The organism is Actinocorallia aurantiaca (assembly GCF_039533685.1).
Lineage (GTDB): Bacteria > Actinomycetota > Actinomycetes > Streptosporangiales > Streptosporangiaceae > Actinocorallia > Actinocorallia aurantiaca.
Genome location: NZ_BAAATZ010000002.1, coordinates 260,276 through 349,133, shown reverse-complemented (window position 1 = coordinate 349,133; position 88,858 = coordinate 260,276). Strand labels below are relative to the sequence as shown.

Genomic DNA, 88,858 nt, shown 5'->3' with positions numbered 1-88,858 from the left:
GAGCCGCTCGATCACCCCGTCGGCCAGGTAGTAGGTGAGGGCCCCGACGGCCAGCCCGATCGCCATCGCGGTCGCTCCCCCGATCCGCGCCCCCTCCTGCGCCAGCTCGAACGCCACGGCCGAGATGAGCGCCCCCGCCCCGAACGCCAGCACCAGCCCCACCAGCCGCTCCGGCCACTCCCGGACCAGCCCCAGCAGAGCCCCGATGACCAGCGACGACGCGGCGAGCGCTCCCCACCCCAGAGCCGCCCCCATGCCCCGCCCTCTCCCGCGACCGGTGATACACGGGAGGCCTACCCGGTTTCAGCCGGGCAACCGGCCGACTTCGTCGACGATGCCCGCGGTCTCCCGCAATTCATAGTCGCCTTCACCGATCCGACGCACTTGCATCGGCATCGGAGTGATCCGCCCGTCCTCTCCCATGGACGCCCCGCCGGAGCGCTGCCGCAGGTCGTTGCGGACCACCACGGCGCCCCGGCCGCGGCTCGCGTAGGTCTCGGGGTCGAGCAGGTACTCGTATCTGAGGCCGTACTGGTCCATCCTGGCGACGGTCACGACCGGCCGGCCGAGCGGGTCGGCGCCCTCGGGAAGCACCTCGACGCCGGGGATCCTGGCGATGGCCCGGAAGGCCGCCGCGTGAAGCCGCGGCGGGGTCAGGACTCCTTCGAAGAGCTCGGCGATCTCGTGGTAAGCGGCGCGATGCCGGTTGTCTTCCATCATGTCCTCCTTGAGCTCTCCTCTCTCGTAGTCCCTGTAGGGGTTCGGCATCCGTTCGAGCTGGGCTTTCCTCTTGGCGAAGCGGTCGTCCACGGCTTTGTAGGCCCGGGCCAGGAGCTTTTTCGGATCCGTGGAGAGCGTGCGCAGGTGGTCGTACCGCTGGAGCGGGGACCGTTCGTTCCTGCCCAGGTACGGCCCGTCTATAGCGGGCTTGCCGTCCCGCCCGTTCCCCGAGGACGCCTGCTGCCCGTCGAGCCGCTTCCAGGTCTCCGCGGAATGTTCCGTACGGCCGTCACGACCCTGGATCAGGGTCTTCTCGTACAACCACTGGTGCGGTCCAGGCCGGACGTCAGGACGCTTCTCCACTACCCGAGCAGCTTTTTCCAGATATTCGACGGCGCTCACCGGATGTGCCGACGGTGCGATCCGGGTGGAGTCGTCCCCGGGCAGGAGAAACAGCCCCAAGGCCAGCGCGCCGGCCGTCGCGGCCGACACCGCGAGCGTCCAGCGGGGAAGGCGGCGAGGGCGGGGGCCGTCGAGGAGACGGGAACGGGCGCGGGCCCTGCTCACCGGGTCGTAGGGAGCGGCCTCGGGCCGGCCGTCACGGAAGATCTCGATCTCGTCGATGGTCAAGACGCGTCCTTCTTGCTCGTGCCGGTGGGGTCGACACCGCCGAAGGCTCTGCGGACCTTGGCGCGGATGCGGTGGAGTTTGGAGCGGACGGTGCCGACGGGCAGGCCGAGGGCGGCGGCGCACTCCTCGTAGGTGAGGTCGGCCCAGGCCACGAGCAGCAGCAGGTCCCGATCGGTGGACGACAGCCTCGTGAGCACCTCGGCGAGCCGGGGCTGGAGCTGGGCGGAGGTCACCCGGGACGCGCTGCGCTCGTCGAAGGACTCGGGCTCTGGAACCGGGGCACGGGCCAGGAGGCGGTTGCGGCGGTTCTCGGCGCGCCGGTTCGCCCGGATCAGGCGGGACGCGATGCCGTACAGCCAGGGGCGGGAGTCCTCACGGGCCAGGTCGTAGGAGGCGCGTTTGCGGAACGCGGTGAGGAAGGTGTCCGACACGACGTCGTCAGCGAGGTCCGGGCCGAGCCGCCGGGAGACGTACCGGTGGATCTCGTCGGCGTGCCGGTCGAAGACCAGGGCGAACCGCTCGGGATCCGTCAGCGACTCCGCTATCAGCGACGCGTCGCCGGAGAGGTCCTGACGGTCCTCTTCGGCGAGCAGGGGCGGCCGGGTCATGGAGGGTGATCCTCTCGCGGGGGTCGTGATCACCCGTACTCGGTCGCCGGACGCGATCCGGTTCCCTCTTTCTCCGCGAGCCCGGTCAGCGGGGGGACGGGCAGGTCCAGGCCGCGACGCCGGCGAGGCTCGGGGCGGGGGTCCAGGGGTCCGGATGGCCGGGCCAGGTCTGCTCGATGGGAGTGCCGGACGGCCAGGGGACGAGGACCGTGCACACGCCGGGCGGAACCGGATGTCCCAGGTCGTACCAGCCGATCCTCGTCCAGGAGACGTGGTGGTACAGCGCGGCGCGGACGTGCCAGGGGACGTGCCGTTGGGTGAGCACGCCGCCTTCGGGGAGGTTCGCGTCGAGTGGCTGCTCGTCGCGGAACGGGGCGGTGATGCTCACCAGCGCCACCAGGTTGACGAGCGCCAGGACGACGACCGGTCTGCGGACGAGGGCGAAGACGGCGAGCAGGGCCGTGGCCGACGCCGTGGCGAGCCCCAGTTCCAAGGAGTCGGAGTCGCGGGTCAGGAAGATGACCTCGGGGAAGTCGAAGGGAATGAACACCGTGTCGTCCAGCCTCGGACCCGCGTACAGCGTGACGACCTGGGCGGCGGCGGTCAGGGTCACGACCGCTCCCAGGACGGCCTTGTGGTCGGCGAGCGCGCGGAGCCCGACGAGCGCGTAGGCGAGGGCGACGCAGCTCAGGTAGCGCCCGTAGGCGAAGTTGCCGACCCGGTTCTCGTCGGGGAGGGCCGCCATCGAGGCGTAGGCGATGCCGAACGTGACGGCGCAGAGCACCAGGGCCATGGGTTTGCGGCGCACGGCCGCGGCGACCACCACGACCAGGCCCGCTCCCGCCAGACCCCAGGTCGACGTGATCAGGTACCAGATCTGGCCCGCCGCGCCGGACAGCGCCCACGCCTGGCCGTCGAGGCTGAGCAGCCGGTCGAGGAGGTTGCCGCCGAGGTCGAGTGCCCCGGACGGGTAGAGCTCCGCGAGCAGGAAGGCGTTGAACCGGTCGACGGCCAGGTATCCGAGGCCCGTGGCGGCGAGGCCGGTGAGCGCGGGCCGTCTCGTCTTCCGCAGTGCCAGGAGCAGGGCCAGTGCGTGGACGGCGAGGAGGATGGAGCCCCGGGAGTGGATCGAGCAGGCGAAGCAGACGAGCAGGCTCGCGGGCACCGCGGAGCCGTGCCCGCGGAAGAACCGGTCTAGTGCCAGCAGCCAGGCCAGGACGACCACCGGAAGGACCGCGTCCGCCAGGGCATGCCGCCCGAAGATCACGACGGCGGGCAGCAGTGCGGCAGCCCAGGCCAGTGGAAGGCTCGCGTTTCCCAGCCGTTTGAGCGCCAGGTAAGCCAGCGGGAAGACCAGCGCTCCGACCAGGGCGTTGACCAGCAAGACGAGCCGGTACGCCAGGACGGGATCCTCGGTCACCCAGAAGACCGGGGCGAGCAGCAGCGGGTAGCCGCCCTGGTAGAAGGTGTGCCCGGACAGGTCCGCGCCCGGACCTCCCGCCAGCAGCCGCGCCGCGACGAGGTAGCCGGCCTCGTCCGGGTGGGCGACGGGCCCGAGCCGGTGCCAGGCCAGCCCGAACCGGAGCGCGGCCTGTGCGAGCCAGCCGAGGAGGAGGAGCCGGAGTATCCGGTTCCCCGATCCGGGTTCCGGAGGGACGTCCGTCCGGCGGACTTCCACGGCGAGAGCCATGCCTTCTCCTGTTTTCGGGCGCGCGAAAGCCCGGAAGGGCTCACACGGGCGTTCTGAGAGAGGGGTTATCGGGCTCCGGGGCTACCAGGCCAGGTCGTCGGGTGGTTCCTCTTCGATCGTGATGGTGCGGGTGCCCTGACTTCCGTGCATGAGGGTCTTGATGCCGATCTGGAAGAGCACTTCCGGCCCCGACGGATGCTGTTTCAGCAGAGTGCGGGGGTTCCCGTAACTTTCTACGGATATCGCCGTCAGCAGACCCCAGGAGCGGGCCTCCCCCTTGCTGAGTGGGGACTCCTTGATCTCGTAGCCCGTACCGGCCTCATGCGGTTCGCTCGACAGCGTCAGGACCTTCTTTCCGTCGGGGGTGATCATCGCGTTGGACAGCAGTGGGCCCGCGCCGTCCGTCTGGAACGGGGCGTTGCCCGCTTCCTCCAGCAGAGAGGTGGTGTCAGAGGGGTCCGCCGTCCTCATGAGCAGGAGTTCGTTCCTCGGCTCCTCTCCGCCCTCGATGTCACGCTGCCGGAACACCGCCAGGCTGTGCCCGTCCGGTGAGTAGGCGAGGTTCAGCACCTTCCCTTCGGCTCCCCAGATCGTGGTGGTCCCCGCCCAGTGGTGCGCGATCTTCCGCTCCCCGGTCGCGCCGTCACCGACGTAGTGTTCGGTGTTCCCCTCGACCACCTTCCGACCGCAACTCTCGTACGAGTAGGCGATCTCGTCCCCCTTCGGGGTGGTCGCCAGGTTCGCGGGTGTGCCGTCCAACGCCACGAACGAGATCGAACCCGTTCCCCACTGGGTGAACCTGCCTTCAGCGGAGAACCCGATGTTGTAAACCGTGTACTTCGCGCATCCAGGTTGGAAGCCCGGGCCCAAGCGAGTCAGAAGATGAAAGGAGCTCACCCCCTTCCTCTCGTCATCTGGGATGGACGCGATGGACACGAAGCTCTCCCTGTTGCCCGCGTAATTGACGTCCCGTACCTCCCCCGTGGCGGTCGAACGGGCCTCGAAACGCGACGGCCGACCTTCCTCGGCGCCATAGACCGCCACGTAGAACTCCGGTGCCGACCCGATGGCGTAGCTCGGAGAGCTCGCCGGAATCGGCGCGTCGGGCTCCCCGTCCGGCAGGACGAACGGCCCCAGGACGACGAGCGCGACGACGAGCGCCGCCCAGGCAGGCAGAAACCGCGTGATCCCACGTCCGCGGCGGACCGCCGGTAGTGGCCGCGGCCGGTCCTCCACCAGGTCGGCGGTGCCGTGGAGGGCGGCTCTGAGCCGGTCTTCGACGTTCATGAGGCGTCCTCCAGTTCGCGTTCGAGGGCGCCCAGCGCCCGGGACATGGTGGAGCGGACGGTGGAGGGGCGGATCTTCAGGGTCGTGGCGATCTCCTCGTCGGGCAGGTCGGCGTAGAACCGCAGGACCAGGACCTCGCGTTGCCGCCGGGGCAGCCGGTGCAGGGCCCGCATCACCTCGCGGTGGTCCTCGCCGAGCATGGCCTGGGACTCCGCCGACCAGGCCGGCGGCTCGTACCGTTCGGCGTGCCTGCGCATGAGCTTGCGCCGCCGCAGGACCGACCGGCAGCCGTTGAGCACCGAGGTCCGCACGTAGGCGAGGAGCTTCCCCTCGTCCCGGAGTGAGGGAGCGTTCCGGTGGAGGCGGACGAACACATCCTGGACGACGTCCTCGGCGGTGGCCTCGTCGCCGACCAGCATCATCGCCAGCCGGACGAGCCCCGTCTGGTGCTCGCGGTAGAAGGCGGGGAACGCCTCCGTCTCGGCGATCACCGCGCTCCAGCGGACCGCATGTTCACTCTCCACATGAAGAAGACACGCGCCCCACCGGTATTGCTGCTTCGCAGGAGTGACTTTTTCAGGAAGTGATGTTCTGCATGGCGTAACGAGCGGCTTTGAGAGTGATGTCCTGAGCGTTCCGCACCGTGGCGGACTCCCCTCCGTACTCGACCTGGAGGATGAGCCGACCCGAGCGGGCCGAGAGGACGGAACGGGTGCTCGCGAAGGACCCGGTGAGGGTCGTGTCCTGGGCGAAGGCCTCCTCGCCGAGGCCGGGCAGGTCCCGGGGAGCGGACTTCACGACCGTCGAGATCGGGTCGGCGGAAGTGCCCGCGGAGCTCGTCGCCTGGCGTCTCATGAAGGCGAACGTCTTCTTGGCCGTCTCCTCGGGAGGCTGCCCGCCCTGCGGAGGCAGAAAGCGGACCTTGAGGTCGAGGTCGCCCCAGGAGCAGGTGTCCGCGCCCTTCGCCGAGGCCTTGGAGCCGCTCACGAGTTCGGAGGCCTGCTCGGCGGTCAGCAGGCCGCAGGGATCGGGCGCGGCGGCGAGCGTCGCGGAAGGGGACGGCGCGACGGAGACCGGAGGCGCGTCGCCGGGCCGCAGGAGAACGAAGCCCAGACCGGCCGCGGCCGCCAGCACGAGCGCGGTGCCGACGATCAACGGCCCCCGCCGACGCCGACCGGAAGGCGTGACCGTGCTCCCGGGGACCGTCGAAGGGAAGCCACCCCCGGCGGGAGGCGAAGGCTGGAACACGGGCGGGGAGACGGGAGCGATCCCGGCCGCCGCCTGGAAGGCGCGCCTGATCTCTGCGGGAACGGGCCGGAGGTGGGGATTGCGGTTCATCATCGCGACGAGGACGGGCCCGAGCGGTCCCGCCAGCCGGGGCGGGGGGACGTCCTCGGTCAGGACGGCGCCGAGCATCGCCAGTGCGCTCTGCCGCTCGAAGGGGTGGCGGCCTTCGACGAGCGTGTAGAGGGTCGCGCCGAGGGCCCACAGGTCCGACGACGGGCCCGCGCCGTGCCCGTCCTGGAGGCGTTCGGGCGCCATGTAGCCGGGCGAGCCGACGATCCCCTCGACGGAGGTCAGGCGGACGTCGCCGGAGAGCACGGCGATACCGAAGTCGGTGAGGATCGCCCGGTCGCCGCTGAGCAGCACGTTCGCCGGTTTCACGTCGCGGTGCAGGATGCCGCGTTCGTGCGCCAGGCACAGGGCGTCCAGCAGCTGAAGGCCTATTTCGGCGACCTTCCGGGGCGGCAGCGGCCCCCGCTCGGCCCGGACGCCCTCCAGTGACGGGCCGTCGATGAGGTCCATGACGATCCAGGGGCGCCCGTCCTGCCGCAGCACGTCGTGCACGGTGATGATCGACGGGTGGGGCAGCGCGGCGGCGGCGCGCGCCTCGCGCAGGAAGCGCTCGCAGAAGTCGGCGCGCCGATCCTCGTCGAGGCCGGACGGCAGCCGCACCTCCTTGACGGCGACGGTCCGGCCGAGGAACTCGTCGCGGGCCCTCCAGACGTCGGCCATGCCGCCCCGGCCGAGGCGGCTCTCCAGCCGGTAGCGCCCGGCGAGCAGCGTGTTGTCAGCCATGGCTCATCGCCTCCGCCACCCAGTGCGCGCCGCGCAGCGCGGCGGCCGTCATCTGCTCGCCGCCGTCGCCGCCGCTTCTCAGTTTGAAGGTCGTCACCGTGTTGCTCAGCCGGAAGGAGACCAGCACGCTGCGGCTCTTGGACCCGCCGGCCGCGTCGTGGGCGAGCTCCTGCAGGAACGCCTCGTCCCCCAGGCCGGGAACCGAGACGGACTCGCCCGCCCATCCGGCGTTCTGCCGTTCTCCTGCCAGTTTCTTCTCGGGGTCGTCGCTGAGCTCGACCTGGAGGTCGAGGGTGAACCGCAGCGATTCCGGCGTCCTGGCCGAGGCGGAGACGGGAGTCCAGTTGCAGGCCCCTTCCTGGTAGTCGCTGCCTTCCCGGCTGCCGGGCACCAGGTACTCCACCTGCTCCTCGGTGAGAAGCTCGCAGGCCGCGGGAGGCGCGGTGCGCCTCTCGGCCGCCGCCGGCGTGCCCGGCGCGGGATCCGGTCCGGCGACCGCCACCGTGACCGGGACGGTCACCGCGGCGAGCAGCACCGCTCCTGCGGCGAGCAGGGCCGGATGGACCCGCCGGACCCCGCCGGTTCTCCGAGGCGCGGGAATCCGCGCACGCAGCGCGGCCCGCAGAGCGGAGGCGTCGGGACGGGCCGCCGGGTCCGGGTGCAGCAGCGGGAGCAGTACCGATCCCAGCAGGGGCGCCCGCATCGGCGTCAGGGGCTGCCCGTACCGGATGGCGTCGACCGTCGGGAACGGCATCCTGCCTTCGGCGAGCGTGTAGAGGGTCGCGGCGAGCCCCCACAGGTCGGACGCGGGTATGCGTTCCGGCTCGGGCGGGGTGTAGGCGCCGTACGGCCGTGCCGTCCCGAAGCCCCAGAGCTTGAACCGCCCGTCGCCCGCCCGCACGACGGCCCCCGGTTCGACTCCCCCGTGGACGATGCCGAGCGCGTGCGCCGCCGTCAGCACGTCCAGGAGCTCCAGGCCGATCTCCGCGACCTGCGCTTCGGGAAGCATCCCGGCGGTCGCGAGCGTCTGCCCGTCGGCGGGCTCCGTGACGATCCACGACTCACCGTTCTCGGTGAGGATGTCGTGGACGGTCAGCGCGGACGGGTGTTTCAGGCCCGTCGCCGCCCGGACCGCGGGCAGCGCGCCGGGGTCCACCCGCCGTACGGTGACGTCGCGGTGCAGGAGCTCGTCCATGGCCCGCCAGGCGGTCCGGGACTCGTCGAGCGGCTGGAGGAGCCGGTAGCGGCCGGTCAAAATCATCGTGCGGTCATCCTGTCCGTGTCAGTGCCGCGCCGACCCACCCGGCGGCCTTCTCCGCGCACTCGCCGAGCTCCCGCACGACTCCGCCGGCCTGGAAGTCCGCGGGGACCTCCTGCTCGCAGGAGACCACCGCGACGGCGTTGCTCACGACGATCACCGTGTTCGTCGCGTACTCGCCGTCCGCCTCGTGGACGTCGTAGGCGATGGCCTGTTCGCCGACTCCCCGCAGTTCGCGCACCGGCGAGACGGTGCCGCCGTCGCCCGCGGCGCGCGGCGCCTCCTCCTTCGCCCCGGTGAGGAACCGGCGGGCGGTGGCGGGCCCGCCGCCGTGAGGTCCCGGCCGCAGGACGAAGAGCTCGATGACGAGCGACCTGTCGGACGATCCGCTCCCCGCGGAGGAGACCTCGCAGTAGGTGTTCGGCTTCCGGCTCCCGATGCCGCCCCCGTCGTCCTTCTCGAAGTCCGGGAACAGTTCTCCGGCCTGGTCGTCGCTGATCAGCCCGCACGCGCGGGGGACGGCGGCGAACCTGCCGGGCTCGGTGTCGACGGACGCCTCCGCCCGGGAGGCCGGGGGTTCCGGGGAGCCGAGGAGCACGGTGGCGATGGTCGTCACCGAGGCGACCGCCACGGCGAAGCAGGCGGCCAGGACGGCGAGGACCGCCGGACGCACCGGCACCTCCCGCCCCTTGCGCGCCGCCGGTCGGGCGAGCTCCGCGAGGACGTCCCCCGCGGCGGCCGGCCGCCGGGCGGGGTCCTTGGCCAGCAGTTCCAGCAGGACCGGCCCCAGTTCCCCCGCCCGTTCGGGCGGGCGCGGGTCCGCCGACAGCACCGCGCTCAGCACCGCCATCGGCCCGTCGCCGGTGAAGGGAGGCGTGCCCTCGACCGCGAAGTAGAGGGTGGCGCCCAGCGACCACAGGTCCGACGCGGGGACCGGATGGGTCGTCTTCTCCGGCGCCGTGAATCCGGGGGTGCCGATCGAGGATGCGGCCTGCGAACGGACCGCCACCCCGGTGCCGAAACCGGTGAGCACTCCCCTTCCCTCGGGCGTCACCCAGACGTTCTCCGGCTGGACGTCCCCGTGCACGACTCCCATGGTGTGGGCGCGGGAGAGCGCCCCCCACACGTCCAGGCCGAGGACGGCCGCCTGCTCCGGGGAGAGCGGGCCGTACCCTGCGACGACCTGGGTGAGCGGCCGCCCGTTGACGGGCTGCGTGACGATCCATGCGCGGCCGTCGTGGGAGACGGCGTCCAAGACGGCGTTGACGGCCGGATGCCCGACCCGGCTCGCGGCCCCTGCCTCCCGGACGACCTCCTCCGCGAGGGCCCGGCGCTCGTCGTCGTTCAGTTCGGGCGGGGGTTCCACCTCCCGGACGAGCACCTGCAGGCGTGTCCGCTCGTCGTACGCGAGGTGGAGGTGCGCGCCCAGGGCCTGCTGGAGGACGTAACGTCCGGCGATCTTCTGTTGCACGTCAGCTCTCGTCCACCGCTTCGGCGACCCAGCGGGCCATGGTCAGCGCATTCTGGCGGATCTTCTTCTTCCCCGTCTCGTTCGTCACGTCCGCGTGGGTGATCTCGAAGACGATGTTGCTGATCCGGAAGTACACGTCGGTCATCTGCGCTCCCAGCCGGCCGTAGGTCTCGACGACGAAGGCCTCCTCGCCCAGGCCCTCGACCTTCTCCGCCGCGGTCTGCGGCCCGGACGTGATGGACTCCCCCCCGATGTCGCTGTAGTGCCAGATGACCTTGTCGCTCCCGTTCTTGGCCCGCAGGAAGCCGATGAACGCGTCGTGCGCCTCGGCCGGGCTCGTGGCCGTCCAGGGGTCCGAGGACGTGGAGCTCGACCAGGTCCCCGCCTCGATCCCCGAGCCGGGCGCGTCCCAGGAGCAGGACGGATCCTCGGCGTCGCCGCCGGGCTTGCCCTCGGCCCTGGGGTACGAGGGGATGATCTCCTTCACCCGTTCCACCGGGATCAGCGAGCAGAAGTCGATCGGCACGGTGAACCTGGCGGTGTCCTCCGACGGGGTCGAGGGCGTCGAAGGCCCTCCCTGAGCGGGCCCGGTGGGCACGCCTGCGGCGGTGACGGACGACCGGTCGTCCGTCACGACCACGACGGCGGCCGCGACGGCCAGCAGTGCGGACGCGGCCACCGCTCCGGCCAGCAGAGCGCCCGGCCTCCTGGCGCGCTTCGCCTTCCGGGGCAGATCCGAGGGGACGGTGGGCGGCGGAGCCTCGGGCACGCGCGGGGCGGGGAGCACGATCTCGCCGGAGGGCTCCCCCGCGGCCACCCGTTCCAGCACGCCGCGGACCACCGAGGCGTCCGGGCGGGCCTCGGGACGGCGGGCGAGCATGTGCGTGAGCAGCGGCCCCAGCTCGCCCGCCCGGACGGGCGGCACGGGGTCGGCGGTGAGCACCCCTGCGAGCACCGCCATGGGGCTGTCGCCGGGGAACGGCGGACGGCCTTCGACCGCCCGGTAGAGCGTCGCCGCCAGCGACCACAGGTCCGACTGGGGGCCCGCCTGTTCGCCCCGCAGCCTTTCCGGCGCGACATGGCCGGGCGAGCCGACGAGCATGCCCGAGCGGGTGATCGTCGCCTGGCCCTCGACGGTCGCGATGCCGAAGTCGGTGAGGACCGTACGGCCGTCTCCGGTCAGGAAGACGTTTCCGGGTTTGACGTCCCGGTGCAAAATGCCTGCGGCGTGCGCGGTCTCGAGCGCGCCGAGGACGTCCGCGCCGATCCGCGCCGCGCGTTCGGGCGGGAGCGGTCCGCCGTCCTCCAGCGCCTTGTCGAGGGAGGCGCCCTCCAGGAGCTGCATGATGATCCAGGGACGGTCGTCCTCGACGAACGCGTCGTGCACGACGATGACGCCGGGGTGGCGGAGCCGGGCGGCGGCCTGCGCCTCGCGGACCGCGCGGGTGCGGGCCTCCTCGCGCAGGGCGTCGTCGAGTTCCGGGGCGATCCGCAGTTCCTTGACCGCCACCTCGCGGCCGAGCGTCTCGTCCCTGGCCCGCCAGACGGTGCCCATTCCCCCGCTGCCCAGGATTTCGAGCAGGAGGTAGCGGTCGGCCAGCTTTTTCCCAGCGTTCCCATCGTTTCCGGACACGCCAGGCATCCTAAATCAAGATCGTTTCAATTATTAGAATTCCCCCAAAAGGGTGATAATCACCTGTTCGGGGTATGCCGTGGTTTACAGGGATTAACAGGAGTCGTTCCAGCGCGGGCTGTGACGGGAAGAACGGAGGCGCACGTGACTCGACCCATCGTCGTCGGCGTGGACGGATCGCCGCAGTCCCTCCAGGCCGTGGACTGGGCCGTCGAAGAGGCGCGGCTGCGGAGGCTCCCTCTGCGGATCGTCCATGTCGCCCTGCGGTGGGAGTACAGCGCGGAGGCCCCGCCGGAACCCGGCCTGGAGGCCTCCCGGCCCGAATCCGCCGCCCTGCACGTCCTGGAACTCGCCCAGGACCGCGCCGCGGACCGCGCTCCCGACATCGAGACCAGCACCGCCCTGGGCATCGGCCACGTCCCCACCACCCTGCTGGAGGAGGCGTCCGACGCCCTCCTGCTGGTGGTCGCGGCCCGGGGGACCGGAGCGTTCAGCGGCATCATGCTCGGCTCTGTGAGCCGCCAGGTGGCCGAGCACGCCGCCACCCCGGTCGTCGTGGTGCCCCACCACCCCGACCCCGAACCGAGGCCCGCCGAGGTCGTCGTCGGGGTCGACGGCTCCGAGGCGTGCATGGACGCCATCGGATTCGCGATGGAGGAGGCGGCCCTGCGCGGAGTCGGGCTGCGCGCCATCCACGTCTGGGACCACACCGCCTACCCGCCCGCCATGCGGCCGGCCTCCTACAGCGAGCTGTCCGTCGAGCAGGAGGGCGCGCGGGTCCTCTCCGAGTCCCTGGCCCCGTGGAAGAGCAAGTACCCGACCGTGCCCGTCGTCGAACAGGTGATCCAGGGCCGCACGCCCACCGAGGCGCTGGCCGGCGCGACCGTCCGCGCGGCCCTCCTGGTCGTCGGAGCCAGGGGCCACGGCGGCTTCCCGGGGCTGCGCCTGGGCTCGGTCAGCCACGCCGTCCTGCAGCAGGCGCAGGGTCCCGTGGTCATCGTCCGTCCCCGTCCCTGACCGCCTCCGGTCCCGCGAACGGCCAGGGCCCCTTCCCGGCGACCGGGGAAGGGGCCCTGCATCTGGATCCGGCGGTGCTCAGCCGACCGGCATGGCGGTACCGGTCCTCCGGGTCTCCCGCTCGTACATCTCCTCCATGTCCTCGCCGCTCCAGTGCTCCTCCAGGCGCATGGCCGTGCCCAGCGCGAAGAAGGTGGGCGCCCACTCGCCGACGAAGATGCCCCAGCGGTCGGCCCGGTCGAGTCCTGCGGCCTCCGCCTTCTTGGAGGTCATCCATGACGCGAAAGCGAGTCCGATCGACACGAACCCCGCGCTGAAGAGCATCTGCGAGGTGATACCGCTCTTGCGCATCAATTTGAGCATGCTACGACCCTTTCGTCGATCTTGGATGTGTCGTAGGCGTGCCCGACCCGTCTTCCCGGTAAGCCAGCCCCCCCACCAAAACGACGCAAACCCAGAGAACACCAGGAGCTGTTCAGCCCACCCGGAACGCGATGGACTTGGACTTGGAAGGTGCGTACAGGGAGTTGCCCGACCACACGAGCAGAATGGAGCCGCTCTTCTTCGGCCGGAAGGTCTTGGTGAACCGGCCCAGGGAATTGGTCTTCGCCTTCCCCGCCAGCGACCACTTCTTCTTGCCCTGCGGCCGGTAGTAGATCTTCACCTGGCGCTTGGCGAGGTCCTCGTAGCCGACCACGGAGACCCCCTGGAGCCTCCCGCCGACCTTCAGCGGCCCGCCCTTCCTCACCTTCTTGGGCTTGACCGCCGCGCTCAGCCTCGTGACGGCCTTGAAGGCGAAGGCGGTCTCCGGGCCCCGCACCTCTTCGCCGGTGTCCGCGTCGATGGCCGAGGACTCCACCCGCCACTTCCCGGGTGTCGCGTTGAGGGTGTCGAACTTGACCCTGCCCGTCCACACCCCGTCGTTCTCCGGGTCGGTCAGGTTCTGGTAGCCGTACCCGGCTCCGTTGTTCGCCTTCATCTCGACGAGCACCCCGTCGTAGAAGTTGCGCGGTCCCTCGAAGTCGACGGTGACGGCGACCCAGGTGGCGCGGTCCGCACGGATCAGCGCGGGGTTCGGCGTGACGCGGATGGACGGGGCGCGGCGCTCCCCGGAGGGCGCCGCCTGGGCGGGGACGGCGGTCAGCGGGGCCGCGATCACAGCGGCCAGCATCAGGGCGAGCCCGGTTCCGCGCTTCATCGGTCACTCCATCATCTCAAGAAGGAACGTGCAGTCTCCGACCCAATCCCTGGAGAAGGTTCAAAGTTGAATCACATGCCACAAAGACCAGATTTGTCTCATCCGTGACGTGCGATCTTCAGGAAAGCCTCGGGGTGCCGCATCATGGACGGGTGACACCGAAGCTGCTGGCCGTGAGCGACCTCCACGTCTCCTATGCCGAGAACAGGGAGGTCACCGCGAAACTGACGCCGACGACACCGGACGACTGGCTGATCGTCGCGGGGGACGTCGCGGACAAGGTCTCCGACATCGAATGGGCGCTCTCCCTGCTCGCAGAGAAGTTCGCGCAGGTCGTCTGGGTACCCGGCAACCACGAACTGTGGACGGTCAAGGACGGCGCGGACGGACTGCGCGGAGTCGCGCGCTACGAACACCTCGTCGAGCTGTGCCGGCGCCTCGGAGTGCTCACTCCCGAGGACCCGTACCCGCTGTGGGAGGGCCAGGACGGCCCCGTGCGCATCGCGCCCCTCTTCCTCCTGTACGACTACTCCTTCCTCCCTCCCGGCTGCACGACCAAGGAGGAAGGGCTCGCGTACGCGATGGAGACCGGCGTCGTCTGCACCGACGAACGGCTGCTGCACCCCGACCCGTACCCGAGCCGCGAGGCCTGGTGCGAAGCCCGCGTCACCCTGACGGAGAAGCGGCTCGCCGACTGCGACCCCGACGTCCCCCTCGTCCTGGTCAACCACTACCCGCTGGTCCGGGACCCCATGGACGTCCTGTGGTACCCGGAGTTCGCGCAGTGGTGCGGGACGACGGCCACCGCGGACTGGCACCGGCGCTTCAACGTCAAGACGATGATCTACGGGCATCTGCACATCCCGCGGGAGACCCGCTACGACGGGGTGCGCTTCGAGGAGGTGTCCCTCGGCTACCCCAGGGAGTGGAAGAAGCGCCCGCGCCCTCCGCAGTTGCCCAGAGTCGTGCTCTAACGGACCACCGGCCGGATCTCCGCGACGAGGGCCGTGGCGTTGTCGAGGCCGCCGAGGCGCTCCGCCCTGCACACCAGTGCGGCGGCGAGCGCGGCGGCCGACTGGTGAATGCCCGCCAGCTCCACCAGGTCGCCGGCGAACCAGTCGTCCTCGCCGAGGGCCGCGCCGTCGCTGAGCAGGACGAGCATGTCGCCGGGCACGACCTGGACGTCCGCCAGGAACGGCTCGTCGGCGTATCCGCCGAGGTTGCCGAGCAGGATGGAGCCGCCCATGTTCGCGAACGGGTCGGTGAGCAGGGACTCGGCGAGCACCGTCTGGTCGGGGTTGAGGCGCAGCGCCGTCCGCCCCCCGAACGGCAGCATCCGCACCAGCCAGGCCGGGCTGTCCCCCACCGACAGCAGGGCCGTTCTCCCGTCCGGGTGGACGGCCGCGAACAGAGCCGTGGACGCTCCGCGCCCCTGGCCGACCACGGCGTCCTCGGCCGCCCTCAGCGCGCCTTCCAGGTCGTGGGAGGAGACGAGGTAGTCCTTCAGGGCGGCGACGGCCGCCCGCGCGGCGCGCGCACCCGAACCGTCCCCCGGGCCCGTCACACCGTCGCAGACGACCAGCGCGACCACGCCATCGGTGCTGCGGACCGCGGCGAACGCGTCCTCGTTGTCCCACTCGGGATCGCCCTTGGCCTTCCGAGACCCCACCGCCGTCTCGGCCGCGATCCGCACCGAGACGCCCTCGTCCCAGGGACGGGTCACGGCCGCCACCACGCCGCCCGGGTCGTTCCCCGCGAGCAGGGCGCGCACGACCGCGTCCAGCCCGTGCGGCGAGTTCCCCGCGTGCAGCTCCAACAGCAGCGAAGCGTCGGTGAGGTCACGCGGAGGCCGTCCGACGGCCAGCGTGACGAGCCCGCAGATCACCGCCCAGACGTCGCGTGCCCGCGCGCCGGGAGTCTCCGGGACGGGCTCCTCACCCGCCCCGTGCGGCGGGACGCGCAGGATCTGCCAGCCCCGCTCCGGCCCCCAGCGCAGCGAACCCGGATACAAGAACCCCGGGCCGGTCCGCGCGACGCTCTCCGAGAGCAGCGGCCAGAGGGCGGGAAGCTCGCCCATCAGCCGCTCCACGGGCATCCCTCCGGGGTCGCCGAGAGCCGGCAACGGTTCTTCGGGCCACTCGACGGTCACTTCAGCGCGCACGGCCTACTCCCGCCCTGGGACGTCCGAGAACGCCCGTGGATCAGCGACTGGTAATGCCGTTCATAGTGGTACTCCAGGCCTGTCCGGGCAAGGTCATCCGTCAGGTCGCGTCTGTGAACGTTCGCAAAGCCGCGATGAGCCGGTCGATGTGCTCGTCCGTGGTGCCCAGGCCGATGCTGGCGCGCACCGCCGTGCCGTCGGCGCCCTCGCACCCGCCCTCGCCGCCCAGCAGGTGACGGACCAGCGGATGCGCGCAGAACTTGCCGTCCCGGACGCCGATGCCGTGCTCGGCCGAGAGGTACTCCGCCACGGAGCGGGCCGAACGCCCCTCCACGGTGAAGGAGACGATCCCGACGCGGGGGTGCTCCGGGCCCCACAGCGACAGCTCCCGTACGGCGGGGAGCTGCGCGAGCCCCTCCCGGAGCCTGCCGAGCAGCCGCTCCTCCTCGGCGATCAGGTCCTCCCAGCCGGTGAGCGTCTCGCAGGCCGCCGCCAAGGCGATCGCCCCGAGCACGTTCGGCGTCCCCGCCTCGTGGCGCTGCTCGGCGTCCGCCGCCCACTCCACGGAGCCGCCGGAGCCGACGTTCCGGCTCGCGCCGCCGCCCTTCAGGTAGGGGGCCGCGGCACGCAGCCAGTCCGCGCGGCCGGCCAGGACGCCCGCCCCGAACGGGGCGTACAGCTTGTGTCCCGACAGCGCGACGTAGTCCAGGTCGCGGGCGTCCAGCGGACGGTGCGGAGCGAGCTGGGCGGCGTCCACCGCGATCCGCGCCCCGTGGCGGTGCGCCAGGTCGGCGAACTCCTGGACGGGCCACAGCTCGCCCGTCACGTTGGAGGCCGCCGTGATGACGAGCAGGCGCGGCCCCTGCGGGCAGACCCGCAGCGCCTCGCCGGCGGCCCTCAGCGCCTCGATCGGGCTCGCGGGGACGGGCAGCCGGACGGCGTTGCGCCACGGCAGCTGGGTCGCGTGGTGCTCGGACTCGAACACCACGACGGACGTCGGGACGGGAAGCGCCCGCGCCAGCAGGTTGAACGAGTCCGTGGTGTTGCGCGTGAAGACGACGGCCTGCGGCCCGCCGAGGAAGGAGCGGACGCTCTCGCGCGCCTCCTCGTAGGCCCGCGTGGTGACCTGCGAGGCGTACCCGGCGCCGCGGTGGACGCTGCTGTAGTACGGGAGCGCCCGCGTGACGGCTTCCTGCACGCTCTCCAGACACGGTGCCGAAGCCGCGTAGTCGAAGTTCGCGTACGGCACGACGCCCGTCGTGACGGGAACGGGGGCGTCGGCGCCGACGAGCTGCGGGATACGGGTGAGAACGGACATGACCCAGCCTCCGGGATCCTGGGACCCCGGGGTGTGCCCGACGGGTCCGCGCTTGCCGGACGCTTCTTGCGACCGGCCAGGTCGTCACCCGGACCACCCCACCGCGGAAGGAGGGTTGGCGGCCAGCGAGCCGGGGCTTGGCGCTGGCACTCATGACCTAGCCGGGACTATAGCAAGGCCCGCCGGGCCCTTCCAGCCCGGTCGGCCCGGCGGTCTCAGGCGAGCCCGGCGAAGAGGTCGTCCTCCTTGTCCGGCCCCTCGCCGCGCACCCGGATGAACGACTCCGCACCGAAGACGATCGGCTTGGCCTCCTCGGGCAGTTGCAGCAGGAAGATGCTGTCGCCCTGGCTGGCGTGCGCCCTCAGCGCCTCGAACTTGGCCTCCGCGTACTGCGCGACGTCCACCGTCGTGGTGATCATCTCGTCGGAGACGCCGAAGTTCATCGGCTCCTCCATGCCCAGCTCCTCGGCCAGCCCGCTGGCCTTGAGGTAGTCGAACATCATCTGCAGGCCCGACTGGGGCACCGCCGTGTAGTAGAGCCTGTCCGGGATCCCCGTCCTGTCGGTGGCCGCGACCGCGACGCGGTGCGTCTGGATGTGGTCGGGATGCCCGTAGCCGCCGTTCTCGTCATAGGTGACGACGACCTGCGGCCGGTACTGCTCCATCAGGGCCACGAGCCGATCCGTCGCCGCGTCGAGATCGACGTTGGCGAAGGAGTCCGCCGCGTGGTTGGCGTCCCAGCCGTCCATTCCCGAATCGGCGTAGCCGAGCAGTTCCACATGCTGGATGCCGAGCAGTTCGGCCGACTTCTTCAACTCCTGGAGCCGGAGCTCCCTGACCGCCGCCGGGTCGTGTCCGGGCTCTCCGGGCTTCACCCCGCCCGGTCCGTCTCCCTGCTCGCCGTTGGTGCACGTCACGAGCACCGTGCGGATTCCGGAGGCGGCGGCCTTGGCGAGCACCCCACCGGTGCTGATCACTTCGTCGTCGGGGTGGGCGTGTACCGCCATCAGGGTCAACATGGACTCAGCGTACGTCCACCGTCTTCCAACCGGTCACCTTCTTCTGCCACACGGTGGTGCCGTTGTAGCGGGCCGCGACGGTGCCGTCCTTCTTGGCGGTGAAGAGGCGCGAATAGCGACCCTTGGAATTGGTCGTGACCACCGCGATCCGGGTGCCCTTCTTCTTGCCCTTCGGCTTGAACCAGATCTCGATCTTCTGCTTTTTCAACGCCGCGTAGGCGCCCTTCGCCCCCAGGGCCCGCAGGGTTCCCTGAACGCGCAGCTTGGCCCCCTTGGTCACGGGCCGGGGAGCAACGGCCACGTTGAGCTTGGCGGCCCTCCGGACCGTCACCGCGCCCGTCTTCTTGGCCGTCTTGAAGGCGTAGTAGGCGTCCTTGGACGTTCCGTCCGTGGCCGCGACCTCGATCGTGTAGCGGCCGCCCCAGTCGTTCGCGTCGAGCAGGGCGGTCCCTCTCCAGACGCCGTCTCCGGCGGTTCCCGAGACCCGCTTCAAATCGCTGATCAGCGCGAACCCCTTACCGCCCGCGTGCTTGAGGGTGACGTCGACATCGGTGATCTTCGTGCCGGTGACGGCGACCTTCACCGGCACTTTCGTCTTCTTGCCGGGGACGATGACGGGATTCCCGTACGCCTTCATGGCGCGAATGGTCAGCGGACCTTCCGCCTGGGCCGGGGCCGGGCCGGAGAGAACGGCGGCGAACACCAGCAGGGCGAGAGGGGCGACGGTACGCATGCGGGGGAGTCTAAACGCTGCCCGCGTTTTCACCAGAGGCCTCCCGGATCCACACCTGGAGCAGCAGCATCAGTTCCAGCCTGAACTCGGGGTTCTCGAAATCGAAATCGAATATCTCCTGGAGCTGCCCCAGCCGGTACCGGACGGTCTGCGGGTGCACGCACAGGGCGGCGGCGGCCCCGGTGGCGTTGAAGCCGTTCTTCAGGCACTCCAGCAGGGTGAAGGCCAGCCGCAGCCCCTGCTTCTCCCCCGCCCTGGTCAGGGGGGCGAGCCTGCGCGCGGCCACCAGGGAGGGCAGCGCCCCGCCCTCCTGCAGCAGCAGCGCGGACAGGTGCTCCTCTGCCCGGACGAGGAGGCCGGACCTGCGGCCGCTCTTTCCGGAGACCACCCCGGACGTGAGGAGGTCCAGGGTCCTGCGCGCCCACCGCAGTGACGTCCCCGCCTGTTCGACCGGCACGGACGGGCCGATCGCGCCGGTCCAGCCGCCGAGGGCGGAGGCGAGCTCGTCCACCCGTCCGGGGCCGTCGGCGTCGGGCATCACGAGGCAGAGGGTGCCCTGGTCGTGCCCGCTCAGCAGGTGCGGCGGCAGACCCGCGGGGCTCTCGCCGCCGCTGCCCTGGCGGGGCAGCAGCACGACCACCGCCAACCGCTGCGGCAGCGGCCAGCCGGCCAGCGCCGACTGCTCCCTGAGCACCTCGGGGGGCACCGGCGGGTCGGCCAGCAGGAGGCTGAGCAGCCTGTTCCTGCGCTGCTCCCGCTCGCCGGCCGCCTTCTCCCGCGCCCTGGCGTAGCCCTGCGCGGCGGCGGAGACCAGCTCGTCGAGGAAGGCGAAGTTGGCCTCGGCGAGTATCGCGATGAGCGAGCGCGACTTGCCGAGCCGGTCGGCCTCCACCGACAGGTGCCGCCAGGCGATCCGCGAGGTCACCCGCATCGCGTTCTGCAGGTGCTCCAGGCTCCTGCCCTCGACGGCCTCGCCGTAGCCGACGTCGAAGTAGACCTGGTGGACGTCCTTCCAGGAGATGTCCGGATCGGCTATCAGCTCGACGAAGTGCTCCATCGCGTGCCCGACGGCCCGTTCCACGATCTCCTCGTAGACGAGGTCGCCGGGCCGGGCGTACTCCGGCACGTGCTGCTGCACGCCCTTCACCATCACCCGGCGCAGAGCCGGGAGATGGGGACGCATCCACCCGGCTTCCTCGCGCGGGACGTTCCGCCAGGGTTCGGCGACCAGCTCTTGGCCCTCAGACATCACCGCCATTCTGGCGACGGTAGATTCACCGTCGCCGAGGTGAAACTCAGCGTGATGATGTGTGCGAAGTCACAATTTGTCAGAAGTTGATAAAGCTTTTCGCACGAGGCCTGAGCAGCGATTTACTCAATCAGCGGTGAAACGGACAAAGGTTTTCTTCAGTCGGACGCATACCGCGCCCCGGCCTCCTGGCGGACATTCTTCCTAGCCTGTCCGGCTTTCCCACCCCCCAGGAGTGTCCTGATGAGACGCCTTTCCCTGCTGGCGGCGGCCCTGGCCGCGGCCTCGTCGCTGATCGCCCCGGGCTCCGCCGCCGCGGCCCCCACCGGCTGCACCGCTTCGGAGGCCGACATCTTCGCCCCCGCCGCGCCGCTCTCCGGCGCGAACGGGGAGCTGCTCGCCTGCCGCACGGTGACCCTGCCGCACGTGCCGGGCGACATCCCGATGAACGCCTACCAGGTGCGTTACGTCTCCTCCGACCTGCGGGGGAAGAAGGTTCCGGTGACGGGCTTCGTGGCCGTCCCCAAGGCGGCCTGGACGAAGAGCACGCACCGTCCGACCGTCGCGTTCAACCCCGGCACGCTCGGCTCCGGCTCGCAGTGCGCCTTCTCCAAGCAGATGACGGGCGCCTACCAGGACGCCTATGAGGGCGACCAGATCGCCGCGTTCCTCAAAGCCGGCTTCGCCGTGGCCGCCACCGACGGCATGGGCTACGTCAACGGCGGCGTCCACACGTACATGATCGGCCAGAACGCCGGGCACTCCCTGCTGGACATCGTCCGCACCTCACGGCAGATCCCCGGCGGCACGCTCAACACCCAGGGGCAGGTCGCCATCTCCGGTTACTCCGAGGGCGGCGCGGCCTCCCTGTGGGCCGCGCAGGTCGCGGCCTCCTACGCTCCCGAGCTGAAGGTCGTCGGCGCCGCGGCCGGCGGCGTGCCCGGCGACCTCAAGCTGACGGCGGCGAAGCTGAACGGCGGCCCCTTCGCCGGCTTCCTCGCCGACGCGGTCGTCGGCCTGCACGAGGCCTACCCGGCCCTGCCCTTCGACGAGCTGATGAACGACACGGGCCGCAAGGCCGTGGCGGACGTCAAGGCCAACTGCCTGTTCGGCACTCTCGGCGCGTTCCTCGGCAAGAAGATCGAGAGCTTCACCACCGCCGGCTACTCGCTGGAGGCCCTGTACGCGCTGAAGGACCCCGCGGGCAACTCGTGGGGCCAGGCGGTCGAGGAGCAGAAGCTCGGCGTCGGCATCGGCGGCCGGTTCTCGTTCGCCAAGTGGAAGATCGACTTCCCCACGTTCCAGTACCGGGGCGCGCTGGAGGAGATCATCCCGGTCGAGACCCAGGAGGAGACCCGGCGGCTGTACTGCAAGGCCGGGATCCCCACCCAGTTCAAGAACGACTACCTCGGTGAGCACCTGCTGACCGACGGGATGGCCAAGAACGACGTCACCGCGTGGATCTCCGACCGGTTCGCCGGCAAGTGGATGATCGGAAACTGCCCGCTCTTCTGACGGGCTCCCCTTCCGGATCCCCGCCTCGCGCGCGACGAGGCGGGGGTCCTCACTTGCTCGAACGCTTCGACTTCTTGGTCTTCACCTTGGTGCCGCTGGAGGAGTCGTCCTCCCATTCGTAACCCAAGGTCTTCTTCTCGCAGTAGCTGTTGGCGACGACGGTGTCGGTGGCGTCGTGCTCGCACCAGCGCTCCTTCTCGGAGCAGGCGGTGAGACCACCCGCGACCACCGCGAGCGTGACCACGGACAGAGCGAGCCTGCGCATCTTTCACCTCTTCTGTGTCGGTGTGACGGAGGGAACGCTAACGCCCGGCAGTCCCTTTTCACCAGGGACTCGGCTCCCCCTTCGACCGAGCACTCTGTCCACCGTCACGAGGGCCGCTCCAAGGAAAAAGAACAAAGCGGCATAAGTAACAGCATTCACCGCCACACCGCCATAACCGAGTTCCAGCACGTCCAGGAACGGATACGGGTAGCGCAGATCCCCGGACGTGACGAACATCCCACGGACGAGGGCGAAGGCGAAGTAGCCCAGCGGGTAGACGAGCCATATGGCCGCATGGACGTAACGCAGAGCCCCGTGCCGCGCGAACACCAGCCAGCCGAGCAGCCCCAGGACGGGCGTGGCCATGTGCAGGACCGCGTTGCTGAACGCGGCGAACCCGTGCTTGGGCTCGGCGGTGGGCGCGAGGACGACGTTGTAGACGAGCCCGGTGATGACGATGAAGAGTGTGGCCGAAGTGAGTACCGGCAGGGACGGCTCTCGTCGACCGTTCCATAGCCGCCACCCCGCGAGCGCGGCGACGATGCCCAGGTAGACGTTGCTCTGGTTCGTGAAATAGACGGCCTGGTCCTTCTGCCCGTGGGCGATGAAGCTCGCCGTCTCCCCCAGGAGCACCAGGACCGCGAGCAGTGTCCAGAAGGAAGCGGCGACGACCCGGTTCTGCATCCGGTCAGTGTAAGGACCGGCTGTGAGGGATCGCACAGGCCGCCGGGGTGACGACTTCCCCCGCCCTCTGGTTACGGTTACGTAAGCGTAAGTTATTCGGAGGCTTCGATGAGCGCCCTCACCCGCGTCCTGTCCGCCCTCACCACCCCGCTGCTCCCCGACGACTACCTGAGCCTGTTCAACCCGCTCTGGTCCACCAGCGAGACGCGCGGCCGGATCGTGGAGGTCCGCAGGGAGACGGCCGACGCCGCCACCCTCGTCATCAAGCCCGGCCTCGGCTGGAGTGAGCACCGCCCCGGTCAATGGCTGAGCGTCGGCGTCGACATCGACGGCGTCCGGCACTGGCGCAGCTACTCCCTCTCCGGGCCGCCCGGCACGGTGGAGATCACCGTGAAGGCGCAGGGCCTGGTGTCCGACCACCTGGTGCGCCGGACCCGCCCCGGCACGATCGTCGCCCTCGGCGAACCCGAAGGCGACTTCGTCCTGCCGTCCGAACCGGTGAGGCCCCTGTTCGTGACGGCGGGCAGCGGCATCACCCCGGTCATGGCCATGCTCCGCGCCGGAGTGCGCGACGCGGTGCTCGTCCACAGCGCACCGTCCCGCCCGTCCGTCATCTTCGGACCCGAACTGCGCCGCATGGACGGCCTCCGGTACATCGAACGGCACACCCGCAAGGAAGGACGGCTGGAGCCGTCCGAGCTGAAGGCGCTCGTCCCCGACCTGGACGAACGCCAGATCTACGCCTGCGGCCCGGAAGAGATGCTCCGGGTCCTCGAAAAGCACTACCCCTCCGTCAAGACCGAGCGGTTCCGTCCCATCCGGACGGAGATCGGAGACGGCGGCGAGGTCTCCTTCACCCGAAGCGGCGTCACCGCGCGGACCCGCGGCCCGATCCTCGACGCCGGAGAGTCCGCCGGAGCGCTGCTGCCCAGCGGCTGCCGCATGGGGATCTGCTTCAGCTGCGTCGGGAAGCTCACCTCCGGCAAGGTGCGCGACCTGCGCAACGGGCAGGTCCACGGCGACCCGGGCGACCTCGTGCAGATCTGCGTCTCCGCCCCCGCCGGCCCCTGCGAAATCGACCTCTAACCCGACCCGTAAGGGAGAATCGCGATGAGCACCGCCACCCTGCCCCCCGAGGCGCGGAAGACCCGCCCGCTCAGCCCGTCCACCGCCCACCTCACCTCCGAGGACATCGAGGCCATCGGCGTCGAGTTGGACGCGCTGCGCGAGGAACTGCTGGACTCCCGCGGGGAGAAGGACGCCCGCTACATCCGCAGCGTCATCAAGCTCCAGCGGGGTCTGGAGCTCAGCGGACGCGCCATCCTGTTCGCCGGCTGGTTCCCGCCCGCCTGGGTCGCCGGGACGACCGCGCTGTCCGCGGCCAAGATCCTGGAGAACATGGAGATCGGGCACAACGTCATGCACGGCCAGTGGGACTGGATGCGCGACCCGAAGATCCACTCCACCACGTGGGAGTGGGACAACACCTCGCCCGCCGACCAGTGGAAGCACTCCCACAACTACGTGCACCACACCTACACCAACGTCGTCGGCAAGGACCGCGACATCGGCTACGCCGTCCTGCGCATGACGCCCGAGCAGCGGTGGTCGCCGTGGCGGCTCGGCCAGCCCGTCTACGCCGCGCTGCTGGCGATGTTCTTCGAGTACGGCGTCGCGCTGCACGACCTGGAGATCGAGAACGTCCGCACCGGCAGGAAGCCCCGCTCGGAGACCCGCGCGCAGCTCAAGGCCATCGGCCGGAAGGTCCGCAGGCAGGTCCTCAAGGACTACGTGGCCTTCCCCCTGCTGGCCCTGCCGACCGGCGCCGCACTGCCCGTCCTCGCCGCGAACTTCACCGCCAACATCGTCCGCAACGTCTGGTCGAACCTGGTGATCTTCTGCGGCCACTTCCCCGACGGCGCCGAGGTCTTCCCCGAGGACCAGGTCGAGAACGAGACCAAGGGCGAATGGTACGTGCGCCAGATCCTCGGCTCCGCCAACATCTCCGGCGGCCCGCTGATGCACCTGGCCACCGGCAACCTCAGCCACCAGATCGAGCACCACGTCTTCCCCGACCTCCCCAGCAACCGCTACGCGGAGGTCGCCCCCCGCGTCCGCGACCTGTGCGAGAAGTACGACATCCCCTACAGCACCGACACCCTCACCGGCCAGATCACCTCCACCTGGAAGAAGATCTTCCGCCTCTCCCTGCCCTGACGCCCTCCGCCCGCACCCGTTCCGGCGCGTCCTAGGGTGAGCGGTGTGGACAGCGCTGTGCACGAGGTCTTCGAAGGGCAGCGGGCCAGGCTGACCGGACTGGCGTACCGGATGCTCGGGTCGCGGCAGGACGCCGAGGACCTCGTTCAGGAGGCCTACCTGCGGTGGGCGCGGGCCGGGGAGGTCGAGCATCCGCAGGCGTGGCTCACCAAGGTGGTGAGCAACCTCTGCCTGAACGAGCTGGCCTCGGCGCGGGTGCGGCGGGAGTCGTACACCGGGCCGTGGCTGCCCGAACCCGTCTTCACGGATGAAGATCCGGTGGAGCTGCGCGACACCGTCTCGTACGCGCTGCTGACGCTGATGGAGCGGCTCACCCCGGCCGAGCGGGCCGTGTTCGTGCTCAAGGAGGCGTTCGGGTACTCCCATCACGAGATCGCCGGGTTCCTCGATCTCACGGACGCCAACACGCGGCAGCTGCACAGCAGGGCACGGCGCCGGCTGGGGGACGGGCCCCGGTTCACGCCCTCGCCCGAGGAGCAGAGGCGGCTGGTCGAGCGGTTCCTCGCCGCCGCGGTCGAAGGGGACATCGACGGGCTCACCTCGCTGCTCGCCGCCGACGTCACCGCCTGGTCGGACGGCGGCGGAAAGGCCCGTGCCGCGCTGCGTCCGATCACCGGACGGGAGAAGGTGCTGCGGTACGTCCTGGGGCTCGTGCGCAGGCTCGGCGGCGCGGAGATCGTCCTGACCGAGTTCAACGGGGAGCCCGCCATGGTCACCTTCGGCGAAGGGTCTCCGTTCACGGCCACGGTGTTCGAAGTCGGCGAAGAGGGACTCACGGGGCTGCGTACGGTGCTGAATCCCGAAAAACTCCGTCTGGTGGCCCTGCGCCTGTCACATTCCTGAGCCCTGTCCGGTTCTCCTCTGTGGAACACCCGAGAGAGGAGCACCCGATGATCATCGTGACCGGAGCGTCCGGGACCCTGGGCACCCCGCTGACGCCGCTGCTGGCGCGGGCCGGCGCCGACGTCCACGGGCTCAGCCGCAGGCCCCGGCGGGGAGACGGCGTCACCTGGCATCTGGGAGACCTCGCCGAAGGGCCGTCCGTGCTCGGCGAGGCCGACACGATCGTGCACCTGGCCAGCGACCCGTTCAAGAAGGGAGCGGACATCGCGCAGGCGCGGGGGCTGCTGAAGGCCGCGCGGCCGGACGCCCACCTCGTCTTCATCTCGATCGTCGGCATCGACCGCCACCCCTACTTCTACTACCGGACCAAGCTGGCCGTGGAGCACATGATCGAGTCCTCCGGACGGCCGTACACGATCCTGCGCGCCACCCAGTTCCACGAGTTCGTCGCCCGCTTCCTCGACGCGATGAGCAGGGGGCCCGCCTTCGTCGTCCCGTCCAGTACCCCCTGCCAGCCCGTAGCCGCGGCCGAGGTCGCCGCGCGGCTCGCCGAACTCGCCCTCGCCGACCCGGCGGGCCGCGTTCCCGACCTGGGCGGGCCGGAGGTCCACGACATCCGGCACCTGGCCCGCACCTACATGGAGATCACCGGGAAGAGGCGGCCGCTGATCCCGGTGCGCCTCCCCGGCAAGGCCGCGCGCGCCTTCCGGGAGGGGATGCACCTCGCCGCCGAGCCCGGAGGCAGCCAGACCTGGCCGGAATTCCTCACCGGACGCCTTCTGTCTTCGGCCCCACGCCTCTAAAGTGATCATCTCGACTGTCGTGGGAGAGGCGGATGCCCGTGTACCGCGCCATCAGCCGTAAAGCCGTCGCCGGGACCGTCGCGGGCGCCCTGGTGACGGGCCTCCTCGTCGCGGCACCCGGGCGGGTGACCGCCGCCAGGCCGCTCAACTGGCTCAACTGCTCCTCGGACCACTCCCCCGAACTGGCCCAACGACTCGAGAACAGACTGCGCAAGGCCGTCCGGGGCCGTTCGGGCACCATGTCGTTCGCGCTGTACGACCGCGAGCGCAAGGTCGGCTGCTACTACGGCTCCGGACGGCACTACGACTCGGCCAGCACGGTCAAGCTCACGATCGTCGCCGCACTGCTGCGCACCGCCCAGAAGCAGAAGCGCGGCCTGACCGCGCGAGAGAAGTCCCTGGCGCGCGCCGCGATCACCCGTTCGGACAACGACGCCACCACCGTGCTGTGGCGTCAGCTCGGCCGCTCCCGCGTCCAGGGCCTGCTGAACGCGGTGGGCATGCGCGCCACCAGGCTCGACCCCGGCGGCCACTGGGGACTGACCCGCACCACCGCGGTGGACCAGCTCCGGCTGCTGCTCACGCTGACCCGCAAGGGCGACGTCCTCAACGCCAAGTCCCGGCGCCACCTCCTGAAGCTCATGTCCGAGGTGGTGAGCGGGCAGCGGTGGGGGACCCCGGCCGGGGCGTCCTCCAAGATCGACGTGCGGGTCAAGAACGGCTGGCTGCCCCGCGCCGTCCACGGATGGCGTGTCCACAGCCTGGGGATATTCGGCGACGACCGGCGGGACTACATGATCGCCGTGCTCACCCAGGACAACCCGTCCCTCAAGCAGGGGATCATCGCCATCGAACGGGTGTCGCGGATCGTCCACGGCACGCTCGTCCCCGAGTCCAGCGCCCGCCGGATCCCCACCCCGTATCCGCCCGAGATCGGGGACGGCAGCGCGCCCTTCACCATGGAGTGACCGGAACCTGCCGATCTCCTGACCAGCCGTCACACCCCGATAACCAGGATGAAGCAGACACGAAACGCGTTCCGAGCAGTCTGCGAGCATGACCGGGGACCTGCAGTTCCGCGAGATCCATGGTTACCGCCGCGCCTTCCGCATGTTCGGCGACGGCCCGCCCCTGCTGCTGATCCACGGCATCGCCGACAGCTCCGAGACCTGGCTGCCCGTCCTGCCCGCCCTCGCCGAGCACCACACCGTCATCGTCCCCGACCTCCTGGGCCACGGACGGTCCGACAAGCCCCGCGCCGACTACGCCGTCGCCGCCTACGCCTGCGGCATGCGCGACCTGCTCGCCGTCCTGGGCGTCGACCGGGTCAGCGTCGTCGGGCACTCCCTCGGCGGCGGCGTCGCCATGCAGTTCGCCTACCAGTTCCCCGAACGGTGCGAACGCCTCGTGCTGGTCTCCAGCGCGGGCATCGGGCCCGAGATGCACGCCGTGTTCCGGCTGGCGACCCTCCCCGGCGCGGGCCCCGCCCTGAGGATCCTGTCCGCCTCGCCCCTGCGCGGCGCCGTCCTGACGGCCGCCCCGGCGCTGCGCCTGCTCGGCGGCGCCGGGCTGGGCCCCGACCTGGACTACGTCCTGGACCGCTACTCCGAACTCGCCGACCCCACCGCCCGCAAGGCCTTCCTCCGCACCGTCCGCGCCGCCGCCGACCCCGGCGGCCAGGCCATCACCATGCTCGACCGCAGCTACCTCGCCCGCCACCTCCCCACCCTGATCGTCTGGGGCTCCCGCGACGCCATCATCCCCGCCGCCCACGCCCGGCGCGCCCGGCAGGCCCTGCCCGGCAGCGCCCTGGAGATCTTCGAAGGCGCCGGCCACTTCCCCCACCACCACGACCCCGCCCGCTTCGCCTCCCTCGTCACCGGCTTCCTCCGCGACACCGAGCCCGACCCCTTCGACCGCCGCATGTGGCAGGAGGCCCTCCGCGAAGGGCACCCCGCCCCGCCCGGCGCCTCCAGCGGAGCCTGACCTCCCGCGAGGCGCCGATCACCCCGCGCGCCCGCCGCCGGAACCCGTCCCGGAGGCGTCCGGCGCGGCATGACGCCCACGACGGAGGGGACGCGCCGCCTAAAGTGGTGGGGTGAGCGAGCCCAAGGCCATCGGTCGGTCGGAACAGACCCGAGAGTTGATCGTGGACACGGCGCTGCGGCTGTTCCGGGAACGCGGCTACGACGCGACGACCATGCGGGCGATCGCCAAGGAGGCCGGGGTCTCCGTCGGGAACGCCTACTACTACTTCGGCTCCAAGGAAGAGCTGATGCAGGCCTACTACGACGAGCTGCAGGAGTCGCACAACGCCGCCTGCGAGGCCGTCCTCACCCGCGAGAAGACCTTCGCCGGACGCCTGCTGGGCGTGCTGCGGGCCCGCGTCGACACGATGGTCCCCTACCACGCGTTCGCCGGGAAGTTCTTCAAGCTCGCGGCCGAGCCGACCAGCCCGCTCAGCCCGTTCAGCTCCGAGTCCGGCCCCGCCCGGCAGGCCGCAGTCGCCCTCTACCGCGACGTCGTGGACGGCTCCACCGACCTCAGGCTCGACCCCGACTTCCAGCAGGAGCTCCCCGAACTCCTGTGGCTGTACTCCATGGGAATCGTCCTGTACTGGGTCCACGACGGCTCCCCCGACTGCCGCAAGACCTACCTCCTGGTGGACCGCACCGTCCCGCTCGTCACCAAGATGGTGGGGATGTCCCGCCTCCCCGGCTTCCGCTCCGTCACCCGCGAACTCGTCGACATCATCCGCAGCGTCCGCGCCTGACCGGCTCCCGGGAACCGCGCCTTACGGCGATCACCCCTACCGGTACCCGGTGACCACGCCTCCGGCGTCCGCGCCTGACCGGCTCCCGGACCGGGCCCGGGAGCCGGTCAGGCGCGGCGTGCCGGCGTCAGGCCAGGCCCAGTGACTTCATGGCGAAACCGATCTCGGCCTCCACCTGCTTGAGGCGCTCCTCTATGACGAGGGAGCCGTGACCCGCGTCGTAGCGGTAGACGTCGTGGGGGACGCCCAGCTCGGTCAGTCGCGCGAGGTAGTTGTCGATCTGGCGGATCGGGCAGCGCGGGTCGTTCTCGCCCGCGAGGATCAGCACCGGGACCTTCACCGACTCGACGTAGGTGATGGGGGACGACTCGCGGTACTTGTCCGGCACCTCCGTGGGGGAGCCGCCGAACAGGGAGCGGTCGAAGGCCTGCAGCGCCTCCATCTCGTCCTCGTAGGCGGCGACGTAGTCGGCGACGGGGACGGCGGCGACCGCGACGGACCAGTCGTCCGGCTGGGTGCCGATGCCCAGCAGCGTGAGGTAGCCGCCCCAGGAGCCGCCGGCCAGCACCAGCTTCTCCGGGTCCGCGAGACCCGTGCGGACCACCTCGTCCCGGACGGCCTTGACGTCCTCGAGCTCGATCAGGCCGACCTTCTCCTCCAGCGCGTCCCGCCAGGCGGAGCCGTAACCGGTGGAACCCCGGTAGTTGACCTGCACGACCGCGAACCCGTGGTCGACCCAGGCGGCCGTGCCCGGGTTGAACGCGTCGACGTCCTGTGCCGTCGGCCCGCCGTGCACGTCGAAGACCGTAGGGAACGGACCCTCGCCCTCAGGCCTGGAGACCAGCGCGTGGATCCGGCCGCCGGGGCCCTCCACCCACAGGTCCTCCACCGGGACGGACGGTGGCGCGGGCTCCCCGGGCGGGGTCAGCACCACGGCGCCCGTGGTGGAGCGGATCACCGGGGGCTCGGCGGCGCAGGTGAAGCCGTACTCGACGGTGCCGTCCGGACGGGCGGTCGCGCCCCCGACGGAACCACGCGGGGTGTCGATCCTCGCCAGCTCACCGGACTCCAGGTCGTAGCGGAACAGCTCGTCCCGCGCCTCGTAGCCGTGCGAGACCAGCAGGCTCCGCCCGTCGGGGAACCAGCTCGCGCCGACCTCGCCCGGCAGGTCGAAGACCAGCTCCCGCTCCTCGCCGGTGAGCGGGTTCCACAGGAGCAGCTCCTCCTTGCCGCGGCGCTCGTGATCGACGAGCAGCCGGGGGTCGCCCTCCACCGGGGAGAAACCGGACGGGCCGACGCCCTTGCCGGGGCCGTCCCACAGCTCGGCCACCACCGAGCCGTCCGGCCGCAGGATCTTCAGCGCCGGATGGCGGCTGTCGCCGTGCTCGCTGTGCCCGACCGCGATCAGCTCCTCGTCGCGGGAGAGACCGCCCAGGTAGGCGTTCTCCGCGTGCTCGTAGATCGTCACGGGCTCGCCGCCGGGGTCGATCAGGTGCACCGACGAGCCGTGCCGCCCGCTCCGCCCGACCAGCACCCGCCCGCTGCGGCCCAGCGCCAGCCCCGCCGGGTACGAGGGCTCCAGCGGGGTGGCGGGCACCGCCTCGCCGCCCTCGAAGGGCTGCCTCATCCACACCCCGAACTCGTCGCCGTCGGTGTCGGCGAACCACCACAGCTCCCGCCCGTACGGGTCGAGCCCGCCCATCAGGGTGCCGTTGGGCCGGCTGGTCGCCTGCCGCTGCTCTCCCGTCTCCCGGTCCCAGGTGTAGATCTCCCAGGTGCCGCTGGCATTGGACCGGAAGACCGACCGCTCCGGAGCCTCGCGCGCCCACCCCGGCAGGCTCACCCGCGCAGCCCGGAACCGCTGCTTCCACCTCTCGTCACTCATGAGTCCTGTCTATCCCACTCGAACCGGTGAATCGTGTCTTCAGCCACAGGCTGATCCCGTGCGACGGCCCGGCCCCTGTTCGGGCCGCCACACGATGTTCCACGTGGAACATCACCGCAGACCGGAGAGCTTCGCCGGCAGCCCTGCGGCAGCAGGCGGCTCGCCTGATGCCGTTCGCCGTCGGCGACGGGACCGCCGGAGAACCGAGAATCCCGTGCCCTCGACCGGCGGCGGTCAGCGGAGGCGGCGGATGTCGCCGTAGGCGCGGTAGAAGCCGCCCCGGCCGGAGGGGCGGACGCCCTCGACGAGGTAGCGGGCGCCGGGCTCGCGGATCTCCTTGGGGAACTGCACGCGCCAGGTGTCGTCGAAGCCGGAGGAGACGACGCGGACGCGCAGGCGGGAGCCGTCCTGGTAGCACTCCACGACGATGCCGTCCTCGTCCGCGCCGGCCGTCTCCAGGGTGACGGTGGGCTCGACCGTGGGGAGCGAGGCCGCCGCCTTGACGTCGCGGGCCTGGGGCAGGGTGCCCTGCTGGGCGTCCAGGATCGCCTGCTCGGTGGCGTCGATGCAGGCCAGGGTGCCGTTCGTGGTGACGATGTAGAGGCGGCCGTCGAGGTACTGCATCGAGAACGCCGAACCGCAGCCGGTGCCGAGCTTCCACAGGCGGTTTCCCGACTGGTCGAAGCAGTAGATCGAGGAGGCGCTGTCGCCCGCGAAGACGTAGCGCCCGTCGGGAGCGGTGGCGCAGGAGTAGACGGTGGCGTCGCAGCGGTAGACCGCCTCGGCCGCGCCGGTGTCCTTGGCCAGCTGGTGGACCTCGTTGCGGCTCGTCCCGGCGTAGACCGAGTCGCGCTCCTGCCAGCCGAACAGCACGGAGCCCCGCAGCTCCCTGCGCCAGAGCGGGGTGCCGTCACCGGCGTCGAAGCGGGTGACGCCCCACGAGTCGCCGTAGTAGACGGCGTCGGTGTCGCACCGCACCATCCAGGCCGAGTCGCCCTCGTTGTTGCGGGCCCACTGGAACTCGTCCTCGTGGTCGATCGTGGTGACCCGCCCCTGCACGTCGGAGACGCCGAGCGTGCCGTCGTGGATGTCGAGCCAGTAGATGTCGACGTCCTGCGCGATCTCGTACGCGACGCGGGGGATCTTGCCGCTGAGGTCGTACACCTTGCCGTCGTCGCAACCCGCGTAGATCCAGAAGTCGTCGGCGACGATGCACTTCACCCCGTCGGGCAGGCGGAACCGGCCCGAGACCGTGCCGTCGTGCAGCACGGTGAAGACGTCGCCCCGCTCGTTGCCGACCCAGCAGCGCTCCTCGTCCACGAAGATCCCGAACGCCGGGGCTCCGCTGGCGAAACGCCACAGGACGGGCGCCTGCCGGGCGGTGGAGCGGGTGCTGGCGACCGGCCGCCGCGTCACCGACCTCGCCTGCCGCACCCCGCGGACGGCCGGCGCGTACCCCTTGCGGACCTTCTCCCCGACCTTCTTCGCGGCGGCGGCGACCGCCTTGGCCTCGGTCGCGAACTCGGTGGTCTTGGCCTGCCCCGGCGTGCCGATCCGCCCGTACGTGATCGTCACCCGGCTGCCGGACCGCACCACCTCGTAGAACTTGTGGGCGCTGCCGCCGTCCTCCGAGAGCTCCAGGTAGTCCGTCTGCGCGCTCAATTCCACTTCTCCTTGATCGGGGGGTGTCCCGAGCCTACGAAGAGCCACTGACATTCCTTGAACGCCGACGGCCCGGCCCCCGAAGACGGGGACCGGGCCGTGCGGACCAGCAGGTCAGGCGGTGAATTCCGTCGCGACGAGCTCGGCGATCTGGGCGGTGTTCAGCGCGGCGCCCTTGCGCAGGTTGTCGCCGCACAGGAACAGGTCGAGGGCCTTGGGGTCGTCCAGGGAGCGGCGGACCCGGCCGACCCAGGTGGGGTCGGTGCCGACGACGTCGTTCGGGGTCGGGAACTCGTGCGCGGCGGGGTCGTCGCTGAGCACGACGCCCGGCGCGGAGGCCAGGACGGCCTGCGCCTCGGCCTGGTCGACCTCCCGCTCGAAGACCGCGTGCACGGCCAGCGAGTGGGTGGTGACGACGGGGACGCGCACGCAGGTCGCGCTGACCTTCAGGCCGGGCAGGCCGAGGATCTTGCGGGACTCGTTGCGGACCTTGAGCTCCTCCGACGACCAGCCGCCGTCCTTGAGGGAACCCGCCCACGGCACGACGTTCAGCGCCAGCGGGGCCGGGAACGGCCCCTCGGTGCCGACGGCGGCCCGCACGTCGCCCGCGCGCTGGCCGAGCTCGCGGTTGCCCGCGACCTTCTCCAGCTGCGAGTACAGGGTGTCGATGCCCTCCTGGCCCGCGCCGGACGCGGCCTGGTAGGAGGCGACGACGAGCTCGGAGAGCCCGTACCTGCGGTGCAGCGCCCCCATCGCGACGATCATCGACAGGGTCGTGCAGTTCGGGTTGGAGATGATCCCCTTCGGACGGGCCAGGGCGGCGTCCGGGTTCACCTCGGGGACGACCAGCGGGACGTCCGGGTCCATCCGGAAAGCTCCGGAGTTGTCGACGGCGACCGCGCCGCGCTCGGCGGCGATCGGCGCCCACTGCGCGGACACCTCGTCCGGCACGTCGAACATCGCGATGTCGACGCCGTCGAAGACCTCAGGGGCCAGCGCCTGGACGACGACCTCCTCGCCGCGGACGGTCAGCTTCTTGCCGGCCGAGCGGGGCGAGGCGATGAGGCGGATCTCGCCGTAGACGTCCTCGCGGGTCGACAGGATGTCGAGCATGACGGTGCCGACGGCACCGGTGGCGCCGACGACGGCCAGGGTGGGCTTGCGGCTCATCGGCCGGTACCTCCGTATACGACTGCCTCGACCTGGTCGGCGTCGAGGTCGAAAGCTCTGTGGACGGCATGGACCGCGGTGTCGACGTCGTCCTGATCGACGATCACCGAGATCCGGATCTCCGAGGTGGAGATCATCTCGATGTTGACGCCCGCGTCGGCGAGCGCGCCGAAGAGCGTGGCCGAGACACCGGGGTGGGCCCGCATTCCGGCGCCCACCAGGGAGATCTTGCCGATGCGGTCGTCGAACCGCAGCGACTCGAAGCCGATCTCCTCCTGCGCCTTGTTCAGCGCGGCCAGCGCGCTCTGCCCGTCCGTGGCCGGCAGGGTGAAGGAGATGTCGGTCTTGCCGGTCGAGGCGGCGGACACGTTCTGCACGACCATGTCCAGGTTGATCTCGGCCTCGGCCACCAGCCGGAAGATCGCGGCGGCCTCTCCGACCTTGTCCGGCACGCCCACCACGGTGAGCTTGGCCTGGCTCCGGTCGTGCGCGACGCCGGAGATGATCGCGTGTTCCACCTCGGTCCCCTCAGTGCTCGCGACGACCCACGTGCCTTCCTTCTGGCTGAACGAGGACCGTACGTGGATCGGAATGTTGTAGCGGCGCGCGTACTCCACGCACCGCAGATGCAGGATCTTCGCCCCCGAAGCGGCCAGTTCCAGCATCTCCTCGTAGGAGATCTTCGGGATCTGCTGCGCGGCCGGGACGATCCGCGGGTCGGCCGTGAAGACGCCGTCGACGTCAGTGTAGATCTCGCAGACGTCGGCGTTCAGCGCCGCGGCCAGCGCGACGGCCGTGGTGTCGGACCCGCCGCGTCCCAGCGTGGTGATGTCCTTGGTGTCCTGCGACACCCCCTGGAACCCCGCGACGATGCAGATCGATCCGCCCTCGAGCGCGCTCCGGAGGCGCCCGGGCGTCACATCGATGATCTTCGCTTTACCGTGGAAGCTGTCCGTGATCACACCGGCCTGCGAGCCGGTGAACGATTTGGCCTCGTGCCCCAGGTTGGCGATCGCCATGGCGAGCACCGCCATGGAGATCCGCTCACCCGCGGTGAGCAGCATGTCCAGCTCCCGCGCCGGAGGCAGCGGAGAGACTTCCTGGGCCAGGTCGATCAACTCATCCGTCGTGTCGCCCATCGCGGAAACGACGACCACCACGTCGTTCCCCGCCTGCTTGGTGGCAACGATGCGCTGGGCCACCCGCTTGACGCATTCGGCATCAGCGACGGAGGAGCCGCCGTACTTCTGCACGACTAGAGCCACGGTAGGGCGCTCCTCAGTAGATCGGGGGTATAGCTTGACCCGTCGAGTCTATCGAGGCCGTCCCGAGACCTTTCATCTGGTTATCCCCCACACCCACCAGGCCGATCCGCCCTGACCTGCACGGATCCGGACGACCCGACGCCGCCCCCGCCCTGACCGGGAATTCCTCCGGCGGGCAGGTCACACTTCTGAAAATCCCATGGAAGTAAGAAATGTCTATCTTCTGTGGACGATCACCTCGGCGTGAAGGCGTCCAGGATCGACAGTCCTCCCTGCGGTCCCTAGGTTCTCTGATGTGCGTGCCGCCCGTCTGATCTCCCTGGTGTTGCTGCTCCAGTCGCGCGGCTCTATGACGGCCGGCGAGCTGGCCGGCGAGCTGGAGGTGTCCGAGCGGACGGTCTACCGGGACATGCTGGCGCTGGCCGAGGCGGGGATTCCGGTTTATGCGGACCAGGGGCGGCATGGGGGGTATCGGCTTGTCGGGGGGTTCCGGACCCGGTTGACGGGGATCACGCGGGACGAGGCGGAGGCGCTGTTCCTGGCGGGGCTGGACGGGCCCGCTGACCAGATGGGGTTGGCCGACGTGGTGGCCTCGACGCGGCTGAAGCTGCTCGCCGCGCTGCCCGAGCCGTTCCGGGGCGCGCCGGGCCGGACGAGCCGGAGGTTCCATCTGGACATTCCCGGCTGGTGGACCGACGCGGAGCCGCCTCCGCTGCTGGTGGAGCTGGCCCGTGCCGTCTGGACGGATCGGGAGATCGAGATCGGCTACCGGGAGAAGCAGCGGACGGTGCGGCCCTACGGCCTGGTCCTCAAAGGCGGCGTCTGGTACCTGGTGGCGGCCGTGGGAGACCAGTTCCGCACCTACCGGGTGGATCGGATCGCCTCGCTGCGGGAGACCGGGACGACCTTCGCACGGGACGAGTCGTTCGACCTGGCCGGGACGTGGGCCGAACGGTCGGCCCGGTTCGTCGCGTCGCTGTTCACGGGCGAGATCACCGTCCGGCTCAGTCCGGGCGCGATGCGGGCACTGCGTCGCGTGGCCGAGCCGCCCGCCGTGGAGCGGGCCCGCGCGGCGGCCGGGGAGCCCGACGGGCAGGGGTGGGTCGTCACCGTCCTGCCCGTCGAGAACCTGGACGTCGCCTTCGACCAGTTGCTCCGGCTCGGGCCGGAGGCGGAGGTCCTGGAGCCGCAGGAGCTCCGCGCCCGGCTGAAGGAGTCGGCCGAACGACTGGGGGCGCTGTATCAGCGATAACCGGTGACGTCCGCGGGCTTGCCCGCGTCCTGGACCTCCACGATGTACCGCCACGCGTCCGGACGGCTGCCGTCCACGTCGGTGAACCCGTAGACCTGCGCGAGCTGCCCGCTGGACAGCGACTCACCGTTCCACCGCGACCGCTCCGGGTCGGTCGCGAGAGCCGCCACCGCACGTCCCACGAACAGCGGGGACTCGGAGATGGCGAAGTGCGGCTCCTTCTCCAGCGCGTCCTTCCAGTTCTCCTCGGTGACGTCGAAGTGATCCAGCATGAGTTCCGAACGCAGCCAGCCGGGCGTCAACGACACCGCGGTCCCCCCGAACGAGGCGAGTTCCTTGGCCTGGGCGAACCCGAGCCGGTTCACCGACACCTTCGCCAGGTCGTAGAACAGGGAGATCCGGTAGTGGTCGGCGTTGTACTCGGCCGTCCCGTCGGTCATCTCCACCACCAGCCCGCCGGGGTTCCTGACGAGCAGCGGCAGCGCGTAGTGGCTGGTGATGATGTGGGTGTCGACCGCCAGCCGCAGGATCCGCATCCCGTCGTCCAGGGAGTGCTCCCACACCTTCGCCTCCCAGTCGGTCAGCAGCTCACCACCCCAGATGTCGTTCACCAGCACGTCGAGCCGCCCCTGTTCGGCGTCGATCCGCTCGACCAGCGCCCGCACCTGCTCCCGCTCCAGGTGGTCCACCACGACCGGGATCCCGTGCCCGCCCGCCGCGGTGACGAGCTCGGCCGTCTCCTCGATCGTCTCGGGCCGGCCCATCTCCGACCGCTTACCGCCCCCGCTGCGCCCCGTCACGTAGACGGTCGCGCCGATCTCTCCCAGCGCGACGGCCACCCCGCGCCCCGCCCCACGGGTCGCTCCCGCCACCAATGCGATCTTGTTCTCGTTCATGACTCCACTCTTCCCGCAAAACCTGCCAGGGAGTGTCAGCCTTTCCCGCGTCTTCCCGGCCGGGCCGGCCGCCCGACAAGCCGGGACACCGGTCACGAGATGATCGGGAATCTCGGCGATACGGCGTCTTACAGCCGATACGGCCTGTCGTGTCCTGTGACCATGGGCCGATGGAAGAGGAGCTGTGGCGAGAACAGGTCGACGTCAACCCGCCCGAGGGAACGCCGTCCTGGCTGGAGTTGAGCGTGCCCGACCCCGACCGGGCCCGGGAGTTCTACGGAACGCTGTTCGGCTGGACCTTCGAGGACGACCTGTGCCTCCTGGACGGCCTGCCGGTGGCGGCCATCCGCCTCCTCGGCGACGGCCCAGGTGAGCCCAACGGGCCCGAGTGGACGGTCTTCTTCGCCACCGACGACTGCGCACGGACGTCCGACCGAGTGAACGCGGCCGGAGGACACCTCCTCCGGCCCCCGTACGAGGACGGCGACCGGGGCCGCGCGGCACTGGCGGCAGACCCCAATGGAGCCCATTTCGGCCTGTGGCAGGGCCGGGAACTCGTCGGAACGCGCCTCGTCAACGGCTACGGCACCTTCATCTTCAACGAACTCCTCACCACCGACGGAGAACGCGCACTGCCCTTCTACCAGGAGCTCTTCGGCTACCGCCCGTCCGCCTCCAGCTCCAGCAGCGACCTCGTGCGCCCCGATGGCCACACCGTGGCCTCGATCATCTCCCGCGAGGCCATGGACGACCTGGACGACCCGGCCGACGGCGACCTGCCCCACATGGTCGAGCTGGACGGTTCCCTCCACCTCCCCGGCCACGGCTCCTGGCTCACCTACTTCGCGGTCGACGACGCGCACAAGGCGACGAAGCGCCTACAGGACGCAGGCGGCTGGGCCCATTCCCCGGGCCCGGTGGAATGCCCCTGGGGCTGCATCTCTGCCGTCAAGGACCCCCTCGGCACCCCTCTCCGCCTCATAGAACCCTGGGACGTCATCTGACGGGTCTTTCCCGTGCCGCGAACCGCCTCGACGCCCGGACCGCTTCCCCGGTCCGCTGATCGTCGCAATCCTGCTACGGCGAGGACGGCCTCTGGGGCACGCTAGTGGCTCGGGTGAAGCGTGCGCCCCACTCCTGGACGTGCGCGGCGAACTCCGGAGGGCCCAGCACCTCGAACTCGGCGCCCACGTTGCCCAGTGCCTGGGTCGGCCAGTCGAGGGAGGTCGAGGTCATGGTGAGCCGGCAGGTGTCCTGATCGAGCGGTTCGATGGTGCCCCACTGGCCGACCGCCTGCCGTACCCGGGCCGCGGGGGCGTGGACGAGCGCCTCGACCTTGTAAGGGGCCGGGGCTCCGCTCGCCGCCTGGACGAAGGCCGCGGCGTCCTCGGCCGGGAGCGGACGGGGCCGGAAGCGCGTGCCGGTCGCGGTCGGCCCGGTCAACCTGTCGAGGCGGAAGCTGCGCCAGTCGTGCCGGGTCAGGTCGTAGGCGACCAGGTACCAGCGTCCGCCGAGGGCGACCACGCGGTGCGGCTCGACCTCGCGCTCGGTGGGTGCGGAGCCCCTGGCGGTGTAGCCGAAGCGCAGCCGCTCCCGGTCCCGGCAGGCCTGGGCGACCGCGGTGAGCACCCCCGCCGCGACGACCGGACCGGACGCCGCGACGGAGAAGGTCGTCTCCCGCAGGGCGTCGACCCTGGCCCGCAGCTGAGGTGGCAGGACCCGGACCACCTTGGTGAGCGCGCGCAGCGACGCCTCCTGCATGCCGGCGATCCCGCTCTGCGCCGCGTCGCCGATGCCCACCGCGAGGGCCACCGCCTCCTCTTCGTCCAACAGCAGCGGCGGCAGGACGGCGCCGGGCGCGAGCTGGTAGCCGCCGTCCGTACCCCGGGCCGCGCTGACCGGGTAGCCGAGCTCACGCAGCCGGTCGACGTCGCGGCGCAGGGTCCGCTCGGACACCCCGAGCCGGTCGGCCAGTTCCACGCCGGGCCAGTGGCGGTGGGTCTGCAGCAGCGCGAGCAGTCTGAGGGTCCGTGAGCTGGTGTTCGCCATACCGTCATTTTCGCTCTACTTCCGGTCAGAAAGTGACCGGAAGCGTCTTTAGAGTCGGTCTCGAAAGCCGCTCCGACGTGAGGACCAAGGAATGATCACCCGTGAGATTCAGCTGGCCGCGCAGGTCACCGGCGCACCGGCACTCGACAATTTCGCCGTCGCCGAGACCGAGGTGGACGGCGAGGTCCTGGTGCGGACCGACCAGGTGGGACTCGCCGCGACCTACCTGGAGCTGATGCGCGCCGACTGCACCATCCCGGTACCGGCCCGGCGGCCGGGCGAGCGGGTGGGCGTGGCCGCCATCGGCACCGTCGTCCGGTCCGACAGCCCCGAGCTCGAAGTCGGCGACCTGGTCCAGTCGATGACCGGCTGGAGCGAGTACTCGGCGGGCCCGGCTGCCCAGTACGTCAAGCTCGATCCCGTCGCCGACCCCGGCTACTACCTCGGTCAGGGGCCGACGGCCTACTACGGGATGGCCGACGTGGCGGCCGTCGGCGAGGGCGACGTGGTGTTCGTCTCCGGCGCGGCGGGCGGGGTCGGCTCACTGGCCGGGCAGATCGCCCGGTGCCTGGGCGCGGCGCGGGTGATCGGCAGCGCCGGCAGCCCGGCCAAGGTCGACTATCTGGTGAACGAGCTCGGCTACGACGCCGCGTTCGACTATCACGACGGTTCGGCTGCCGACCGGCTCCGGGAGCTCGCGCCCGAGGGCATCTCGGTGTTCTTCGACGTCGTGGGCGGCGAGCAGTACCAGGCCGCGCTGCAGGCGGCCAGGCTCGGCGCCCGCTTCGCGCTGTGCGGCTCGCTGTCCAGCCAGCTCGGCGACGCGGCAGAGCGCTTCCCCGAGCCCGACCTCTCGGCGGCCCGGGCCAGGGGCGTCGAGCTGCTGCCGTTCTCCTGCCACCACACCCCCGACCAGATCGCCGCCTGGCGGGAGCACTTCAACGCCTGGCTGGGCGAAGGCCGCTTCGTCTATCCGCAGACGGTCGTCAAGGGCGGGATCGAAGACGTGCCGCAGGCGTTCCTGTCCCTGCTCCAGGGGTCCTACCGGGGCAATGTGTCGGTGCGGCTGTCATGACGACTCTCTCGAGCAGGGCCCTGAACCGGGCCCTGCTGGGCCGCCAGTTCCTACTGGAGCGCACCGACCGCACCCCGCTGGAGGTGATCGGGCGCCTGGTCGCAATGCAGGCGCAAGAGCCCAACTGGCCTTACGTCGGGCTGTGGAGCAGGATCCACGGCTTCGACCGATCCGAGCTCACCGCACTGCTGGAGGACCGGAAAGTTGTCCGCTCCGGCCTGCTCCGCAGCACACAGCACCTCACCGCGGCCGACGACTTCCGTCGGCTGAGGCCGCTGCTGCAGCCCGTACTCGACCGCACCGCCCGCTCTGCGTACTTCGCCCGCAACAGCGATGGCTTGGACACAGCCTCGCTGGTCGCCACCGGGCTTGAGCTGCTGGCGGGCGGGACGCTACCGCGAAAGGAGCTGGCCCGACGGCTGACCGAACGCCACCCGGGCCGCGACGGGCGCGTCCTCGCCGGGGAGGTCGAGCTCAGAACCCCCCTCGTCCACAACCCGGCCACCGGCGCGTGGGGCTCTTGGGGCACCCGATCGGCCGTCTCCGTCACACCCGCCGAGACCTGGCTCGGCCGACCCATGGCCCCGGCGACCGCCGAGGACCTGATCCGCCGCTATCTGGCGGCGTTCGGCCCGGCCGGGGTGATGGACGTGCAGGCCTGGTCCGGGCTGACCCGCCTCAGCGAGATCGTCTCCCGGATGCGCACCGAACTACGCCACTACCGCGACCCCGACGGCAGGGAACTGATCGACCTGGCCGACGCGGAACCACCCGACCCCGACACCCCCGCCCCCGTGCGGCTGCTGCCCGCCTTCGACAACGCCCTGCTCGGCCACGCCGACCGGACCCGCATCATCGCCCACGAGGACCGCAAGCGCGTGATGCCCGGCCAGGCGCAGGTACGGCCCACCTTCCTCGTGGACGGCCACGTACACGGAAGCTGGTCCTTCAAAGGCGACACCCTGCACCTCACTCCGTTCCGCCCGCTGTCCGCAACCGATCGTGCGGCCCTGGAGCAGGAGGCGGAGCGCCTGCTGCCGTTCGTGGGAGGCGCCGTTCTGGTCTGAACTGATCGTGCCGAGCGGAACAGCGGTCCTTTCCGGGAGGATCCGCCCTCAGCCGGTGTGGTGGTCTGTTCGACGTTCATGGATTCCCGTGCACGGTGAGCTATGGAGCCGGTTCAACAGGATCTAGCAAGGAATCTCGGCCGTTCACGGCTGGGAGGAATTGCCTCCGCGGGGCGGGATCGAGCGCCACGCATCGGTCGGCCGGGGCGTTCCTTCTATCCGAGATACAACGAACATGCAGGTCGTAGACGAAGCTTCACCCCGTTGTGCATGCCGGAATCGGAAACACTCTCGGTTGCGGAGAGAATACGCTACGTTGGGGGTGTGAAGCTCGTAGTGCAGGTGAAGCTCCTCCCGGACGAGGCCACCGCGGTGGCTCTTCGGGAGACCCTGCACACCTCCAACCGGGCCGCCGACCACGCCTCCCGACGTGCATTCGACAGCGGCGTCAAAAGCGGCCGGGCGTTGCAGCGGCTGGTGTACGGCGAGGTGAAGGCGATGGGCCTGTCCGCCCAGCCCGCCCTCCACGCCGTCCGCAAGACCGCCGACGCCTACGCCGCCTTGAAGGCGAACCTGAAGGCCGGGAACTACGGCCGGGAGGGCTCCAAACGGCGCAAGGCCGTGGAGTCCAAGCCGGTCCGGTTCCGTAAGGATGCCGCCCAGCCGTTCGACGACCGCTGCCTGTCCTGGCAGCCGGAGGCGCGCACCGTCTCGATCTGGACCGTCCGCGGCCGCGTGAGGAGCATCGGATTCCAGTGCTCGGCGGCCCAGATGGAGATGCTCACCGAGTACCGGCGCGGGGAGTCCGACCTGGTGCTGCGGGGCGGAAACTGGTACCTGTACGCGACCTGCGAGGTCCCCGAACCCGAACGGGGCGAGGTGGTCGGCTTTCTGGGCGTGGATCTGGGCATCGTGAACATCGCCACCACCAGCGACGGCGACCGGTACGCCGGTAAGCACCTCAACCAGGTCCGGCACAAGAACCGGCGGCTGCGTCAAAAGCTCCAGAAGAAGGGCACCAAGGCGGCCAAGCGGCTGCTGCGCAAGATCTCCGGCCGGGAGGCGCGTTTCGCGGCCGACACCAACCACTGCATCGCCAAGAAGCTCGTGACCGAGGCTCAACGCACCTGCCGCGGTATCGCCCTGGAGGACCTGGGCGGCATCCGTGACAGGGTACGGCTCCGCAAGCCCCAGCGGGTCACCCTGCACTCCTGGTCCTTCGCGCAACTCGGCGCGTTCATCTCCTACAAGGCAGCGCTGGCGGGGGTTCCGGTGGTGTTCGTGGATCCCCGGTACACCTCGCAGGGCTGCTCCGCCTGCGGCCATGTCAGCAGGAGCAACCGGCCTGATCAGTCCACATTCCTTTGCACGTCGTGCGGCTTCGCTGAGCACGCCGACGTGAACGCGGGCCGCAACATCGCCCAACGCGGTGCTGCGGCCTGGGCAGTGAGTCACGCTGCCGACGACGCGGCCTGAACCACACCGGCCAGGTGTGGGGAAGAGCTGCAAGCTCGACCCTTCAGGGCCGAGAAGCTGACTGTGTGGCGAGTTACCGTCGGAGAGCCCACCGCGATGGCCAGGAGGCAGACATGGGCGAGCGGAACGCGGCTCAGGGTAAGGGGTTCGGGCCGTACACCGTCCTTGACCTGCATGAGCTTCCCGATGATGGAAAGGGTTTCGAGCTCGAGGACGGGTGGCTGATCGAAGTGGCTGCCAGCGCACGACACAACTGGGTGATGCGCACTCTGGCGCGGCTGCTCGATGCGGCGGTGAGTGATGCCGGGGCCGACGTGCTCGTCCTTGACGGTGGCGAGTGGGAGATGAGCACACCGGCGGGGATCAGGAAACTCGATGTGTTCGTGGTTCCCCGCGAGGTCGCGCGGGCGGCCATCGTCGACGAGTCGCCGAAAGTGATCCCCGGATGTGAGGTGCTGCTCGTGGTCGAGGTCATCTCGCCCGGCAGCGGCAGCGAGCGCACCGATCGGATGCGTAAGGTGGCGGACTATGCGGCCACGGGGATCCCGCAGTACTGGATCATCGAGCACACACCGACACTGCTCGTCCACAGGCTCGCCCTGCACGGCGACACCTATACGCCCACCGCACCGCCGACCGGCGCCGGCTCTCTGGTCACGGCCGAGATCGAAGCCGACAAGCCGCTTCCCGTCACCTTCGACCCGGCCGTTCTGATGGACTTCTGATCAGCGCCGGGAAACCGGTCGTAGACCATCCGGAGTTCCTGAGCGCATGACGGCCGAGGAGATCGAAGCGGTGTCAGTCTTCCGTGTCCGGTGCCTCGACGGCCATCAGCGTCACGGTGCCGTCGTCCGCGACGGACCAGCCCGGGTTGTGGCAGACCTCCCAGCGGTGGCCGTCGGGGTCGGCGAAGTAGCCGTGGTAGCCGCCGAACGCCGCGTGTTGCGGCTCCTTGAGGACGGTCGCCCCCGCCTCTCGGGCCCGCCGCACGGCCGCGTCCACTTCGGCGGGTGAGCCGAGGTTCTGCGCGAGGGTGAAAGGGGTTCCGGCCGTCGCCGCGTGCCCCGTGTCGGCGCCGAGCTCCGTCAGGGGGAAGAGCGCGAGGGCCAGGCCCTTGCCGACCTGGTAGAAGACGATCTCGTCCAGGTCGAGCAGCGGCGTCCAGCCGAGGCCTCGGCTGTAGAACCGGCGGCTGACCCGCAGGTCTTCGACGCCCAGCGTCACCAGGTTCAACTGCTGGTCCATGAACCGCCCCCATGCGCCGGTAGGAGATCATCCCTCGGCCGCAACGCTACCGGCGCGGTAGAACGAACACCGTCTGACGCGACGGCCTTGCGGGGAAGCGCGGCTGACCCGGCGCGGTCCTCACCTCGTCGGCGCCGAGGCACCGGGACAAAGGAACTACAGGTCGTGACGGCCTGCTCGGATCTCCTTCAAAGCCTTGCCGAACGCCGCCCGCCCGAATGCCAGGTGAGGAGCCTCCGGGTTCTTCGAGTCACGTACGGCCACTTCGAAAGGAAGGCCCGCCAATTCGATACAATCCCCGCCGGTAGGGCCGCTGTAAGTACTCTTTCGCCAGTGGACCGACGTCAGTTCCTGATCTTTCACAGACCCTCCCAGGCCGCGTGCAGGAATTCCAGGGAGTCGTCAGCGGACATTGCCACTCCCCGGATCAGGTCGAAGTGCACGGTGTGACCTCGCACGTTCGCTGCATTACCCGTGATGCTACCTCCCAGATACCCTTCGGTGTAGACCATGTCCGGACCGTCATCGAATCTGAGGATCGTGAACGCCCCCATGACCCCCGGGTAAGCCCCCTTGCCCGGAGGAACGATATGCATGGTGACGTTCGGCATCTTGGATATCTCGACAAGCCGGGCGATCTGATCCCGCATGATCTCTCGACCACCGACCGTGCGTCGAATGACCCCCTCGTCGAATACCGCGACGATCTGGGGAGGCTCGTCTCTCGCGAGGATCTTCTGACGCTCCATTCGCTTTGAGGCCAGTTGCTCGACCTCTTCTGCCGCCCGGCCCGACCTGAGAACCTCACAGGCATAGTCGTACGTCTGAAATATTCCTTTTATGACGCCGAACTCAAATATGTACATGAGAGAGGCGCGGGATTCCTGGTCGACATAGTCGATGAACCCGGGCGGCAGAAGACCGTTGGTCCGGGCATCCATGATGTTCTGCTGAAGTTCCGTGAACGCCTCGGTACCGAACAACGTGTTGAGGTCCTCGGCGAACCTTGGAGACGGCACGTTCTTGGCCGCTTCCACCTGACTGGTATAGGCGGGCGTGTAGCCGAGTTTCTCGGCGAGTTCCTTCTTGCCGAGGCCCGCCTTGACGCGGAAGGCGCCGAGTGTGATGGCGAACGCCCTGATCGCGGGGTCTTTGGAGGGTTCGGACTGTGCGGTCACTGGCTGCTCCCGGGGGCGTACCGGCACGGCGGTTAAAGCGATCAAGAAGCTGGTCAAACGGTGGTGCGTCACGGGTCCGTTGCTCACGGTATCCGCTCCTGTGAGCCTGGTCATGGGAAACGGAGACGAAAAAACAAAGGATCCGGACGTGGAAGAGCAGGAAATTCGCAGGCTTTCCGAGGACTATCCCGATTTTTGCATCAGTCGGATTTCGGGACCGGCGACAACGATCGCGACGGCCATGCCGGGGCCTCAGTACGCGTCGCACGGAACGAGTTCTCTCGCGGGCACGCAGGTCGAGCAGGTCTTTCTCGCGGAGTTGGCGCAGGTGCGGGCCGGACGCGCCTGGGTGCGCGACGTCCTGCCGTCCGCCTGCCCGTTGCGGGACGACTGCGTGCTCGTGTTCTCGGAACTGCTGGCGAACGCCGCCGAGCACGGTGGCGGAGGGCTGGTCAGGGTGTGGATGACGCACGGCACGGGACGTGTGAGAGGCGTCCTGATACAGCGTGCGCTGCCAATGGCAGGCTCCGTTCCAGAGGTCCCGCTTCCGGTGCTCCTCGAGATCGAGCGGCTGCTGGAAGCCCCCGTACAGCGCATGGCGGACGTGGCGGACCTGGCCGAGTCCGGGAGGGGCCTGGCCGTGGTGGCCGCGCTGTGTCCGGGGCCGCTGGAGTTCGAGCGGCGGAGGGACCACTCGGTGATCCGCTGGGAGTTGGAAGGGTGCGCCTGCACTGTCGGGACATCAGAGGCGTCTCCGATGGAGACCGAAGCGGGAATCTGACATACGTCACACCGGAAGACTGATATCCATCATTTCGATTCCGGGATCTTTTCCCGTCCCTCACACCATTCCTTAAAATACCCACCGAATTACCTGATCATGGCCCGGTGATCTCTTCTTCGGAGAAAATCGCGGTGCTGGACGGGCTGCGGGGTGTCGCCATCCTGCTCGTCGTCTGCGTCCACGTGGGCGACGCGACGGGAGTCGTCAGATATGCCGGCTTCGGCTGGCGGCTGCTGGACACCGGCAGCATCGGGGTGCCGCTCTTCTTCCTCCTGTCGGGCCTTCTGCTCTACCGACCGTTCGCGCGGGCCACGTTGGACGGCACCGGCTTTCCCGATGTCAGGCGCTATTTCCAGCGCCGGGCGCTTCGCATTCTCCCCGCCTACTGGCTCGTGCTTCCGGTGGCGTTCCGGCTTTCCGCATCACCTCAGGCGGAACGCCCCCTCGTCTGGCTGGAGTTCATCACCCTGACCCACCCCTACGCCCCCAGCCGCTGGTGGGAGGGCACGAACCTTCTCATGCTCTGGAGCCTGTCCGTCGAGGTCTGCTTCTACCTGCTGCTGCCCCTGCTGGCCTGGGGAATGCACCGCTCGTGCCGGGGATCGGCGCGGCGGCTGCTCGTCATCACGTCCGGCCTGGCCGTGGCATCCGTGGTGTGGACGGCGGTACTGCGCTACGTCGCCGAACTCCCGTTCATCTTCTACTCCGAGCATCTGCTGCCCCGCTCCCTCGTCCACTTCGCGCTAGGAATGGCTCTCGCCGTCGTGGCCGAACGTCCCGGCGCCGTCGCCGCACGGATAGCGGCCTCCCCAGGCCTCGGCCAAGTGGTCGCGCTCTGCGGCCTGGCCCTGCTCTCGACTCCGCTGGCCACCCCGCTGTCCGGCCCGCAGAGTTCCCACCAGTACCTGGTGGCCACCGTCCTCACCCCGCTCGTCGCGTTGGCAGCCGTCGCCCCCGCGGCCCTCGCTCCGGACCTTGCCTTCAACCGCGTCCTACTCGGAAACCGCCTCCTCATGGAGTTCGGCCGGATCTCCTATGGCCTGTTCCTGTGGCACATGCCCGTCCTGATCGCCTGGTACCAGCTGACCGAACGCTCCTTCTTCCTGGGCGACTTCTGGCTCGTCCTCACCGTGATCCTCCCGATCTCCATCTTGTTCAGCGCCCTGAGCCACGACCTGGTCGAGCAGCCCTTCCAACACCTCGGACGACGGCCGGGAAAGCGGACAGAGGCTCCGGACAAGTACAGGTGTGAGCAGACCGGTGAGAGAAAGGCGGTTCCGGATGGGCGAAGCGCTCGATGAGCTCAGCGAGACACGGCCCGTCTCGGGGCTGCACGGCGGCGCGGAGGAGTTCACGGCCGTCTACGACCGGTACTTCCACGACGTCTACCGCTACGTGGCGGGACGCGTCGACGTGCAGGTCGCCGACGATCTGGCCGCCGAGACGTTCCTCGTGGCGTTCCGGAACCGGAAGAAGTTCGATCCGGAGCGCGGTTCGGTCAGGCCGTGGCTGTTCGGTGTCGCCACCAATCTCGTGCGGCGACATCGGAGATCGGAGCTGCGGCACTACCGGGCGCTGGCTCGAGCGGGGGCCGAGCCGGACGCCGACAGCCACGAGGGGCGGGTCGTCGCGGCGGTCTCGGCGCAGGCGCTGAAACCGACGCTGGCCAAGGCGCTCACCAAGCTGAACCGCGGTGAGCGGGACGTTCTCCTGCTGCTCGCACTCGGCCAGCTCAGCCATGAGGAGATCGCCGAAGCACTCGGCGTCTCGTACGGAACGGTCGGTTCCCGGCTCAGCCGGGGCCGCGCCAAGCTTCGCGACATTCTGGAGGAGAAATGAGGGAGGTCCAGATGGTCGCGGACCTGCTCGCCAAGACCGGGCCGTCCGCTGAGACCGTCGACGCCGGCAGGCGCAGACTGCGGCAGGCCGACACGACCCGACGCCCGCGCCGCGGCATGCTGTTCGGCGGGTTGGGCGGTTTCCTCACGCTCGTCTCAGGTGTTGCGGCGGCGGCCGTCTTCATGACGGGGGGCGGCGAGCAGGTGCTGGTCAAACCACACGACCCGGCGTCGGCCTTGCAGACGGCGGCCGAACGGGCCGAGACCGCCTCGTGGGGTTCTGGAAAGTACTGGTACGTCAAGTCCCGCTACACCCTGGCGAGGAACCGTGACAGCCCCCCTGACATGGACGGCACCGGTGAAGCCTGGACGACCCGCGACGGGCGGATGTGGCTCAGGTCCATCTCGCCTCCTGACAAGCTCAGAAAGGCACCGGGAAAGAACCGACTCAACGTCTGCGGCAAGAAGGTGAGCTACCGGGAGATCCAGGACCTCCCCACGGAACCGAACGCGCTGCGTGCCGAACTCCGTCGGATGAGGCCGGACGACCAAGGCGGTCCAAAGCCCCCTGAATACGGGGAGCACCTCCTGACCTCCTGCATGATCGACCTGCTCCTCGAACAGTTCGCCCCGCCGAAGATCCGGGCCGCGGTCCTCCGCTCCCTGGCCGGCCTGCCCGAGGCTGAGGAACTGGGGACCGTACGGGACAACGCCGGACGGGAGGGCACGGCCCTGGCCATCACCAATGGCGAGAACCGGCACGAGCTCATCATCGACCCCGCGACCTCCGCCGTTCTGCAGTGGGAGGGCTTCCAGACTCTTGGAGACCAGACGATGCTGCAGATCAGGACCTTCTACAAGGCCGGCTGGACCGACACCCCGCCGTCCTGATCCCTCCCACCGGCCGGGGCCGTCGTCTGCGCGACGAAGGCTCCGGCCAGGACCATCGCGCCGCCGATGAGCTGCGGCGCCGACAGGTGCTCGCCGAGCAGGAACCAGCCGAGCGTGACGGCGATGACCGCCTCCAGGCAGGCCACGACCCCCGCGACCGGGGCGGACAGTCCCCGCACGGACACCACGCCGGTCACGTAGGCGAAGACCGTGGCGACGAGGACCAGGTAGCCCAGCAGCAGGAGGGCCGGAACGGACGTCGTCCCCAGTTCGGCGGTGCCCTTCAGCACCGTGAAGTCCATCTCCCACGGCCTGACGAGAACGGTCAGCATGGCCGCTCCGATGAGGAAGCCGTAGACGATCAGCCCGATCGGGTCGGGTTCGCTCCGCCCGTCCGACCCGCCCTGATCGACCAGGAGGAAGTACCCGGCCTGGCAGCAGGCCGCGCACAGCGCGAACACCAGCCCGAGGGAGTCGAAGCCCAGCCCCGCCCACACCTCGACCACGCAGGCGAGTCCGGTGACGGCCAGGACCGCGCCCAGCGCCGCGCGGGCCGTCACCGCCCTGCCGCGCACGAACCGCACCCAGCCGAGGATGATCACCGGGGACAGGTACTCCACCAGCAGCGCGACCCCGACCGGGATCCGCGACAGCGCCGCGAAGTAGAACGCCTGCACTCCCGCGACCCCCAGCAGCGCGAACGCGGCGAGCAGGGCGGGCCGCTCCCGTACCAGCGCCCGGTGCCGCCAGGCCAGCGGCGACAGCACCAGCGCGGCGCCCGCGATCCGCAGCCACACCACGTGCACCGGTGACAGCCCGGCCGAGATCAGCGGCTTGGCCGCGATCCCGGAGCTCCCGAACATGAGCGCCGAAAGGAGCGCGATCCCGAGGAACGCGCTCCTGTCCCGCTTCGTCTCGCCCGTCACCGTCATGCCGCTCATGATGACAGTGGCCAAGTGATGATCACTACTGACCTCCGCTTACGGGAAAGCCCGCGGCACGGCCGTCGTGGAGGTCACCGGTCGCAGGCGTGGCCCTTCCCGGGGTCGGGGGAACCGGCCAGAACCGCGGCGAGCAGGTCGCGCAGGCGCTCCTTGTCCGGGCCGATCGGCTCGAAGAGGGCCCGGGCCTGGGCGCGGCTGCGGGCGAGGAGCTCCTCGCGTCTGCGTTCGCCCTCCTCGGTGAGGACCACGTGCTTGACGCGGCGGTCCGCGGGGGCGGGGCGGCGGATGACCAGGCCCCGGCGTTCCAGGCCGTCGACGATGCCCGTCACGTTGGAGGGCTCGCACGACAGCCACTCGGCCAGGTCGCGCATCGGGGCGGGGGCCGACAGGTTGGTCAGCACGAGGGCCTGTGCGGGAGGGAGTCCCAGCTCCGCCGCCGCCGTGTTGAACCCGCCGCGCAGCCGTCCCGCCGCGAGGAAGACCAGGTCGGTCAGCTCGTCCATGGTCGGGTCGGCCTGCGTGCTCATTCCGCCAGCATAGACGGCACTTCACCAGCTCGACTGTTCAGGTCCTGAAGTAATGCCCTATGATCCCGAGTAGTTCAGGAACTGAAATATCCATGAGCTTAAGGAGTCGGTATGACGGACACCCCCCGAACGGCCGGATCGCGGAGACGGGACCGCGCCCTCGCGGTGGCGGGAGCGGTCGCGGCGGCCGTCGTGGTCTGGGCGGTGGGCGATCCCCTGCTCGGCAACGACCTGATCGTCGAACAGCCTGACCGGGAACCGATGGACCTCGGATTCGCCGCCTTCGCGATCTTCTCCCTGGTCTCCTCGCTCCTGGGATGGGCGCTGCTCGCCGTCCTGGAGAAGACGACCTCCCGCGCCGCTCTCATCTGGACGGTCGTCGCCCTGATCGTCCTGGTCCTGTCGTTCCTCCCGCTGACCGGCGTGGAGGCGACCGGCGGATCCAAGGCCGTGCTCGCGGTCGCGCACCTCGCGGTCGGCGGCGTCCTCATCCCTGCCTTCTGGCGGACCCGGAAGGAGAACCGGTGACGGCGGAGGAGATCGTCGACAACGCCACGGGCTGGGTCGCCAAGCACATCCGTCAGTACGTCGAGACCGACGGGAAGAAGGGGCACCTCTACCAGGGGCTGCCCACGCTGCTGCTCACCACGCGCGGGCGGAAATCGGGGCTGCTGCGCCGTACGGCGCTCATCTACGGCCGGGACGGGGACCGCCACCTGCTGGTGGCGTCGAACGGCGGGGCGGACGAGCACCCCTCCTGGTATCTCAACCTGGCCGCGGACCCGGACGTCGCGGTGCAGGTCGGAGCAGAGAAGTTCGCCGCGCGGGCACGTACCGCGTCAGCGGAGGAGAAGCCGGCGCTCTGGGCGCTGATGGCCTCGGTCTTTCCCACGTACGAGGGCTACCAGGCCAAGACCGAACGGGAGATCCCGCTGGTGATCCTGGAACGGGTCTGAGCCGCCACCGGGCCTTCGCGCCCGGTGGCAGGCGACGACACTGCTCGTCGAAGAGGCTCAGATGGTGACGAGCGCCTCGTTGACGTCCTCCTCGGCCACCTGGAGGCGGACGTTGGAGACGACCGCGTGCAGCCCCCGCAGGGCGGCGCCGCCGTGGTTGCCCCAGTGGTTGAGGTAGCTGTACTGCCACCACCACAGGGCCTCCATCGGGCGGTCGGCCTGGTAGTGGCGCAGGCCGTGGACGAGGTCGGACGCGATGTCCACCAGGTCGTCGGACAGGCGGTAGGACGTGAGCTCGGGGTCCTTGTACGGGTCGAAGACCTCGGTGTACTCGTCCACGACGGCCAGGCGCTCGGCCAGGCCCTGGCGGACGGCGTCCAGATCGGGGTCCTCGCTCATCTCGGGCTCCCAGTTGTCGGGGAGCACGACGTCGGGGCTGGCGCCGAGCTGCGCGCCGGCCAGCATGATCTGCGAGACCTCGAGCAGGAGCAGGGAGACCGTCTGCTGGCCTCCCTCCCCCCGGGCGCAGCGTTCCAGGCCCGCGAGGTAGTTCTCCACGTGCACGACCACCCGCCCCGCGAGGTCGGTCCAGTCCTTGGGGGTGTTCTCACTAGACATCGAGCAGTCTCCGTCCTTCGAAAGCGCGTCCCAGCGTGACTTCGTCGGCGTACTCCAGGTCCCCGCCCACCGGCAGGCCGCTGGCGAGCCGGGTCACCTTCAGGTTCATCGGTTTCACCAAGCGGGCCAGGTACGTCGCCGTAGCCTCGCCCTCCAGGTTCGGGTCGGTGGCGAGGATCAGCTCGGTCACCTCCCCGTCCGCGAGCCGTTGCATGAGCTCACGGATCCGGAGGTCTTCCGGACCTACCCCCTCAATCGGGCTGATCGCTCCGCCCAGGACGTGATAAGTGCCACGGAACTCCCGGGTTTTCTCGACCGCGATGACGTCCTTGGACTCCTCGACCACGCAGATGACCGCCCGGTCCCGCCGTACGTCACGGCAGATCCGGCATTCGGTGTCCTCGGCGACGTTCCCGCAGATCCGGCAGAACCTGACCTTGTCCTTCACCTCGCGCAGCGCGTCGGCCAGCCGGAGCACATCGGCGGGGTCGGCGTTGAGCAGGTGGAAGGCGATGCGCTGGGCGCCCTTGGGCCCGACGCCCGGGAGCCTTCCCAGCTCGTCGATCAGGTTCTGGACCACGCCTTCGTACATACTTAAAACCCCGGCAATCCCGGCATCCCGGGCATCTGAGTGAGTGGACCCATCTTTTCCTGCTGCAGCTCCGCGGCCGTGTTCGTCGCCTCGCGGATCGCGGCGACCACGAGATCGGCCACGGTCTCGGCGGTCTCCGCCGGATCACCGGCGTCGATCAGCCTCGGGTCGATGACGATCTCCACGACCTCGCCCTGCCCGTTGACCCTCGCCTTCACCAGGCCGTTGCCCGCACTGCCCTCGACCTCCGCCCGCGCCAGCTCCTCCTGGGCGGCGAACAGCTGTTCCTGCATCTTCTGCGCCTGCTGAAGCAGCGCCTGGAAATCGAGCTGGCCACCGGGTTCCACAGTCATCCCCTCCCCTGACTCGGACTTACGAGACTACGGCGTCGGCCCGCAAAGCGATACGACCCGGGGACCCTCAGGAGTTGTCGATCTCCCTGATGACCTGGCCGCCCAGCTCCCGCTGGATCAGAGCCATCCCGCTGACCGCCTCGCTCGCCGGCGGGGCGCCGACCTCTTCATCATCGCCCTCGTCCATCGGGGCCTCGGGCGGCGGGGGTAGCGGCTCGGACGGCTGCGGCACGGAAGGCTGCGGAGCCGACGGCCGGACGGGCGCCGCCGCCGCGGCCGGGGCGGGAGCCGGGGCCGGACGGCGCTCCGGAGCCTGCCGGGGCTGCTCCCATGTCGGAGGCGGCGGAGCCGACGCCGGACGCGCCGAGGGCTGGACGGCGCCGCCGAGGACCGCGTCGATCCGCCAGTCCACGCCGAGCTGCTCCCTCAGCACCTCGGCGAGCACCCCCTCGCGGCGGCCCATCGTGAAGTTCTTGCGCTTGCCGTCGTTCGCGAACGCGATCGTCAGGAGGTTGCCGTCCACGGCCGCCGGGGTGACGCCCTCCATGATCGTCATCCACGCGACGCGGCTCTTCTGCTGTACCGCGTCGAGGATCTGCGGCCAGCGCTGCCGGACCACGTTCACGTCCACCCCGCCCGAGGAGGGCGGAGCCGCCGCGGGTGCCGCCGGAGCCGGGGACTCCACGGGAGCCCCCCAGCCGTCGTTCGCCGCCGGACGGGACGGGGCCGGCCTGGACTCCTGCCGGGCAGCCGGACGGGCCCGGGCGGGCTCCGGCGCGCGGGGCGCCGGCTCGGGCACGTGGGGCGCCGGCTCCGGGATCGCGGGCCGGGGCTCGACGGCCCTGGGCGGCGGGGACGCCTCCACGCGGGGGGCGGCCACCTGGGCCGTGGCCACCTGGGCCGTGGCCACCTGGGCCGTGGCCACCTGGGCCGGCGGGCCGCTCCGCTCCAGCCGGTCGAGGCGGGCCAGCAGCGCCGCCTCGTCGTTGTAGGCGCCGGGCAGCAGGATCCGGGCGCAGATCAGCTCCAGCAGGAGCCGCGGGGACGTCGCCCCCCGCATCTCGGTGAGCCCGGCGTGCAGCAGGTCGGCCGCCCGCGTCAGGTCGGCGGGCCCCAGCGCCGCGGCCTGCGCCGTCATGCGCTCCAGCTCGTCGGCGGGGCCGTCGATCAGCCCGCTCTTCGTCGCGTCCGGGACGTTCGCCATGATCACCAGGTCGCGGAAGCGGCCCAGCAGGTCGGCGGTGAAGCGGCGCGGGTCCTGGCCGCTCTCGACCACCTGGTCGATCGCCGCGAACACCGCCGCGCCGTTCCGCGCGGCGAACGCGTCGACGACCACGTCGAGCAGCGCCGCGTCGGTGTAGCCCAGCAGGGAGACGGCCCGCGTGTAGGTGATACCGGCCTCGTCGGACCCGGCGAGCAGCTGGTCCAGGATCGACAGCGAGTCGCGCGCCGACCCGGCGCCCGCCCGGACGACCAGCGGCAGCGCCGTCTCCTCGTACGGGACCTTCTCCGCCTGGAGGATCTCCTCCAGCAGTTCCTGCAGAGTCTTGGGCGGGATCAGCCGGAACGGGTAGTGGTGGGTGCGCGACCTGATCGTCCCGATGACCTTTTCCGGCTCGGTCGTCGCGAACACGAACTTCAGGTGCGGCGGGGGCTCCTCGACGAGCTTCAGCAGGGCGTTGAAGCCCTCCCGGGTGACCATGTGGGCCTCGTCGATGATGTACACCTTGAACCGGGACGAGACCGGCGCGAAGAAGGCCCTTTCCCGCAGGTCGCGGGCATCGTCCACACCACCGTGGGAGGCGGCGTCGATCTCGATCACGTCCAGGTGGCCGGCTCCGCCGGGCCCGAGCGCCACGCACGACTCGCACACCCCGCACGGGTCGGGGGTGGGTCCCTCCACGCAGTTCAGCGACCGGGCGAGGATCCGCGCACTGGACGTCTTCCCGCATCCGCGCGGCCCGCTGAAGAGGTAGGCGTGGTTGATCCGGCCGTTGCGCAGAGCCTGCTGCAACGGCTCCGCGACGTGTTCCTGGCCCTTCAGCTCTCCGAAGGTGGCCGGCCGGTACTTGCGGTAGAGAGCAAGACTCATCACGGGCCCCGTCCGTACTTGAAGCAAAGGAACCCCCCGCGCACCCGCCAGAGCCTGCTTATCCTTGCTGCCTTCCGGCCCTGGGGAGGTTCACAAGATGACGCCACGCGAGGGGTCCGCCAAGAGTCTATGGCATCCGCCCCCGAGCCGCGTACAGTCCGGCCCATGTCCCAGATCTTCCATGTCGCCACCCGCTCCGCCTGGGCCGGTGTGACCGACGCCACTCCCTACACGATGTCCACTCTGGACAGGACTTTGGAGGAGGAGGGCTTCATCCACTGCTCCGCCACCGAGGACCAGCTGGACCGCGTCCTCACCCGCTACTACCAGGGCGTCCCCGACCTCCTCGTCCTGACGATCGACCCCCGCCACCTGGACATCCGCTTCGAGCCCTCCCCCGAGGACCCGGCCGACCTCTACCCCCACCTGTACGGCCCCCTCCCCAAGTCCGCCGTAATAGAGGTCCGTCCACTCCCCGACACCCGGTAAGCTGTCCGACGGAGGATTCGCCTAGTGGCCTAGGGCGCACGCTTGGAAAGCGTGTTGGGTGCAAGCCCTCACGAGTTCGAATCTCGTATCCTCCGCCAAGTGCCTCGCCGGGCACTGAAACGAAGGCCCCTCGCGGGAAACCGCTGACGGGGCCTTTGTTTGTTCTCCCCTCGGAGACCACCCGGCCGGGCGGACCGAAGGCCGGTGTCCTGTGGGCACCGGCCTTCGTCGATCTTCCAGTCTCGTTCTCAGTCTCATCCGAGGCTTCACCGGCAGGACCAGCGACCATGCGCCCGTCCGGGGTGAGGCCTGTCCGCATCGGCGCTTTCAGTCGGCGACCTGCGTGAAGTTGACGACGCGCCATTTGGTCGCGGGGTACGGGTCGACGTAGAAGTGGGAGGAGCCGCCGTCGTAGCGGTAGTAGCAGTCCCAGGCGTAGGACACACCCGATTCACTGCCCTTCTGGCAGCCCTCGATTTTCGCGTCGACGTTGACGACGCCCGCGAAGACCTTCTCGACCGTGTTGGGGCCTGCGGCCTTGAGCGCGGCCTGCTTGTCGCCCTTGTTCCAGGCGTCGATCAGGGCCTGGACGGCCGCCTGCGGGCTCTCGAAGCCACCGGCGGGCGCGGGCTGCGCGGGATCCGAGCCGGACGGCGTCGCCGGGACCGCGTCGGCATCCGTGGGGGCCGCCGGAGCCGACGGCGTCCCGCTCGTCGAGGACTTCTCGTCCGCGCCGTCGAGGAGGCCGCAGCCGCTCAGCAGGACGAGGCCGGTAGCGAGGGAAACGGCGTACAGCGAGAGACGCGGCATACGTGATGCTCCGTTCTGGTGGATCCGTCCGATCGGATGATCCCGGTCGCGCTGCTTCCCGCCAACCGGGAACAGGGCCCTTATTAGGCTTTGGGCCGCGCACTCCACCCGTCAAGCGCGAGCGGTAATTAATCCGAAGCATTGACGTAAATGCTTCCATGACCGATGATCTGGCCATGGACAGGCCCACTGACGCGTTGCACCGGTTGCGCCGGGTGCACGAGGACACGGTTCTCGCGGCCCTGCGGACGGAGGGCCCCCTGAGCCGGGGCCGGTTGACCGAGCGGACCGGCCTGTCCCGGACGACCCTGTTCGCGATCATCGCCGACCTCATCGAACGCGGTGTCGTCGCCGAGGTCCTGCCCGAGGACGATCTGCCACGGGGCCGGGGCCGCCCGGCCGGCCGGATCACGCTCGCCCCCGGCTCGGGCATGCTGATCGGGCTCGATCTGGGACGCCGCCGGATCCGACTGGCCGTCGCCAACGTCGCCCACGAAATCGTGGCCACCGCTGTCGACGATCTGCCGGCGGACGCCGACGAGGACGAGCAGCTCGACTGCGCGATCGCGCTCATCCACAAGGTGTGCGAGGAGCGGGGGATCAGCCTGCGGGCGCTGGAGGCGATCGGAGTCGGCCTGGTCGGATTCGTGGACGGGCCCGCCCGCCGGGAGCGGGCCGCGGGAAGGCTCGGGGCGGAGTTCGGCGCCCGGGTCGAGGCCGACAACAACGCGCGGCTGGCCGCGCTGGCCGAGAAGACCTGGGGGGCTGCGCGCTCGGTCGACGACGTCGTCTACGTGCGCTGGTCGGTCGGGGTCGGCGGCGGGTTCATCGCCGGGGGCCGGCTGCTGCGGGGGGCGCACGGGACGGCCGGCGAACTCGGACATGTGTCGATCGACCCAGGCGGCGAGCCCTGCCACTGCGGGAGCCGGGGCTGCCTGGAGGGCCTGATCGGTTCGCCCGCGCTGCTGACGGCCCTGGCCGCCGACGGGGTGATCCTCGACGGCCTCGACGCGTTGATCGAGGCCGCGAGAGACCGCGAACCGGCCGTCACCCGGCGGGTCTCCGAGGCCGGCGCCCTGCTGGGGAGGGCGCTCGCCGGCACGATCGTCCAGCTCGACCCGCGCCGGGTCGTGGTCGGCGGGGAGTTCGCCTCGCTCGGCGGCCTGGTGCTCGATCCGATCCGTGCCGCCGTGGCCGGGCTCGCGCTGCCGGGCACCCCTCGCTCCCTCGACCTCGTCCCCGCCGACCTGGGGGCGACCGCCTCCGCGTTGGGCGCGATCGCCCTGGTCCTCAACGAGGATCCCGCCATCCCCCGCCATCTCCGCCCCTAGTTCCGATAATTCCTACTTGCATTACATGAATAGGCACTATTAATGTCAACCCTCAGGAATATAGATCGGAGTCCTGTGCCCCCCGCGACGTTCTCTTCCTCATGACCGACCAGCAACGGTTGGAGCCCCGCATGTTCCGTTCCCGTTGGACGGCCGCCGCTGTTGCCGCCGTGGCCTCTGTCGCCTCCCTCTTCGTCACCGGCCCGGCCCGGGCCGCCGCCCCCGTCAATCTGGCCCTGGCGGGCACCGCCTCGGCCTCGAGCATCGAGCTCGACTCGGCGACGTTCGCCGCGTCGTACGCCAACGACGGCAGTACCGCGACGCGTTGGTCGTCGAAGTACGCCGACGACAATTGGGTGCAGGTCGCGCTCGCGGCCAATAGCCACGTCGACCATGTGACCCTCGTGTGGCCGAATGCCTGCGCGCGCGATTTCGCGTTGCAGACCTCGGGTGACGGGGTCACCTGGACGACCGTCAGCCGGTTGCAGCGCACCACCTGCCCGCGTACCGACACGATCGCGGTCGGCGCGACGACGCGGTATGTGCGGATGCAGGGGTATCAGCGGTGGGCGTCCTACGGATACTCGATCTCGGAGTTCCAGATCTGGGACGCTCCCGATGCGCCCGTTCTCGGTCTGCTGCCGAAGCCCGTCTCGGTGACCACGACCGGCGGTTCGCCGTACACGCTGTCGTCTTCCTCCCCGATCGTCGCGTTGGGGGCGGACGCGCAGGCTCCCGCGAACTATCTGGCCGGGGTGCTGCGGCCGTCCACCGGTTACGCTCTGCCCGTCACCACGGCGGACGGCGGGACCGCGCCGATCGTGATCCGGGTCGGCTCGGGGTACGGTCCGCCCGGGAAGCCCGAGGGTTACACGCTTTCGGCGGCGCCCGGACGGATCGAGATCGCTGCGTCTTCGGCCGGCGGGGCGCTGAACGGAGTGCAGACGCTGCGGCAGCTGTTTCCGCAGTGGGCCGAGTCGCGGACCGTCGTCGCGGCCTCCTGGACCGTGCCCGCCGTGACGATCACCGACTATCCGCGGTTCGGGTACCGGGGGATGATGATCGATGTGGCACGGAGCTTCTACCCCGTCGCCGATATCAAGAAGTTCATCGACACCGCGGCGTCATACAAGATCAACCGGCTGCATCTGCATCTCACCGACGATCAGGGCTGGAGGATCGCGATCGACGATCCGGCGGACAATCCGTCGGGGATCGATTATTCGCTGCTCACCTCGGTGAGCGGGGCGACCGCCGCGAGCTACAACGGCACGACCATGCTGGGGACCGAACTCGGGGCCACCGGGTACTACACGAAGGCGGACTACGCCGAGATCGTGCGGTATGCGGGCGTCAACGGGATGACCGTCGTTCCCGAGATCGACATGCCCGGCCATGTGAACGCCGCGCTGCACGCGATCCCGCAGCTCAACAGCGCCGGGTCCAAGCCCGCGCTCGCCTCCGGGGCGACGACGGTTCCGGCCAACGGGACCAGCTCGGTGGGGTACTCGTCGCTCGACGCGGCCAACCCCGTGACGTACGAGTTCACCCGGCGGGTGCTGACGCAGATCGCGGCGATGACGCCGGGCCCGTATCTGCACATCGGCGGGGACGAGTCGCTGGTGACGTCCTCGGCGAACTACACGACCATGATCAACGCCTTCACCGCGCAGGTCGCCGGGCTCGGGAAGACCGTCGTGGGATGGAACGAGTACTCGGGAACGGCGCTTCCCTCGAACAACTCGGTGATCCAGTACTGGAACGGGAGTACCGCCCCGGTGGCTTCGGCCGTCACCACGCGGGGAGCCAAGGTGATCCTCTCTCCGGCGCCCTACACCTACATCCCGCAGCGGCAGGATTCACGGCAGCCGCAGGGCGGCACCTGGGCCTGCGGCGGGCCGTGCACGCTGGCCGGCTACTACTCGCTCGATCCGGGGACGTTCATCTCCGGCATCGCGGAGTCGAGTGTGCTCGGAGTGGAGACCGCGCAGTGGGGCGAGTGGCTGCGGGGAGTGCGGCAGGTCGAGTACTTCGCCTACCCGCGGTTGATCGCCAACGCCGAGGCGGGATGGTCGCCGCAGTCCGTCCGGAACTTCACCGACTTCACGGCGCGACTGGCCGTGGCGGGCGGGCGGATGACCGTGCGGGGGGTCAACTTCTTCCCCAGCGCGGACGTCCCCTGGCGGGCCGTCGCGGTCGGGAACTCCCGGTCCGTCCCGGTCGGCGGGACCGGGGCCACCTGGACGGTCACGGTTCCCGGCGCCGCCGTCTCGGACCTGACGGCGGCCATCGCCTGGTCGGACGGCACCCGCGAAACCGTCACCCCGACGACGACCCGGACGGCGAGCATCCCGAACATGTGGCTCAACGCGGCGTTCACGGTCACTTCCGCACGGACGTTCACCCAGGCGGGCACCTACACGGGAACACTGCTGGTGGGCCGGACCGGCGAGGTTCCGACAGAGGCGCCGATCAAGATCACCGTCCCGTAACCGCCACAGGCCGAGACCATCGAGGGCGAAGGCATCCCGGCACCCGTGCCCCCGCCCACGATGGTCTCGGCCACGCCGCGCTCCTCACGGTTGCCCTGGCCCGCACCTCCTGCAACAGCTCCCCAGGCCAGGCGACCAGGCCTTCGCGTCAGGCTTCGCGTGACCTCGTGTCCCCGAAGTAGGGACCGAAGACGCTGCCTCGGGCGTCCACCGGGGCGTGGAAGACGTTCGCGATGTTCGGGTGGCCCGCCGGGGCGGGGGATGGTCCGGCCGTTCGGGGAGCAGGGGCGGACAGGTCGAGAGAATGAGCGTCGTGGCCGGGGAGGTAGAGGTAGGCGGGACGGTCGTACTCCTTGACAGTCACACGGACCTCTCGGAAGTCGGAGGGGGACAGGGAGGTGTACTCGTTGCGGACGACGTCCTGGAACACCCGCTCTGACAGGAGGACGACCAGGTCGGCTTCCGAGGCAGTGAGGGCGTTACGCAGGACGGAGCTGTCGCACAGGCGGCTCACCTCCACGACGCCCGCGCCGTCGTGGCTCTGCGCGCCGCGGACGGCCGTGCCATGGTGGACGGCCAGACGCAGCCGGAGCCGGCGGCCGTCGCGGTTGGCGCGGCGGAGTGCCCCGGCCAGGCACATGACGTAGTCGTCCACGACACGGGGTTCCGGCTCGTCCGGCGGCAGGACGGCCAGCTCCCCGTCGCCCGCCACCTGGCGTTCCCAGCGGTCGCGGCGCAGACCCGCACGGGCGGCGGCATCATCAAGGACCGCCAGGAGCGCACGTTGGATACCGCCCTGCCGCCGGTCGGTACTCGGGCCGTAGCCCTGGGCGTCGACGGAGGTCAGCAGGCGCCTCGCGAAATGGTCGCCTTCGGACATGGGCACTCCCCTCAGACCTCGCCCCGCTTGCGCCGGGCCGTCTCATCGATACGGCGGTTGAGCTCGTCGTCCTGCTGGACGCGTTCGAGTACGGCGACGTCACGACGGCGCTGCTCGCGGGTGCGCTCGTGCCGGTCGAACTCGTCGAGGTCGGCGTGCATGGGCTTGAGGTGGCGGCGACGGCGCAGGTCGTCGCGAACCTTGTGCAGCTCCTCGTCGGTCTCCAGGACGAGGACCAGGTTGCGGTCGTAGGCGGTGAGGCCGCCGACGCGTTTGGCGATCACCGGGAGGCAGTCGATGAGGATCAGTATCAGCCGCAGGAGGATCGACCCGATCAGCACCGTCAGGCTGCCGAAAGCCAGGGACTCCAGGCCCTTGAGCTCCTCCAGCAGGCCGATGCGGCCATTTACGTCAGGGAGCTTGTCCTTGATCGCTTTGTTGACCTCACCAGCGTAGGCGGCGTCGGCCGTCGTCTTCTTGGCGACGAGTTCGTTGAGGTCGTCTTGGAGATCGGAGATCTCCTGCTGGCGTTGCCCGATCTTGAGCGTGCGCTCCAAGTTGGCCGCGTTCTTGTATTTCCGCCTGCACTCGGGCCCGTAGCCGTCCACGCCGGTCGTCTCCCCGGTCTTGACGCCTTTGCACTCGCTGTTGGCGAGCTTCTGGCTCGTGCCGAGGCGATCCATGTCGTCTTCCAGTTCGCTCCGCTTGTCGACGAGCCGGGCCTGCAGCGTCGTGATGTTCTCGGAGATCGCGACGGGATCGGTGCCCACCGACACCAGCATCCCGCCCGCTCGGCAGCGGGCCAGGGCGGCCTCGTCCAGCCGGACCTTGGGGATGGGATTGCACGCGTTCAGCGCGGTCTCCTTGTCCGCGCGCTCGTCCTGCCGGTCCTCCATGACCTGCCGGTGGATGGCCGGCTCGAAGACCTTCAGCAGCAGCGGCTCCGCGATCACCGCGCCGAGCAGGACCGACATCGCCAGACGCACCAGGAACACGCGCTTGCTGCCCGCCGTGCCGTGCATGCCGGTGATCAGCCAGCTGTCGATGCTGAAGATCAGCCAACCCCAGAAGGCCGCCGGTGGGATCAGCAGCGGCCAGGGCGCGTCCAGGAACTTGGTCAGCGCGAGGAGCATCGACGCGCCCGCCAGCGCGCTGATCGTGAGGACGAGAGCGCCGATCTTGGTGTAGTAGGGCCGGAGCGTCGGCGTGTGGTCCAGGACGGACTCGTCCACCCCGATCCGGGCCCGCAGCCAGCGCCCGGCACCCGAGGACGGCTCGGCGGGCCACTCGGCGGACGGGCGGGACGGCGGGATCAGGTCGGGCGTCGTCGCGAGGGGGGAGGTGGTGGTCATCAGGCGTCGTCCTCCGAGAAGGACGTCTGACCGCTGTCTTCGGGCTCGTCCTCGGCCTCGTCCTCGGGCTTACCCTTGGGGACGCCCTCGGCCGCACCGATCTCGGCCTGCTTCGCCTGCCCGTTCAGCCGGTCCATGAAGGCGTCGATCTCCTCGATGCTGATCTCGTCGAGGTGCCCGTGCTTGGCCAGTTCCTTCATCAGGTCGAGCCGCGCGGAGAAGGCCGTGATCCGGTCCTCACGCGTCCAGACGTCCTGGCGGTCGGCGGAGGCCCGCATGAATTCCTGCCGCTGGTGTTCCAGCGCGTGCTGGCGGTCCTCCAGCTCACGGCGCCGCGCCTCGATCTCGCGTTCTTGCTCCATCCGCCCGGCGACCATCTCGGCCGCGGTCATCTCGCCCTTCTGGATCGCCCAGTGCGCCAGGCCGACCGCGTCGGCGCCGACCGCCTCGTGGATCATCTCGGCCTGCCCGACGGTGAACGCGTTCTCGCTCATGGCGAGCTCCTGTCGGCTCCGCTGCTGGGCCACGGCGAAGGTGTGCTGCTGTTCGGCCAGCAGCAGCTCGAACCGCTTGCGGGTCAGCTCCAGCTCCTCGGCGTGACGTTGCTTCATCAGCTCCAGATCACTGGAGAGGGTCGCCTGCGTGGTGGCGGTGAGGTGGCCCTGCTGCTTGTCGAACCGGGTCCGGTGGTGGTGGACCAGCTCGTCGGGCGTGAGCACTTCGATGCTCGTGAGCAGCACCCGCATACCCGGGGTCTCGGGCCGCACGTGCTCGTAGTAGGACTCCAGCTGGCTCTGGACCATCAGCCGCACCTCGTTGACCTGCGAGATGCCGTAGGCCAGACCGAGCTGGAACAGCCGGTGGTACTGGCGCAGATACCCCAGTAGGACGACGTGCGCCTCGGCCTGCCCCAGCCGGACGACCTGTTCGGGGTCGGTCACGGTGCACAGGAACGTCGCCTGGACGGTGAATTTGTTGGCGTCGGCCGACGGAATGACCACCTCGACCTCGACGCTGCGGTTCTGGCTGAGGTCCACGACGGTCACCTCGGTCGCCTCCACGACCGTCTCGTCGTCGTGGGCCAGCCTTCCCTTGTCGACGATGTGGCGGCCGCCGACGAGGTAGACCCGCGCCTGGTTGGCGCGTGGCGGCGGCAGCTCGTCCCAGCCGCGGCGGCGCGTGCCCAGGCCGAACACGCCGGATTTGCCGACCGGCGCGAGCGCCCGTATCTCGACGATGGGATAGGGCTGGTTCATGGGTATTCCTCTCTTCTTTTGCGGTGCGCCCCTTCCATGGCCTTGATGAGAATCTCGGCAAGTTTGGGGGAACGGCCGCGGCCCGCGGCGTTGCGGACCCGTTTGGCGAAGTCTGCGGCGACCTGGGTCTTCTCTTTCTCGGACAGGGCCTCACCCAGCGCGTCGCCGAGTGCGCGGGCCAGCTCCTGGGCGTCCGGCGTCATCGGCTCGAGTGCGCGCAGCCCGGCGTGCAGTTCGTTGAGCGCCTCGTGCCGGAGCGGCCAGTGGCGCAGGAGCGCCGCCCACATCACGGCGACGGCCGGGATCTCCGCGGGCCGGTCGCGGAGGTACTCCATGATCGCCGGACGTCCGGTGCGCGGGTTGCGGGCCGTCACGACCGACCGGGCCGCCACCAGGGAGGCCCGGTAGAGCGCACCGCGCCGTCGTCGCTCGGGAGCCTCGGCGAGCTGCCCGCTCAGGTGGTTCACCACCTGACGTCCGCCGCCCTCCTGGTCGACGAGCCGGGCGAACAGCCACCCGAACGCCGCCGCCGCGACCTCGCTGAGGTTGTTCTCCTGCTTGACGAGCTGCCAGAGCCGTTTGGGCGCCTCGGACGGGTAGCGCACGCCCAGGTCCGCGGTGAAAGCGATGATCGCGGTGAGCCTGGCTTCGCTCGATCCCTGCGCAGCCCAGCGGTTCACCGTGCGCAGCGCGATCGGCGAGAGGTTCTCGTCCAGGCACATGAAGGACAGGGTCCAGGCGGCGGCGTAACGGCCGGCCACGCCGGCCTTGGCGTCGGCCCACGGCCGCAGGTAGGACGCCTCGATCTCCTCGAACGCCGAGTGCGACAGGAGGGCGAGGCCCGAGGCGACGGTCGGTTGGAGGCCGCGGTCGGCGACGGTCACGTGCAACCAGTCGCGGACGGCGTCCCAGAACTCGATCGGGTAGGCGTCGAACAGCCGCTCCAAGACGTGCCGCCGGTAGCCGGGTTCCTTGAAGACCAGGAGCCGTCGCGGCACGCCGTCGATCTCGACCTGCTTCCGGCCGATCAGCGGGTGCTTGAGCAGGCGGTCCGCGCGCGGCGGCACGAAGGGGGCCTCGGGTCCTGGCTGGGCGGGATCGACGGGCGGCGGCTCGGGGCGGGCGGGCAACAGGGCGTCCAGGCCCGCCCGGCAGGTCTCGAAGTCGCGGATGTTGACGTCGGTGACGAACGCCAGCGTGGTGATGTCGAGGACCTGATCACGTGTCAGGTCGCGCGAGAACCACTCCTCGACGTCCTCGTGCTCGGCCTGGCGCAACACCTCGGCCACCGCGTCCGGCACCGAGGCGCCCCGCGCCACCCGCCGGGCCACCTCCACCAGGTCGCCCATGCGGTACTCCTCCGGCAGCAGCGAGCCGATCTGCGCGATGATCTCCTCGGTCGCGGCCTCGCCGAGCCTCGCGCGCAGCACCTCGGCCTGGTCCGGGCACTCCCAGGCGATGTGCTGGACGGCCTCGGGCGCGTACCCGTCCCACTCGCGTGTGGTGACGACGAGGTACGCCCCGGCCTTGCAGACCCGGGTGCGCACGACGTTCCACCGGTGGTCGATCTCACGATCCCGATCCACCCGGAACCGGTTGAAGACCACATAGCCGTGGCCCTTGCGGAAGTCACGCTTGTCGGCCAACTCCTCCAGGGTGACCGAGGGCGCCAGGGAGACGATGGGCGCGTCCGCGGGCAGGACCTGCCGCAGCAGGACGATCGCGCCGGTCCGCTTGCCGAGCCCGAGCGCCCCGTACAGGACGACGGCCTGCCGCTTGACGAGCGCCGCGCGGGCGGCGGCGTAGGGGGCGGGCCGGACATAGCTGCGGATGGTGGTGGAGATGAGCTCGGCGTCCAGCGGGCCGGTCGCGGCGGAGGCCTCGGACTGGTTCGACATGCCGAACGCCGACCCGGGCGCGTAGACCCGCTCGTGGAACTCGTTGAGGATGTAGGTGACCGACTTGCCCTCGGTGACGTCCTCGTCCGATTTTGAGGAATCCCCCTCGGTCCCGTGTGCCGCGGCATCCGGCTCGTCCTTCTTGCCCTCGGCGCCGCCCGGGACAACGTCCTCGCTCACTTCCGGCCCTCCCCGTAGTAGTGGGCGACGCCGAAGACGGCGTACCGGGCGTCGACCCGCTCGTGGAAATCGGCGCGGATCGTGGTGGGCCGATCCGCCGATCGGGGTTCCTTCTCCCGCCCCTCGTCTGCCCGCCCCTCGTCTGCCCGCCCCTCGCCCGCCGGCTCCTCGGGGGAGGTGGGCGGGTCGGCGGCGGGGTCGTCCAGTCCGGGATCACCGCTGATCATCCGTTGGTAGAGCGCGGACAGGTCGCGGCCCACGTCGATGCCGGCCTGCTCGACCAGGAAGTCACGGACGGCGCCGAAGACCTGGACCGCCTCGGTCTGGCGGCCCGACCGGTAGAGGGAGATCATCAGCAGGCCCGCCAGGGTCTCGTCGCCGGGATCGGCGCGGTGGGCGGCGAACAGGTGGGGGACGCGGGCGCGGTGCCGGCCCAGGCGCAACGCGGTGCGCTCCAGCTCCACGCGGGCGGCGCGGAGCTCCTCGGCCAGGCCCTGCCGCTGGGCGTCGATCCGCAGCCCGCCGAGATCGGCCAGCGGCTCCCCGGACGCGATGCGCAGCGCCTCCTCCAGCAGGGCGGCGGCGTGCTCGGCGTCGGTCTCGTCGCAGTCAGCGGCCTGCTCCACCAGGGCGCGGAACCGGCGGACGTCGACCGAACCAGGCGGAACCGACAGCCGGTACCGTCCGTCGCGGTTCTCCAGCGCGTTCTCCAGACCCGCCTCGGCCAACAGCTTCTTCAGCTTCCCGATCAGCCGGTACAGATCCTGGAGCGAACCCGCGCCCGGGTCGTCCCACAGGCACTCTTGGAGCCGGTTGCGGGTCACCCAGCCGTCGGCCAGCAGCAGGACGGTCAGGAGCAGCCGCTGCTGCGGACCGCCCGCGTCAAGCGGAACGCCGCCGCGGGTCACCCCGACCGTGTCGAAGAGCGTGAACCGCACCTCGGGCCGATGCTCGATCGTCATTCCGTTCTCCTTCGCGCGCGCCGCGTTCCCGGTCGTGGTCCCGGTCCGCTTCCCCTCTGTCGGCACAGTCGCCGGGCCGAGCCTCGGTCCAGCGAGATCGAAGACTCGCTGGACTCAAGGAACGAGGAGAGACGATGAACGCGGAACCGGTCTTCCGGAAGAGCTCCTACTCGGGTTCGGTCAACAACAACTGCGTAGAGATGGCGGCCACTGAGAGCCGGGTGCTCCTGCGCGACTCCAAGCGGCCCGGCGACGGGTCGCTGCGGCTGGACCGGGGCCTGGCCCGCAAGCTGCTGAGCGGCCTGCGCGAGGACTGAGCGACGAGGGAGCGTCCCGTCCCCGGTCTGCGGGACGCTCCCTCCGGCCGTCAGCACGCCGCCGCCAGCCGGTCCAGGAGGTCGCGGGAGTCCTCCCGGCTCAGTGCGCCCGCCCGAGCGCTCTCGAACAGCGTCAGGTAGCGGGCGACGTCCTCGGGCGAGCGGGTGAAGTGCTCGCGGTCCAGCCATTCGTGCTGGGCCATCGACGCGACGGCGGCGAACTCGAAGACGTGGAAGGTGAGGTCGGTCGCGCGATGCGGCCCCGCCGCCATCGGCCGGACGTGCAGCGCGATCCCCGGGGCCGTCGCCAGCTCGGCGAGCCGCCGGTACTGGGCGCGCATGACCCCGGGCCCGCCGACCCGGCGGAGCAGGGCCGCCTCGTCCAGGACGAACACCGCCTCCAGGCCGGTGCCGCGCCTCAGCACGCGGCCTCGTTCGGCGCGCAGCGTCGCCAGCTGCTCGACGCGGTCGAGCGGCTGGTCCGAGAGGGTCGCCATCAGCTCCCAGGCGTACTCCCTGGTCTGGAGCAGGCCGGGCACCAGCCCCGCGTGGTGGCTGTACATCCGGTTCGCGCTCTCCTCGGCGATGAGGAGGGTCTCGAAGGAGTCGTCGACGAGGTCGGCGTAGCCCGCCCACCAGCCTCCGGCGGCGACCGAGACGAGCGCCTCGACGTCGTCCGCCCCGTAGAGCTCCAGCAGGGCCCGCGCGTCGACCCGGCGGATCGTCGCCAGGCCGTCCTCCATCCGTTCCAGGCGTAGTGCGGACCAGCCGACCTGGGCGGCGGCCTCGGCGGGCGCGACGCCCGCCCGCTCGCGCCGGAGCCGCAGTGCCTGGCCGAGCTCGCGGCGGCGGGCATGGGGGATGTGGGAGACCATGCGGATCCTTCGGGGAGTGGGGCGGCCCCGCCTCCGGACAGAGCCGCCCGTATTGCCTTATGCAATTTGCAGTCTGCCACTCGCGCTCCGCCCTCCGCAACGCCAAAGCCGCGGAACACGCAGGGACTTACTTATCGTTACGATCGCGACACACCCGGCTCACCGCCCGTCCGCACCGCCACAGCGGTGCCGGCAGCACGCAGCCGAGCGCCAGGACGAGGCACCAGACGGCCTGCTCCGTATGCTCACCCACGAGGCAGAGCGTGCCCGCCAGAACAAGGACGCGCTCGAGATCCTCCATGGCCTGGTGAAGGGCCTGGCGGCAAAACCGGACACGGATAGACGAGTGCCTCTTAGATGGCATGTACTCTCCATATTCTGCCTTCAACGGCCACTGGCCATGCGGTTAAATAAGAAAGTTGCAGGATGCAAGGAGCACAGATGACGACCCGAGGGCGCAGCCCGGTGATGCAGCGCCGCAGGCTGGCAGCGGAACTCCACCGCTTGCGCAGCGCGTCCGGGCGGACTCTCGACGAGGTCGCGACCCACCTGGAGTGCTCGCCTGCGAAGATCAGCAGGATCGAGAACAACCAGGTCGCCGTCCGTATCCAGGACGCCCGTGAGCTCCTCGACCTGTACCAGGTGGACGCCGACCGACGCGAGGAGCTCCTGCGCATGGTCAGAGAGGCGCGGGCCAAGGGATGGTGGTCGGGCTACGCCGACGTGCTGAGCGAGGGCGACGAGACCCTCCTCAGCCTGGAGGAGGAGGCCGTCGCGATCCGCGTCTACGACAACGGCGTCATCACCGGCCTGTTGCAGACCGAAGAGTACGCGCGCAGCTACTTCGGGACGTGGACGGACCTCCCCCTGGAGGTGGTCGACCGGCGGGTCGCACTGACGATGGAACGTCAGCGGATCCTCCACCGGCCGGAACCGCCGAGACTCACCGTCGTCCTGGACGAGGCGGTGCTGCGCCGCCCGGTCGGCTCGCCCGAGGTGATGCGCGCCCAGCTCGGTCGGCTTCTCGAGGCCGCGGCCCATCCGGCGGTCACCGTCCGGGTCCTGCCGTTCTCGGCCGGCCCGCACCAGGCGATGGGCTTCCCGTTCCGTATCTACGAGTTCTCTGGAGACGACCCGGCGGTCGTCCACACCGAACTGCTCGACCGCGGCCACCCCATCGAGGCGGCCGAGGAGGTCGGCCGCTACCACGCCGCCTTCACCCAGGCCGAGGCCAAGTCCCTCTCGCCCACCGATTCCCGCGCCCTGCTCAAGGACCTCGAAGCCATGACCTGATCCACCCTTCCCGTTCGCGTTCCGGTCCGTCTTCGACCTTCACCCCGGGCACTGGGAGAACCACTGGGAAACCGACCGGGAACCTCACATCGGCGGCCGAAACTGAGAACGGTTCGCGGGAACTCTCGCCCTCGAGGTTGGGAACGATGGCAGGAAGTAGGTGCCACCGCCTCGAAACCGCATCGCCACGTGGAACAGCGCCCACTGGCGCATGGAGAAGGGTCCCACTCCCGAACAGCGCATCCGCTCCGTTACCGCCGACGGCTTGTGCGCCTTCAGCGACCTGCGAGATCAGGGACGGGTGCCAGTGGGCGTGGGACCGGTTCGATGACCGTGGCGTTCAGGATCCGAGCGGTGGGTCCACCCGGCGCATGTGATGTCGCGTCGCCGTCCGCCCCGGCTGGTGACGCGACATCGAGGCCTATCAGGATGACGGCGCAGTCGGTCACGTTCATGGCGGCCAGCCGCCGGAGGCGGGGTGCCAGGCCTGTCTGGAAGTCGGTCCACCGCAGCGACGAAATACCGATCCGGACAATTCCGTCTTTTTCGGAGGTCGAGGCGGTGCTCAGAGCAGCAGGACGACCTCCAGCGCGACGATCGACAAGGCCGCGACACGCTTTACCCAGAACTCCCGTGTCCGGCAAATGGCTGAGCCTATCGAGACCCGGAGAAGAAGATCACGGGACGGGAGTTCGCGCCGGAACGGCTGTGGGCATCAGGAAGCGCCGATGTCGGCGTGTTCAGGCTCGGGGCTCGACGAGTTCGGCGAGCTGCCGGGTGACGGTGCCCCAGCCGTCGCGGAAGCCGAGCTTCTCGTGCTGGTCGCGGTCCGCGATGTCGCGGTGCATCGCGGTGCATCGCGGTGGCGGTGTACTCGGTTCCGTCCGGATGGTCCTGCATGGTGATGACGGCGGTCACGAACGACGCCTGAGCGGGACGCCGGCCCGCGACGAGCGCGTCAGTGGCCGATCAAGGAATCCACCCGTAGAGGAGGCCGTCGCCACGGAAATACGTGCCCGCGCACGGCTCCGGTGTCCGAAGGTCAGGGGACGGAGGCCAGAGGGCGTGGGGCCGGTTCGGCGGTCGTGGTGTTCGGGGTTCGGGTGGTGGCGGCGAGAACGAGGGGCAGGAGGACGGTGAGGCCCAGGGAGAGGACGGAGATCCCGGAGTCGTTGACCAGTGTGCCCACGACCAGGGTCGTGAGGGCGCCCAGCACTCCCGCGCGGAACAGGGGTGCTCGGGTGAGGAGGTCCTTGGCCGGGCCTCGGAGGACGAAGACGAGGAAGAGGACGGCCACGAGGGTCAGCGGGACGGCCCTGGGGTTGGTGAAGGTGTGCGCCATCACGGTGAGCTTGCGCTCGAGGAGGGGGGCGGCGTCGCCGTGCAGCAGGTCGTTGACGAACCGGCCCATGTGGGTGCGGTCGGCGGCCGGGCGGAGGCTGTCGGCGAAGGCGACGGCCAGCACGCCGATCGCGGTGACGGTCGCCATCACGGCGAGCTTGGCGGCTGAGACGCGTCGGCGCGAGGCGACGAGGAGCGTCACGGCCAAGCCGGGGATGAAGGCGATCATGCCGCCGAAGTCGCTGCCCCACAGCGGGAGCCCGTCCAGGAGCGCGGCGCACAGGCCGAGTCCGGCGATCACGCCGAGGGCCGCCCCCGGCCGTCCCCGGTCGTGCGCCCGCTGCGCGAGGACCGACGCGGCCAGCAGCGTCGAGGTCGTCAGGACGGCGAATCCGATGTTGCCCATGCCGAAGTAGCGCCAGCCGCCCAGGTGGGAGTAGCCCATCAGGCTGTTGACCTGGAGGTTCGTCCCGAGGAGCTGGTCGCAGGCGAGCACCGCGGCCGACAGCCCGGCCACGGCGAGGACGGGCGCGAGCGCCGAACGCCGCCGGGTGACCGCGAGCGCGGCCGCGGTGATCAGCGCGTCGCAGAGCAGGACCCCGGAGATCAGGGCGACGCCGGGGTCTGCGGACAGCGGCGGGGCGGCCCAGGGAAGCAGGTTGACCAGGAAGGTCGAGACGGGCAGTGCCGCGGCGGCGAGTGCGGCGGCCCTGAGCACGGGCAGCAGGCGGCCGCGCCGCCGCAGGGCGACGACGCCCAGCGCGTACAGGGCGTAGAGCGCGATGACCGTGCCCAGGTGGAAGCCTGAGGAGACGCGCTTGAGGATCTCTCCTTCGGACGCCTGGACGTTCAGCCGGCGGATCTCCTCACCGAGCCGCTTCTGCGGGCCGCCGGTGGAGCGCGCCGGCGTGCCGACGAGGGAGTCGGGGGCGGGGACCCCGGCCGCCTCCAGCACCGTGGCCGTGAGATCGGGAAGGATCATGAGGTCGGGCTGGCGGGTGGAGGCCGAGCCCAGCGAGCGGTGATCGAATCCGCCGCCGGAGGCCAGCACGGCCCGGATGCGGGGAATGCCCCAGCGGTCGGACGTTCCGGCGACCAGCACGGTCGTCCCCGCGGGGATCCGCGCGAGCAGGGAGCCGACGGTCGCGTCCACCCGGCGCATGACGTCGCGTCGCCGCTCGCCCCGGCTGGTGACGAGGTCGTCGAGGCCTATCAAGGTGACGGCGCAGTCGGTCACGTTCGCGGCGGCCGGATCGGCGGTGTAACGGTCGATCCGGCCGGAGCCGTCTGCCCCGCCGAGCGCCGCGCCGGGACCGGCGGCCGACACGCAGCCGCCCGACCGGTGGACGGCGTCCCCGAGCAGGCCGATTTTGGCGGGAAAGCCGAGGGAATCGGCATACCTGCTGATCGAGGGAACGTCCTCGACCACGGCGCCCGGCCCGTCAGGCTCGACGGTCGGCGTTCCGGCGCACAGGCCGGTCGCGGTCCGGGCGCCTGAGGAGATCGTCGCCCAGCCGTCCAAGGGGCAGGTGCTGTAGCCGACGGACTTGGCGGACAGCAACCCGATCGAGCTGCGGGCGGCCAGCCGCCGCAGATGGGGCGCCCGGCTGGCCTGGAAGTCCGTCCACCGCAGCGACGGGATGCCGATCAGGACGACCCTGTCCTTCTCGGAGGCCGAGGCGGGCGCCCAGAGCAACGGGACGACCGCCAGGGCGACGATCAGCAGGACCGCGACGCGCTTCACCCAGAACCCCCGCATACCCGGCAAATGGCTGAGCCTACCGAGATCCGGAGAAGAAGATCACGGAACGGGAGTTCCCGCCGGGGTTCACTCCCCGGCGGGCTCCTCCCGGGCCTCGATGGCCTGGGGCTCCTCCGCGGCGCCGAGGCGCTCGCCGGCGCCCTGGGCGAGGGCGAGCATCATGTCGCGGGCCTGGGCGAAGGGCATGACCTGCAGCAGTGCCTGGGCCATCTCGCCGCTCCCGCCGCTGGCGATGACCTGGGGGACGCCCATCTTGACCAGCTCGGAAAGAATGCGCTCCATCGCCACCTGCTCGGGGCCGAGCAGTTCGACGAGGCCCTGGATCTGGATGAGCTCCAGTTTGCGGCGCTCGGCCTCCACGATCAGCTTCTGCTGCTCGATCCGGGTGTACACCCCGGTGTTGACCAGCTCGGCCTCCAACGCCGCAAGCTTGGCCTCCTCCAGCTTGTACTGCTCCTTCTGGATGGCGATCGCGCGCCGGAGCTGGTTCATGTCCTCGGGTTCGCACTCGTAGCCGTCGAGCGTGGTGGCGACCGCCTCGATGCCGTGCTGGGCGAGCGCCTGCTGGACCTCCCGGAAGAGGGCGGCGCTGAGCTCGTCGTACTTCGTGATGAAGTCGAAGATCGTGTAGCTCGCCGAGATCTTCCGGAAGTAGGAGGTCACCGTCGACGACAGCTCCTTCTCCACGAACTGCTGGACCGGCGTCTTGAGCTCGTTGTTGCGGCTCGCCTCGCCGAACATGCGCACTAGGCGGGGCGCCGCCTCGGCGGGGATGCGCAGCGTCTGGTTCATGTCCAGCCGCACCCGGTAGCCCTGGACGTCCAGCTCGATCTGCTCCAGCGAGGCGTCGAGGTTGCTCGCCGACTTGTCGTCCTTGGTCCACTCCATGATCAGATTCTTGGTGGGGATCTTCACCACGGTGGCGAACCAGGGGTTGATGAAGTAGTAACCGGCCTCGGGAAGGGTCTCGGACTGCACGCCGAGCTCCCCACCGCCATTGAGGAAGACCCAGGGGTGCTGGAAGGAGTGATGGCCGGGGACGAACCGTCCAAGGTAGGAGGAGTCCCCTCGATGCGCGGTGCCGAGGCGGGTGATGACCACTCCGGTCTCACCCACGTTGATCTTGATCTCGCGGAGGTCGTCCGGCACCAGTCCGACGTCGGGGCGATCGGCCAGATCCGCGACGGTGATCACGTCGAAGACGTACGGGTTGATGTCGTAGCTGCCGCTGCCGAGCACCTGGAGCTGGCGGCCCTGCTGGCCGCCGTTCCGCAGGAAGGCGGCGCCGTCCTGGAAATGGTCGCACTCGACGAACGGGGCGACCCTCATCCCGGGCGGCGGCACCCTCCCCACCTTGGCCACGACGACGCCGATCGTGCCCGGCGGGACGTACGTCTGGGGAAAGTGCTCGATCCGGTAGAGGTAGGTGGGACGGAGATAGTAGGCGTTGGCGCTGAGCAGCTCCGCCTGCGGCCCCGGGGCGCCGTAGACCGCGACCCGGGAGAACTCCTTGGGCTGCCGCCGTCCGAAGCGGCGGTGCTGGACTCCGACGTGGCCCGCCGGAATCCTCTCGACGGAGTCGCGGAGCACGTAGACGGCGACGCCGCAGAGAGCCAGCAGGAAGAGGACGGTCAGGACGGCTGCCATGTCATGTCCAACCATGAAGTCGGGCGTGGAGGGAAACGGCTGTGGTGACCCACTCGTCGTACCAGTTGGGGTTCTTCTCCTCCTCGTCCGGCAGGCGGAGCGTCGGATAGAAGGGAAGACCGGTGTTTCCGGCGGCGACGAAATCCTTGTAGGGCGGCGCGACCCCGTCGTTCGTCCGCCATCCGAGCGCGAGGGACAGCCGGTGGAAATCACGGCGGTTGCTCACCGGGCCGTCCGCCAGGTGCTCGCGCTGGGCCGCGAAACCCCACCGGCCGCCGGAGTACTCGGCCCACAGGGCGTCCACCTCGGCGAACAGCGTGTCCGGCAGGTTCGCCGCGTCGCTGGTGCGCAGAAGCCTGTGCCGGGCCTGGCCGCCGGCCTCCAGCAGGATCCGGGTGGTGAGCGCGTCGGCTCGCATGAGCTCACCGTCGCGCAGGGCGACGCGCAGGGCGGCGAGCTGCTCGTACGTCCGCGGACTGAGGACGGGCAGCTCCCGGGTCACGTTCCGCTTGGGCGCGGTCGGCTCCGGGGCGCTCGGCCGCTGGTCCTGCCGGGGCCTTCTGGGAGGATGCGCGAGGCCGCGGAACTGGTCGAAGATGTTCGGGGCCTCCGCTTCGGGCACGTTCCGCGCGGGAGGGGCGGCGGCGACGCCGGGCACGTACAGATAGGCGTTCTGGCGGAAGCCCTTGGCGGGCAGGTCGACCAGGACCCGCGTGAACTGCCGCTCCTTGATCCCCTTGATCTCCGGCCGCACGGCCCTGTTGAAGACGTCCTCGGAGATGATCTGGACCAGGTTCGCCTCGGCGGCGCCCTGCAGCGTGTCGCGTATCGGCCGTGAGTCCAGCAGCCGGTTCAGCACGGTCAGGCCTTCTCCGGCGTAGCCGAGCCTTCCCCACGTCAGCGAGTCGAGGTGCATCGCGACCCGGAGCCGGATCTGCGTGTTCGCCTGGTGGTGCTCGTTGTGGTCGGCCAGCAGGGAGTCGAGTTCGACCACGAACCGGCGCACGATGAACGTCAGGTCGATGTCGGCGGGGAGCACGGCCACCTCTCCGTCGCCCTCCGCCCGGCACTCCCAGCCGGCGCGGTCGAGCCCGGCGGCCAGGGCCGCCTCGGTGAGCATGCGGTCGAGTTCGCGCTGGATGACCAGGTGCTGGTTGGCGTTGCGGGAGCTGAACTTCTCCACGTCGACGCCCATGACGAAACGAGTAACAAGCGACACGGCGCCGGCCCTCCGTCCGCTAGGAGGTGAAATCCGTCAGCAGACGGTTCTTTGTAGATCACTCGTGTTTGGAGGCCAGTGTAGGCGTCGGGGGCCGAAAGCATGTGGAAAGTGACACATATGGATTCTCAGAGCATCGCCCGAGGCGCGGTGGGCGGCGCGCAGGAAGGTCCCGGTACCGGTCTGGTGTCGGGTTTCGACCTTTCTCACGGATCGGCGGGGCGGATCCCGGTCGTGATCACGCGGGCGATCTCGGCGAGGGGTTCCGGCTCCATCAGGAAGCGGTGCTCGACGTCCAGCTCATGGTTCTCGACCGTTCCGCTGAGGAGGGGGCCCCAGTTGGCCTCGGCCGTCAGGGAGTCGGCGGTGCGGCCGTGCAGGGCGGTGAAGAACACGATGTCGCCGTCGAGCGGGCCCGGTTCGTACTCGCCCGCGATCCGGAGGCCGTTCTCGTAGTTGCGGTACAGGGCGATGAGGCCGTGGTCGTCGAGGCTGGCGAAGGCGCTGCCCTTCTCACGGAGTGCCTCCATGACCCGGGGGACGTCCGGTGCGTGCCGGTCTCCCGCGATCTCCTCGGAGATCCCGGCGGCCTCCAGCAGTTCGGGGACTATCTCCCGGCCGGGGACGTCGAGGTCCTGGGAGTGGAAGGAGTCGATCAGCGCCAGCAGGGCGACCTCCTCCCCCGCCGCTCGGAGCTGCCGGGCCGCCTCGTAGGCGATGAGTCCGCCGAGGGAGTAGCCCGCCAGGTGGTAGGGGCCGTGGGGCTGGACGCTCCGCAGGTGCGCCACGTGATCGCGGGCGGCGTCCTCGACCGACGCGTGCAGGGGTTCGTCGGCGTCCAGGAAGCCGCGCGCCTGGAGCCCGTAAACGGGCTGGTCGGCGGGCAGGTGCGGGATCAGCCCGAAGTAGGGCCAGGCCAGGCCGCCCGCGGGGGGCAGGCAGAACAGCGGGGGTCGCCGGCCTTCGGCGCGGATCGGCAGGAGCACGCCGAGGCCGAGTTCCTCGTCCCCGGGGCCGCCGCGCGCGGCGGCCAGCGCCTCCACGGTCTGGAGGGCGAAGATCGCCCGCGGGGACAGGTCGAGCCCGGCCGAGCGGGCCAGGCCGCTCAGGCGCACCGCGAAGATCGAGTCGCCGCCCAGGCGGAAGAAGCTGACGTCGGCCGGCACCCTCGGCAGTCCGAGGACCCGGGCGAACAGCGCGGCGATCTGCTCCTCCTCCGGGCCCTCGGGGTCGCGGCCCTCCAGCCCGTGCCCGAAGTCGGGGACGGGCAGCGCCTTGTGGTCGACCTTGCCGCTCGAGCTGAGCGGGAGCTCCGGCAGGAGCACGAACGTCGACGGCACCATGTACGACGGGAGGTGCTCGGCGGCGAACCGGCGCAGCTCCTCTTCGAGGTCCGGGCCCGGTTCCCGGCCGCTCGCGGGCACGATGTAGGCGACCAGCCGCTTGCCGTCGGGTCGGCTCTCACGGGCGTTCCCGCGCCCGTCGGCCGGATTCCGGTCGTGGACCGGCTGCGGACGGGCGGTGGCGGCCGCCTCCCGCTCCTCGGGATCGAGCAGGTCGATCCGGCCGACGGGCGTGTCCGGCTCGTCGGCGACCAGTCGGAGCGCCTTCTCCAGCCGGTGGATCAGCCGCCGCGCCTGCCCGTCGTCGAACAGGTCCGGCCGGTAGTCCATACGCAGCAGCAGCCGCTCGCCGGGGATGGCGCCCAGTGCGATCGGGTAGTGAGTGGCGTCGTAGCCGACCCCGGCCGTGACCTTGAGCCCGTCCAGGTCGGTGGCCTCGGCCGACGGGTCGTAGGGGTAGTTCTCCAGCACGATGATCGTGTCGAACAGGGCGCCGACGCGGGTGAGCCGCTGGATCTCGGCGATCGACAGGTGCTGGTGCGGCATCAGCTCGGTCTGCTCGTCCTGGAGCCGCCGCAGCGCCTCGCGCACGGTGTCCCCGGGCCGGGTCCGGACCCGGACAGGCAGCGTGTTGATGAGCAGGCCGACCATGGAGGCGACTCCGGGCAGCTCCGGCGGCCGTCCCGACACCACCCCGCCGAAGAGCACGTCGGTGCGGCCGGTCTCGCAGCCGAGGACCAGCCCCCAGGCGAGCTGGAAAATCGTGTTGAGGGTGATCCTCTCGGCGCGGGCGCGGGCGGTGAGCGCGGTGCTGGTCCCGGGGTCGAGCCGCAGCTCGATCATCTTCGGCGGGACCGCGGGCCCCGACGCCTTCGGCCGGATGAAGGTCGGGTCCTCGACGCCCTCCAGCGCCGAGGTCCAGGCCGCGACGGCCGCCTCCCGGTCCTGCCGGGCCACCCAGGCGAGATAGGTCTTGTAGGGCGTGACGCGCGGCAGCGCCCTGTCGTCGCCCTTGCTGAGGTACAGCGCGAACAGTTCGGTGGTGACGACCGGGGTCGACCAGCCGTCGAGCAGCAGATGGTGGTTGGTGCAGATCAGCCGGTGCCGCTCGGGCCCGAGCCGGGCGAGCACGAACCGGATGAGCGGCGGCCGGGTGAGGTCCCAGCGGCGCCGCCTCTCCCGCTCGACCAGCGCGGCGGCGGCATCGGGGTCGTCCGACAGGTCGACCTCCTCCCACGGCAGCCTGACCTCCCGATGCACGACCTGCACGGGGTCGCCCTGTTTGCGCTGCCGGAAGGAGGCCCGCAGGTTGGCGTGGCGGCGCAGGACGGCCTCGGCTGCGGCCCGCAGCCGGGCGACGTCGAGCGGACCCGCCAGTTCGAGGACCGTCTGGGCGGAGTAGACGTCGGAGTCGCCGTCATAGAGCGCGTGAAAGTACAGGCCCTGCTGGAGGGGGGACAGCGGGAGCACGTCCTCCAGGTTGGACGGCTTCTTCGAGGTACTCATAGGTCGTCCCAGTCTTCGAGTTCCGCGGCGCTCTCATCACGTCCGCGGCGGGGTCGAGGACCTGCCCGGCCGGGTCAGGCGCCTTCCCCCGTTTCGCCCACACGTCGTGTCCTCTACCCCGCCGTGTCGTCTACGGCGCGCCGATCTCGGATTGTTCCAGTTCACCGGAAAGTCGGAAATAGCGAGGTCTGTGCAACCGACAGGATCGCCCCGATGGCCGGTGGCGGAACCGACACCGCGAAAAAAAGTGAGGCGATGCACGCGACGGAGCGTTCCTCGGGCCGACGCTCCGTCGCGTTCACCATGCTCCGAGACGCCTCAGGTAAGCGGTCATCGTGGAGGAGGCGCGTCGTACTCGTCCACGACCGCCTTGATGAAGATCATGCCGTCGTGCGGGGGCGGTCCGAGGCGCTGTCGACCGGGTCGCCGGAGGCGACTCGGCCCGGCTGCACGACGGACGCGTAGTAGCCCGCGTTGTGGCCGAAGTCGCGGTGGACCGTGCGCAGCAGGTCGCGGTCCGTCGGAAGGCCCTGCCGCGGGCGCGAGATCATCACGCAGCGCGGGCACCGGGCCTCGATCCGCACCACCGCGTCGCCGAGCCGCAGTTCGCGGCCCGTCCAGTCCTCGTCCGCCTCGGCGGGGCCTTCCACCACGAGGTTGGGCCGCAGTCTGCGCACGTCGACCGGGCGGTCCAGGGCGGTGGCGAGCGCGTCGAGCGTGCCGGTGGTGACGAGATGGACGGGATAGGCGTCGAAGTAACTGCCCGGGATGGTCTGGAACTCCGCCAGCGCGGGCGGCAGCTGAGAGAGGTCGGGCAGGTCGTCCGGCTCCGTCACCCCGAACAGGTCGGTCAGGTAGCCGGTCACGTCCTCGGGATAGACCCGCAGGTAGTGCTCACGCCGGTCCTCGGGCAGCCGCGGCCACAGCGTCACGTCGGTGCCCAGGTACTCGGTCAGCGCTTCGTGCACGTCGCCGTCCTCGGAGGTGACCGTTCGCGTCCCGGGCAGCCGCAGCTCGACCGGGGGCGCGGACTCGCCGGAGACGGGCGGACGCGTGTACCGCACCTCGACGTCGAGGAGCGCGGGCAGTGAGCGCGCGTCCGTGATGCACTTCCGCTTCTCGTCCCTGACCGCCCAGCCCCGGTCACCGACGAACCCGTCAGCGGTCAGGTCGCAGGCCTCGAGGAGCACTCCCGCCATGCTCTTGACGGGGTAGTGCCAGATCTCCCGTACGGCAGCACTGCCGACGCGCCCGCTCGCCATCACGCAGATCCTCTCGGTGTTCGCCGGTTCCCGTGTATCGCCGAGCCGCACAGTACAACTGATGGAGTATCCCGTTCGGGCCGAGCCCTGCCTGTGTCCCGGCCATCCGCCGACCTCCGTCGTGCGAGGGAGGCGGGAGATGGGCCGCTTCGGCGATGTCCGGAAAGGGGGGCCGGAGCGAGGATTCCGGCATGAAGACTTCTTTCTCCCTGGTCACCGCCCCGGCCCTGGTCGTCGTCTACGGGATCGTTCGGCTCCTGGACGGGAGGGACGGGGAGCGCGGGCCCGGGCTCGCCTGGACGGTCGGCCACCTGGCGTTCTTCGTCGCGTTGCTCCTGTTCGTTCCGGTGCTGTGGGAGATGCGGCGGCTGGCGGGGCGGGGGGCGTTCGCCACGGGGACGGCCGTCTGCGCCGGTGTCGGCGTCGTGTGCGCCCTCGTGCAGATCGGGATCGATCTCGTCGTCGGGGCACTGGCAGCAGATCACTCAGATATGAGCCGCATGTTCTCCGAAGTCCAGGATGTGCCCGGCGTCGAGCTCGCCGTCTACGCGGTGGGGCCGATGCTCTTCTTCCTCGGGCTGCTCGTGGCGGCCTGCCATCTGGCGGCGGTCCGCGCCGTGCCGGTCTGGCAGGCGGGGGCCGTCGTGCTCAGCGTGCTGCTCTCGTTCCTGGGACTGGACCTGCTGCCGGTCTCGGGCCTGCTGATGGTCGCCGGGCTCGCCCCGCTGGCCCGCCGCTCCGCCCTGGTTCACGTGAAACAGGCGTGAAGATCGATCATGCGAGAATCCAGCATGCCCGTGCCGACCGTTTCCCGGCTTCGCCGTCTGGCGCGTTCACCCTGGTCGGATGCGGCTCTCGCGGCGGGAGTGGCCGGTGCGCAGGTCGCGCCGCTGCTGTTCCAGCAGAGTGTCAGCGGGCTCCCCTGGCACTGGTGGGGTTATGTCGCGGCTGTGGGGGCGTCGCTCCCCCTGGTGGCGCGGCGCCGTGCGCCAGTGCCGGTCCTGCTGCTCTGCGTCGTCTTCTCCGGTCTCTACGACCTCGCCGAGCCGTTGGCGTCGCAGCCGCTCTGGTACGGGGCGCTCATCGCGCTGTACGGCGTGGCGGCCGGTTGCCCGCTCCGGGTGCGGTTGGCGCTGCTCACGGTGATGTGCCTGGTCGGCCTGATCACGGTCGGCTCACCGGACACCGCGACGCGGGGCATCGTCCTGTACGTCGCCGCGTATGCGCTGGGCCGGGCTTCGGCAGGATCCCGCGCACAGGCGGCCGCGCTCGCCGAACGGGCCCTCCGCCTGGAACGCGAGCGCCGGATGGACGAGGAGCGCGCCGCCGAACGGGAACGCGCCCGTATCGCCCGCGACATGCACGACGTCCTGGCGCATTCGATCAGCCTCATGGTCGTCCAGGCCGAGGCGGGCCCGGTCGCGCTGGAGACGGCGCCCGACCGGGCCGCGACGGCGTTCGACACGATCGCCGACACCGGACGTGACGCCTTGGACCAGCTGCGCCGGATGTTGTCCGTTCTCAAGGACGATGACGGCGCGCGTGCTCCGCAGCCGACGGCCCGCGACCTGCCCGCGCTCGTCCGCCAGGTCGCCGGAGCCGGGCTGGAGGTGCGGTGCGATGTGGAAGGCGAGCCGCGTCCGCTGCCCGTCGACTGCGACGTCGCCGCGTACCGGATCGTGCAGGAGGCGCTGACCAACGTCGTCAAGCACGCCGGAGCCGCCCGCGCCGAGGTGCGCGTGTGCTGGCACGACGACGCGCTGGAGGTCCGCGTCGTCGATGACGGCCGCGGCGCGGGGACGGTCCTGCCGTCCGGCCGCAACGGCCTGATCGGCATCCGCGAACGGGCCGCGGCCTGCGGCGGGACGGCGACGGCGGGCCCGCGGGCGGATCTCCGCCCGGGATTCGAGGTGAGCGCGCGGCTGCCCGTGTCCGCGCCGGGAAAGGCGGCGGCATGACGATCCGCGTCGTGGTGGCCGACGACCAGGAGCTGGTCCGCGCCGGTTTCGCGATGATCCTGGACGCGCAGCCCGGCATCGAGGTCGTCGCGGAGGCCGGAGACGGGTTCGAGGCGGTCGGCGCGACCCGGGAGCACGGCCCCGACGTCGTCCTGCTCGACATCCGGATGCCGGGGATGGACGGTATCGAGGCGGCCCGGATCATCCAGGCCGAGACGTCCGCCCGGGTCGTCATGCTGACCACCTTCGGGCAGGACGACCACGTCTTCGACGCCCTGCGCGCGGGCGCGAGCGGCTTCCTGCTCAAGGACGTGCGGCGGGACGACCTCGTGCACGCCGTCCGGGTGGTCGCGGCGGGCGAGTCGCTGCTCTCGCCTTCGGTCACCAGCACCCTGATCGCCGCCTTCACCTCCGGTTCGGCGGTGCCGCCGGCCCGCACCGAACGGCTGGACGTCCTCACCTCCCGCGAACGCGAGACGTTGCGGCTGCTCGCAGGCGGCCTGTCCAACGCGGAGATCGCCGCACGGCTCACGGTGAGCGAGCACACCGTGAAGACGCACGTCAGCAACGTCCTCACCAAGCTCGGGCTCCGCGACCGAGTCCAAGCCGTGATCGCCGCCTACGAGACCGGCCTCATGGTCCCCGGCCGCTTCACGGACTGACCCGTCCCAGCGGCACGCCGGTCACTGGAGACCGGTGCGGACGGAGGTGATGCGCTGGGTGTTGAAGCCGAGCCAGTGCATGCGGCCGAAGTAGCGGGCGTGTTCGATCTTGATGCAGCGGTCCACGATCACGTCCGCGCCGGCGTCCTCGGCGATCCGGTTGCCCTCCTCGTTGATGACGCCGAACTGGCACCAGAGGGACGCGGCGCCGATCCGCGCGGTCTCCCGGGCGATGCCGGGGAGGGCGTCCGGGGCGCGGAAGACGTTCACGACGTCCACGGGGACGGGGACGTCGAGGAGGGTCGGGTAGGACGTCTCGCCTAGGATCTCCGTCTCGCGGGGGTTCACGGGGATCACACGGTAGCCGTGTCGTTTGAGGTAGTAGCCGACGAAGTAGCTGGCTCGCAGCTCGTTGCTCGACAGGCCGACGATCGCGATCGTCCTCGCGGTGTGGAGGACGCGCTGGACCGTCTTCGGGTCCTGGTACCGGCTGAGGTCGGTCATGCCGTTCTCCTCCTCTTCGCTTCCGCGGCGACGTGCGCGAAGCCCTGCTCCAGGTCCCAGATCAGGTCGTCGACGGACTCGGTGCCGACCGACAGGCGCACCGTGCCCGGGCCGACTCCGGCCGCCGCGAGTTCGTCGTCGCCGAGCTGGCGGTGGGTGGTGCTGGCCGGGTGGATGATCAGGCTCTTCGCGTCTCCGATGTTCGCCAGGTGCGACCAGAGCGTCACGCCTCTGATGAGGTCCTGACCGCCTTCCCGGCCGCCGGCGCAGTCGAAGGAGAACACCGCGCCCGCGCCGAGCGGCAGGTACTTCTCCACGAGCGGCCGGTACTCGCTCGTCGGCAGGCCCGGGTAGGTGACGTTCGACGCCAGTTCGTGCGACTGGAGGAACTCCGCGATCGCCCTTGCGTTCGCGACGTGGCGTTCCATCCGCAGCGACAGCGTCTCCAGGCCCTGGAGGAACAGGAAGGCGTTGAGAGGAGCGAGTGCCCCGCCGAGGTCGCGCAGGGTCTCGGCGCGGAGCTTCATCAGGTAGCCGTACGTGCCGAACGTCTCGTGGAACTTCAGGCCGTGGTAGGCGGGCGACGGGTCGGCGACCACGGGGAACCGGCCGTTGGACCAGTCGAACGTGCCCGCCTCCACCACGACGCCGCCGATGCTCGTGCCGTGGCCGCCGATGAACTTGGTCGCCGAGTGGACCACGATGTCGGCGCCCCACTCGATCGGGCGGCACAGGTACGGCGTCGCGAACGTGCTGTCCACGATCAGCGGCAGCCCGTGCTCGTGCGCGATCGACGCCACGGCCTCGATGTCCAGGACGTTCCCGGACGGGTTGCCGATCGTCTCGCCGAAGAACGCCTTGGTGTTCGGGCGGACCGCCTTGCGCCAGGCGTCCGGGTCGTCGGGGTCGACCCAGGTCAGCTCCACGCTCATCTTGCGGAACAGGTGCTTGAACTGGTTCACCGTCCCGCCGTAGAGCGCCGACGACGAGACGACGTGGTCGCCCGGCTCCAGCAGGGTGAACAGCGCGGCGGCCTGCGCGGCGATCCCGCTGGAGAACGCCACCGCGCCGCAGCCGCCTTCGAGGTTGGCCATCCGCTCCTCGAACACCGCGACGGTCGGGTTCATGATGCGCGAATAGGTGTTCCCGTACTCCTGGAGGTTGAAGTACGCCGCCGCCGACTCCGGGTCCTCGAACACGTAGCTGGTCGTCTGGAAGATGGGCACCGCACGCGCGCCGGTGTTCGGGTCGGGCCGCTGCCCGGCGTGCAGTTGCCGCGTCTCGAACCCGAACGCGCGGGCCTCCTCGGCCCGAGAGGGTGTGTCGGTCACAGGGGTCTCTTCCTAGACGAGATCGCTTCAGGACAGGAAGCGGCGGATGATGGGAGTCTGCCGTGCTTCCTCCAGCAGGAAGCAGTCATGGCCGTAAGGCGCCTCGATCACGTGCGCCTCGACGGGCTTGCCGAGTTCGCGCAGCGCCTCCTCGATCTCCTGCGAGGCGGACGGCGGGTACAGCCAGTCGGAGCTGAACGAGATCAGCAGCGTCCGGGCGGACACGTCTTCCAGCGCCCGCTTCAACGATCCGCCGCCGTGCTGCCGCGCGAGGTCGAAGTACGTCAGCGCCCGCGAGAGGTACAGGTAGGTGTTGGCGTCGAAGCGCCTGACGAACGCGGCGGCCTGGTGGCGCAGGTAGTTCTCGACCTCGAACTCCGGCTCGGTGATCGTGTGCCTGATGTCGTCGGCGAACTGGAGCCGCCGTCCGAACTTGTCCTCCAGCGCGGGCGCGGACAGGTACGTGATGTGTCCGACCATCCTGGCCACGCCCATGCCGGCGTCGGGCCTGCGGCCCGTCCCCTGGTAGCGGCCGCCCTGCCAGTCGGGGTCGCGCATGATCGCCTCGCGGGCTATCGCGTTCCAGGCCACGCCCTGCGGGTGGAGGGCGTGCGTGCTGGCGATCGCCACGACGGCGTCCACTTGGTCGGGGTGGCGGACCGCCCACTCCAGCGCCTGCATCCCGCCGAGCGAGCCGCCCGCGACCGCCGCGAGCCGCTCGATGCCGAGGGCGTCCAGGAAGGCGCGTTCGACCCTGACCATGTCCGCGACGGTGATGACGGGGAAGTCCGGCCCGTACGGCCTGCCCGTCGCGGGGTCGGTCGAGGACGGGCCCGTCGTCCCGCCGCATCCGCCGAGGATGTTCGTGGCGACGACGAAGAAGCGGTCGGTGTCGAACGCCTTGCCGGGGCCGACCATCCCGTCCCACCAGCCGAGGCCCTTGGCCGACGTCCCGTCGCGCTCCGCCGCGCCGAAGCCGTCGCGTGCGCTCTCCGCCGGCGGCGTCTTCGCCACGCCCGCCGCGTGCGCGTCGCCGCTGAGCGCGTGGCAGACGAGGATGACGTTGTCGCGCCGCGGCGAGAGGGTTCCGTAGGTCTCGTAGGCGACCCGGACCGGGTGGAGTTCCCGTCCGCAGTCGAGCCGGACGGGGTCGGGCAGGTCGAGGTGTCGTGTCTCGACGGTGCCGACGGAGCCTGCCGGGGGTGTCGGAATCGGCTCCTTCATAGGGGCTATGTTGCCCGTCTCACCAGGTGTATTGTCAAGCTTCCGAGTAGGAAATCGGGGGAAGATACCGACGTAGAGGGGCATCGCACCACATGACGACCACGGTCTCCAACGGAGTGAACGTACAGGCGCTGCTGGACGCACGGGAGGCGCTCAAGAGCGCGCCCGAGGCCGCCCAGTTCACCTGGAGGGCCACCTCCACGTGGCAGAACGGCGTCCACAGCACCACGAAGATCCAGAACTTCCACGGCCTCGGCCAGGAGCAGTCCCACAAGACCGAGTCCGTCTTCGACGCCGACCACCCCGCGGTCTTCGCGGCCGAGGACAACGGCGTCACCCCGATCGAGTACCTCCTCGTCGGCCTGGCGAGCTGCCTGACGGCGGGCGTGGCGTCGGTGGCGCAGAACCGGGGCATCCAGCTGCGCTCGGTCGAGGCGGTCATCGAGGGCAACCACGACATCCGCGGCATCCTCGGCGACAGCGACGTCCGCAACGGCTACAACGACATCAAGGTCACCTTCAACATCGACGCCGACGCCTCCCGCCAGGACATCGAGGCGCTCGTGGCCCAGTCGCAGAAGCGCTCCGCCGTCTTCGACGCCCTCACCAACCCGACCGACGTCACCGTCGAAGTCGCCTGAGAAGCATGACCGTCGAGCACCGCACCACGGTCGTCATCGGCGCGGGGCACGCGGGCCTCGCCGCGAGCCACTTCCTCAGCGCGCGGTCCATCGACCATGTCGTGCTCGAACGGGGCGAGGTCGCGAACTCCTGGAAGAACGAACGCTGGGAGTCACTGCGGCTGCTCACGCCGAACTGGCAGAGCCGCCTGCCGGGCCTTCCCTACGAGGGCCCGGACCCGGACGGCTACATGAGCGCCCGGGAGGTCGCCGAGCTCATCGAGCGCTTCGCCAAGACCTCGGACGCCCCCGTCCGGACCGGCGTGGACGTCACGTCGGTCCGGCGGGACGGTGACGGCTACGAGCTGACCACGAGCGACGGAACACTCCACGCCACGGCGGTGGTCATCGCGAGCGGCGCCTGCAACCGGCCGGTCGTGCCGTCGCTCGCGGAGACACTGCCGCCGGACGTCGAACAGCTGACACCGTTCGACTACCGCGCCCCTTCCCAGCTCCCCGACGGCGGCGTGCTCGTCGTGGGCGGATCGGCGACGGGCGTGCAGCTGGCGGCCGAGCTACGCCGTTCGGGCAGGCCCGTCACCCTCTCGACGGGCGAGCACGTGCGGCTGCCGCGCACCTACCGCGGCCGCGACGTACTGTGGTGGATGGACGCCTCCGGAGTGTGGGACCAGCGGTACGACGAGGTCGAGGACCTCACCCGTGCCAGGCGTCTGCCTTCGCCGCAGCTCGTCGGCACGCCGGAGCGGACGACGCTCGACCTCAACACGCTCACCTCGATGGGCGTCGAGCTGGTGGGCCGTCTGGCAGCCGTCCGGGACGGCCACGCACTGTTCTCCGGCGGCCTGCGCAACGTCGTCTCCCTCGCCGACCTCAAGATGGAGCGCCTGCTGGACGCGTTCGACGAGTGGGCCCGCACGTCCGGACGCGACGCGGAGGTCGGCCCTCCCGAACGTTTCACTCCGACGAGCGTCCCCGCGTCACCACGGCTGCGGATCGACCTGGGAAGCGGCGAGATCCGCTCCGTCATCTGGGCGACGGGCTTCCGCCCCGACTACACGTGGCTCGACGTCCCCGTGATCGACGAGAAGGGCCGGCTCCGCCACGAAGGAGGCTTGGTCGACAGCCCGGGCCTGTACGCGCTGGGGCTGCCCGTGCTGCGGCGGCGCAGATCCACGTTCCTCTGCGGCATCGAGGACGACGCGCGCGCGGTGGTCGACCACCTGGAACAGTACGTTTCAGTAGACCGCGGACGGCCGTAGAAGTCCGTTCGGCGCGCTCGCCGGCCAGGCGGAGGTCTCTCCGCCCGGCCGACGGCGGTCAGGACGCGTTGTACTCGTTGACGACGTCCACGACCCAGGTCACGCCGAAACGGTCCTTCAGCATCCCGTACAGGGGCGCCCATTGGGCGGGTCCCAGCGGCTGTACGACGGTCGCTCCGTCGGAGAGTCCCTCCCAGTAGGCGGTGACCTCCTCGGCCGCCTCTCCGCGCAACGAGACGAAGAACGCGTTCTCGCCCTGGCTCCAGGGCATGTACGAGGGCACGTCGTAGGCCATGACACGGAAACCGCTGTCAGCCGTCACCTGGCCCCACATCACCTGGTCGGCCTCGGACGGGTCCTGGACGTTCCCGGCGTCCTTGTAGGTGACCATGACCATCTCCCCTCCGAACACGGAGCGGTAGAAGGCGAGCGCCGCGCGGGCGTCGCCTCGGAAGTTCAGGTGGGTCACGGCGTTCACGGACATGAGGGCTCCTACCCGTCGATTTCTTCTGTCCTGCTCAGGGAGCACGTTTCCAGGAGAAGAGGCCAGGTCGTGTCCTGTTCTCACGGCGATAATGCGGAGCATGCAGAAGACCTCAGCGCGGCTGCTGTCCTTGCTCTCGCTGCTCCAGGCGCGCCGGGACTGGCCCGGAGCGCTGCTGGCCGAGCGGCTGGACGTCAGCCCGCGCACGGTGCGCCGCGACGTCGACCGCCTGCGTGAACTCGGCTACCCCGTCGCGGCGGTCAAGGGACCCGACGGCGGCTACCGCCTCGAGGCCGGCACCCGCCTGCCCCCACTGCTGTTCGACGACGAGCAGGCCGTCGCCCTCGCCGTCGCGCTCCAGACCGCCGTCGTCACCGGTGCCGGCATCGAGGAGGCCGCCGCCCGCGCGCTGACCACCGTCCGCCAGACCATGCCCGCGCGGCTGCGCCGCCGGATCGAAGCCCTCCAGGTCACCGCCGTCGAGCGGCCCGGGGCCCGGCCGGTCCCGCAGGCCGACGGCGGCGTGCTCATGGCGATCAGCGCCTCCGTGCACGCCCGCGAGGTACTGCGCTTCGCCTACGAGTCCCCGCCGGAGGCCGGTCGGGACGGCGGCCAAGCTCCGCCACGTCGGGTGGAACCCCACCATCTCGTCGCTTGGGGCGGCCGCTGGTACCTCGTCGCCTGGGACCTCGACCGCGCGGACTGGCGCGTCTTCCGCGCCGACCGGATCACCCCGCGCACCCCCGCAGGCCCCCGCTTCGTCCCGCGCGAGCTGCCCGGAGGCGATGTGGCCGCCTTCATCACCGGCAGGTTCCGGGGCTCCGACGCCTCCGGCGACTGGCCGTGCCGCGGCGAGGTGATCCTCGACCTGCCCGCCGCCGTCGTGTCCCGGTACACCCGCGACGGAATCGTCGAGGAACTCGGCCCGGACCGCTGCCGACTCCTGCTGGGTTCGTGGTCATGGCCCGCCCTCGCCGCCGCCGTCGGCGGGTTCGACGCCGGCATAGAGGTCATCGGCCCGCCCGAACTCAAGCACGCCTTCGCACTCCTGGCCCGCCGCTACGCCACCGCCGCGACGGGCGCACTCCTTCCGCCGCCCCCTGCCCCATGAGCCGAGTACACACCGGCCACGGTCCCGCCCTTTTCCAGGCCATGCTCCGCGAGCCGTCCGGCACCGCAGGACCGCGCAGAATAGCGAGACGAAAGGTCACAGGCCGAGGTGGAGGCGGTGTCTCGTGCGGACGGTGATGGCGTAGGTACGGAAGCGGCGGGCGTCGGCGTCGTTCCAGGGCAGGCCGAGCAGGGTGCGGACACGCGGGGGGAGGATGCCGCGGACCGCGTACTCGGGCATCCGGCGGAACTTCCAGGGGCAGGGTTCGAGCAGCTGTCGGGTCAGTGCCTCGGCGCTGGGCGTGAGCTGGAGCTCGGTCTCGCACATGCGGTCCATGTACTTGGTGAAGGCGTGCCAGTCGGAAGGCAGGGGGCGCTCGCTGACGCCGTACGAGCGGTACCAGTCGCAGCACTCCTGGTAGAG

83 protein-coding genes, 1 tRNA gene, 1 other RNA gene, 1 pseudogene and 1 riboswitch are annotated in these 88,858 nt (G+C 70.3%); of the genes and pseudogenes, 34 read left to right on the top strand and 52 right to left on the bottom strand.

Features of this window, described 5'->3' with window-relative positions; genetic code table 11:
* The 10 genes and pseudogenes from ABD327_RS02485 to ABD327_RS02440 all read right to left on the bottom strand — a co-directional run.
* Positions 1-255 (bottom strand): annotated as a pseudogene (locus tag ABD327_RS02485) (ZIP family zinc transporter); the annotation flags it as partial.
* Positions 256-303: 48 nt separating this feature from the next.
* On the bottom strand, positions 304-1,350 hold the full coding sequence (locus ABD327_RS02480) for a CU044_5270 family protein (RefSeq protein ID WP_344448421.1): 1,047 nt from the start codon (positions 1,348-1,350) through the stop codon (positions 304-306).
* Positions 1,347-1,958, bottom strand: coding sequence for an RNA polymerase sigma factor (locus ABD327_RS02475; RefSeq protein ID WP_344448420.1), 612 nt, complete (start codon positions 1,956-1,958; stop codon positions 1,347-1,349). Before ABD327_RS02475 ends, ABD327_RS02480 begins: the two co-directional genes overlap by 4 nt.
* An 85-nt stretch (positions 1,959-2,043) precedes the next feature.
* Positions 2,044-3,648 carry a hypothetical protein gene (locus ABD327_RS02470; protein ID WP_344448419.1) on the bottom strand — a complete coding sequence of 535 codons (1,605 nt, stop codon included), beginning with the start codon at positions 3,646-3,648 and terminating at the stop codon, positions 2,044-2,046.
* A gap of 81 nt (positions 3,649-3,729) precedes the next feature.
* Entirely contained in the window at positions 3,730-4,935 is a 1,206-nt protein-coding gene (locus tag ABD327_RS02465) for a hypothetical protein (protein WP_344448418.1), read from the bottom strand.
* A complete protein-coding gene (locus ABD327_RS02460; protein WP_344448417.1) occupies positions 4,932-5,459 on the bottom strand; it encodes an RNA polymerase sigma factor in 528 nt (175 codons plus the stop codon). Before ABD327_RS02460 ends, ABD327_RS02465 begins: the two co-directional genes overlap by 4 nt.
* Positions 5,460-5,511: 52 nt before the next feature.
* On the bottom strand, positions 5,512-7,014 hold the full coding sequence (locus ABD327_RS02455) for a serine/threonine-protein kinase (protein WP_344448416.1): 1,503 nt from the start codon (positions 7,012-7,014) through the stop codon (positions 5,512-5,514).
* Positions 7,007-8,275 carry a serine/threonine-protein kinase gene (locus ABD327_RS02450; RefSeq protein WP_344448415.1) on the bottom strand — a complete coding sequence of 423 codons (1,269 nt, stop codon included), beginning with the start codon at positions 8,273-8,275 and terminating at the stop codon, positions 7,007-7,009. The genes ABD327_RS02455 and ABD327_RS02450 overlap by 8 nt, the downstream gene beginning before the upstream one ends.
* Positions 8,276-8,282: 7 nt before the next feature.
* Positions 8,283-9,743: a serine/threonine-protein kinase gene (locus ABD327_RS02445; protein ID WP_344448414.1), complete on the bottom strand. Its 1,461-nt coding sequence runs from the start codon at positions 9,741-9,743 to the stop codon at positions 8,283-8,285.
* Between the two features lies 1 nt (position 9,744).
* The gene (locus ABD327_RS02440; RefSeq protein ID WP_344448413.1) at positions 9,745-11,376 is read right to left on the bottom strand and encodes a serine/threonine-protein kinase; all 1,632 of its coding nucleotides are present in this window, start codon (positions 11,374-11,376) and stop codon (positions 9,745-9,747) included.
* 144 nt (positions 11,377-11,520) lie between these two features.
* On the opposite strand from ABD327_RS02440, the gene ABD327_RS02435 reads away from it, so the two are divergent.
* A complete protein-coding gene (locus tag ABD327_RS02435) occupies positions 11,521-12,393 on the top strand; it encodes a universal stress protein (RefSeq protein WP_344448412.1) in 873 nt (290 codons plus the stop codon).
* Between the two features lie 78 nt (positions 12,394-12,471).
* Here ABD327_RS02435 and ABD327_RS02430 read toward each other — a convergent pair whose 3' ends face one another.
* Together ABD327_RS02430 and ABD327_RS02425 are read right to left on the bottom strand one after the other, a co-directional pair.
* The gene (locus ABD327_RS02430) at positions 12,472-12,744 is read right to left on the bottom strand and encodes a hypothetical protein (protein ID WP_344448411.1); all 273 of its coding nucleotides are present in this window, start codon (positions 12,742-12,744) and stop codon (positions 12,472-12,474) included.
* Between the two features lie 124 nt (positions 12,745-12,868).
* Positions 12,869-13,591, bottom strand: a complete 723-nt coding sequence (locus ABD327_RS02425; protein WP_344448410.1) for a hypothetical protein — start codon at positions 13,589-13,591, stop codon at positions 12,869-12,871.
* Between the two features lie 152 nt (positions 13,592-13,743).
* On the opposite strand from ABD327_RS02425, the gene ABD327_RS02420 reads away from it, so the two are divergent.
* Positions 13,744-14,565, top strand: a complete 822-nt coding sequence (locus ABD327_RS02420) for a metallophosphoesterase family protein (RefSeq protein WP_344448409.1) — start codon at positions 13,744-13,746, stop codon at positions 14,563-14,565.
* On the opposite strand, the gene ABD327_RS02415 is transcribed toward ABD327_RS02420, so the two are convergent.
* The 5 genes from ABD327_RS02415 to ABD327_RS02395 form a co-directional block, all read right to left on the bottom strand.
* Entirely contained in the window at positions 14,562-15,752 is a 1,191-nt protein-coding gene (locus tag ABD327_RS02415; RefSeq protein ID WP_344448408.1) for a PP2C family protein-serine/threonine phosphatase, read from the bottom strand. The two genes, ABD327_RS02420 and ABD327_RS02415, sit on opposite strands and share 4 nt — an antisense overlap.
* A 100-nt stretch (positions 15,753-15,852) precedes the next feature.
* Entirely contained in the window at positions 15,853-17,070 is a 1,218-nt protein-coding gene (locus ABD327_RS02410) for an aminotransferase class V-fold PLP-dependent enzyme (protein WP_344448407.1), read from the bottom strand.
* Between the two features lie 43 nt (positions 17,071-17,113).
* Positions 17,114-17,228: riboswitch (SAM riboswitch) on the bottom strand.
* A 57-nt stretch (positions 17,229-17,285) separates the two neighbouring features.
* Entirely contained in the window at positions 17,286-18,089 is an 804-nt protein-coding gene (locus tag ABD327_RS02405) for a PIG-L family deacetylase (RefSeq protein ID WP_344448406.1), read from the bottom strand.
* Between the two features lie 4 nt (positions 18,090-18,093).
* Positions 18,094-18,822 carry a hypothetical protein gene (locus ABD327_RS02400; RefSeq protein ID WP_344448405.1) on the bottom strand — a complete coding sequence of 243 codons (729 nt, stop codon included), beginning with the start codon at positions 18,820-18,822 and terminating at the stop codon, positions 18,094-18,096.
* 10 nt (positions 18,823-18,832) lie between these two features.
* On the bottom strand, positions 18,833-20,071 hold the full coding sequence (locus tag ABD327_RS02395) for a PucR family transcriptional regulator (protein ID WP_344448404.1): 1,239 nt from the start codon (positions 20,069-20,071) through the stop codon (positions 18,833-18,835).
* Between the two features lie 243 nt (positions 20,072-20,314).
* Here ABD327_RS02395 and ABD327_RS02390 point away from each other — a divergent pair, with 243 nt between their 5' ends.
* Positions 20,315-21,586 carry a lipase family protein gene (locus tag ABD327_RS02390; RefSeq protein ID WP_344448403.1) on the top strand — a complete coding sequence of 424 codons (1,272 nt, stop codon included), beginning with the start codon at positions 20,315-20,317 and terminating at the stop codon, positions 21,584-21,586.
* Positions 21,587-21,635: 49 nt separating this feature from the next.
* Here ABD327_RS02390 and ABD327_RS02385 read toward each other — a convergent pair whose 3' ends face one another.
* Together ABD327_RS02385 and ABD327_RS02380 are read right to left on the bottom strand one after the other, a co-directional pair.
* Positions 21,636-21,851 (bottom strand): hypothetical protein, encoded by a 216-nt coding sequence (locus tag ABD327_RS02385; protein WP_344448402.1) that lies wholly within the window; start codon positions 21,849-21,851, stop codon positions 21,636-21,638.
* Between the two features lie 3 nt (positions 21,852-21,854).
* Complete coding sequence (locus ABD327_RS02380; protein ID WP_344448401.1) at positions 21,855-22,535, bottom strand: Pr6Pr family membrane protein; 681 nt, start codon at positions 22,533-22,535, stop codon at positions 21,855-21,857.
* 108 nt (positions 22,536-22,643) lie between these two features.
* On the opposite strand from ABD327_RS02380, the gene ABD327_RS02375 reads away from it, so the two are divergent.
* The 7 genes from ABD327_RS02375 (at position 22,644) to ABD327_RS02340 (ending at position 29,231) form a co-directional block, all read left to right on the top strand.
* Positions 22,644-23,621, top strand: a complete 978-nt coding sequence (locus tag ABD327_RS02375) for a ferredoxin reductase (RefSeq protein ID WP_425547026.1) — start codon at positions 22,644-22,646, stop codon at positions 23,619-23,621.
* A 24-nt stretch (positions 23,622-23,645) separates the two neighbouring features.
* On the top strand, positions 23,646-24,752 hold the full coding sequence (locus tag ABD327_RS02365) for a fatty acid desaturase family protein (protein WP_344448400.1): 1,107 nt from the start codon (positions 23,646-23,648) through the stop codon (positions 24,750-24,752).
* A gap of 45 nt (positions 24,753-24,797) precedes the next feature.
* A complete protein-coding gene (gene sigJ / locus ABD327_RS02360; RefSeq protein ID WP_344448399.1) occupies positions 24,798-25,655 on the top strand; it encodes an RNA polymerase sigma factor SigJ in 858 nt (285 codons plus the stop codon).
* Between the two features lie 47 nt (positions 25,656-25,702).
* The gene (locus ABD327_RS02355; protein WP_344448398.1) at positions 25,703-26,458 is read left to right on the top strand and encodes an SDR family oxidoreductase; all 756 of its coding nucleotides are present in this window, start codon (positions 25,703-25,705) and stop codon (positions 26,456-26,458) included.
* Positions 26,459-26,490: 32 nt separating this feature from the next.
* Positions 26,491-27,426 carry a serine hydrolase gene (locus tag ABD327_RS02350; protein WP_344448397.1) on the top strand — a complete coding sequence of 312 codons (936 nt, stop codon included), beginning with the start codon at positions 26,491-26,493 and terminating at the stop codon, positions 27,424-27,426.
* A gap of 88 nt (positions 27,427-27,514) precedes the next feature.
* The gene (locus ABD327_RS02345; RefSeq protein ID WP_344448396.1) at positions 27,515-28,444 is read left to right on the top strand and encodes an alpha/beta fold hydrolase; all 930 of its coding nucleotides are present in this window, start codon (positions 27,515-27,517) and stop codon (positions 28,442-28,444) included.
* A 112-nt stretch (positions 28,445-28,556) separates the two neighbouring features.
* A complete protein-coding gene (locus ABD327_RS02340) occupies positions 28,557-29,231 on the top strand; it encodes a TetR/AcrR family transcriptional regulator (protein WP_344448395.1) in 675 nt (224 codons plus the stop codon).
* A gap of 127 nt (positions 29,232-29,358) precedes the next feature.
* Here the strand turns inward: ABD327_RS02340 and ABD327_RS02335 are convergent, their stop codons facing one another.
* The 4 genes from ABD327_RS02335 to ABD327_RS02320 all read right to left on the bottom strand — a co-directional run bounded on the left by ABD327_RS02335 (position 29,359) and on the right by ABD327_RS02320 (position 35,213).
* Positions 29,359-31,116, bottom strand: a complete 1,758-nt coding sequence (locus tag ABD327_RS02335) for a S9 family peptidase (RefSeq protein ID WP_344448393.1) — start codon at positions 31,114-31,116, stop codon at positions 29,359-29,361.
* Between the two features lie 234 nt (positions 31,117-31,350).
* Complete coding sequence (locus ABD327_RS02330; RefSeq protein WP_425547025.1) at positions 31,351-32,784, bottom strand: WGR domain-containing protein; 1,434 nt, start codon at positions 32,782-32,784, stop codon at positions 31,351-31,353.
* 108 nt (positions 32,785-32,892) lie between these two features.
* Positions 32,893-33,948 (bottom strand): aspartate-semialdehyde dehydrogenase, encoded by a 1,056-nt coding sequence (locus ABD327_RS02325; RefSeq protein ID WP_344448391.1) that lies wholly within the window; start codon positions 33,946-33,948, stop codon positions 32,893-32,895.
* A complete protein-coding gene (locus ABD327_RS02320; protein WP_344448390.1) occupies positions 33,945-35,213 on the bottom strand; it encodes an aspartate kinase in 1,269 nt (422 codons plus the stop codon). Before ABD327_RS02320 ends, ABD327_RS02325 begins: the two co-directional genes overlap by 4 nt.
* 295 nt (positions 35,214-35,508) lie before the next feature.
* Between ABD327_RS02320 and ABD327_RS02315 the strand changes: the two genes are divergently transcribed.
* On the top strand, positions 35,509-36,465 hold the full coding sequence (locus ABD327_RS02315) for a helix-turn-helix transcriptional regulator (RefSeq protein WP_344448389.1): 957 nt from the start codon (positions 35,509-35,511) through the stop codon (positions 36,463-36,465).
* On the opposite strand, the gene ABD327_RS02310 is transcribed toward ABD327_RS02315, so the two are convergent.
* A complete protein-coding gene (locus ABD327_RS02310; protein WP_344448388.1) occupies positions 36,456-37,361 on the bottom strand; it encodes an SDR family oxidoreductase in 906 nt (301 codons plus the stop codon). The two genes, ABD327_RS02315 and ABD327_RS02310, sit on opposite strands and share 10 nt — an antisense overlap.
* Before the next feature lie 170 nt (positions 37,362-37,531).
* On the opposite strand from ABD327_RS02310, the gene ABD327_RS02305 reads away from it, so the two are divergent.
* Positions 37,532-38,365 carry a VOC family protein gene (locus tag ABD327_RS02305; RefSeq protein ID WP_344448387.1) on the top strand — a complete coding sequence of 278 codons (834 nt, stop codon included), beginning with the start codon at positions 37,532-37,534 and terminating at the stop codon, positions 38,363-38,365.
* Positions 38,366-38,438: 73 nt separating this feature from the next.
* Here the strand turns inward: ABD327_RS02305 and ABD327_RS02300 are convergent, their stop codons facing one another.
* Positions 38,439-39,410 carry a helix-turn-helix transcriptional regulator gene (locus ABD327_RS02300; RefSeq protein WP_344448386.1) on the bottom strand — a complete coding sequence of 324 codons (972 nt, stop codon included), beginning with the start codon at positions 39,408-39,410 and terminating at the stop codon, positions 38,439-38,441.
* A 91-nt stretch (positions 39,411-39,501) separates the two neighbouring features.
* Here ABD327_RS02300 and ABD327_RS02295 point away from each other — a divergent pair, with 91 nt between their 5' ends.
* The 4 genes from ABD327_RS02295 (at position 39,502) to ABD327_RS02280 (ending at position 43,753) form a co-directional block, all read left to right on the top strand.
* Complete coding sequence (locus ABD327_RS02295) at positions 39,502-40,485, top strand: zinc-binding dehydrogenase (RefSeq protein WP_344448385.1); 984 nt, start codon at positions 39,502-39,504, stop codon at positions 40,483-40,485.
* The gene (locus ABD327_RS02290; RefSeq protein WP_344448384.1) at positions 40,482-41,552 is read left to right on the top strand and encodes a winged helix DNA-binding domain-containing protein; all 1,071 of its coding nucleotides are present in this window, start codon (positions 40,482-40,484) and stop codon (positions 41,550-41,552) included. The genes ABD327_RS02295 and ABD327_RS02290 overlap by 4 nt, the downstream gene beginning before the upstream one ends.
* Positions 41,553-41,876: 324 nt before the next feature.
* The gene (locus tag ABD327_RS02285; protein ID WP_344448383.1) at positions 41,877-43,028 is read left to right on the top strand and encodes an RNA-guided endonuclease InsQ/TnpB family protein; all 1,152 of its coding nucleotides are present in this window, start codon (positions 41,877-41,879) and stop codon (positions 43,026-43,028) included.
* Between the two features lie 113 nt (positions 43,029-43,141).
* Positions 43,142-43,753 carry a Uma2 family endonuclease gene (locus ABD327_RS02280; RefSeq protein WP_344448382.1) on the top strand — a complete coding sequence of 204 codons (612 nt, stop codon included), beginning with the start codon at positions 43,142-43,144 and terminating at the stop codon, positions 43,751-43,753.
* A gap of 73 nt (positions 43,754-43,826) precedes the next feature.
* Here ABD327_RS02280 and ABD327_RS02275 read toward each other — a convergent pair whose 3' ends face one another.
* The 3 genes from ABD327_RS02275 to ABD327_RS02265 form a co-directional block, all read right to left on the bottom strand.
* On the bottom strand, positions 43,827-44,273 hold the full coding sequence (locus ABD327_RS02275) for a VOC family protein (protein ID WP_344448381.1): 447 nt from the start codon (positions 44,271-44,273) through the stop codon (positions 43,827-43,829).
* A gap of 156 nt (positions 44,274-44,429) precedes the next feature.
* Entirely contained in the window at positions 44,430-44,636 is a 207-nt protein-coding gene (locus ABD327_RS02270) for a DUF397 domain-containing protein (protein WP_344448380.1), read from the bottom strand.
* Positions 44,633-45,451, bottom strand: a complete 819-nt coding sequence (locus ABD327_RS02265) for a helix-turn-helix domain-containing protein (protein WP_344448379.1) — start codon at positions 45,449-45,451, stop codon at positions 44,633-44,635. Before ABD327_RS02265 ends, ABD327_RS02270 begins: the two co-directional genes overlap by 4 nt.
* A 148-nt stretch (positions 45,452-45,599) precedes the next feature.
* Between ABD327_RS02265 and ABD327_RS02260 the strand changes: the two genes are divergently transcribed.
* The 4 genes from ABD327_RS02260 (at position 45,600) to ABD327_RS02245 (ending at position 48,964) form a co-directional block, all read left to right on the top strand.
* Positions 45,600-46,232 (top strand): ATP-binding protein, encoded by a 633-nt coding sequence (locus ABD327_RS02260; protein ID WP_344448378.1) that lies wholly within the window; start codon positions 45,600-45,602, stop codon positions 46,230-46,232.
* A 107-nt stretch (positions 46,233-46,339) separates the two neighbouring features.
* Positions 46,340-47,536, top strand: coding sequence for an acyltransferase family protein (locus ABD327_RS02255; protein WP_344448376.1), 1,197 nt, complete (start codon positions 46,340-46,342; stop codon positions 47,534-47,536).
* Positions 47,517-48,074, top strand: coding sequence for an RNA polymerase sigma factor (locus tag ABD327_RS02250; RefSeq protein WP_344448375.1), 558 nt, complete (start codon positions 47,517-47,519; stop codon positions 48,072-48,074). Before ABD327_RS02255 ends, ABD327_RS02250 begins: the two co-directional genes overlap by 20 nt.
* Complete coding sequence (locus ABD327_RS02245; protein ID WP_344448374.1) at positions 48,071-48,964, top strand: CU044_5270 family protein; 894 nt, start codon at positions 48,071-48,073, stop codon at positions 48,962-48,964. Before ABD327_RS02250 ends, ABD327_RS02245 begins: the two co-directional genes overlap by 4 nt.
* On the opposite strand, the gene ABD327_RS02240 is transcribed toward ABD327_RS02245, so the two are convergent.
* Positions 48,928-49,920 carry an EamA family transporter gene (locus ABD327_RS02240; RefSeq protein ID WP_344448372.1) on the bottom strand — a complete coding sequence of 331 codons (993 nt, stop codon included), beginning with the start codon at positions 49,918-49,920 and terminating at the stop codon, positions 48,928-48,930. The two genes, ABD327_RS02245 and ABD327_RS02240, sit on opposite strands and share 37 nt — an antisense overlap.
* A 59-nt stretch (positions 49,921-49,979) precedes the next feature.
* On the bottom strand, positions 49,980-50,435 hold the full coding sequence (locus tag ABD327_RS02235; RefSeq protein WP_344448371.1) for a MarR family winged helix-turn-helix transcriptional regulator: 456 nt from the start codon (positions 50,433-50,435) through the stop codon (positions 49,980-49,982).
* Positions 50,436-50,546: 111 nt separating this feature from the next.
* On the opposite strand from ABD327_RS02235, the gene ABD327_RS02230 reads away from it, so the two are divergent.
* A complete protein-coding gene (locus tag ABD327_RS02230) occupies positions 50,547-50,963 on the top strand; it encodes a DUF6069 family protein (RefSeq protein WP_344448370.1) in 417 nt (138 codons plus the stop codon).
* A complete protein-coding gene (locus ABD327_RS02225; protein WP_344448369.1) occupies positions 50,960-51,391 on the top strand; it encodes a nitroreductase family deazaflavin-dependent oxidoreductase in 432 nt (143 codons plus the stop codon). Before ABD327_RS02230 ends, ABD327_RS02225 begins: the two co-directional genes overlap by 4 nt.
* Before the next feature lie 57 nt (positions 51,392-51,448).
* Here the strand turns inward: ABD327_RS02225 and ABD327_RS02220 are convergent, their stop codons facing one another.
* From ABD327_RS02220 to ffs, 5 genes are all read right to left on the bottom strand, one after another.
* Positions 51,449-52,009 (bottom strand): DUF5063 domain-containing protein, encoded by a 561-nt coding sequence (locus tag ABD327_RS02220; RefSeq protein ID WP_344448368.1) that lies wholly within the window; start codon positions 52,007-52,009, stop codon positions 51,449-51,451.
* Positions 52,002-52,601, bottom strand: coding sequence for a recombination mediator RecR (gene recR / locus ABD327_RS02215; RefSeq protein WP_344448367.1), 600 nt, complete (start codon positions 52,599-52,601; stop codon positions 52,002-52,004). Before recR ends, ABD327_RS02220 begins: the two co-directional genes overlap by 8 nt.
* A 2-nt stretch (positions 52,602-52,603) precedes the next feature.
* Complete coding sequence (locus ABD327_RS02210) at positions 52,604-52,954, bottom strand: YbaB/EbfC family nucleoid-associated protein (protein ID WP_344448366.1); 351 nt, start codon at positions 52,952-52,954, stop codon at positions 52,604-52,606.
* 67 nt (positions 52,955-53,021) lie between these two features.
* On the bottom strand, positions 53,022-55,046 hold the full coding sequence (locus ABD327_RS02205; protein ID WP_344448365.1) for a DNA polymerase III subunit gamma and tau: 2,025 nt from the start codon (positions 55,044-55,046) through the stop codon (positions 53,022-53,024).
* A 22-nt stretch (positions 55,047-55,068) separates the two neighbouring features.
* Positions 55,069-55,167, bottom strand: an RNA gene (ffs, locus tag ABD327_RS02200) — signal recognition particle sRNA small type.
* Between the two features lie 44 nt (positions 55,168-55,211).
* Here ffs and ABD327_RS02195 point away from each other — a divergent pair.
* Positions 55,212-55,535 carry a DUF952 domain-containing protein gene (locus tag ABD327_RS02195; protein ID WP_344448364.1) on the top strand — a complete coding sequence of 108 codons (324 nt, stop codon included), beginning with the start codon at positions 55,212-55,214 and terminating at the stop codon, positions 55,533-55,535.
* A 10-nt stretch (positions 55,536-55,545) separates the two neighbouring features.
* A tRNA-Ser gene (locus tag ABD327_RS02190) sits at positions 55,546-55,633 on the top strand.
* Positions 55,634-55,862: 229 nt separating this feature from the next.
* Here ABD327_RS02190 and ABD327_RS02185 read toward each other — a convergent pair.
* Positions 55,863-56,345: a hypothetical protein gene (locus ABD327_RS02185; protein WP_344448363.1), complete on the bottom strand. Its 483-nt coding sequence runs from the start codon at positions 56,343-56,345 to the stop codon at positions 55,863-55,865.
* Between the two features lie 176 nt (positions 56,346-56,521).
* Here ABD327_RS02185 and ABD327_RS02180 point away from each other — a divergent pair, with 176 nt between their 5' ends.
* Positions 56,522-57,676: an ROK family transcriptional regulator gene (locus ABD327_RS02180; protein WP_344448362.1), complete on the top strand. Its 1,155-nt coding sequence runs from the start codon at positions 56,522-56,524 to the stop codon at positions 57,674-57,676.
* 131 nt (positions 57,677-57,807) lie between these two features.
* A complete protein-coding gene (locus ABD327_RS02175; RefSeq protein ID WP_344448361.1) occupies positions 57,808-60,168 on the top strand; it encodes a family 20 glycosylhydrolase in 2,361 nt (786 codons plus the stop codon).
* A 148-nt stretch (positions 60,169-60,316) separates the two neighbouring features.
* On the opposite strand, the gene ABD327_RS02170 is transcribed toward ABD327_RS02175, so the two are convergent.
* The 5 genes from ABD327_RS02170 to ABD327_RS02150 are packed head-to-tail and all read right to left on the bottom strand — an operon-like array spanning position 60,317 to position 66,696.
* Positions 60,317-61,048, bottom strand: a complete 732-nt coding sequence (locus ABD327_RS02170; RefSeq protein WP_344448360.1) for a hypothetical protein — start codon at positions 61,046-61,048, stop codon at positions 60,317-60,319.
* Between the two features lie 11 nt (positions 61,049-61,059).
* Complete coding sequence (locus ABD327_RS02165; protein ID WP_344448359.1) at positions 61,060-62,400, bottom strand: DUF4407 domain-containing protein; 1,341 nt, start codon at positions 62,398-62,400, stop codon at positions 61,060-61,062.
* Entirely contained in the window at positions 62,400-63,656 is a 1,257-nt protein-coding gene (locus ABD327_RS02160) for a hypothetical protein (protein WP_344448358.1), read from the bottom strand. The genes ABD327_RS02165 and ABD327_RS02160 overlap by 1 nt, the downstream gene beginning before the upstream one ends.
* Positions 63,653-65,734 (bottom strand): hypothetical protein, encoded by a 2,082-nt coding sequence (locus tag ABD327_RS02155; protein ID WP_344448357.1) that lies wholly within the window; start codon positions 65,732-65,734, stop codon positions 63,653-63,655. Before ABD327_RS02155 ends, ABD327_RS02160 begins: the two co-directional genes overlap by 4 nt.
* A complete protein-coding gene (locus tag ABD327_RS02150) occupies positions 65,731-66,696 on the bottom strand; it encodes an AfsR/SARP family transcriptional regulator (protein WP_344448356.1) in 966 nt (321 codons plus the stop codon). The genes ABD327_RS02155 and ABD327_RS02150 overlap by 4 nt, the downstream gene beginning before the upstream one ends.
* Before the next feature lie 134 nt (positions 66,697-66,830).
* Between ABD327_RS02150 and ABD327_RS02145 the strand changes: the two genes are divergently transcribed.
* The gene (locus ABD327_RS02145) at positions 66,831-67,013 is read left to right on the top strand and encodes a DUF397 domain-containing protein (RefSeq protein WP_344448355.1); all 183 of its coding nucleotides are present in this window, start codon (positions 66,831-66,833) and stop codon (positions 67,011-67,013) included.
* A gap of 50 nt (positions 67,014-67,063) precedes the next feature.
* On the opposite strand, the gene ABD327_RS02140 is transcribed toward ABD327_RS02145, so the two are convergent.
* Positions 67,064-67,888 carry a DUF5753 domain-containing protein gene (locus tag ABD327_RS02140; protein ID WP_344448354.1) on the bottom strand — a complete coding sequence of 275 codons (825 nt, stop codon included), beginning with the start codon at positions 67,886-67,888 and terminating at the stop codon, positions 67,064-67,066.
* A 441-nt stretch (positions 67,889-68,329) separates the two neighbouring features.
* On the opposite strand from ABD327_RS02140, the gene ABD327_RS02135 reads away from it, so the two are divergent.
* The gene (locus tag ABD327_RS02135; RefSeq protein ID WP_344448353.1) at positions 68,330-69,181 is read left to right on the top strand and encodes a helix-turn-helix domain-containing protein; all 852 of its coding nucleotides are present in this window, start codon (positions 68,330-68,332) and stop codon (positions 69,179-69,181) included.
* 1,042 nt (positions 69,182-70,223) lie between these two features.
* On the opposite strand, the gene ABD327_RS02130 is transcribed toward ABD327_RS02135, so the two are convergent.
* The 5 genes from ABD327_RS02130 to ABD327_RS02110 all read right to left on the bottom strand — a co-directional run bounded on the left by ABD327_RS02130 (position 70,224) and on the right by ABD327_RS02110 (position 79,261).
* Positions 70,224-72,290 carry a hypothetical protein gene (locus ABD327_RS02130; RefSeq protein ID WP_344448352.1) on the bottom strand — a complete coding sequence of 689 codons (2,067 nt, stop codon included), beginning with the start codon at positions 72,288-72,290 and terminating at the stop codon, positions 70,224-70,226.
* Between the two features lie 60 nt (positions 72,291-72,350).
* Entirely contained in the window at positions 72,351-73,931 is a 1,581-nt protein-coding gene (locus ABD327_RS02125; protein WP_344448351.1) for an SPFH domain-containing protein, read from the bottom strand.
* A gap of 1 nt (position 73,932) precedes the next feature.
* Entirely contained in the window at positions 73,933-75,150 is a 1,218-nt protein-coding gene (locus tag ABD327_RS02120; protein WP_344448350.1) for a GUN4 domain-containing protein, read from the bottom strand.
* A 206-nt stretch (positions 75,151-75,356) separates the two neighbouring features.
* Positions 75,357-77,999 (bottom strand): alpha/beta fold hydrolase, encoded by a 2,643-nt coding sequence (locus ABD327_RS02115; protein ID WP_344448349.1) that lies wholly within the window; start codon positions 77,997-77,999, stop codon positions 75,357-75,359.
* 380 nt (positions 78,000-78,379) lie between these two features.
* Positions 78,380-79,261, bottom strand: coding sequence for an MOSC domain-containing protein (locus ABD327_RS02110; protein WP_344448348.1), 882 nt, complete (start codon positions 79,259-79,261; stop codon positions 78,380-78,382).
* Positions 79,262-79,452: 191 nt separating this feature from the next.
* Here ABD327_RS02110 and ABD327_RS02105 point away from each other — a divergent pair, with 191 nt between their 5' ends.
* Genes ABD327_RS02105 through ABD327_RS02095 form a run of 3 tightly spaced genes read left to right on the top strand, consistent with a single transcriptional unit; the run spans position 79,453 to position 81,881 of the window.
* Positions 79,453-80,028: a hypothetical protein gene (locus ABD327_RS02105; protein WP_344448347.1), complete on the top strand. Its 576-nt coding sequence runs from the start codon at positions 79,453-79,455 to the stop codon at positions 80,026-80,028.
* A gap of 9 nt (positions 80,029-80,037) precedes the next feature.
* The gene (locus tag ABD327_RS02100; RefSeq protein ID WP_344448346.1) at positions 80,038-81,219 is read left to right on the top strand and encodes a sensor histidine kinase; all 1,182 of its coding nucleotides are present in this window, start codon (positions 80,038-80,040) and stop codon (positions 81,217-81,219) included.
* Positions 81,216-81,881, top strand: coding sequence for a response regulator (locus ABD327_RS02095; RefSeq protein WP_344448345.1), 666 nt, complete (start codon positions 81,216-81,218; stop codon positions 81,879-81,881). The genes ABD327_RS02100 and ABD327_RS02095 overlap by 4 nt, the downstream gene beginning before the upstream one ends.
* Before the next feature lie 21 nt (positions 81,882-81,902).
* Here the strand turns inward: ABD327_RS02095 and ABD327_RS02090 are convergent, their stop codons facing one another.
* From ABD327_RS02090 to metX, 3 genes are read right to left on the bottom strand one after another with little or no spacing between them, the layout of a single operon-like run.
* Complete coding sequence (locus tag ABD327_RS02090) at positions 81,903-82,385, bottom strand: CoA-binding protein (protein WP_344448344.1); 483 nt, start codon at positions 82,383-82,385, stop codon at positions 81,903-81,905.
* Positions 82,382-83,716: an O-acetylhomoserine aminocarboxypropyltransferase/cysteine synthase family protein gene (locus ABD327_RS02085; RefSeq protein ID WP_344448343.1), complete on the bottom strand. Its 1,335-nt coding sequence runs from the start codon at positions 83,714-83,716 to the stop codon at positions 82,382-82,384. The genes ABD327_RS02090 and ABD327_RS02085 overlap by 4 nt, the downstream gene beginning before the upstream one ends.
* Before the next feature lie 27 nt (positions 83,717-83,743).
* On the bottom strand, positions 83,744-84,940 hold the full coding sequence (metX, locus tag ABD327_RS02080; RefSeq protein ID WP_344448342.1) for a homoserine O-acetyltransferase MetX: 1,197 nt from the start codon (positions 84,938-84,940) through the stop codon (positions 83,744-83,746).
* Positions 84,941-85,032: 92 nt separating this feature from the next.
* Here metX and ABD327_RS02075 point away from each other — a divergent pair, with 92 nt between their 5' ends.
* On the top strand, positions 85,033-85,581 hold the full coding sequence (locus ABD327_RS02075) for an OsmC family protein (protein ID WP_344448341.1): 549 nt from the start codon (positions 85,033-85,035) through the stop codon (positions 85,579-85,581).
* A gap of 5 nt (positions 85,582-85,586) precedes the next feature.
* A complete protein-coding gene (locus ABD327_RS02070; RefSeq protein WP_344448340.1) occupies positions 85,587-86,840 on the top strand; it encodes a flavin-containing monooxygenase in 1,254 nt (417 codons plus the stop codon).
* 58 nt (positions 86,841-86,898) lie between these two features.
* Here the strand turns inward: ABD327_RS02070 and ABD327_RS02065 are convergent, their stop codons facing one another.
* On the bottom strand, positions 86,899-87,324 hold the full coding sequence (locus ABD327_RS02065; protein ID WP_344448339.1) for a VOC family protein: 426 nt from the start codon (positions 87,322-87,324) through the stop codon (positions 86,899-86,901).
* Positions 87,325-87,424: 100 nt separating this feature from the next.
* Between ABD327_RS02065 and ABD327_RS02060 the strand changes: the two genes are divergently transcribed.
* Complete coding sequence (locus ABD327_RS02060) at positions 87,425-88,435, top strand: helix-turn-helix transcriptional regulator (RefSeq protein ID WP_344448338.1); 1,011 nt, start codon at positions 87,425-87,427, stop codon at positions 88,433-88,435.
* Positions 88,436-88,531: 96 nt separating this feature from the next.
* On the opposite strand, the gene ABD327_RS02055 is transcribed toward ABD327_RS02060, so the two are convergent.
* On the bottom strand, positions 88,532-88,858 hold a 327-nt coding region (locus tag ABD327_RS02055), incomplete at its 5' end, for an oxygenase MpaB family protein (protein WP_344448337.1).

What these genes read in the sequence shown, in the direction of transcription:
- ABD327_RS02455 (WP_344448416.1), bottom strand. Translation starts at nt 7,014, where the DNA reads ATGGCTGACAACACGCTGCTCGCCGGGCGCTACCGGCTGGAGAGCCGC.
- ABD327_RS02195 (WP_344448364.1), top strand. Translation starts at nt 55,212, where the DNA reads ATGTCCCAGATCTTCCATGTCGCCACCCGCTCCGCCTGGGCCGGTGTG.
- ABD327_RS02390 (WP_344448403.1), top strand. Translation starts at nt 20,315, where the DNA reads ATGAGACGCCTTTCCCTGCTGGCGGCGGCCCTGGCCGCGGCCTCGTCG.
- ABD327_RS02175 (WP_344448361.1), top strand. Translation starts at nt 57,808, where the DNA reads ATGTTCCGTTCCCGTTGGACGGCCGCCGCTGTTGCCGCCGTGGCCTCT.
- ABD327_RS02325 (WP_344448391.1), bottom strand. Translation starts at nt 33,948, where the DNA reads ATGAGCCGCAAGCCCACCCTGGCCGTCGTCGGCGCCACCGGTGCCGTC.
- ABD327_RS02430 (WP_344448411.1), bottom strand. Translation starts at nt 12,744, where the DNA reads ATGCGCAAGAGCGGTATCACCTCGCAGATGCTCTTCAGCGCGGGGTTC.
- recR (WP_344448367.1), bottom strand. Translation starts at nt 52,601, where the DNA reads ATGTACGAAGGCGTGGTCCAGAACCTGATCGACGAGCTGGGAAGGCTC.
- ABD327_RS02350 (WP_344448397.1), top strand. Translation starts at nt 26,491, where the DNA reads ATGCCCGTGTACCGCGCCATCAGCCGTAAAGCCGTCGCCGGGACCGTC.
- ABD327_RS02290 (WP_344448384.1), top strand. Translation starts at nt 40,482, where the DNA reads ATGACGACTCTCTCGAGCAGGGCCCTGAACCGGGCCCTGCTGGGCCGC.
- ABD327_RS02250 (WP_344448375.1), top strand. Translation starts at nt 47,517, where the DNA reads ATGGGCGAAGCGCTCGATGAGCTCAGCGAGACACGGCCCGTCTCGGGG.
- ABD327_RS02310 (WP_344448388.1), bottom strand. Translation starts at nt 37,361, where the DNA reads ATGAACGAGAACAAGATCGCATTGGTGGCGGGAGCGACCCGTGGGGCG.
- ABD327_RS02405 (WP_344448406.1), bottom strand. Translation starts at nt 18,089, where the DNA reads ATGTTGACCCTGATGGCGGTACACGCCCACCCCGACGACGAAGTGATC.
- ABD327_RS02280 (WP_344448382.1), top strand. Translation starts at nt 43,142, where the DNA reads ATGGGCGAGCGGAACGCGGCTCAGGGTAAGGGGTTCGGGCCGTACACC.
- ABD327_RS02410 (WP_344448407.1), bottom strand. Translation starts at nt 17,070, where the DNA reads ATGTCCGTTCTCACCCGTATCCCGCAGCTCGTCGGCGCCGACGCCCCC.
- ABD327_RS02295 (WP_344448385.1), top strand. Translation starts at nt 39,502, where the DNA reads ATGATCACCCGTGAGATTCAGCTGGCCGCGCAGGTCACCGGCGCACCG.
- ABD327_RS02400 (WP_344448405.1), bottom strand. Translation starts at nt 18,822, where the DNA reads ATGCGTACCGTCGCCCCTCTCGCCCTGCTGGTGTTCGCCGCCGTTCTC.
- ABD327_RS02375 (WP_425547026.1), top strand. Translation starts at nt 22,644, where the DNA reads ATGAGCGCCCTCACCCGCGTCCTGTCCGCCCTCACCACCCCGCTGCTC.
- ABD327_RS02230 (WP_344448370.1), top strand. Translation starts at nt 50,547, where the DNA reads ATGACGGACACCCCCCGAACGGCCGGATCGCGGAGACGGGACCGCGCC.
- ABD327_RS02210 (WP_344448366.1), bottom strand. Translation starts at nt 52,954, where the DNA reads ATGACTGTGGAACCCGGTGGCCAGCTCGATTTCCAGGCGCTGCTTCAG.
- ABD327_RS02160 (WP_344448358.1), bottom strand. Translation starts at nt 63,656, where the DNA reads ATGAACCAGCCCTATCCCATCGTCGAGATACGGGCGCTCGCGCCGGTC.
- ABD327_RS02070 (WP_344448340.1), top strand. Translation starts at nt 85,587, where the DNA reads ATGACCGTCGAGCACCGCACCACGGTCGTCATCGGCGCGGGGCACGCG.
- ABD327_RS02245 (WP_344448374.1), top strand. Translation starts at nt 48,071, where the DNA reads ATGAGGGAGGTCCAGATGGTCGCGGACCTGCTCGCCAAGACCGGGCCG.
- ABD327_RS02185 (WP_344448363.1), bottom strand. Translation starts at nt 56,345, where the DNA reads ATGCCGCGTCTCTCGCTGTACGCCGTTTCCCTCGCTACCGGCCTCGTC.
- ABD327_RS02305 (WP_344448387.1), top strand. Translation starts at nt 37,532, where the DNA reads ATGGAAGAGGAGCTGTGGCGAGAACAGGTCGACGTCAACCCGCCCGAG.
- ABD327_RS02100 (WP_344448346.1), top strand. Translation starts at nt 80,038, where the DNA reads ATGCGAGAATCCAGCATGCCCGTGCCGACCGTTTCCCGGCTTCGCCGT.
- ABD327_RS02170 (WP_344448360.1), bottom strand. Translation starts at nt 61,048, where the DNA reads ATGTCCGAAGGCGACCATTTCGCGAGGCGCCTGCTGACCTCCGTCGAC.
- metX (WP_344448342.1), bottom strand. Translation starts at nt 84,940, where the DNA reads ATGAAGGAGCCGATTCCGACACCCCCGGCAGGCTCCGTCGGCACCGTC.
- ABD327_RS02105 (WP_344448347.1), top strand. Translation starts at nt 79,453, where the DNA reads ATGAAGACTTCTTTCTCCCTGGTCACCGCCCCGGCCCTGGTCGTCGTC.
- ABD327_RS02475 (WP_344448420.1), bottom strand. Translation starts at nt 1,958, where the DNA reads ATGACCCGGCCGCCCCTGCTCGCCGAAGAGGACCGTCAGGACCTCTCC.
- ABD327_RS02395 (WP_344448404.1), bottom strand. Translation starts at nt 20,071, where the DNA reads ATGTCTGAGGGCCAAGAGCTGGTCGCCGAACCCTGGCGGAACGTCCCG.
- ABD327_RS02355 (WP_344448398.1), top strand. Translation starts at nt 25,703, where the DNA reads ATGATCATCGTGACCGGAGCGTCCGGGACCCTGGGCACCCCGCTGACG.
- ABD327_RS02300 (WP_344448386.1), bottom strand. Translation starts at nt 39,410, where the DNA reads ATGGCGAACACCAGCTCACGGACCCTCAGACTGCTCGCGCTGCTGCAG.
- ABD327_RS02135 (WP_344448353.1), top strand. Translation starts at nt 68,330, where the DNA reads ATGACGACCCGAGGGCGCAGCCCGGTGATGCAGCGCCGCAGGCTGGCA.
- ABD327_RS02345 (WP_344448396.1), top strand. Translation starts at nt 27,515, where the DNA reads ATGACCGGGGACCTGCAGTTCCGCGAGATCCATGGTTACCGCCGCGCC.
- ABD327_RS02465 (WP_344448418.1), bottom strand. Translation starts at nt 4,935, where the DNA reads ATGAACGTCGAAGACCGGCTCAGAGCCGCCCTCCACGGCACCGCCGAC.
- ABD327_RS02450 (WP_344448415.1), bottom strand. Translation starts at nt 8,275, where the DNA reads ATGATTTTGACCGGCCGCTACCGGCTCCTCCAGCCGCTCGACGAGTCC.
- ABD327_RS02060 (WP_344448338.1), top strand. Translation starts at nt 87,425, where the DNA reads ATGCAGAAGACCTCAGCGCGGCTGCTGTCCTTGCTCTCGCTGCTCCAG.
- ABD327_RS02235 (WP_344448371.1), bottom strand. Translation starts at nt 50,435, where the DNA reads ATGAGCACGCAGGCCGACCCGACCATGGACGAGCTGACCGACCTGGTC.
- ABD327_RS02075 (WP_344448341.1), top strand. Translation starts at nt 85,033, where the DNA reads ATGACGACCACGGTCTCCAACGGAGTGAACGTACAGGCGCTGCTGGAC.
- ABD327_RS02150 (WP_344448356.1), bottom strand. Translation starts at nt 66,696, where the DNA reads ATGACGATCGAGCATCGGCCCGAGGTGCGGTTCACGCTCTTCGACACG.
- ABD327_RS02335 (WP_344448393.1), bottom strand. Translation starts at nt 31,116, where the DNA reads ATGAGTGACGAGAGGTGGAAGCAGCGGTTCCGGGCTGCGCGGGTGAGC.
- ABD327_RS02220 (WP_344448368.1), bottom strand. Translation starts at nt 52,009, where the DNA reads ATGTCTAGTGAGAACACCCCCAAGGACTGGACCGACCTCGCGGGGCGG.
- ABD327_RS02380 (WP_344448401.1), bottom strand. Translation starts at nt 22,535, where the DNA reads ATGCAGAACCGGGTCGTCGCCGCTTCCTTCTGGACACTGCTCGCGGTC.
- ABD327_RS02275 (WP_344448381.1), bottom strand. Translation starts at nt 44,273, where the DNA reads ATGGACCAGCAGTTGAACCTGGTGACGCTGGGCGTCGAAGACCTGCGG.
- ABD327_RS02140 (WP_344448354.1), bottom strand. Translation starts at nt 67,888, where the DNA reads ATGGTCTCCCACATCCCCCATGCCCGCCGCCGCGAGCTCGGCCAGGCA.
- ABD327_RS02385 (WP_344448402.1), bottom strand. Translation starts at nt 21,851, where the DNA reads ATGCGCAGGCTCGCTCTGTCCGTGGTCACGCTCGCGGTGGTCGCGGGT.
- ABD327_RS02180 (WP_344448362.1), top strand. Translation starts at nt 56,522, where the DNA reads ATGGACAGGCCCACTGACGCGTTGCACCGGTTGCGCCGGGTGCACGAG.
- ABD327_RS02365 (WP_344448400.1), top strand. Translation starts at nt 23,646, where the DNA reads ATGAGCACCGCCACCCTGCCCCCCGAGGCGCGGAAGACCCGCCCGCTC.
- ABD327_RS02090 (WP_344448344.1), bottom strand. Translation starts at nt 82,385, where the DNA reads ATGACCGACCTCAGCCGGTACCAGGACCCGAAGACGGTCCAGCGCGTC.
- ABD327_RS02065 (WP_344448339.1), bottom strand. Translation starts at nt 87,324, where the DNA reads ATGTCCGTGAACGCCGTGACCCACCTGAACTTCCGAGGCGACGCCCGC.
- ABD327_RS02110 (WP_344448348.1), bottom strand. Translation starts at nt 79,261, where the DNA reads ATGGCGAGCGGGCGCGTCGGCAGTGCTGCCGTACGGGAGATCTGGCAC.
- ABD327_RS02095 (WP_344448345.1), top strand. Translation starts at nt 81,216, where the DNA reads ATGACGATCCGCGTCGTGGTGGCCGACGACCAGGAGCTGGTCCGCGCC.
- ABD327_RS02165 (WP_344448359.1), bottom strand. Translation starts at nt 62,400, where the DNA reads ATGACCACCACCTCCCCCCTCGCGACGACGCCCGACCTGATCCCGCCG.
- ABD327_RS02205 (WP_344448365.1), bottom strand. Translation starts at nt 55,046, where the DNA reads ATGAGTCTTGCTCTCTACCGCAAGTACCGGCCGGCCACCTTCGGAGAG.
- ABD327_RS02145 (WP_344448355.1), top strand. Translation starts at nt 66,831, where the DNA reads ATGAACGCGGAACCGGTCTTCCGGAAGAGCTCCTACTCGGGTTCGGTC.
- ABD327_RS02425 (WP_344448410.1), bottom strand. Translation starts at nt 13,591, where the DNA reads ATGAAGCGCGGAACCGGGCTCGCCCTGATGCTGGCCGCTGTGATCGCG.
- ABD327_RS02125 (WP_344448351.1), bottom strand. Translation starts at nt 73,931, where the DNA reads ATGGCAGCCGTCCTGACCGTCCTCTTCCTGCTGGCTCTCTGCGGCGTC.
- ABD327_RS02115 (WP_344448349.1), bottom strand. Translation starts at nt 77,999, where the DNA reads ATGAGTACCTCGAAGAAGCCGTCCAACCTGGAGGACGTGCTCCCGCTG.
- ABD327_RS02470 (WP_344448419.1), bottom strand. Translation starts at nt 3,648, where the DNA reads ATGGCTCTCGCCGTGGAAGTCCGCCGGACGGACGTCCCTCCGGAACCC.